Source organism: Janthinobacterium sp. LM6 (assembly GCF_002002885.1).
Lineage (GTDB): Bacteria > Pseudomonadota > Gammaproteobacteria > Burkholderiales > Burkholderiaceae_D > Janthinobacterium > Janthinobacterium kumbetense.
The window spans coordinates 2119506-2231659 of record NZ_CP019510.1 but is presented as its reverse complement, the minus strand read 5'-3'; the positions used below and the strand labels follow the sequence as shown (position 1 = coordinate 2231659).

108 protein-coding genes (2 of these 108 cut by a window edge) are annotated in these 112154 nt (G+C 63.8%); 47 read left to right on the top strand and 61 right to left on the bottom strand.

Translation table 11 applies throughout. The features are described from left to right. The 3 genes from BZG29_RS09960 to BZG29_RS09950 all read right to left on the bottom strand — a co-directional run. Positions 1-501, bottom strand: partial view of a replication-associated recombination protein A gene (locus BZG29_RS09960; protein WP_034758659.1) — the 5' portion only. 819 nt of this gene lie to the left of the window's left edge; only the first 501 of its 1320 coding nucleotides appear in the window; the start codon lies at positions 499-501; the stop codon falls past the left edge of the window. 73 nt (positions 502-574) lie between these two features. After that, the gene (lolA, locus tag BZG29_RS09955; protein WP_035826475.1) at positions 575-1231 is read right to left on the bottom strand and encodes an outer membrane lipoprotein chaperone LolA; all 657 of its coding nucleotides are present in this window, start codon (positions 1229-1231) and stop codon (positions 575-577) included. Positions 1232-1234: 3 nt separating this feature from the next. Next, complete coding sequence (locus BZG29_RS09950; RefSeq protein WP_077401803.1) at positions 1235-3595, bottom strand: DNA translocase FtsK; 2361 nt, start codon at positions 3593-3595, stop codon at positions 1235-1237. A gap of 215 nt (positions 3596-3810) precedes the next feature. On the opposite strand from BZG29_RS09950, the gene trxB reads away from it, so the two are divergent. From trxB to BZG29_RS09935, 3 genes are all read left to right on the top strand, one after another. Next, positions 3811-4764, top strand: a complete 954-nt coding sequence (gene trxB / locus BZG29_RS09945; protein ID WP_034758671.1) for a thioredoxin-disulfide reductase — start codon at positions 3811-3813, stop codon at positions 4762-4764. A gap of 7 nt (positions 4765-4771) precedes the next feature. Further along, a complete protein-coding gene (locus BZG29_RS09940; protein ID WP_077401800.1) occupies positions 4772-5446 on the top strand; it encodes a Smr/MutS family protein in 675 nt (224 codons plus the stop codon). 135 nt (positions 5447-5581) lie between these two features. After that, on the top strand, positions 5582-6211 hold the full coding sequence (locus tag BZG29_RS09935; protein ID WP_034786156.1) for a trimeric intracellular cation channel family protein: 630 nt from the start codon (positions 5582-5584) through the stop codon (positions 6209-6211). Positions 6212-6355: 144 nt separating this feature from the next. Here BZG29_RS09935 and BZG29_RS09930 read toward each other — a convergent pair whose 3' ends face one another. Together BZG29_RS09930 and BZG29_RS09925 are read right to left on the bottom strand one after the other, a co-directional pair. After that, complete coding sequence (locus BZG29_RS09930; protein WP_077401797.1) at positions 6356-6694, bottom strand: P-II family nitrogen regulator; 339 nt, start codon at positions 6692-6694, stop codon at positions 6356-6358. A 41-nt stretch (positions 6695-6735) separates the two neighbouring features. Continuing rightward, positions 6736-8352, bottom strand: a complete 1617-nt coding sequence (locus tag BZG29_RS09925; protein ID WP_077401794.1) for an NAD+ synthase — start codon at positions 8350-8352, stop codon at positions 6736-6738. A 90-nt stretch (positions 8353-8442) separates the two neighbouring features. On the opposite strand from BZG29_RS09925, the gene BZG29_RS09920 reads away from it, so the two are divergent. Further along, on the top strand, positions 8443-9588 hold the full coding sequence (locus BZG29_RS09920; protein WP_077401791.1) for a GNAT family N-acetyltransferase: 1146 nt from the start codon (positions 8443-8445) through the stop codon (positions 9586-9588). A 50-nt stretch (positions 9589-9638) separates the two neighbouring features. Here BZG29_RS09920 and ppa read toward each other — a convergent pair whose 3' ends face one another. Further along, positions 9639-10181 carry an inorganic diphosphatase gene (gene ppa / locus BZG29_RS09915; RefSeq protein ID WP_070225002.1) on the bottom strand — a complete coding sequence of 181 codons (543 nt, stop codon included), beginning with the start codon at positions 10179-10181 and terminating at the stop codon, positions 9639-9641. Between the two features lie 623 nt (positions 10182-10804). Here ppa and BZG29_RS09910 point away from each other — a divergent pair. Further along, positions 10805-13231 carry a membrane-bound PQQ-dependent dehydrogenase, glucose/quinate/shikimate family gene (locus tag BZG29_RS09910; RefSeq protein ID WP_077401788.1) on the top strand — a complete coding sequence of 809 codons (2427 nt, stop codon included), beginning with the start codon at positions 10805-10807 and terminating at the stop codon, positions 13229-13231. Between the two features lie 100 nt (positions 13232-13331). Here the strand turns inward: BZG29_RS09910 and BZG29_RS09905 are convergent, their stop codons facing one another. From BZG29_RS09905 to hemC, 4 genes are read right to left on the bottom strand one after another with little or no spacing between them, the layout of a single operon-like run. Beyond that, positions 13332-14498: a heme biosynthesis protein HemY gene (locus BZG29_RS09905; RefSeq protein WP_253192892.1), complete on the bottom strand. Its 1167-nt coding sequence runs from the start codon at positions 14496-14498 to the stop codon at positions 13332-13334. 34 nt (positions 14499-14532) lie between these two features. After that, on the bottom strand, positions 14533-15681 hold the full coding sequence (locus BZG29_RS09900) for a uroporphyrinogen-III C-methyltransferase (RefSeq protein WP_077401782.1): 1149 nt from the start codon (positions 15679-15681) through the stop codon (positions 14533-14535). Beyond that, positions 15678-16460 (bottom strand): uroporphyrinogen-III synthase, encoded by a 783-nt coding sequence (locus BZG29_RS09895; protein WP_077409041.1) that lies wholly within the window; start codon positions 16458-16460, stop codon positions 15678-15680. Before BZG29_RS09895 ends, BZG29_RS09900 begins: the two co-directional genes overlap by 4 nt. Beyond that, complete coding sequence (hemC, locus tag BZG29_RS09890) at positions 16453-17376, bottom strand: hydroxymethylbilane synthase (protein ID WP_253192891.1); 924 nt, start codon at positions 17374-17376, stop codon at positions 16453-16455. The genes BZG29_RS09895 and hemC overlap by 8 nt, the downstream gene beginning before the upstream one ends. 324 nt (positions 17377-17700) lie before the next feature. Here hemC and ppc point away from each other — a divergent pair, with 324 nt between their 5' ends. Both ppc and BZG29_RS09880 read left to right on the top strand, forming a co-directional pair. Continuing rightward, positions 17701-20550, top strand: a complete 2850-nt coding sequence (gene ppc, locus BZG29_RS09885; protein WP_077401776.1) for a phosphoenolpyruvate carboxylase — start codon at positions 17701-17703, stop codon at positions 20548-20550. 175 nt (positions 20551-20725) lie between these two features. After that, positions 20726-22483 (top strand): PAS domain S-box protein, encoded by a 1758-nt coding sequence (locus tag BZG29_RS09880; RefSeq protein WP_171984968.1) that lies wholly within the window; start codon positions 20726-20728, stop codon positions 22481-22483. Between the two features lie 59 nt (positions 22484-22542). Here the strand turns inward: BZG29_RS09880 and rpoD are convergent, their stop codons facing one another. Then, a complete protein-coding gene (gene rpoD / locus BZG29_RS09875; protein WP_077401770.1) occupies positions 22543-25089 on the bottom strand; it encodes an RNA polymerase sigma factor RpoD in 2547 nt (848 codons plus the stop codon). 579 nt (positions 25090-25668) lie between these two features. On the opposite strand from rpoD, the gene BZG29_RS09870 reads away from it, so the two are divergent. From BZG29_RS09870 to BZG29_RS09860, 3 genes are read left to right on the top strand one after another with little or no spacing between them, the layout of a single operon-like run. Beyond that, positions 25669-26178 (top strand): ProQ/FINO family protein, encoded by a 510-nt coding sequence (locus BZG29_RS09870; RefSeq protein ID WP_034758713.1) that lies wholly within the window; start codon positions 25669-25671, stop codon positions 26176-26178. Between the two features lie 9 nt (positions 26179-26187). Beyond that, entirely contained in the window at positions 26188-26835 is a 648-nt protein-coding gene (locus tag BZG29_RS09865; protein WP_077401767.1) for a 3'-5' exonuclease, read from the top strand. Positions 26836-26856: 21 nt separating this feature from the next. After that, positions 26857-27282: an SMI1/KNR4 family protein gene (locus BZG29_RS09860; RefSeq protein ID WP_077401764.1), complete on the top strand. Its 426-nt coding sequence runs from the start codon at positions 26857-26859 to the stop codon at positions 27280-27282. A 21-nt stretch (positions 27283-27303) separates the two neighbouring features. Here the strand turns inward: BZG29_RS09860 and BZG29_RS09855 are convergent, their stop codons facing one another. After that, a complete protein-coding gene (locus tag BZG29_RS09855) occupies positions 27304-27651 on the bottom strand; it encodes a DUF4870 domain-containing protein (RefSeq protein ID WP_034786172.1) in 348 nt (115 codons plus the stop codon). 97 nt (positions 27652-27748) lie between these two features. Continuing rightward, positions 27749-29161: a PLP-dependent aminotransferase family protein gene (locus BZG29_RS09850; RefSeq protein WP_077401761.1), complete on the bottom strand. Its 1413-nt coding sequence runs from the start codon at positions 29159-29161 to the stop codon at positions 27749-27751. 220 nt (positions 29162-29381) lie between these two features. On the opposite strand from BZG29_RS09850, the gene BZG29_RS09845 reads away from it, so the two are divergent. The 4 genes from BZG29_RS09845 to BZG29_RS09830 are packed head-to-tail and all read left to right on the top strand — an operon-like array spanning position 29382 to position 32126. Then, the gene (locus tag BZG29_RS09845; protein ID WP_253192890.1) at positions 29382-30053 is read left to right on the top strand and encodes a c-type cytochrome; all 672 of its coding nucleotides are present in this window, start codon (positions 29382-29384) and stop codon (positions 30051-30053) included. Further along, positions 30050-31324 carry a cytochrome c gene (locus BZG29_RS09840; protein WP_077401754.1) on the top strand — a complete coding sequence of 425 codons (1275 nt, stop codon included), beginning with the start codon at positions 30050-30052 and terminating at the stop codon, positions 31322-31324. Before BZG29_RS09845 ends, BZG29_RS09840 begins: the two co-directional genes overlap by 4 nt. A 35-nt stretch (positions 31325-31359) precedes the next feature. Next, positions 31360-31713 carry a type II toxin-antitoxin system HigB family toxin gene (locus BZG29_RS09835; RefSeq protein WP_216350360.1) on the top strand — a complete coding sequence of 118 codons (354 nt, stop codon included), beginning with the start codon at positions 31360-31362 and terminating at the stop codon, positions 31711-31713. Continuing rightward, entirely contained in the window at positions 31701-32126 is a 426-nt protein-coding gene (locus tag BZG29_RS09830; protein ID WP_077401748.1) for a type II toxin-antitoxin system HigA family antitoxin, read from the top strand. The genes BZG29_RS09835 and BZG29_RS09830 overlap by 13 nt, the downstream gene beginning before the upstream one ends. Before the next feature lie 51 nt (positions 32127-32177). On the opposite strand, the gene BZG29_RS09825 is transcribed toward BZG29_RS09830, so the two are convergent. After that, on the bottom strand, positions 32178-32813 hold the full coding sequence (locus BZG29_RS09825; RefSeq protein WP_077409040.1) for an SAM-dependent methyltransferase: 636 nt from the start codon (positions 32811-32813) through the stop codon (positions 32178-32180). A gap of 186 nt (positions 32814-32999) precedes the next feature. On the opposite strand from BZG29_RS09825, the gene BZG29_RS09820 reads away from it, so the two are divergent. After that, the gene (locus BZG29_RS09820) at positions 33000-33785 is read left to right on the top strand and encodes a head GIN domain-containing protein (protein ID WP_077401745.1); all 786 of its coding nucleotides are present in this window, start codon (positions 33000-33002) and stop codon (positions 33783-33785) included. 60 nt (positions 33786-33845) lie between these two features. On the opposite strand, the gene BZG29_RS09815 is transcribed toward BZG29_RS09820, so the two are convergent. Both BZG29_RS09815 and purU read right to left on the bottom strand, forming a co-directional pair. Beyond that, the gene (locus tag BZG29_RS09815; protein WP_070291303.1) at positions 33846-34388 is read right to left on the bottom strand and encodes a YaeQ family protein; all 543 of its coding nucleotides are present in this window, start codon (positions 34386-34388) and stop codon (positions 33846-33848) included. Positions 34389-34427: 39 nt separating this feature from the next. Then, on the bottom strand, positions 34428-35309 hold the full coding sequence (gene purU, locus BZG29_RS09810; RefSeq protein ID WP_077401742.1) for a formyltetrahydrofolate deformylase: 882 nt from the start codon (positions 35307-35309) through the stop codon (positions 34428-34430). A 345-nt stretch (positions 35310-35654) separates the two neighbouring features. Here purU and BZG29_RS09805 point away from each other — a divergent pair, with 345 nt between their 5' ends. From BZG29_RS09805 to BZG29_RS09795, 3 genes are all read left to right on the top strand, one after another. After that, positions 35655-36167, top strand: coding sequence for a phasin family protein (locus BZG29_RS09805; RefSeq protein WP_077401739.1), 513 nt, complete (start codon positions 35655-35657; stop codon positions 36165-36167). Between the two features lie 47 nt (positions 36168-36214). After that, entirely contained in the window at positions 36215-36625 is a 411-nt protein-coding gene (locus BZG29_RS09800; protein WP_077401736.1) for a KGG domain-containing protein, read from the top strand. A gap of 229 nt (positions 36626-36854) precedes the next feature. Continuing rightward, a complete protein-coding gene (locus BZG29_RS09795; protein ID WP_034758768.1) occupies positions 36855-37367 on the top strand; it encodes a YgjP-like metallopeptidase domain-containing protein in 513 nt (170 codons plus the stop codon). A gap of 126 nt (positions 37368-37493) precedes the next feature. On the opposite strand, the gene BZG29_RS09790 is transcribed toward BZG29_RS09795, so the two are convergent. The 12 genes from BZG29_RS09790 to BZG29_RS09735 form a co-directional block, all read right to left on the bottom strand. Next, a complete protein-coding gene (locus BZG29_RS09790) occupies positions 37494-38087 on the bottom strand; it encodes a PEP-CTERM sorting domain-containing protein (protein WP_077401733.1) in 594 nt (197 codons plus the stop codon). A 312-nt stretch (positions 38088-38399) separates the two neighbouring features. Next, on the bottom strand, positions 38400-38945 hold the full coding sequence (locus BZG29_RS09785; protein WP_171985144.1) for a TIGR00730 family Rossman fold protein: 546 nt from the start codon (positions 38943-38945) through the stop codon (positions 38400-38402). Positions 38946-38956: 11 nt separating this feature from the next. Next, positions 38957-39730, bottom strand: a complete 774-nt coding sequence (locus BZG29_RS09780; RefSeq protein ID WP_077401727.1) for a hypothetical protein — start codon at positions 39728-39730, stop codon at positions 38957-38959. Between the two features lie 41 nt (positions 39731-39771). Then, positions 39772-40443, bottom strand: coding sequence for a TetR/AcrR family transcriptional regulator (locus BZG29_RS09775; RefSeq protein WP_034758777.1), 672 nt, complete (start codon positions 40441-40443; stop codon positions 39772-39774). A gap of 138 nt (positions 40444-40581) precedes the next feature. Then, positions 40582-41187 carry a phasin family protein gene (locus BZG29_RS09770; protein ID WP_077401724.1) on the bottom strand — a complete coding sequence of 202 codons (606 nt, stop codon included), beginning with the start codon at positions 41185-41187 and terminating at the stop codon, positions 40582-40584. Between the two features lie 135 nt (positions 41188-41322). Beyond that, positions 41323-44955 (bottom strand): EAL domain-containing protein, encoded by a 3633-nt coding sequence (locus BZG29_RS09765; protein ID WP_077401721.1) that lies wholly within the window; start codon positions 44953-44955, stop codon positions 41323-41325. A 302-nt stretch (positions 44956-45257) separates the two neighbouring features. Beyond that, on the bottom strand, positions 45258-46214 hold the full coding sequence (locus BZG29_RS09760; protein WP_077401718.1) for an alpha/beta fold hydrolase: 957 nt from the start codon (positions 46212-46214) through the stop codon (positions 45258-45260). Further along, positions 46211-47851 carry a GMC family oxidoreductase gene (locus tag BZG29_RS09755; RefSeq protein ID WP_077401715.1) on the bottom strand — a complete coding sequence of 547 codons (1641 nt, stop codon included), beginning with the start codon at positions 47849-47851 and terminating at the stop codon, positions 46211-46213. Before BZG29_RS09755 ends, BZG29_RS09760 begins: the two co-directional genes overlap by 4 nt. Before the next feature lie 7 nt (positions 47852-47858). Next, on the bottom strand, positions 47859-48386 hold the full coding sequence (locus tag BZG29_RS09750) for a hypothetical protein (protein ID WP_077401712.1): 528 nt from the start codon (positions 48384-48386) through the stop codon (positions 47859-47861). 72 nt (positions 48387-48458) lie between these two features. Next, positions 48459-49664: an MFS transporter gene (locus BZG29_RS09745; RefSeq protein WP_253192844.1), complete on the bottom strand. Its 1206-nt coding sequence runs from the start codon at positions 49662-49664 to the stop codon at positions 48459-48461. Between the two features lie 90 nt (positions 49665-49754). After that, positions 49755-50657 (bottom strand): LysR substrate-binding domain-containing protein, encoded by a 903-nt coding sequence (locus BZG29_RS09740; RefSeq protein WP_077401710.1) that lies wholly within the window; start codon positions 50655-50657, stop codon positions 49755-49757. Continuing rightward, positions 50654-51418, bottom strand: coding sequence for an RNA methyltransferase (locus tag BZG29_RS09735; protein ID WP_077401707.1), 765 nt, complete (start codon positions 51416-51418; stop codon positions 50654-50656). The genes BZG29_RS09740 and BZG29_RS09735 overlap by 4 nt, the downstream gene beginning before the upstream one ends. Positions 51419-51613: 195 nt before the next feature. On the opposite strand from BZG29_RS09735, the gene BZG29_RS09730 reads away from it, so the two are divergent. Further along, positions 51614-52396: an inositol monophosphatase family protein gene (locus BZG29_RS09730; protein ID WP_035826389.1), complete on the top strand. Its 783-nt coding sequence runs from the start codon at positions 51614-51616 to the stop codon at positions 52394-52396. 75 nt (positions 52397-52471) lie between these two features. Here the strand turns inward: BZG29_RS09730 and BZG29_RS09725 are convergent, their stop codons facing one another. The 10 genes from BZG29_RS09725 to BZG29_RS09680 form a co-directional block, all read right to left on the bottom strand. Beyond that, positions 52472-53413 (bottom strand): type II secretion system F family protein, encoded by a 942-nt coding sequence (locus BZG29_RS09725; RefSeq protein WP_253192843.1) that lies wholly within the window; start codon positions 53411-53413, stop codon positions 52472-52474. An 18-nt stretch (positions 53414-53431) separates the two neighbouring features. Further along, positions 53432-54400 carry a type II secretion system F family protein gene (locus BZG29_RS09720; RefSeq protein WP_077401704.1) on the bottom strand — a complete coding sequence of 323 codons (969 nt, stop codon included), beginning with the start codon at positions 54398-54400 and terminating at the stop codon, positions 53432-53434. Between the two features lie 6 nt (positions 54401-54406). Then, positions 54407-55696 (bottom strand): CpaF family protein, encoded by a 1290-nt coding sequence (locus tag BZG29_RS09715; protein ID WP_150131099.1) that lies wholly within the window; start codon positions 55694-55696, stop codon positions 54407-54409. A 120-nt stretch (positions 55697-55816) separates the two neighbouring features. Then, a complete protein-coding gene (locus BZG29_RS09710) occupies positions 55817-56977 on the bottom strand; it encodes an AAA family ATPase (RefSeq protein WP_077401700.1) in 1161 nt (386 codons plus the stop codon). 37 nt (positions 56978-57014) lie between these two features. Then, entirely contained in the window at positions 57015-57299 is a 285-nt protein-coding gene (locus BZG29_RS09705) for a hypothetical protein (RefSeq protein ID WP_077401698.1), read from the bottom strand. A 9-nt stretch (positions 57300-57308) separates the two neighbouring features. Further along, positions 57309-58829, bottom strand: coding sequence for a type II and III secretion system protein family protein (locus tag BZG29_RS09700; protein ID WP_077401695.1), 1521 nt, complete (start codon positions 58827-58829; stop codon positions 57309-57311). Between the two features lie 27 nt (positions 58830-58856). Beyond that, complete coding sequence (gene cpaB, locus BZG29_RS09695; RefSeq protein WP_077401692.1) at positions 58857-59684, bottom strand: Flp pilus assembly protein CpaB; 828 nt, start codon at positions 59682-59684, stop codon at positions 58857-58859. 42 nt (positions 59685-59726) lie between these two features. After that, positions 59727-60287: a prepilin peptidase gene (locus tag BZG29_RS09690; protein ID WP_077401688.1), complete on the bottom strand. Its 561-nt coding sequence runs from the start codon at positions 60285-60287 to the stop codon at positions 59727-59729. Between the two features lie 115 nt (positions 60288-60402). Further along, positions 60403-60576: a Flp family type IVb pilin gene (locus BZG29_RS09685; protein WP_071650303.1), complete on the bottom strand. Its 174-nt coding sequence runs from the start codon at positions 60574-60576 to the stop codon at positions 60403-60405. 204 nt (positions 60577-60780) lie between these two features. After that, on the bottom strand, positions 60781-61470 hold the full coding sequence (locus BZG29_RS09680) for a response regulator transcription factor (RefSeq protein WP_253192842.1): 690 nt from the start codon (positions 61468-61470) through the stop codon (positions 60781-60783). A gap of 560 nt (positions 61471-62030) precedes the next feature. Between BZG29_RS09680 and BZG29_RS09675 the strand changes: the two genes are divergently transcribed. Genes BZG29_RS09675 through BZG29_RS09665 form a run of 3 tightly spaced genes read left to right on the top strand, consistent with a single transcriptional unit; the run spans position 62031 to position 64488 of the window. Continuing rightward, on the top strand, positions 62031-62519 hold the full coding sequence (locus tag BZG29_RS09675) for a TadE/TadG family type IV pilus assembly protein (RefSeq protein WP_077409036.1): 489 nt from the start codon (positions 62031-62033) through the stop codon (positions 62517-62519). Continuing rightward, positions 62519-63130 (top strand): TadE/TadG family type IV pilus assembly protein, encoded by a 612-nt coding sequence (locus BZG29_RS09670; RefSeq protein WP_077401682.1) that lies wholly within the window; start codon positions 62519-62521, stop codon positions 63128-63130. The genes BZG29_RS09675 and BZG29_RS09670 overlap by 1 nt, the downstream gene beginning before the upstream one ends. Further along, complete coding sequence (locus BZG29_RS09665) at positions 63130-64488, top strand: VWA domain-containing protein (RefSeq protein WP_150130846.1); 1359 nt, start codon at positions 63130-63132, stop codon at positions 64486-64488. The genes BZG29_RS09670 and BZG29_RS09665 overlap by 1 nt, the downstream gene beginning before the upstream one ends. 4 nt (positions 64489-64492) lie before the next feature. Here the strand turns inward: BZG29_RS09665 and BZG29_RS09660 are convergent, their stop codons facing one another. From BZG29_RS09660 to BZG29_RS09645, 4 genes are all read right to left on the bottom strand, one after another. Continuing rightward, positions 64493-64651, bottom strand: a complete 159-nt coding sequence (locus BZG29_RS09660; protein ID WP_077401676.1) for a XapX domain-containing protein — start codon at positions 64649-64651, stop codon at positions 64493-64495. Next, positions 64648-64845, bottom strand: a complete 198-nt coding sequence (locus tag BZG29_RS09655; RefSeq protein WP_251351864.1) for a DUF1427 family protein — start codon at positions 64843-64845, stop codon at positions 64648-64650. Before BZG29_RS09655 ends, BZG29_RS09660 begins: the two co-directional genes overlap by 4 nt. 14 nt (positions 64846-64859) lie before the next feature. After that, on the bottom strand, positions 64860-66710 hold the full coding sequence (locus tag BZG29_RS09650) for an amidohydrolase (RefSeq protein ID WP_077401673.1): 1851 nt from the start codon (positions 66708-66710) through the stop codon (positions 64860-64862). 70 nt (positions 66711-66780) lie between these two features. Next, entirely contained in the window at positions 66781-67434 is a 654-nt protein-coding gene (locus BZG29_RS09645; protein WP_077401670.1) for a hydrolase, read from the bottom strand. A 215-nt stretch (positions 67435-67649) separates the two neighbouring features. On the opposite strand from BZG29_RS09645, the gene BZG29_RS09640 reads away from it, so the two are divergent. Beyond that, complete coding sequence (locus BZG29_RS09640; RefSeq protein WP_077401667.1) at positions 67650-67892, top strand: hypothetical protein; 243 nt, start codon at positions 67650-67652, stop codon at positions 67890-67892. Positions 67893-67908: 16 nt separating this feature from the next. Here BZG29_RS09640 and BZG29_RS09635 read toward each other — a convergent pair whose 3' ends face one another. After that, complete coding sequence (locus BZG29_RS09635) at positions 67909-69630, bottom strand: methyl-accepting chemotaxis protein (RefSeq protein ID WP_077401664.1); 1722 nt, start codon at positions 69628-69630, stop codon at positions 67909-67911. Between the two features lie 291 nt (positions 69631-69921). Here BZG29_RS09635 and BZG29_RS09625 point away from each other — a divergent pair, with 291 nt between their 5' ends. The 6 genes from BZG29_RS09625 (at position 69922) to BZG29_RS09600 (ending at position 74661) form a co-directional block, all read left to right on the top strand. Then, a complete protein-coding gene (locus tag BZG29_RS09625) occupies positions 69922-71292 on the top strand; it encodes a DEAD/DEAH box helicase (RefSeq protein ID WP_077401657.1) in 1371 nt (456 codons plus the stop codon). A 240-nt stretch (positions 71293-71532) separates the two neighbouring features. After that, positions 71533-72333, top strand: a complete 801-nt coding sequence (otnI, locus tag BZG29_RS09620) for a 2-oxo-tetronate isomerase (protein WP_077401654.1) — start codon at positions 71533-71535, stop codon at positions 72331-72333. 88 nt (positions 72334-72421) lie between these two features. Then, positions 72422-73234: a hypothetical protein gene (locus tag BZG29_RS09615; protein WP_150130845.1), complete on the top strand. Its 813-nt coding sequence runs from the start codon at positions 72422-72424 to the stop codon at positions 73232-73234. Further along, complete coding sequence (locus BZG29_RS09610) at positions 73219-73680, top strand: hypothetical protein (protein ID WP_077401648.1); 462 nt, start codon at positions 73219-73221, stop codon at positions 73678-73680. Before BZG29_RS09615 ends, BZG29_RS09610 begins: the two co-directional genes overlap by 16 nt. Positions 73681-73763: 83 nt before the next feature. After that, on the top strand, positions 73764-74180 hold the full coding sequence (locus BZG29_RS09605; RefSeq protein ID WP_077401645.1) for a VOC family protein: 417 nt from the start codon (positions 73764-73766) through the stop codon (positions 74178-74180). A gap of 109 nt (positions 74181-74289) precedes the next feature. Then, positions 74290-74661: a TraR/DksA family transcriptional regulator gene (locus BZG29_RS09600; RefSeq protein WP_253192841.1), complete on the top strand. Its 372-nt coding sequence runs from the start codon at positions 74290-74292 to the stop codon at positions 74659-74661. Between the two features lie 188 nt (positions 74662-74849). Here the strand turns inward: BZG29_RS09600 and phbB are convergent, their stop codons facing one another. Continuing rightward, positions 74850-75596: an acetoacetyl-CoA reductase gene (gene phbB, locus BZG29_RS09595; RefSeq protein ID WP_077401639.1), complete on the bottom strand. Its 747-nt coding sequence runs from the start codon at positions 75594-75596 to the stop codon at positions 74850-74852. Between the two features lie 233 nt (positions 75597-75829). Here phbB and BZG29_RS09590 point away from each other — a divergent pair, with 233 nt between their 5' ends. Beyond that, complete coding sequence (locus BZG29_RS09590; protein ID WP_150130844.1) at positions 75830-76150, top strand: hypothetical protein; 321 nt, start codon at positions 75830-75832, stop codon at positions 76148-76150. A gap of 86 nt (positions 76151-76236) precedes the next feature. Beyond that, positions 76237-77103 carry a universal stress protein gene (locus BZG29_RS09585; RefSeq protein WP_077401633.1) on the top strand — a complete coding sequence of 289 codons (867 nt, stop codon included), beginning with the start codon at positions 76237-76239 and terminating at the stop codon, positions 77101-77103. A 21-nt stretch (positions 77104-77124) separates the two neighbouring features. Here BZG29_RS09585 and BZG29_RS09580 read toward each other — a convergent pair whose 3' ends face one another. From BZG29_RS09580 to BZG29_RS09550, 7 genes are all read right to left on the bottom strand, one after another. Continuing rightward, positions 77125-77484, bottom strand: a complete 360-nt coding sequence (locus BZG29_RS09580; RefSeq protein ID WP_077401630.1) for a hypothetical protein — start codon at positions 77482-77484, stop codon at positions 77125-77127. A 196-nt stretch (positions 77485-77680) separates the two neighbouring features. Beyond that, on the bottom strand, positions 77681-78247 hold the full coding sequence (locus tag BZG29_RS09575) for a glycine zipper domain-containing protein (protein ID WP_077401627.1): 567 nt from the start codon (positions 78245-78247) through the stop codon (positions 77681-77683). A gap of 102 nt (positions 78248-78349) precedes the next feature. After that, positions 78350-79093 carry an amino acid ABC transporter ATP-binding protein gene (locus BZG29_RS09570; protein WP_077401625.1) on the bottom strand — a complete coding sequence of 248 codons (744 nt, stop codon included), beginning with the start codon at positions 79091-79093 and terminating at the stop codon, positions 78350-78352. Next, complete coding sequence (locus tag BZG29_RS09565) at positions 79090-79782, bottom strand: amino acid ABC transporter permease (RefSeq protein WP_077401622.1); 693 nt, start codon at positions 79780-79782, stop codon at positions 79090-79092. Before BZG29_RS09565 ends, BZG29_RS09570 begins: the two co-directional genes overlap by 4 nt. Then, entirely contained in the window at positions 79782-80459 is a 678-nt protein-coding gene (locus tag BZG29_RS09560; RefSeq protein ID WP_077401619.1) for an amino acid ABC transporter permease, read from the bottom strand. Before BZG29_RS09560 ends, BZG29_RS09565 begins: the two co-directional genes overlap by 1 nt. A gap of 20 nt (positions 80460-80479) precedes the next feature. Beyond that, positions 80480-81310 (bottom strand): transporter substrate-binding domain-containing protein, encoded by an 831-nt coding sequence (locus BZG29_RS09555; protein ID WP_077401616.1) that lies wholly within the window; start codon positions 81308-81310, stop codon positions 80480-80482. Between the two features lie 119 nt (positions 81311-81429). Continuing rightward, complete coding sequence (locus BZG29_RS09550) at positions 81430-83562, bottom strand: serine hydrolase (protein WP_171984966.1); 2133 nt, start codon at positions 83560-83562, stop codon at positions 81430-81432. A 184-nt stretch (positions 83563-83746) separates the two neighbouring features. Between BZG29_RS09550 and BZG29_RS09545 the strand changes: the two genes are divergently transcribed. Both BZG29_RS09545 and BZG29_RS09540 read left to right on the top strand, forming a co-directional pair. Further along, a complete protein-coding gene (locus tag BZG29_RS09545; RefSeq protein WP_077401610.1) occupies positions 83747-85387 on the top strand; it encodes a histidine kinase in 1641 nt (546 codons plus the stop codon). Next, positions 85384-86091 (top strand): LytTR family DNA-binding domain-containing protein, encoded by a 708-nt coding sequence (locus BZG29_RS09540; protein WP_077401608.1) that lies wholly within the window; start codon positions 85384-85386, stop codon positions 86089-86091. Before BZG29_RS09545 ends, BZG29_RS09540 begins: the two co-directional genes overlap by 4 nt. Before the next feature lie 9 nt (positions 86092-86100). On the opposite strand, the gene BZG29_RS09535 is transcribed toward BZG29_RS09540, so the two are convergent. Then, the gene (locus BZG29_RS09535; protein ID WP_077401605.1) at positions 86101-86973 is read right to left on the bottom strand and encodes a M90 family metallopeptidase; all 873 of its coding nucleotides are present in this window, start codon (positions 86971-86973) and stop codon (positions 86101-86103) included. Positions 86974-87240: 267 nt separating this feature from the next. Next, on the bottom strand, positions 87241-87741 hold the full coding sequence (locus BZG29_RS09530) for a winged helix-turn-helix domain-containing protein (protein ID WP_010396453.1): 501 nt from the start codon (positions 87739-87741) through the stop codon (positions 87241-87243). 479 nt (positions 87742-88220) lie between these two features. Between BZG29_RS09530 and BZG29_RS09525 the strand changes: the two genes are divergently transcribed. The 9 genes from BZG29_RS09525 (at position 88221) to BZG29_RS09485 (ending at position 96347) form a co-directional block, all read left to right on the top strand. Next, complete coding sequence (locus BZG29_RS09525; RefSeq protein ID WP_077401597.1) at positions 88221-88457, top strand: hypothetical protein; 237 nt, start codon at positions 88221-88223, stop codon at positions 88455-88457. 405 nt (positions 88458-88862) lie between these two features. Next, on the top strand, positions 88863-89864 hold the full coding sequence (locus BZG29_RS09520) for an ABC transporter substrate-binding protein (RefSeq protein ID WP_077401594.1): 1002 nt from the start codon (positions 88863-88865) through the stop codon (positions 89862-89864). 15 nt (positions 89865-89879) lie between these two features. Then, positions 89880-90701 carry an ABC transporter permease gene (locus BZG29_RS09515; RefSeq protein WP_077401591.1) on the top strand — a complete coding sequence of 274 codons (822 nt, stop codon included), beginning with the start codon at positions 89880-89882 and terminating at the stop codon, positions 90699-90701. Positions 90702-90712: 11 nt separating this feature from the next. Next, positions 90713-91504: an ABC transporter ATP-binding protein gene (locus BZG29_RS09510; RefSeq protein ID WP_077401587.1), complete on the top strand. Its 792-nt coding sequence runs from the start codon at positions 90713-90715 to the stop codon at positions 91502-91504. 122 nt (positions 91505-91626) lie between these two features. After that, the gene (locus BZG29_RS09505) at positions 91627-93537 is read left to right on the top strand and encodes an ATP-binding protein (protein ID WP_077401584.1); all 1911 of its coding nucleotides are present in this window, start codon (positions 91627-91629) and stop codon (positions 93535-93537) included. After that, the gene (locus BZG29_RS09500; RefSeq protein ID WP_034758888.1) at positions 93530-94876 is read left to right on the top strand and encodes a sigma-54 dependent transcriptional regulator; all 1347 of its coding nucleotides are present in this window, start codon (positions 93530-93532) and stop codon (positions 94874-94876) included. The genes BZG29_RS09505 and BZG29_RS09500 overlap by 8 nt, the downstream gene beginning before the upstream one ends. A 105-nt stretch (positions 94877-94981) precedes the next feature. Continuing rightward, the gene (locus BZG29_RS09495) at positions 94982-95290 is read left to right on the top strand and encodes a hypothetical protein (protein ID WP_077401581.1); all 309 of its coding nucleotides are present in this window, start codon (positions 94982-94984) and stop codon (positions 95288-95290) included. A gap of 75 nt (positions 95291-95365) precedes the next feature. Next, entirely contained in the window at positions 95366-96046 is a 681-nt protein-coding gene (locus BZG29_RS09490) for a hypothetical protein (RefSeq protein WP_077401578.1), read from the top strand. Positions 96047-96098: 52 nt separating this feature from the next. Then, positions 96099-96347, top strand: a complete 249-nt coding sequence (locus tag BZG29_RS09485) for a hypothetical protein (protein WP_077401575.1) — start codon at positions 96099-96101, stop codon at positions 96345-96347. Here BZG29_RS09485 and pbpC read toward each other — a convergent pair. Next, positions 96344-98428: a penicillin-binding protein 1C gene (gene pbpC, locus BZG29_RS09480; RefSeq protein ID WP_077409034.1), complete on the bottom strand. Its 2085-nt coding sequence runs from the start codon at positions 98426-98428 to the stop codon at positions 96344-96346. The two genes, BZG29_RS09485 and pbpC, sit on opposite strands and share 4 nt — an antisense overlap. Positions 98429-98445: 17 nt before the next feature. Further along, positions 98446-104208, bottom strand: coding sequence for an MG2 domain-containing protein (locus BZG29_RS09475; RefSeq protein WP_253192840.1), 5763 nt, complete (start codon positions 104206-104208; stop codon positions 98446-98448). Between the two features lie 470 nt (positions 104209-104678). On the opposite strand from BZG29_RS09475, the gene BZG29_RS09470 reads away from it, so the two are divergent. Continuing rightward, entirely contained in the window at positions 104679-105704 is a 1026-nt protein-coding gene (locus BZG29_RS09470) for an OmpA family protein (protein ID WP_077401569.1), read from the top strand. 70 nt (positions 105705-105774) lie between these two features. After that, the gene (locus BZG29_RS09465) at positions 105775-106722 is read left to right on the top strand and encodes a YihY/virulence factor BrkB family protein (RefSeq protein ID WP_077401566.1); all 948 of its coding nucleotides are present in this window, start codon (positions 105775-105777) and stop codon (positions 106720-106722) included. 60 nt (positions 106723-106782) lie between these two features. Here BZG29_RS09465 and BZG29_RS09460 read toward each other — a convergent pair whose 3' ends face one another. From BZG29_RS09460 to BZG29_RS09450, 3 genes are all read right to left on the bottom strand, one after another. Beyond that, entirely contained in the window at positions 106783-107874 is a 1092-nt protein-coding gene (locus BZG29_RS09460; RefSeq protein WP_077409033.1) for an AI-2E family transporter, read from the bottom strand. 177 nt (positions 107875-108051) lie between these two features. Further along, positions 108052-108363: a BON domain-containing protein gene (locus BZG29_RS09455; protein ID WP_046682432.1), complete on the bottom strand. Its 312-nt coding sequence runs from the start codon at positions 108361-108363 to the stop codon at positions 108052-108054. An 82-nt stretch (positions 108364-108445) separates the two neighbouring features. Continuing rightward, positions 108446-109000 carry a hypothetical protein gene (locus tag BZG29_RS09450; RefSeq protein ID WP_077401563.1) on the bottom strand — a complete coding sequence of 185 codons (555 nt, stop codon included), beginning with the start codon at positions 108998-109000 and terminating at the stop codon, positions 108446-108448. 265 nt (positions 109001-109265) lie between these two features. On the opposite strand from BZG29_RS09450, the gene BZG29_RS09445 reads away from it, so the two are divergent. The 3 genes from BZG29_RS09445 to BZG29_RS09435 are packed head-to-tail and all read left to right on the top strand — an operon-like array spanning position 109266 to position 110277. Next, entirely contained in the window at positions 109266-109718 is a 453-nt protein-coding gene (locus BZG29_RS09445) for a glycine zipper 2TM domain-containing protein (protein ID WP_077401560.1), read from the top strand. 59 nt (positions 109719-109777) lie between these two features. Beyond that, the gene (locus tag BZG29_RS09440; RefSeq protein WP_010396415.1) at positions 109778-109930 is read left to right on the top strand and encodes a DUF3309 family protein; all 153 of its coding nucleotides are present in this window, start codon (positions 109778-109780) and stop codon (positions 109928-109930) included. Positions 109931-109974: 44 nt separating this feature from the next. Further along, positions 109975-110277, top strand: a complete 303-nt coding sequence (locus BZG29_RS09435) for a hypothetical protein (protein WP_077401557.1) — start codon at positions 109975-109977, stop codon at positions 110275-110277. Between the two features lie 167 nt (positions 110278-110444). On the opposite strand, the gene BZG29_RS09430 is transcribed toward BZG29_RS09435, so the two are convergent. From BZG29_RS09430 to BZG29_RS09420, 3 genes are all read right to left on the bottom strand, one after another. Further along, a complete protein-coding gene (locus tag BZG29_RS09430; RefSeq protein WP_077401554.1) occupies positions 110445-111599 on the bottom strand; it encodes a patatin-like phospholipase family protein in 1155 nt (384 codons plus the stop codon). 134 nt (positions 111600-111733) lie between these two features. Further along, entirely contained in the window at positions 111734-112072 is a 339-nt protein-coding gene (locus tag BZG29_RS09425) for a hypothetical protein (protein WP_035826249.1), read from the bottom strand. A gap of 21 nt (positions 112073-112093) precedes the next feature. Beyond that, positions 112094-112154: the final stretch of a phage holin family protein gene (locus BZG29_RS09420; RefSeq protein WP_034758936.1), read on the bottom strand. Its footprint extends 326 nt past the window's final position; only the last 61 of its 387 coding nucleotides appear in the window; its start codon lies beyond the right edge, outside the window — the gene reads right to left on this strand; the stop codon is at positions 112094-112096.

Here is a 112154-nt window from a genome sequence, read left to right as displayed (position 1 = left end):
CTCGTCTTCGTTGAGCGATTTCAACACATACACTTGCGCGCGCGACAGCAGCGCCGAATTGACTTCAAAACTGGGGTTTTCCGTCGTCGCGCCGATGAACGTCACCAGGCCCGATTCGACGAAGGGCAGCAAGGCGTCCTGTTGCGATTTATTAAACCTGTGGATTTCATCGACGAACAGCAGGGTGTGCTTGCCGAACTGGTCCAGGCTGTGGCGGGCCTGGTCCATGGCTGCACGGATATCTTTTACGCCAGCAAACACGGCCGACAGGGCGATGAATTCGCTGTCGAAGGCGTTCGCCATCAGGCGCGCCAGGGTGGTCTTGCCCACGCCGGGCGGCCCCCACAGAATCATCGAATGGGCCTTGCCCGCCTCGAATGCCAGGCGCAGCGGCTTGCCCACGCCCAGCAGGTGCGTCTGGCCGATGACTTCGTTCAGGGTGGCCGGCCGCAAGGCTTCAGCCAGCGGCTGGCGCGGTGCGGTGGAAAAGAGATCCGCCATAATGAGTTACCTAATAAGAATGCAAAAGCCCCGCATTGCTGCGAGGCCGGCTCATACGCAAGGCGCGACAGTCTTAATTATTAATGACGTCGGCGCCCTTGGGCATGACAAATTTAAAGTGATTGGCCGAAAGCGCCGGATTCTTCTGGAAGTTCTTGAACGCCAGCACCGAGGTCTGACCGAACGAATCGCGCAATTCCATCGCTTCCGGCACGCCGTTGCGCAGGCCGATGGTGATTTCGTCGAAGGTCGTATCCTTGGCTTTCGGCGTCGCTTTCAGCCATTCCAGGCCATCGCGCGTGCCCGCCTCGGCCAGGGTGAAATTCTTTTCCAGGTCATTGCTGCCAAACAAGATGGCCGCCGGCGAGGAGCCGAGCGCGTCGCCCAGTTTCTTCACCGTGACCTGGCTCAAGTCCTTGTCGTAGATATACAGCTTGTCGCCATCCGCCTGCAGCAGCTGCTCGTACGGTTTCAGATACGTCCAGATGAACTTGCCCGGACGGGCAAACTCGAACGTGCCGCTGGCCGGCGTCGACACTTTCGCCTTGCCGCTGGCGTCCGCCTTCTTGACTTGCCGCTGCACGAACTCGCCCTTGGCCGATTTGGTGCCGGCCGCAAAGCTCTTGAATTGCTCCAACGCGCTGGCCGAGGCGCTGGCCGCGAACAGCAGGCTGCAGGCAACGCTGGCCGCGCCGATCATCATTTTTGCTGCGAAAGTATTGCTTTTCATTCTTTACCCTTGTTCGGCACTTGCCGCCGGCACCAGGATTTCCCGGTTGCCATTGGATTGCATGGTTGATACCACCCCGCTCTGCTCCATCTGTTCGAGCAGACGGGCGGCGCGGTTGTAGCCGATGCGCAAATGACGCTGCACCAGCGAAATCGAGGCGCGGCGGTTTTTCAGCACCACCGCCACCGCCTGGTCGTACAGGGCATCGGCCTCGCCGCCGCCCTCGCCCGGCGCGCCGCCTTCGGCACCGTCGCCTTCCAGGGTGCCGCCTTCGAGGATGCCCTCGATGTAATTCGGTTCGCCCTGCAGCTTCAGATGGCTGACAACGCGGTGGACTTCCTCATCGGACACGAACGCGCCGTGCACGCGCATCGGCAAGCCGGTGCCGGGCGGCATGTACAGCATGTCGCCCATGCCCAGCAGGGTTTCCGCGCCCATCTGGTCCAGAATGGTGCGCGAATCGATCTTCGACGAGACCTGGAAGGCGATACGCGTCGGAATGTTGGCCTTGATCAAGCCCGTGATCACGTCTACAGATGGGCGCTGCGTGGCCAGAATCAAGTGCAAACCGGCGGCACGGGCCTTTTGCGCGATACGCGCGATCAATTCCTCGACTTTTTTACCCACCACCATCATCAGATCAGCCAGCTCGTCGATGATGATGACGATGGTCGGCAGTTTTTCCAGCGGCTCGGGCGAATCCGGCGTCAGGCTGAACGGATTCGGGATGTGTTCCTCGCGCTTTTTCGCGTCGGCAATCTTCGCGTTGTAACCGGCCAGGTTACGCACGCCCATCTTGCTCATCAGCTTGTAGCGGCGTTCCATCTCGTTCACGGCCCAGTTCAGCGCGTGGCCCGCCTGGCGCATGTCGGTCACGACGGGCGCCAGCAAGTGCGGGATGCCTTCGTAGACGGACATTTCCAGCATCTTCGGATCGATCAGGATCAGGCGCACGTCGAGCGGGTCGGATTTGTACAGCAGCGACAGGATCGTCGCATTGATACCCACGGATTTACCGGAACCGGTGGTACCGGCCACCAGCAAGTGGGGCATTTTCGCCAGGTCGGCCACGACGGGCTTGCCGGCGATATCTTTGCCCAGCGCAATCGTCAGGCTGGACACGCCATCGTTGTAGACCTTGGAGCCGAGGATTTCCGTCAGGCGCACGATCTGGCGCTTGGTATTCGGCAGTTCCAAGGCCATGTAGTTCTTGCCGGGAATGGTTTCCACGACGCGAATCGACGTCAGCGACAGCGAACGGGCCAGGTCGCGCGCCAGGCCCACGATCTGGCTGCCTTTGACGCCCGTGGCCGGTTCGATTTCATAGCGCGTCACGACAGGGCCGGGGTAAGCGGCCACTACCTTCGCATCCACGCCAAAGTCGGACAATTTCTTTTCGATCAGGCGGCTCGTGAATTCCAATGTTTCCACGGAAACCGTTTCCACCACGGGCGGTGCCTCGTCGAGCAGCGACAAGGGCGGCAGCTTGCCGTCGCCGGGTGTTTCAAACAGATGGGCCTGGCGTTCCTTTTCCACGCGCTCCGATTTCACGACAGTGACCACTTGCGGCTCGATTTTGACGGGCGGCGCGGCCACGTGCTTTTCCACGTGCTTGGCCCGCTCGATGACCACCACTTCGTCGCGGCGCACGGCGGCCACTTCGCCCTGGCGGCGGTCTTCGCGGTCCTGGTAGCGCAGCACGAACCAGTTGAAAACGTCTTCGATGGCGCCGCCGATGCGTTCGGCCACTTGCAGCCAGGACACATGGAAGAACAGGCTGAAACCCAGGCCGAACAGCAGCAACAGCAATAAAGTGGCGCCCGTAAAACCGAACGCCACGTGGGCCGAGTGCCCCACCAGCTGGCCCAGCACGCCGCCCGGATCGCGCGGCAGCTGCACGTGCAGGCTTTTCGCCATGCGCAGGTATTCGAGGCCCATGCTGCCGATCAGCATGATGGAGAAGCCGACGATGCGGATCAGCATCTCGACATGGTGCTCGCGCTCCACCTCTTCCTCTTCCAGCAGGAAGCGCTTGCTCAGGCGGCGATAGCCATGCCACACCGTGCGCAGCAGCCACACGCACCACCACCAGGCGGAAAAACCGAAGATATACAGCAACAGGTCGGAAAAGGTCGCACCGAGCTTGCCGCCCAGGTTGGCGACCTTGTCGACGTTGGTGGCGTGCGACCAGCCCGGGTCGAGCTTGTTGAAGCTGGCCAGGATCAGCACGAAATACAAGGCAAACGCGGCCAGCGCGAACCAGCGCGCCTCGGACAACAGCCGCACCAGCCGGTTGGGCAGGGGCCGGCGTTCGACCGGTTTTCGGGTGTAGCTATTTTGATTGGCCTGGGCTGGTTTAGTCATTCTGGGAAGCGCTGCAAGGTGAAAAATGTTTCTGAAAGGGAATTTCCCATAATAAGGAAGTATTCTAAGCCATATATGCCCCGGACGGCCCCACGATTCGTCGCTACAGGCGGCTTGGTCTATAATCGTGGATTGCTTGCGCAAGCGCAATACGTCCTTGTTCTTCGCGCGTATGCCCCCAATTCGGATAGACCCCACTCATAGAGAAGCCTCCCATGACCACTACCAAACACGCCCGCGTTTTGATCCTCGGCTCCGGCCCAGCCGGCTACAGCGCCGCCGTCTACGCCGCCCGCGCCAACCTGAACCCGATGCTGGTCACCGGCGTGGAACAAGGCGGCCAGCTGATGACCACCACCGACGTGGAAAACTGGCCAGGCGACCCGATGGGCGTGCAAGGTCCGGACCTGATGCAGCGCCTGCTGCAGCACGCCGAGCGTTTCAATACGGAAATCGTGTTTGACCACATCCACACCACCTTCCTCAATGAAAAGCCGATCCGCCTGAAGGGCGACAGCCACGAATACACGTGCGACACGCTGATCATCGCCACGGGCGCATCCGCACAGTACCTGGGCTTGCCGTCGGAAGCGGAATTCATGGGCAAGGGCGTGTCCGCCTGCGCCACCTGCGATGGTTTCTTCTACCGCAACCAGGAAGTGGCCGTCGTCGGCGGCGGCAATACGGCCGTCGAGGAAGCGCTGTACCTGTCGAACATCGCCAATAAAGTCACCTTGATCCACCGCCGCGACAAGTTCCGCGCGGAAGCAATTTTGATCGACCGCCTGAACGCCAAGGTTGCCGAAGGCAAGATTGTGTTGAAATATAACCACACCCTGGACGAAGTAACGGGCAATGAAGGCGGCGTGACGGGCTTGAACATCAAGTCGACCATCGACGGCAAGGTCGAAGCATTGAGCGTGCACGGCGTGTTCATCGCCATCGGCCACAAGCCGAACACGGGCATCTTCGAAGGCCAGCTGGACATGCACAACGGCTACATCAAGACCAAGACGGGCCTGGAAGGCATGGCCACCGCCACCAGCGCGCCGGGCGTGTTTGCCGCCGGCGACGTGCAAGACCATATCTACCGCCAGGCCATCACCAGCGCCGGCACGGGTTGCATGGCAGCACTGGACGCCCAGCGCTACCTGGAAGGCCAGGAGTAAGCGTCGCATGGCGTCGATGAAAGACTTTGCCGACCTGAAAGCGGTCAGCAAGCAGCTCAAGGAGCAGGCGGACGCGCGCGCGCAAGCTGCGGCGGAGCGCGTCCAGCAATCCAAGGTGCAGGCCGTGGAAAGCAATCTGTTCAAGGCCAGCATCGGCGGCGTCAAGCGCCTGCCCGAGTCGGACCGCTACGTGCCCAGCCTGCCCAAGGCGGGCGCCATGGCGGCCCAGCAGCCGGCCCGCAAGCTGTCGCCGGAAGAGGACGATGCGGCCGTGCTGCGCGAATCGCTGTCGGACTTGTTCGAAGTCGACCATTACCTGGAAAACGATCCGGCCCTGAACTACGCCCGCCCCGGCGTGGGACCGGACGTCGTGAAAAAGATGCGCAAGGGCCACTGGCCCATCCAGGATGAGCTGGACTTGCACGGCTTGCGCCGCGACGAGGCGCGCGACGGCATCGGCGCCTTCCTGAACCAGGCCACGCGGCGCAAGCTGCGCTGCGTGCGCGTGATCCACGGCAAGGGTTTCGGCTCGAAAGGCCAGGAACCGGTCTTGAAATCGATGGTGCACAGCTGGCTCGTGCAAAAGGATGAAGTCATCGCCTTTTGCCAGGCGCGCCGCTCGGAAGGGGGCGATGGCGCCCTTGTCGTGCTGCTCTCCGCGGCGCTGCAGCCCATCCGCTAGCCCTAGCAGCAAGAAATTACAATTCAGTAACAAGTTACACCCCGCACACGGCCCCGTTTGTCACCATTCGGGGCCGTGTCATGTTAACCTGTGACAATTATTTCCTGCTTAGCGTCTCGCGCACGCGCTCCACCCATGATGCCACCCCAACTGCCGCCTGGCTCGCTGATCAAGATCATTGAGGTCATCGCCATCCTGGTGGGCGCATTTTCCGGCTTCATCGAAGCGCGCCGCAAGCGCATGGACCTGGTCGGCGTATTCGTCGTGGCCTTCATCACGGCATTCGGCGGCGGCACCCTGCGCGACATCCTGCTCGACAAGCGGCCCCTGTTCTGGGTTTCGCACCAGGAATACGCGATTTTGATCTTCGTGCTGGCCCTGACGGCCGCACCCCTGATCCAGCATTTGCGGCAAATCGTCTCGGAACGCCTGATCGTCATCGCCGACGCCATCGGCCTGGGCATGTTCGCCATCGCGGGCGTGGCCGAAGCCATGCGCGCCGGCATGCCGATCTTTATTGCCTCGATGATGGGGGTGATTACGGGAATTTTCGGCGGCGTGATGCGCGACATCGTCTGTAACGAAGTGCCGATGGTGTTTCGCGACGGCAAACCGTATGCCATCTGCGCGTTTTTCGGCTGCTGGGCTTATTTATTGCAGATGCACTTCGGCGCCGAGCACGACTTCGCGCTGTGGACCAGCGCCAGCGGCATCACGATTCTGCGCCTGATATGCTGGAAATTCGACATGCGCCTGGGGCGGTAAAGCGCAATCCAACAACTTTGTTGGCTCAGCAGCGTCGGCTTACGCGCTGGCGCGCTAACCCGACCTACGGCCAGATAAGCGATACATCGCGTAGGTCGGATTAGGTCTGAAGGACCGTAATCCGACAACATTGTTGACCCAGACTTACACCGCGTCCGGACCCGTTTCACCCGTGCGGATGCGGATGACTTGTTCCACGTTGCGCACGAAGATCTTGCCATCGCCGATCTTGCCCGTGCGGGCCGCCTTGATGATGGCGTCGACCACCAGTTCCGACACGCTGTCGTCCACCACCACTTCGACTTTGACTTTCGGCAAGAAGTCGACCACGTACTCGGCGCCACGGTACAGCTCGGTATGACCCTTCTGACGGCCAAAGCCCTTCACTTCCGTCACGGTCAAGCCCGTCACATTCACATCGGCCAGGGCTTCGCGTACTTCGTCAAGCTTGAATGGTTTGATGATGGCGGTAATCTGTTTCATGGCTACTCCTTAAAATTGTTGGATTGTGGACAGATGGCTGCTTATTCGTAGAATTTCGAGGTAATCGGGTAACGCCAGTCGCGGCCGAAGCCACGGTGCGTGACGCGGATGCCCACCGGTGACTGGCGCCGCTTGTATTCATTGATCTTGATCAGGCGCGTGATTTTCGCCACGTCGGCCGGCGGGTAGCCAGCCTCGATAATGTCGGCGATCGGCCGATTTTCTTCCATGTACAGCTGCATGATGCCGTCGAGTATTTCATACGGCGGCAAGGAATCCTGGTCCAGCTGGTCGGCGCGCAGTTCGGCCGACGGTCCGCGCGTCAGGATGCGCTCGGGAATCACATCCGACACGCCGTTGCGGTACGCACACAGACGGTACACGAGCGTCTTGGCGATATCCTTGATCACGGCAAAGCCGCCCGCCATGTCGCCGTACAGGGTGCAATAGCCAACGGCCATCTCGCTCTTGTTGCCCGTCGTCAAGACGATGCTGCCATGCTTGTTCGACAGGGCCATCAGCAAGGTGCCGCGGATGCGCGCCTGGATATTCTCTTCCGTCGCGTCTTCCGCCAGTCCCGCGAACTCCTCGGCCAGGGTCGCGCGGAAGGCGTCGAAAGTTTGCTTGATCGGAATTTCATCGTAGCGCACATCGAGGCGTTTTACCATGTCGCGCGAGTCGATCCACGAGATATCGGCCGTAAATTGCGACGGCATCATGACGGCGCGCACCTTGCCGGCGCCCAGCGCATCGACGGCGATGGCCAGGGTCAGCGCGGAATCGACGCCGCCCGACATGCCGATCAACACGCCGGGAAAACCGTTCTTGCCTATATAGTCGCGCACGCCCAGCACCAGCGCCTGGTACACCTGCGCTTCCGTCGTCAACGGTGCGGCCAGCGCCTGCGGCACGGGCGTGGCGCCGTCGAACTCGACGAGCTGCAAGTCTTCCTCGAAATGGCGCAGCTGGGCGCAAATCGTGCCGGCCGCATCCATGACGAACGAGTCGCCGTCGAAAATCAGCTCATCCTGGCCACCGACCAGGTTGGCGTAGACGAGGGCCATGCCTTGCGCGCTGACGTTCTTGCGCATGGTTTCATAGCGCAGATGCTGCTTGTTCATGTGGTAGGGCGAGCCGTTCGGCACCAGCAGCACTTGCGCGCCGGCCGCGCGGGCGCGCATCGGTGCGTGCTCGAACCACGTGTCTTCGCAGATATTGATGCCGAAACGCACGCCCTTCACGCCAAACACGAAAGCCTGGTCCGACGACGTAAAGTAACGCTTTTCATCAAATACGGTGGTGTTCGGCAAGTCGTGCTTGCGGTAGGTGCCCAGCACTTCGCCGTTCAGCAACACGGAGGCGGCATTGTGGCGCACGCCCTTCTCGTCCTGCAACGGCAAGCCCACCACCACGTGCAAATCCTTGAACTGGGCCAGGTCGGCAGCCAGTCCCGCAAACGCTTCCTGCGTTTTTGCGTAGAATGCATTGCGCAGCAACAGGTCCTCGGGTGGATAGCCGACCAGCGACAGTTCCGGCGTGAGCACGATATCGGCACCCGCCTCGAACGCGCGGCGGGAAAGGTCGAAGATCTTGGCACGGTTGCCGGCCAGATCGCCGACCGTACTATTCATTTGAGCAATTGCGACTTTGACTGTCATGATGATGATGGATATTTCGTTCTATTAAACAAGACAGGGGCGCGCAGGCCGATGGCGGCGCCCCGAGAGTGATGAATGCACACTACAACAATGAATTATCGCACGGCTGTCGTCACTACCCTGGCTGAAATTGGCGAAGCGGCCTGGTCTGAACTGCTGGCAAGCCAGGCGGACGCCAAGGCGGAGGCCACTCCCTTCCTTTCCTACGCCTTTTTGCACGCGCTGCACGAGTCCGGCTGCGCCAGCGCGGACACGGGCTGGCAACCGAATTACCTGGTGCTGTGGCAAGGCGAGGCACTGGCCGCCGCCCTGCCCCTGTACCTCAAAACGCACTCGTACGGCGAATACGTGTTCGACTGGGCCTGGGCCGATGCATATCAGCAACATGGCCTCGAATATTACCCGAAACTGCTGTCCGCGATACCGTTTACGCCCGTCAGCGGCACGCGCTTGCTGGCCCGCGATGGCGAGGCGCGCGCGGCCCTGCTGGCCTTCCTGCAGACCCAGCAGCAGGCCAGCGAGGTGTCGTCCTGCCACATCCTGTTCCCGCCGGAAAGCGAAGCGCGCCAGCTGGAGGAAGCCGGCTACCTGATGCGTAGTGGCGTGCAGTTTCACTGGCTCAATCCCGGCTACACGGATTTCGAGCAATTCCTCGCCACCCTGGAACACAAGAAACGCAAGAATATCCGCGCCGAGCGGCGCAAGGTACAGGAAGCGGGCGTGACCCTGCGCCAGGTGCGCGGCGTCGATGCTGTTGATGCCGACTGGAAGCTGTTCCACCGCTGCTACAGCAATACCTATGCGGAACACCGGTCTTCCCCCTACCTGTCGCTCGACTTCTTCCAGCGCATCGGTGCCAGCATGCCGCAAAACATTTTATTGGTGATCGCCGAGCGCGAAGGCCGGGCCATTGCCGCCTCGCTGGTGATCCACACGGCCGACACTTTATATGGCCGCTACTGGGGCGCGCTCGAACACGTGCCTTGCCTGCATTTCGAGACGGCGTATTACCAGCCGCTGGAGTTTTGCATCGCCAACGGCATCGCTACCTTCGAAGGGGGCGCCCAGGGCGAGCACAAGATGGCGCGCGGCTTCCTGCCGCAAAAGACCTGGTCCGCCCACTGGCTGGCGCACCCGGCCTTTGCGGACGCCGTGCAGCGCTTCCTCGAGCGCGAACGGGGCGGCATCGACGCCTACCTCGATGAATTGAACGAGCACAGCCCGTTTCGCGCATAAAAAAACGCTCCCGGCCATCGCTGGCGGGGAGCGTTTTTTAACTGGTGCAGTTAGGCTTTTGCAGCATCTGCCTTGTAGGCGGCAACGCCGCCCAGGATTTCTTCCTTGGCCACGTCAGGACCATACCAGCCGTCGATCTTGACCCATTTGCCTTTTTCCAGATCCTTGTAGTGCTCAAAGAAATGCTGGATCTGGCGCAAGCGCAGTTCGTTCAGATCTTCCGGCTTTTGCCAGTGGCTGTAGATCGACAGGACCTTGTCGACTGGCACAGCCAGCACTTTCGCGTCTTCGCCCGACTCGTCGGTCATTTTCAGCACGCCGATAGGACGGCAGCGCACGACCACGCCCGGGATCAGCGGGAACGGGGTGATGACCAGCACGTCGACCGGGTCGCCGTCCGGCGACAGGGTGTTCGGCACGTAGCCGTAGTTGCACGGGTAATGCATGGCGGTACCCATGAAGCGATCGACGAAGATCGCGCCGCTTTCCTTGTCGACTTCGTACTTGATCGGATCGGCATTCATCGGGATTTCGATGACGACGTTGAAATCGTTCGGCAGATCGCGGCCGGAAGAGACGTTATTCAAACTCATGGGGTTCCTCATTAGCGGATTGTGTTTTAACCGCGCAATTATAGCGAAGTACAGGCAGCTTGTGCGATGCAGCAGCGGCCCGCCGGCGTTTTGCGCGTCCAGCCAGCAACAGTGCCATGCACGGCCCGCCGACACGCGCAGCCTGCCAGCGAAAGAATAAACAGGCGGCCCAAAATAATAAGTAAAAACACGTAAGTAATACTACGCTCACACCTGAATTAATATCTGGAATATCTGCGTATTTTCATTTCAATATCACCATACGGCAAACATGGTTATTATAATCGGCATTGCATTTATTGCAGCCACTTATAACAACAATTTCATTATCATGCATCCGGCGATGTCTTCACATAATGACGCGGGCGTTTCAACATGCTTCGCCGAACGCCCACCCAGCCCGGCAATCTCCTCTTCCAGCATAATATTTGCTCTTATTTGAAGAGTTTATTTGATTCAAATGGCGATCCCGCCAAAAAATGGCACTACCAGAAGACAATCATCAATTCTGATAAACTATAACATTCTGGTGATTCCAAACTTTGTATATTCTGCAATCGACGCCTTCCCTGAATTCAATATGGCGCATCACGCGCCACCGATAAATCCTTGCAAAAAGGAATATGATGATTCCCTCTTTCCGGCCCGGTCCTTTATTAAAGGTCACCGGCGTTATTTTCATTCTGTTTGGCCTCGCCCTGCTGGGCGGCGGCATCTGGCTGGCCACGCTCGGCGGCTCGTGGTACTACTTGCTGGCCGGCATAGGCATGCTGATCGCCGGCGTGCTCGTCTTCAAAGGCAAGCGCAGCGCGCAACCGTTCATGGCGCTGCTGCTGCTCGCCACCCTGATCTGGTCCCTCATTGAAGTGAAATTCGACTGGTGGCAATTGCTGCCGCGCCTGGACATCTGGTTTGCCGCCGCCGTCTGGCTGCTGCTGCCCTTCGTCAGCCGCCGCCTGGCCCCACCCGCCTCCGCAAAACAGCCGCAGGCGGGCAAGACGGCCCTCTCCGCCGCCGTGGCCCTGACCGTCATCGCCGGCGTCATCGCCCTGTTCCAGGATTACCACGACCTGCATGGCGACGTGCCGGCCGAAAACATGGCCGCCACCGCCTCCGGCGATTTCGCGCCCGGCGTCGAGCACAACGACTGGTCCGCGTATGGCCGCTCCGGCTATGGCGACCGCTATGCGCCGGCCGCGCAGATCACGCCGGCGAATATTTCCGGCCTGAAAGAGGCCTGGACCTATCACACGGGCGACTTCAAGGGGCCGAACGATCCGGGCGAGATCGCCAACGAAGTCACGCCGCTGAAGGTCAATGACATGCTGTACCTGTGCACGCCGCACAACATCGTCATCGCCCTGAACCCGGACACGGGCAAGGAAATCTGGCGCCACGATCCGAAGATCAACCGCGACGCGGCCAGCTACCAGCACATGATCTGCCGCGGCGTCGCCTACTGGGACGTCAACGCGGGCCGCGCGAAGAACAATCCGGCCCCCGAAGCGGCCGGCATGGAATGCCCGCGCCGCATCCTGGCGCCGACCATGGACGGCACCATGATCGCCGTCAATGCCGATACGGGCGAGTCGTGCAAGAGCTTTGGCAACAACGGCGTCGTCAACCTGTATAAAAACATGGCCATGATCAAGCGCGGTTTCCTGATGCCAACGTCGCCGCCGGCCGTCTCGCAGAAAATGGCCGTGATCGCCGCCAGCGTGACGGACAACCATTCGACGGAAGAGCCATCGGGCGTGATCCGCGGCTACGATCCCGTCACCGGCAAGCTGATGTGGAACTGGGACCCGGCCACGCCGGAAGATACGGCGCCTTTCCCTGAAGGCAAGAACTACACCAACAACTCGCCCAACTCGTGGGGCGTGGCCAGCATCGATGAAAAGCTGGGCATGGTCTACATTCCGATGGGCAATGAAACCCCCGACACCTGGGGCGGCAACCGCAACAAGAATGGCGAGAAATTCAACAGCGCCATCGTCGCGCTGGATCTGGCGACGGGTAAAGTGCGCTGGGTCTACCAGACCGTGCACCACGATATCTGGGACATGGACATCGGCGGCCAGCCGAGCCTGGTCGACATCGACACGCCTAAGGGTAAAGTGCCATCTGTTGTTGCCACGACGAAACGCGGCGACATCTACGTGATCGACCGCCGCGACGGCAGCCTGGTCGTCCCGGCGCCGGAAAAACCCGTGCCGACGAGCAATCCTGCCGCCGGCGACACCCTGTCGCCCACGCAGCCGTTCTCGGCCCTGACCTTCTTGCCAGAACGCAATATCAGCGAAGCGGACATGTGGGGCACCACGCCGTTCGACCAGCTCGCTTGCCGCATCATCTTCAAGGAACGCCGCTATGAAGGCCCGTTCACGCCGCAAACGGCCGGCAAGGGCGCCGTCATCTCGCCGGGCCCGCTCGGCATCTTCGAATGGGGCGGCGCGGCCATCGACCCCGTACGCCAGTTGCTGATCGTCAACCCGGACTACATGGGCTTCCTGGAAAAACTCGTGCCGCGCGCGGAAACGACGGCCAAGGGCGGCACCGGTGGCGAAATGGGCTTGCAGCCGCAGACGGGCGTCCCGTTCGCCGTGGAAATCAAGGCCTTCCTGTCGCCGCTGGGCTTCCCATGCCAGGCACCGCCGTGGGGCTATGTGGCCGCCGTCGACCTGCGCACCATGAAAAAAGTGTGGATGCACAAGAACGGCACCACGCGCGACAGCGGCCCCGTGCCGATTCCGTTGCCGCTGGGCGTGCCCAGCCTGGGCGGCATGGTCACCACGGGTGGCGGCGTGACCTTCCTCAGCAGCACGCTCGACTACTACATCCGCGGCTACGACGTCAGCAACGGCAAAGTGATCTGGAAAGCCCGCTTGCCGGCCGGCGGCCAGGCTACGCCGATGAGCTATGTGTCGAACAAGTCGGGACGCCAGTTCGTCGTCGTCATGGCCGGCGGCCACGGTTCGCTGGGCACGAAGATGAGCGACACCCTGGTCGCGTACGCCTTGCCCGAAGGCACTGCCGTACCGAAGAAGTAAAGCTCGAAGAAGTAAATTAGCAAGGTAGCAGCGCAAAAAAAGCCGTTCAGTCTGCACTGAACGGCTTTTTTACGTCTGGAGAAATGGCTTACAAAACGGCTTACAGGATGGTGGCCAGCGCGCACTGCCGGTAATGGGCGGCAGCCTGTTCCGTCTGCTGCAGGGCGTCGTGCATCTGCGCCAGCTTCAGATGGGCGTCGCGCACCATTTGCGGCTCGTTCGCGTCCGACAAAGCCTGCTCCAGGTGGCGCTGGGCCTTGCCCCACAGTTTTTGCTTGAGGCACAGAGTGCCCAGGGTCAACGCCAGTTCCGCATCCAGCGGACGCTGCTTCATCCATTGCTCGCAATGCTCGATCTGCAGCAGCAAGGCCGGCGTGCCGCTTGGCGCCGCCGCTTCGCGGTAGGCGCGCACGACGCGCTCGTCCCAGTCGGCGGCCAGCGATTCTTCGCACACGAGGCGCGCTTCATCGTGCAGGCCGCGCGCATTCAGGGCCGTGGCGGCGCGGCAGGCGATGTACGGCTTGACGCGGTCGGCGCCTGGCACGGTGGACCATACGCGCATCAGCGATTCGGCGTCATGCGATTGGTCCGACAGCAGATGGTCGTAGGCCAGTTCGCGCAGGCGCGACGACAGGGCCGGATGCAGGGCGCGGTGCTTGTCGAGCGAACGCACGAGGCGCAGCACTTCCGGCCAGTTCTTCGCCTGCTGCTCGGCCTTCAGCGACCATTGCAGCGCATGGATATGGCGCGTGCCGCTGGCATTGAGTTCGCGCACGGCCGCCAGGGCCGCTTCCGGCTGGTGATCGTCGACCAGCAATTCCGTCACCGTCATCAAGCGGGCCGTTTTCAGGCTGGCGTCGCCTTCGACGCGCGACAGCCAGCTGTCGCGGCGCTCGGACTGGCGCATGCGGTGCGCGGCGCGCGCGCCGATCAGCGCGGCCAGGCCGGCATTCTCTTCCAGCTCGGCGGCGCGCAACGCAGCCTTCTCGGCATGGCCGAAACGGCCTTCGAACAGGGCTTTCAAGGCTTCGCGCAAGCCCTTGTTGCCGTCGCGCTCACGCTTGCGCTGGCGGTAGGCGGCCACTTGCGCCGGCATGCGCACGGTGGCGCGCACGGCGCGCACCAGCAGGTACAGCAGCACGAACAGCACGACCTGCAGCAACAGGAAGAAATTCAGCGACAAATCGATGCGGTATGGCGGATAGAACAGCACCACGTTGCCGGGATTGAAACGGGCCGTCACGGCGATACCGATCGCCGCAGCCATCAGGGCGAGTAACCAGAGAAATAGACGCATGGGCTCAGGACTTCGCTTTGTAGTTGCGCACAGCCGTCAGGCTGTCGGACAAGGTTGGCATTTCGATGGCCAGGTTGCTGCCCTGCACCTGGCGCAACAGGGCTTGCGCCGTCTGCGTGCTCTTGGCGCGGGTGTCGAAATACTTGGCCAGCGCATCCTGCGCGGCGATCAAATCGTTGCGGAACGCCGTTTCATTGCGCGACAACAAGGCCATGCGGGCATTCAGCAGGCGCAACTTGACGTTTTCGCGCAAGAAATACGATTGCGTCGGCGACAGCATCAGCGCTTCCGGCGTATCGACGCGGCGGATGCGTATCAATTGACGCACGTCGGCCCACATGTCGCCGCTCCAGGTATTGAAGCCGTCGCGCACTTTTTGCAGCAGCGGTTCCGGCGCAGGCGGCCCCATCAGCTTGCCGCTCGCATCGCGCACGGGCTTGGCCTTGCCCGGCTTTTCCGGCGCGGCCGGCAAGGCCGGCGTTTCGTCGGACAGCATCGGCAGGGAATCGACCTGGGCGATCACGGCGTCGAGGCGCAGGGCCACGCCCGTCGAATCGACGCTGGGCAGAGCCTTGAGTTTTTCCATGTCGCGCCCGATGGCGCGGCGGATGGTGATGAATTGCGGCTTGTCGGAACGCGACAGGCTGCGGTCCGCGTTTTGCAGAGCGATCAGCGCGCCGGGCACGTTGCCGGCCAGTTGCAGTTGCTGGCTGGCCGTCGACAGCACCTGCTCGATTTCCGTCAGCGCCCACTCGTCGCGGTTCTTCGACAAGTCGTTGTACAGTTGTTCCAGCGCAAGCTGCTGGCTTTGCGTTTCGCTCTGGCGGTTTTCCAGCGCGCCCACCTTGATTTGCAGCTCTTTCGTGCCTTCTTGCACGTTGCGCGCCAGCACGCCCGTTTCGGCATTGCTGACATCGCCTTTTTGCAGGCGCTTGGCCACTTCTTCGCGCAGGTTGCGGATCTGCTTGCTGGTCGACCAGCTTTGCGCAGCCAGCAGCACGGCCAGCACAATGACGGCGATGCTCATGGGCTTTTGCAGCTGTTCCAGCAGGGTCGGCGCGCGGCCGGCAGGTTGGTCGGCCGCCTGCGGCGCCGTCTTCACGGCGCTGCCAGGCGTTGCATTCGGTTCGGAGAGTGTAGGCATTTCGTTCATGGTCGTGATTGTAACGCGGCGAGCACTCCTGCGTCGCCTGATCCTGTCAAGGTGACTCGGGCAAAACCCAGGGCCGCCGCCGTTTGTGCAATGCGGGCGTGCGGCACGATCAGATGCTGCTGTTGCATTTTCACAACAGCCGCCTTTTCAGCATCCATTTCGCCCAGTAGCGCCAGCAAGCCGCGCAGCGCTTCCGAGCTGGTGATGATCCAGTCATTATTATGCTGCAACAGGTTTTCCAGGGTCGCCCGCAAGGCCGGCGTCAGCCTTGGCACCTTGCGGCGGTAGGCAGTGACGAACTCGACTTCGGCGCCGGCCGCGCGCAAGCCGTCGGCCAGGTAATCGCGCCCGCCATCGCCGCGCACGATCAGCACGCGCTTGCCGCGCAGGGCCGGCAAGTCCAGCGCCAATAATAAATGTTCGGAATCGCTGCGCGCCGTGTCCAGCGGACTGGTGATGGCCGCGTTGGCCTGCGTGACGCCATGCGCCGCCAATGCCATCCGGCTGCCCTCGCCCACCACGGCCAGCGGCAGGCCCGATGGCCAGGCGGGCAAGTGCGCAAAGACGCAATCGATGGCGTTGGGCGAGACGAACGCCACCAGGTCGTAGTCCGCCAGGCGCGCCAGCACGGCTTGCAGCCGCGCGCATTCCTCTGCGCCGTCAAGCGCGTGGATTTCCAGCAGCGGCAGCAGGGTCACGGGCAAGCCCAGCGCCGCGATGCTGGCGGCCAGCGGCCCCGCTTGCGCCGCGGGCCGCGTGATCACCACGGTGTCAGGCATGCGGCGCCAGGCCTTCATGGTTGTCCGGGGTGACGGCGCACGAGGCGAGGATGCCGGCGGCATCTTGCCCGCGCAGCAATTCGGCCACTTGCTCGCCCAGCTGTTCCGGCGCGCCGGCAGCACCTTCGAGCTCGGCGCTGGCCATGCGCGCGCCGTCCGGCGTGGCGACCATGGCGCGCAAGCGCATCTGCTCGCCCTCGACGGTGGCGAACGCGGCCAGCGGAATCTGGCAGCTGCCGCCGAAAATCTTCGACACCTTGCGCTCGGCCGTGACGGCTTGCGCCGTGGCCGTGTGGTTCAGCGGCGCCAGCAGGCGCACCATGTCGGCGCCGTCCGCGCGTCCGCTGCGGATCTCGATCGCCATGGCGCCCTGGCCGGCGGCCGGCAAGCTGTCTTCCGGCGCCAGCACGGCGCGGATGCGCGACGCCAGGCCCAGGCGTTTCAGGCCGGCGGCGGCCAGGATGATGGCGGCGTAGTCGCCACGGTCCAGCTTGCCCAAACGCGTATCGAGGTTGCCGCGCAGGGGCAAAATCGTCAGGTGCGGATAGCGCGCGGCGATCAGCGACTGACGGCGCAGGCTGCTGGTGCCGACGACGGCGCCATGCGGCAGCTCGGCCAGGCTGGCGTAGTCGTTCGACACGAACGCGTCGCGCGGGTCTTCACGCTCGAGGATGGCGGCCAGGGCAAAGCCTTCGGGCAACTCCATCGGCACGTCTTTCAGCGAATGCACGGCCAGGTCGGCGCGGCCTTCTTCCATCGCCACTTCCAGCTCCTTGACGAACAGGCCCTTGCCGCCTACCTTGGACAAGGCGCGGTCCAGAATCTGGTCGCCGCGTGTGGTCATGCCGAGAATTTCGACGCTACACTGCGGATACAGGGCGGCCAGGCGGGCGCGCACGTGTTCAGCTTGCCACATGGCAAGACGGCTCTCGCGCGTGGCGATCACCAGGCGGGCAGGAATATTCAATTCGTTCGGGGTCAATTCGGATGCTTTCAAAACAAGTTCTTTCGCTGTGGCTGTCGTTGTCATTATCGTTGCCATTTCGCCCGTCTGATATCAATTTTGTATCGGGTGGCGCCTGGCGTCGCTATAATCGTTATCGCTTAGCCTAGAAGGCCAAGTCAGGCTAGCGTCCATGTTGAAGACCACAAATTTTATCATGCGCCCCCTCCCCTCTGCGGCCAAACGCCCGGTGCGATCCACATTCCCTTGCTTTTACACTTACTTTGGTTCTTTATTATGCTCAATGACGCAGTAGCACCAGAAATAGTCCCGGCGGCCGGCTCCGACAAGGACGCGCCGCTGAAAGAAGACATCCGCCTGCTGGGCCGCCTGCTGGGCGACGTGCTGCGCGAACAGGAAGGCGACGCCGTCTTCAATGTGGTGGAAACCATACGCCAGACGTCCGTGCGCTTCCGCCGCGAAGCGGACGCGGGCGCCGCGCTGGAACTCGACGCCATGCTCAAGGAACTGAGCCGCGAACAGACGATTTCCGTCGTGCGCGCCTTTTCCTACTTTTCGCACCTGGCCAACATTGCGGAAGATCAACACCACATCCGCCGCCGCCGCGCCCACCTGCTGGCCGGCTCGCCGGCGCAAAAAGGCAGCGTCAGCTTCGCGCTGAGAAAACTGCGCCTGGCCGGCGTGCCGCGCAAGACGGTCGACACCTTCTTCCAGGACGCCCTGATCGCCCCCGTGCTGACGGCCCACCCGACGGAAGTGCAGCGCAAGAGCATCCTCGACGCCGAGCACGACATCGCCCGCCTGCTGGCCGAGCGCGACTTGCCGCAGACGCCGAAAGAGCGGCACGCCAACATGCAGCTGCTGCGCTCGCGCGTCGCCACCTTGTGGCAGACGCGCATGCTGCGCTACTCGAAGCTGACGGTGGCCGACGAGATCGAGAATGCCCTGTCCTACTACCGCATCACCTTCCTGCGCGAACTGCCGGGCCTGTATGACGACATCGAGGACGATATCGCCGCCGAGTACCCGAACGGCGACGGCACGATCGAGCCGATCAACGCCGCCTACGTGCAGATGGGCAGCTGGATCGGCGGCGACCGTGACGGCAACCCGAACGTCAACGCGGGCACCATGCAGCACGCGCTGGCGCGCCACGCCACCACCATCCTCGACTTTTACCTCGACGAAGCGCACGCGCTGGGCGCGGAATTGTCCGTCTCGACCCTGATGGTGGGCGTGAGCGCCGAACTGCAGGCGCTGGCCGACCAGTCGCCCGACGCCTCGCCGCACCGCAGCGACGAGCCGTACCGCCGCGCCCTGATCGGCATCTATGCGCGCCTGGCCGCCACGGCCCGCGCGCTGGGCGCCACCAACATCCTGCGCAAGGAAGTGGGCGCCGCGGCCGCCTACCCTGACGCGGCCGCCTTCGTGGCCGACTTGCGCACCATCGTCGCCTCGCTCGAGTCGCACCACGGCGCCGCCCTCGTGCGCCCGCGCCTGGCCACCCTGGCGCGCGCGGCCGACATCTTCGGTTTCCACCTGGCGTCGCTGGACATGCGCCAGACGTCCGACGTGCATGAACGGGTGCTGGCCGACCTGTTCGCGAAAAGCGGCGTGGCCGCCGATTACACGGCCCTGTCCGAGGAAGACAAGCAGGCACTGCTGCTGAACGAACTGGCCCAGCCGCGCCTGCTGTACTCGCCCTACATCGCCTACGCGGCGGAAACGGATTCCGAACTGGCGATCCTGCGCGCGGCGCGCGACATCCGCCAGCGCTACGGTGCGCGGGCCATCCGCAATTACATCATCTCGCACACGGAAACCGTGTCCGACTTGCTGGAAGTGTTGCTGCTGCAAAAGGAAACCGGCTTGCTGCGCACCGACTGGAAGGCGGGAGGCGAAGGCGACAGCAGCTGCGAGCTGATGGTCATCCCCCTGTTCGAAACGATACCCGACCTGCAGCGCGCGGCCGGCATCATGAGCCAGGTCATGGCCTTGCCTTTGGTCAAGCAATTGATCGCCAAGCAGGGACAGTTGCAGGAAGTCATGCTCGGCTATTCCGATTCGAACAAGGATGGCGGCTTCCTGACGTCCAACTGGGAACTGTACAAGGCGGAACTGGCATTGGTGGCCGATTTCCGGAAGGCCGGCGTCAAGCTGCGCCTGTTCCATGGCCGCGGCGGCACGGTGGGCCGTGGCGGCGGCCCCAGCTACGAAGCCATCCTGGCCCAGCCGCCGGGCACCGTCAACGGCCAGATCCGTCTGACGGAGCAAGGCGAGATCATCGCCTCGAAGTTTTCCAACGCGGAAATCGGCCGGCGCAACCTGGAATTGCTGGTAGCCGCCACCCTGGAAGCGAGCCTGGCGCCGCAGGAAGCCAATCCGGCCCGCAACGGCCAGCTGGCGCAGTTCGAAGCCGTGATGGCGCAGCTGTCGGACCTCGCCTATCACGCCTACCGCCACCTCGTATATGAAACGCCGGGTTTTACGGAATATTTCTTCTCGGCTACGCCGATCGCGGAAATCGCCGAGCTGAACCTCGGTTCGCGCCCCGCCTCGCGCAAGGCCAACCAGCGCATCGAAGACTTGCGCGCCATTCCCTGGGGCTTTTCCTGGGGTCAGTGCCGCTTGCTGCTGCCGGGCTGGTTCGGCTTCGGCAGCGCCATCGAAGCGTGGATCAACGAGGCCGACGGCGCCGCGAAAGATGAAAAAATCGCCACCCTGCGCGCCATGTACGCCGAATGGCCATTCTTCGCCACCCTGCTGTCGAACATGGACATGGTGCTGGCCAAGACGGACCTGGCGATCGCCTCGCGCTATGCGGAACTGGTGGCGGATCAGGGCTTGCGCGAACGCATCTACAAGCGCATCACGGACGAGCACGGCAACACCCTGCGCTGCCTGGAGCTGATCACCGGCAACACGGAACGCCTGGCGGGCAATCCGCTGCTGGCCCGTTCGATCCAGAACCGCTTCGCCTATCTCGACCCGCTGAACCACTTGCAGGTGGAGTTGATCAAGCGCAACCGCGCCCTGTCGGCGGAAAGCCGGATCGACGAAAGGGTGCACCGCGGCATCCAGCTGTCGATCAATGGCGTGGCGGCCGGCCTGCGCAACACGGGCTGATCGCGCCACCTTGCCATCGGCAAACAGGGCCGGCACCGCAAGGGCCGGCCCTTTTGCTTGCCCAATGGAAAAATATTCTCAAGAAAACAACAATTGGTATTACACTAGCGTCGGATACTTTCCCTCTCCGGCGCCAGGCGCACGGCAGCGGCCAACCACGACGCCAGGGACGCGGATGAGCAAATGGTCGATTGAAACCTTGAGTACGGCATGTGCCGCCCTCATCCTGATCATGCTGGGCTGGCTGGCGGGCGCCGCCTGGCAGCAGCTCGACTTCTGGGAACACATCTGGCTGTCGCTGCTGCTGGCGGGCGCCGCCGGCACGGCCATGTGGCTGATGCGCAAGCTGCGCGCCCACCTCGCCAGCACGCTTCTGCAGCTCGACGCCAGCGCCATGCGCTACCGCGACCTGAGCGAGACGGCGCAGGACGGCATGTGGCAAACGGATGCGCAAGGCACGATCTTGCATCTCAACCAGCGCCTGTGCGACATGCTGGGCATCCCGGCGGAAAAGCTGCTGGGCCACAAGATGAGCGAATTCCACGACGAAGCGACCTTGCTGCGCCTGTGTCCGCTGCGCCAGACAGCCACGGATAGCTGCATGGGAGAATTGCAGTACCGTCACGGCGACGGTTCGGAACGCTGGGCCATGATCAGCGGACGCCGCCTGTACCACCCGCAAGGCAGCCTGACGGGCGCCCTCGTGCTGGCCAGCGACATCACGGAGCACAAGCGGGCCGAACACGCGCTGACCGTCGCCCATGCGGAGCTGGAAAGCCGCGTGGCCCTGCGCACGGCCCAGTTGCTCGATGTCAATCTCCAGCTCTCCGCGGAAATCGCCATGCGCGCGCAAACGGAAGCGGCCCTGGCGCGCAGCGAAGAGCGGCTGCAGGACATCATTTCCATGATGCCCCTGTCGCTGTTCCTGAAGGACGCCGATTCGCGCATGCTGCTGATGAACCAGGCTTGCGAGCAGCAATGGGGCGTGCTATTCCAGGATATCGCCGAGGGACGCGACGTGCAGCACTTCCCCTCGGACCAGACCCTGGGATTCCACGCGGCGGACCAGGAAGCGTTTGCCAGCCGCCAGGTGGTGATCCGCGAAGAACTCGTGTGGAATGCGCGGCTGCAGGAAAACCGCCTGCTGCAGACGCATAAAAAACCCATCTTCGACGCCCAAGGGCGGCCGCAGATGATCATCGCCATGGGCATCGACATCACGGAAAGCAAGCGCAACGAGGAGAACCTGCAGCGCACCCTGGCCCAGCTGCGCGAACTGACCGACCACCAGCAGACCATCAAGGAAGAGGAAAGGCGCCGCATCGCGCTCGACATTCATGACGACCTGGGCCAGAACCTGATGGTGCTGCGCATCGACGTGTCGCTGCTGCACGCGCGCACGGCCAGGACCCATCCGCGCCTGCACCGCCACGCCCAGCGCGTGCTCGACACCATCGACGCCACCATCCGCTCGGTGCGCACCATCATCAATGACTTGCATCCCAGTACCCTGGAGCTGGGCCTGGGCCCGGCAGCCGAATGGCTGATACGCCAGATGGAAAGCCGCGGCGCCATCCGCTACCAGCTCTCGCTCGACAGCGAGGCGCCCGACCTGGGCCTGGACCAGCGCCAGACGTCGGCCATCTTCCGCGTGCTGCAGGAATCGCTGTCGAACATCGTGCGCCACGCCCAGGCCAGCGAGGTGGAAGTGGCGCTGGCGCAAGATACGGATGCCATCGTGCTGCGCATCAGCGACAACGGCATCGGCATGCAGCCGGACGCCCACGGCAAGAAGGCCGCCTTCGGCCTGAAAAGCATACGCGAACGCGTCCACGCCCTGGGCGGCGAACTGCGCATCGACAGCCAGCAGGGCCAGGGCACGGCGCTGGCCATCCGCCTGCCGATCGCCAAAAGCCAGGCCATCGAAGCCTAGGACAATTCCAGGGCGAAAAAAAAGAGGCTTGCGCCTCTTTTTTATTGCCTGCTGACTACTTAATTTTGAGTCAAGAAGGTTTTCAGCTTGTCCGAACGCGAAGGCTGGCGCAGCTTGCTCATGGCTTTCGCTTCGATCTGGCGGATGCGCTCGCGCGTCACGTCGAACTGCTTGCCCACTTCTTCCAAGGTGTGGTCGTTCGACATTTCCACGCCGTAACGCATGCGCAGCACTTTCGCTTCGCGCGGCGTCAGGGAATCGAGCACTTCCTTGATCACGTTGCGCATCGAGGCGTGCAGCGCGGCGTCCAGCGGCGCCAGGGTCGTGTTGTCTTCGATGAAGTCGCCCAGTTGCGAATCGCCATCTTCGCCCATCGGCGTTTCCATGGAAATCGGCTCTTTCGCGATCTTCATGATTTCGCGTACCTTGTTTTCCGGCATTTCCATCTTGACGGCCAGGGTCGCCAGGTCCGGCTCGCTGCCCGTTTCCTGCATGATCTGGCGCGAGATGCGGTTCATCTTGTTGATCGTTTCGATCATGTGCACCGGCACGCGGATGGTGCGGGCCATGTCGGCGATCGAACGCGTGATGGCCTGGCGGATCCACCAGGTGGCGTAGGTCGAGAACTTGTAGCCGCGGCGGTATTCGAATTTATCGACAGCCTTCAGCAGACCGATGTTGCCTTCCTGGATCAGGTCGAGGAATTGCAAGCCGCGGTTGATGTATTTCTTGGCGATCGAAATAACCAGGCGCAAGTTGGCGACCGTCATTTCGCGTTTCGCGTGACGCGCGCGCTTTTCGCCGGCAGCCATCTGCTTGTTGATCTTGCGCAAGTCGGCCAGCGGCAGGGCCACGCGCGCTTGCAGGTCGATCATCTTCTTTTGCAGTTCCTTGACGGCAGGCACGTTGCGGCTGAGGATGGCGCTGTACGGATACTTGCAATCGACTTCGCGGTCGACCCATTCCAGGTCGCATTCATTGCCCGGGAACACCTTGATGAAGTGGGCGCGCGGCATGCCGCATTTGTTCACGCACAGTTCCAGCACGGCGCGCTCGATGTGGCGCACTTCTTCCATCTGGCCGCGCAGGGTGTCGCACAGCTTTTCCACGACCTTGGCCGTGAAGCGGATGCCCAGCAATTCCTGCGAAATGGCTTCCTGCGCCTTGACGTAGGCTTTCGAGTTGTAACCCTCGGGCGCCTTGCGCATCTTGTCGTACTGCGTCGAAATGACGTTGAATTTCTCCAACGCATTCTTTTTCAGCTGGGCCAATTGCTCGCTGGAGAAACCGGCTGCGCCGCCATTGGCGTCGCCGTCTTCTTCCTCGGCTTCTTCTTCCTCTTCCTCGTCGTCACCGCTGGCGGCGGCGGGCGCGGCGGCAGCGGCGGGCGCCGGGGCATTGCTTTCGTTCAAATCGACAAAGCCGTCGACCACTTCATCGACCTTGATTTCGTCGCGCGCGATTTTTTGCGACAGAGCAACGATTTCGCCGATGGTGGTCGGGCAGGCGGAAATCGCCTGGATCATGTCCTTCAGGCCGCCTTCGATGCGCTTGGCGATCTCGATCTCGCCTTCGCGCGTCAGCAGCGCCACGGCGCCCATTTCACGCATGTACATGCGCACGGGGTCGGTGGTGCGGCCGAAGTCGGAGTCGACCGTCGACAGGGCGGTCGCGGCAGCCGCTTCCACTTCATCGTCGCTGGTGACGGTGGCGACGTTGTCGGTCAACAACAGGCTTTCCGCGTCAGGGGCGCGCTCGTAGACGGCGATACCCATGTCGTTGAAGGTGGCGATGATGCCTTCGATGGCTTCCGGATCGATGATGTTTTCCGGCAATTGGTCATTGATCTCGGCATAGGTAAGGAAACCGCGTTCCTTGCCCATGTTGATCAAGCCCGTGATCTGCTTGCGGCGGCGTTCCAGGTCCGCTGCCGACGCTTCCGGATCGCCCAATGCGTCCGCCAGGCCGCCCTTGGCCTTGCGGTCGCGCGCTTTCGACACGGCCTTCAGTTCGGCGCGTTCGACGGCGTTGAGTGCCGCCACTTCGTCGTTTTCCGGCGTGAATTCGCTCGGCTTGCGGCCGCGGCGGCCCGGCACCTTGACGGTCGGCAAGAAGTAATTCGAGGTATCGATGGCGGCCAGGGCGTCGGCGTCCGTGGTCTTGCTGACCACTTGCGCGCCGGTGATGATGGTCACGGGCGCCGCTTCAGGCTTGGCGCGCACGACTTTCGAACGGGCTGCCGTCACCACTTTATTGGTGGCGGCGCTTTCGCTGACCTTGCGCGGCGCAGGCGCCGCCTTGGCGCTGGGCGCCACTTTGACGCTCGGCATCTTGACGGGCGCCGCTTCCACGGCTTCGGCGGCGTCGGCCACGGGCGCGGCAACTGCTGCTTCCGTTACCGTTTCGGCCGGCGGCACGGCAGCCAGGCGCGAGCGGCTTTTCTTCACCACGGTGACGACGGTCGGCGCCGTCGTGACGGTGGCTTCCGGATTCGCTTGCGCATTATCGATGAAGTAAGATAAAGTCGTTTTGGGTACGGCAAGCGGCGCCGCGGCTGGGCGTGGCGCCTTGGCGGACAACGTTAAAGTTTTTGGCGTATTCTTCATGAGATATCTCTTAATGCGAGACCAGATGGTGTCGGCGCGAAGTGAATGATTCCACCTAAGCCTGCGAAACCGGACTCGATGGAGCGTATTGTTGCGGCTGCCGTCAAGGGCAGCGGCGCCTGTCTATCGTGACGTTCATAGCCCACGCATCCGGCATGAGGAGCGCGGACCGAACGGCGAGGGCCGAAACCGGGTCAGATAAATAAGCGATGTACATTGCGGAATGAAAAAAAGCCCGTACCAGAACGGGCTTGAATCTATTGTTGTTCAGTGAAGACACAGCGGAGAGCAAGATTATGCACGAAGGCCCGTTATCTGAATAATTGATAAGTGGAATAACCGATATCAAAAATATCAATAATGGTGGCCCTGCGCCGCACTGCTCCTATCCCCTGCACACCTGAGCCAGACCTTCAAAAACAGGGCCCAGTCATCAGCGCAAGCCGACATTATACACATTTCCCGTATTCCGCGCTGTGCCGGCTGCAGTACGAACCCGCTTATCGCAGGTCAAGTTGCCAAAAAAGACAATGCACTTGCCTGTGGCGCGTGCTATGCTCCCCTTTTATAGCCCAACCAATGATGTCGATGACCAGCTCCACGCCAGACCAGCAAGCCACCACTCCTGACACGCCAGTCGATGCAGCCCCAGCGGCGGCACCGGCCGCAGCGACCACGCCGGCGCCTGCCGGCCTGACCGCGCGCGCGCTGCTGAAACAGTTCCAGGAGCAATTCCCGCCATTCCGAGATTGCCTGCCCTTGTCGATCGGTATCGACAAGCAGATCCTCGCGCGCCTGCCGGACCTGGACCGCAAGCTGATGCGCACGGCGCTGGGCATCCACACGGGTTCGCTGCGCTACCTGCGCGTGATGGAAAAAGCCAAGGTACGCTACGACCTCGACGGCACCGCCGGCGCGGAAGTGACGCAAACCCACCGCGACCATGCCACGCAAGTATTGCAGCAGCGCTTCAAGAAGGAAGCCGAGCGCAAGAAAGCCGAGCGCGATGCCGCGGCCGCCGAAGAAGCGAACCGTTTGCGCCTGGAAAAACTGAATCAGCTGACCGCGAAATTCTCGCGCAAGGGCTGATCCGGTTTCATGGACACAGCTGCCGCACCGCCACTGCCCCCCTATCAAGGCATTGCACTCGACCACGTCAAGCTGGTACGCACCAGCGATGATGCACAGGCGGCCATGGCCGCCCTGCTGGCAGCGGACGCCATCGGCTTCGATACGGAATCGAAGCCGACTTTTGTGAAGGGCGAGTCCTCCACGGGACCGCACCTGATCCAGCTGGCCACCGACGACATCGCCTACCTGTTCCAGGTGGGCAGCACGCCGGCGCCGGCCCTGGCCGAACTCAAGGCCATCCTCGAATCGACCACCACCCTGAAGGTGGGCTTCGGCCTGTCCGACGACGTCAAGCGCCTGCGCAACAAGCTGGGCATCGCCCCGGCCCAGGTGCTCGACCTGTCCGTCGCCCTGCGCGGCGGCCAGCGCAACGACCTGGGCGCGAAGACGGCCGTGGCCAAGTTCTTCGGCCTGCACCTGCAGAAATCGAAAAAGATTTCCACCACCAACTGGGCCACATCGCGCCTGACGGAAAAGCAGATCCTGTATGCGGCCGACGATGCGCAAGTGGCCCTGCGCGTGTACCGCCGCTGGATCGCCGACGGCGGCAAGGTCGCGCCGCAAAAAGCCCCGCGCGCCAGCACGCCGCCAGCCCCGCCGCCCATCGCCGCCTGAGCCGGCGCGCCTTCCTGCAGCATGAGCAAGAACAAATCCATCGGCACCACGCCTGACGCGATCGCCGCCGCCGAACAGGCGCTGGGGCGGCAGCTGCCCGCATCCCATGTGCAATGGTTATTGGAGAATAATGGCCGCGCGCTGGGCGCCTTGAGCGTGTTTCCCGTCTACGACGCGGCCAATGCGCGCAAGACGTGGGAATCGATAGCACGCCATTACCGCGAAGGCTGGCAGGAATGGCTGGAGAATGCGGGGACAGGCGACGAGGCCGGCAGCCTGCTGCCCTTCGCCCAGTTCGGCACGGGCGATTACTACTGTTTTGATTATGCGCAAACGGGGCCGTCGGGCGAACCCGTGGTCGTGCTGTGGTCGCACGAAACAGGCGCCTCCACCACGGTGGCGCCCGACTTTGCGTCATTCCTGATACTGCCCGGCCGCCCGGGCTGACACCCGGCGGCCGGCGCAGCCTTATTTGACCAGGCGCAAGGTCAGGGGATAGCGGTAAGTGACGCCATTGCTGGCCTTGACGGCCGCGACGATCGAGCACACCAGGTTGGCCAGCGCCACGATCCAGAACAGGAACAGGCCGATCAGCACGAACGACAGGATGAAGCAGGCGAAATACCAGATGATCAGGGTGATCTGGAAATTCAGCGCTTCGCGGGCATTCTCGGCCGAGAATTTATCCGCATCATCTTTCTTGATCAAATAAATGATCAGCGGCGCCACCCAGCTGGTGAACAGGCCGCCAACGTGGGACAGAATGGCGATCGTCGTATCTTGTGTACGACCCACTTCCGGCTGCGTGTTATCCATTATGATTCCCATCATTAGTTATAGATACATCAATATAACAGTAATATTTCTTTTTGGAATGGAACACTTGCTGCCGCAAGGAACTTTTTTTTCGCCGCTATGCCGCCGCCAGCGCCAGCCGCCCCAGGGTGGCGATCGCTTCCTCCAGTTGCGGACTCCACGGGTGGCCGTAATTGAGGCGGATGCAGTGGCGAAACGCGCGCGTGGCGGAAAAAATGGGGCCGGGCGCGATGCTGATGCCGGCCGCCAGCGCGCTGCGGTGCAAGGCCAGCGCATCGATACCGGCAGGCATCTCCACCCAGACGAAATACCCGCCCTGCGGCCGCGTCACCCGCGTGCCGGGCGGAAAATGCACGGCGATGGCTTGCAGCATGGTGTTTTGCTGCGCCGCCAGGGTCAGGCGCAGCTGGCGCAAATGCCGGTCGTAGCCGCCTGCCGCCAGGTAATCGGCCAGCGCCATCTGCAGCGGGATGGGCGCCGACAGGCTGGTCGTCAGCTTCAGGCGTTCGACCTGGCGCGCATAGCGGCCCGCCACGGCCCAGCCCAGGCGAAAGCCGGGCGCCAGGGTCTTGGAAAACGAACTGCAATGCATGACCAGGCCCGCGCTGTCATGACTTTTCGTCAAGCCGGGACGCTGCTTGCCGAAATACAACTCGCCATACACGTCATCCTCGATCAGCGGCACGCCGTGGCGCGCCAGCAGGTCGACCAGCGCGCGCTTCTTTTCCGGCGACATCAGGCTGCCCAGGGGATTCTGGAAATTCGTCATCAGCCAGCACGCCTTGGGCTGGTGGCGCAGCAGCAATTCCTCGAGCGCCGCCAGGTCGACGCCGTCGCGCGGGCTGGTGGCGATCTCGACTGCCTTGAGCTCCAGCCGCTCCAGCGCCTGCAGGCACGCATAGAAGCTGGGCGACTCGATCAGCACCGTGTCGCCGGGCCGCGTGACGGCTTGCAGGCACAGGTTCAGCGCTTCCAGCGCGCCATTCGTGATGACGATGTCGTCGCTGGAAACGAGCACCCCGTCGAGCTGGTAGCGCAAGGCGATCTGGCGGCGCAGTTCGGCATTGCCCAGCGATAAATCCGTGACCGTGCTCCACGGGTCGAGGCGGCGCATGCTGGCCGACACGGCCCGCGCCAGCTTTTCCATCGGGAACAGATGCGGGCTGGGAAACGCCGAGCCGAAAGGCACGATATCGCGCGCGCCGACGGCGCCCAGCACTTCGAACACGAGGTCGCTGACATCGACCGTGGTGCTGGCGTCGAGCGGACGGGAACTGTCCGGCTCGGGGGCCAGCGCGGCGCGCTGCGGCGCCACGTAGTAGCCGGAGCGGGGCCGCGAGACGATCATGCCGCGCGCTTCGAGTAAATAATAGGCCTGGAACACCGTCGACGGGCTCACGCCCCTGCGCGCATGCTGCTGGCGCACGGAAGGCAACTTATCACCAGGCAACAACAGCTGCGTGCTGATCATGGCGGCGACTTCTTCCGCCAATTCCTCATATCGTTTCAAGCCTGCTCCTCAAACTGATCCGTAGTTTTATTGCACAACTGATCCTGTCACAGTGACAGCACCCGTTATATGCTAGGGTAACAACATCCGGGCAGCAACACCGGCACGCCATCCCGACCGACGAGACAGCTTATTTCCCATGCCATTTTCCATGCGACTTTCCATGCTACTGCATTTCCCCCTCGTGCCGGTGCTGGCCCTGGCCGTCGCACTGCCCGGCATGGCGCTGGCCGCGCCCGCCGCCATTTCCGCCAGCCACGACAGCCTGGAACAGCGCATCAAGGCGTGCACGGCCTGTCATGCGCCCAAGGAACGCCACGACGCCTTCTTTCCCCGCATCGCCGGCAAGCCGGCCGGCTACCTGTACAACCAGCTGCTGAACTTTCGCGAGGGACGGCGCCAGTATCCGATGATGAACTATATGGTGGAACACTTGCCTGACGATTACCTGCGCGAAATTGCCGACTATTTTGCGGCACAACACCCTGCCCCGCCGCCGGCCCAGCCCAGCAGCGCCGGCACGACGGCCCTGGCGCGGGGCAAGCAGCTGGTGCTGCATGGCGATGCCGGCAAAAAAATTCCCGCCTGTATCGCCTGCCACGGCCAGCAGCTGGCCGGCGTGGCGCCCGCCATCCCCGGCTTGCTGGGCTTGCCGCGCGACTATATCAACGCCCAGCTGGGTGCGTGGAAGAACGGCATCCGCCGCGCCCACGCGCCCGACTGCATGGCGCAAGTGGCGCAGCGCCTGTCGGACGCCGATGTGGGCGCCGTCTCGGCCTGGCTGGGCACGCAAGCGGCCAGCGCCGACGCGCGTCCCGCCGCCAGCATCGCCCTGCCCTTGCCGCTGCATTGCGGCGGCGTGCCCGGTTCCAGCGCGCAGGTGGCGCCATGAAAAAATGGATGCTCGCGGCCGCCATCGTCGCCATCGGCGCAGCCGGCGCCAAATTCCTGCTGTGGCCGGCGGACGACGTGGGACCGCCGGCCACAGCCAGCACCATGAGCCAGGAACAGCTGGTCGCGCGCGGCGCCTACCTGGCCAAGGCGGGCGACTGCATGGCTTGCCACACGACGCGCGGCGGCGTGCCCTACGCGGGCGGCCGCGCCCTGCAGACGCCGTTCGGCAAGGTGCTTTCGCCCAACATCACGGCCGACAGGGAAACCGGCATCGGCAGCTGGACGGCCGACGATTTCTGGCGCGCCATCCACAACGGCAAGTCGAAGGATGGCCGGCTGCTGTATCCAGCCTTTCCCTACACCAGCTACACCAAGGTGCGGCGCGAGGATAGCGACGCCCTGTACGCGTATTTCCAGAGCGTGCCGCCGCACCGGCAAGCAAACGCGCCGCACGCGCTGCGCTTCCCCTACAACCAGCAGATCGCGCTGGCCGCCTGGCGCGCGCTGTATTTCAAGCCGGGCGTGTACCAGCAGCTCACCAGTAAAAGCATGGAGTGGAACCGCGGCGCCTACCTGGTGCAGGGCCTGGGCCACTGCAGCGCCTGCCATAGCAGCCGCACGACCCTGGGCGGCAGCGACGACGGCCTGTCGGGCGGCCTGATCCCCGTGCTGGGCTGGTATGCGCCGTCGCTGACGTCGGATGCGGAAGCGGGCCTGGGCGACTGGGACACGGCGCACATCGTGGAATTGCTGCAAACGGGCGTGTCGCCGCGCGCCACCGTCTTCGGCCCCATGGCCGAGGTGGTGCGGCAAAGCTTGCAGCACATGAGCAATGCCGACGTGCAGGCGATGGCCGTCTACCTGAAAAGCCTGCCCGGTCCCGCGCAGCCCGCGCCACGGGCGCCGCGCGACACGTCGGAGCAAGCCCGGCAGCAACTGGCGCTGGGCGCGAAACTGTATGAGGCGCAATGCGCAAGCTGCCACCAGGCCGACGGCAAGGGCGTGCCGCCCGGCTACCCGCCGCTGGCCGGCAACCGCGCGCTGACGACGGAGTCGGCCGTCAACGCCATCCGGCTCGTGCTCAACGGCGGCTTCGCGCCCGGTACAAAAGGCAACCCGCGCCCCTACGGCATGCCGCCGTTCGGCCCCGTCATGGATGACGCGGAAGTGGCGGCCGTGGTGACGTATCTGCGCGCGTCGTGGGGCAATGATGCGCCGGCCGTGTCGGCCCTGGAAGTCAATAAATACCGCAGCGTGCCGCTGGAGTAGTGCCGTTTGACGATTATCTCAAATTGAGATAATCTTTGAATCAGAGTATCACTTCGTCACAGTATCACTTCGTCACGATATCACTTCGTCACGGCATCGCTTTGGCATATGCGCATCGTCGCCAACAAGGCTTTGGTGGATTTCGCCAGAAAACACCCGCTGGCGGCGAACCCATGCAGGCATGGCGCAAGATCATCGAATCGCGGCCGTTTGCTAATTTCGCCGTACTGAAGTCGATCTTTAACGCCACCGATCGTGTCGGCGATTACTGTATTTTTAATATCGGCGGCAACAAGTACCGGATCATTGCCGCGATTCACTTCAATCGCCAATTGTTGTTCATCCGGGCAGTGTTGACGCATAAGGAGTACGACGCATGGAAACCTTGATGCATCGTGAGTTGATTGCAGAAATCACTGTCCACTATCAAGCCCTGTCCAAGCTCGTTCCTCTGCAGGCAATTCCTGATGCGACCGCTTATGAACAGGCTGTCAACGTATTGCATCAGCTATTGGACGCCGGGGCGGCCGATGAACAGCATCCGCTGGCCGGTCTGGTTGACAGTATCGGCCGGCTGATAGGCGATTACGATCAGGAGCATTTTCCGCCTGCTGGCGTCTCGCCTGCCGCGACACTGCGCCTGTTGATGGAACAGCATGCGCTGACGCAATCCGACCTGCCGGAAATTGGCACCCAGGGCGTCGTCTCTGAAATACTCAACGGCAAGCGCGCATTGAATGTACGGCAGATCAAGGCCCTGACACAACGGTTCAATGTTCCCGCCAGTGTTTTTATTGCGTAAGCCAATAAAAAACCGGCTCGCGCCGGTTTGTTCCACGTCAAGCAGCCGTTCTCAGCGGAACTTGCTCTTGTGCCCCGTTTTCAAGTCCAGCGCATAACGCACGCCGTTGTCCGTCAGCATGACTTCATCGGGCGGCTCTTCGCCGGCCAGGGCGCCGTCGATCAGGGGCAAGCCTTCGCCCTTGCGCATCAGGTCGTCGCAGCGCTCGTACACGTTGACACAACCGGTGGACGCCATCAGCGATTGCACGATGGCTACTTTCCACGCATCGACGCCGCCCGCGTTGAATTCGCAGATCAGGTAGCCTTGCACGCCGCCGAACAGCTGCACCACCAGGCCGGGCAAGCCCTCGTCTTCGCCCTTGATCAGGGTCAACAGCTGGTTTTCGCCCGCCTTCTTGATGGCAGATAATTTTTTCTCGATGGCGGCCTTGACCCTGCGCTTGATCAGCGCGTGGTCGACCGGTTCGTCTTCCTTGAAGCTCCAGATGCGCGCGCGGATCTGCGACTTCGAATTGTAGGCGGCGCGGGCGATGAATTGCTTGGACGAGCTTTGCACGATGGCCGTCGAGCCGGGCTTCATTTTTTCCTGCGGCTTGCCTTCGACTTTTTCAATCGCGGACGCGTAAATCCACGATTGGCCCAGCAAGCTCTTTTCCTTGCCCTGTTTGATGGTGATGATCAGCATGTAATTCCAGTAGTGTGACCGGCGCGTGCCGGTCGTCGTATGTCCCACCGACATCATACCTCATGCCATCCTGTCGCATCCTCCTGCATTCCATGCCGCTGCTGGCGCAGTCTGTCGCAGCGCGCTACGCAGGCGCGGCCGGCTGGCATACCATGCAAGTATACCAATTCCAAACAGGGAGCAAGAATGACACCGACACTTTTCCACCCACGCCATGCCCGCGCCGCCACCGTCCTTCTGCTGGCCGCCTGCGCGCTGGCCCTCCCGGCCGCGCCGGCGCTGGCCTCGCCGCTCGACTGGATTTCCGGCAACAGCATCCAGGGCAGCGGCAAGCTGCAAAAGCAGACGCGCGAAGTGGGCAGTTTCCATGCCGTGGCGCTGAACGTGCCGGGCACGGTCGAATTGCGTATCGGCAACACGGACAGCATCACCGTCGAGGCCGACGACAATATCCTGCCGCTGATCGAGACGGCGGTGGAAAACGGCACCTTGCGCATCCGCCCCGCCAAGCGCAACGCCAACTTCCGCCAGAGCAGCCTGAACATCGTCATCCAGGCGCGCCAGGTGGAACGCATCAGCGTGGGCGGCTCGGGCAACATTACGGCCACGGGCTTGCGCGCCGAGAATCTGCGCTTCGACGTGGGCGGCTCCGGCTCCATCCACGCGCGCGACCTCGACAGCCGCCAGGTCTCCATCGCCATCGGCGGCAGCGGCAACTTCAAGGCCAGCGGCAAGACGGAGCAACTGACGGCCTCCATCGGCGGCTCGGGCAATATCCAGGCGGGCAAGCTGGCCGCGCGCGACGTGCAGGTGAGCATCGGCGGCTCGGGCGAGGCGCAAGTGTGGGCCAAGGATGACTTGACCATCAGCATCGGCGGCTCGGGCGAAGTGAGCTACTACGGCGACCCGCGCATCAGCCGCAGCATGCAGCGTTCGAGCAGCATCAAACGCCTCGGCAGCGCGCCGAATTAAGCCCCCGCAATGACAAAAGCCCGGAGCGATCCGGGCTTTTTGCGTTTCAAACGGTAAAAATCAGCGGGCCGGCTTCACCGGTTCGCGGTCGATCAGGACCGTGTTGACGCTGTCCGTCAGCCAGATCTGGCCATCCTGGATCGTGCATTGCAGCTGCATCGTGCGCTGCGCCAGCTTGCTCATGTCTTGCGCCGCTTCCGACGGCAAGTTGATCACGGTCAAGTTCTTCGCCCGTTCCAGTTTATTCGCGATCTGCTTCCACCAGATGTGGCTGGTTGCGCCATAGCTGTAGACGATGACCTGTTCCGAACGCCCGCACGCCTTCAGGATGCGCTTTTCATCCGGCTGGCCCACTTCGATCCACAGCTGGATGGCGCCCGTCAAGTCTTTCTGCCACAGGTCGGGTTCTTCCGTGTCGAACAGGCCCTTGGTAAACGTCAGCGCCTCGTCGGCGTGGATGGCGAACGCCAGCAGGCGCACCATCATGCGCTCGTCCGTTTCGGACGGGTGGCGCGCCAGGGTCAGCGCGTGATCCTGGTAGTAATTGCGGTCCATGTCGGCGATCTGCAGATCGGCTTTGAAAATTGTTGCTTTGAGGGCCATCGTGTTTCTGTCTCGGTAAAGTGAATGGTGAAGTCGGTATCAGCGGAAAACCACGGTCTTGTCGCCATTTTTCAGGATGCGGTGCTCGACGAACCATTTCACGGCGCGCGCCAGCACCACGCACTCGACGTCGCGGCCGATGGCCGTCAGGGTTTCCGCATCCATCGCATGGTCGACGCGCTCGACGTCCTGCTCGATGATCGGACCTTCATCCAGGTCGCCCGTGACGAAATGGGCCGTCGCGCCGATCAGCTTGACGCCGCGGTGATGCGCCTGCGCATACGGCTTGGCGCCCTTGAAGCTGGGCAGGAAGGAATGGTGGATATTGATGGCGCGGCCGTCGAGCGCCTGGCACAGGCCGGGCGACAGGATCTGCATGTAGCGCGCCAGTACCACCAGGTCGATCTTGTGCGTGTCCATCAAGTCGATGATCTTCGCTTCCTGCGCCAGCTTGGCCGCTTCCGGCGCGCCGGTGGCCAGCGGCAGGTGGTGGAAGGGAATATTGTAGCTGGCCGCCAGCTGGTAGAACTCCATGTGGTTCGACACGATGGCCGGAATTTCCACGTTCAGCAAACCGCTCTTGTAGCGGAACAGCAAATCGTTCAGGCAATGGCCGATCTTCGACACCATCAGCATGACGCGCGGCTTGACGCGCGCATCGTGCAGCTGGCCGTGGAAGGGGCCGTTCAACTGCATGGCTTGCGACAGGTCGGCGAAGTCGCTGCGCAGCTGGGCGTCGCTGACGGCACCGTCTTCCAGCGCGAAATGCACGCGCATGAAGAACAGCTGGGATTCCTGGTCGCCGAACTGGGCGGAATCGAGGATGTTGCAGCCGCGTTCGGCCAGGAAGCCGGACACGCGGTGCACGATGCCGCGCTGGTCCAGGCAGGACAGGGTCAGGATGTATTCGGGATGCGTCATGGTCGCGGAAATAGGTAAAAAAGTAAGGCGATGCTCGGCTCAGCCACGCGCGCCGGCCATCGGCTGCGCTGCCGCGAGCCGGCTATTGTCGCACGGCCGGGCCAGTCAACCCGCATTTTCCACACAAGCAGCATGGCTGCCGACAGCGGCAAGCCGATTCACGTTCATTTGATCTAACACAAAGTCATCGCATTTTTCCGCCTGCCAGGCGCCATTCCCGCGCCAAACGGCCAACTGGCGTGGAACCTGGCACGCCATCCGGCGTCTATCCCTTTGCTTGTTTCACCATACGCCGCATCCGGTGCACCGGGTGTTTCCTGGATCCGTTTTTCATTGAGGTAGAACATGTTCACAAACAGTATTTCCCCCAGTTTCAGCCCCGCCCTGAAGTCCCACCTGGAGGCCCAGTGCAATTTCGCCACGGAACTATCGCGCAAGCTGTTCGATACGGCGCAGCAACTGAGCGAGCTGCATCTGCGGCTGGCGCAAGACCTGCTGCAGGAATGGAGCAGCGCCAGCCAGCAACTGCTGTGCGCGCGCGACACGGGCGAGTTCATGTCGCTGGCCGCGGCCCAGTTGCAGCCGAGCAGCAACAAGCTGCAGCAGTACCAGCAGCAACTCGGCAACCTCGTCGCCAACGCCAATGTCGAAATGAACCGCACGGCAGAGAACCACCTGCCCGAAGCAAGGCGCACGGCCGTGGCCTTCGCTGACGAAGTGGTGCGCAAGACGGCCGAGGAAACGGAAAAAGCCACGCAGCGCCAGCGTGAAATGATCGAAAAGATGCACGCCACGGCCCCCCGCAATGGGGCCGGCCGCAGCCGCGACACCGACAGGCAATCCGATCAGGCGCATTGAACACTTGAATTGACCACTTGACCCCACTCGACAGCAAGGAGAGCGACATGGCTAGCAATCAAGGTAATGAACAGGGCAAAGGCGCTGGCAGCAGCCAGAAAGCCGGCGAATCGGGCAGCGCCAAAGGCACGAGCAAGCGCGGTTTCGCCGCCATGAACGAAGAACAGCAACGCGAAATCGCCAGCAAGGGCGGCCAGGCAGCCCATCAAAAGGGCACGGCGCATGAATTCGACTCGGAAGAAGCGCGCCGGGCCGGGCAGAAAGGCGGCGAAGCCGTCAGCCGCAACCGCGAACACATGGCGGAAATCGGCCGCAAGGGCGGCGAAAGCCGGCAATCGGCCCAGCGCGCCAATGAAAGCCGCAGCGGCACGGCCACGCGCAGCGGCGGCGGCACCGAGCAGGGCCGCACTGGCCGGCAGGGCGGCAAGGACGAGGACGACAAGGGCGGAGCGGGCTGAGCAGGCGGAGCGGGGCAGGCCGGGCTGCCCCTGCGGCGCGCGGCCTGATGCAGGTAAGCAGGTAAGCAGGTAGGCAGGTAGGCAGGTAGGTAGGCAGGTAGGCAGGTAGGCAGGGGCGGTCCTGGCAGCCCGGGCAGCCCCATGCAAGGGCTGGCGCAGCGCGGGGTGCGGCGGTATGGTACATTCTCGCCTTACCGACACCTCCGCGCCACGCCCCGCCCTTCCCCGCATGCAGCCATCCCTGAAATACCTGAGCGCCTATTCCGAACAAACGCAAGCGCAAGTGCAGCAACTGATCGCGCAAGACAAACTGGGCGACGTCCTGTTGAAACGCTATCCGAACGCGCACGATGTACGCAACGACAAGGCTTTATACCAGTATGTGCAGGACTTGAAGAATGAATTCCTGCGCAATGCCGAGCCCATTAACAAAGTGGCGTTCGACAGCAAGATCCATGTGATCCAGCACGCGCTGGGCTTGCATACCTCGATCTCGCGCGTGCAAGGTGGCAAGCTCAAGGCCAAGCATGAAATCCGCGTGGCCACCATGTTCAAGGAAGTGCCGCTGGAATTCCTGCGCATGATCGCCGTGCACGAACTGGCGCACGTGAAGGAAAAGCAGCATGACAAGGCGTTCTACAAGCTGTGCACGTATATGGAACCGCAATACCACCAGTACGAATTCGACGTGCGCCTGTACCTGACCCAGCTCGACCTGTCCGGCCAGCGCCTGTGGTCATGACGTCCACATAACCATGCCGCCCCGGGCATCCATTGGGCGGCATGGTTGGCGTGGGTCAGAAGAGCTGCCCGGCAAGACGGGCGGCTCTTGACGCATGTGCCGGCGGGACCGGCAGCATGTTCAAGCTCAGGCGGCGCTCTTGCGGCGGCGCAGGAAGGCCAGCAAGCCCAGTCCGCCCAGCATCATGCCGTAGGTGGCCGGCTCCGGCACGGCGCTCACGCTGGCGGCGATATTATCGACCTGGAAGGTATGCAGGGCGCCCTCCTGCCACGTTGCCGACAGCAGGTTGTCGAAGCCCGTGAACGTGTAATCGCTGAAGTTATGGCTGCCATCGAGGCTGAAGGTCTGGGTCACCGTGCCGCCGCCCACCTGATGGCCGAAGAACGTCACGTCGTAGGGGCCAGGCAAGCTCACAAAATCAGCCAGGCGGATCGAGCTCAGCGAGAAAGCGGCGCCATCGGTACGGCTCAAGGTTGTCGTCGTCAGCACGGTGGCGCCAAGGCCAGCCGAGCCGGCATAGGCAAAGTTGCTTTGATGTGCGGAACTCAACAGGCCCAGGAAGCTGCTGTCGAAATCGTAGCCGCCTTCGGAGTAGGAGTCGAAGACGGAGCCGAGGATGCCAGGGTGTTCCAGCGCATCGAAGCCGATGACGGTGGTTTGTGCGTGGGCGCCGCCGGCGGCGAGAATGGCGGCGACGGCAGTCGCGCGCAAGAGAGTCATTGGTTTCACAATAGTATCCTTTCAAGATGATGAAGTAGCGAGGTTGTGGCAACTTGCAATATCTAGGCGTCGTAGCGGGAAACGGGAGGCGCCTCGCTGGGTGTCCGACAGGCCTGTCTTTTGAACAATTGCAGTAGAACACATTCATGCATAAAAAGCATCTTCATTTTCAAAAAAACATGCCAACGTGGAAACATTCTAGCTATATTTATATTAATTAATTAATTGATCTTGATCAATTTTCCCGCACAGAAATAAAAAAACCATGCATTTCACAATGCATGGCTCTGGATGAGACTACACAAAGAAAATTTACGGCGGACCATCCTTCAGCCGCTGCACCAGGGTCGCAGGATCGGCGTCGGCGTTCAGGAACCCCGCGTGCTGCGGGCGGATGAAGCCCTGCTCCTTGCCGTTTTGCACGAAAGCGATCAAGCCGTCATAAAAACGGTCGACATTGAGCAAGCCGATGGGCTTGGCGTGCAAGCCCAGCTGGGCCCAGGTCAGCATCTCGAACAGCTCTTCCAGGGTGCCATAGCCGCCGGGCATGGCGATGAAGGCATCGGACAGGCTGGCCATCATCGCCTTGCGCTCATGCATGTCCTTCACGATGAACTGCCGCGTCAAGCCCGTGTGGCCCACTTCGCGCTCGACCAGCTGGGTGGGAATCACGCCCGTCACCTCGCCGCCCAGGCGCAGCACTTCATCGGCGATCACGCCCATCAGCCCCACCTTGCCGCCGCCATACACGAGCGAGATATTTTCCGCCACCAGCACGCGCGCCAGTTCGCGCGCCGCCACGGCATAGTCCGGCGAGACGCCCGCGTTGGCGCCGCAATACACACATAAAGCCTTGATCACAGTATTCCCTACCCTTTCAATTCATCGATCGCCGCCTCGACCTCGAGGCGCTCCTTGGCGTCCAGTGCCACGCACTCGGCCGCCTTTTCATACAGGGCCAGCGCTTCCGCCAGCTTTTTCTTTCCGTCCAGCATATTCAAGGCGCGCGCATATTCGCTGTGCGCCAGCGCCGAATACGGCGTCAGGGCCAGCGCCGTCTTGAAGTGCTGGTAGCCATCTTCCTTGTTGGCGCCATAGGTCAGGCCGCCTATCATGGCGCCGACCTTGTCGATAATTTCCGTATGATAAATCCCAAACGCAATATGCGCTTCCGCATGCATGGGCGCCACCGTCATCGTGCGGTCCAGGCTGTTGCGCACGCGCGCGCCCATGCCCTGCGCCAGGGCCTTGACGACGGACGTGCCCAGCGCATAGCGGCCCAGGCTGTAGGCGTGCCAGTAGTAGCCGGCCGGATTGTCCGGCTGCTCGCTCTGCTGGCGCTCGCAGCGCTCGGCCACTTCTTCGTACATGTCGAGTTTCCGGCTGTCGTTCACTTCCAGGTGCGTGGCATAGATGCAAGTCGCCTTGTGCGCCACCGCATAGCCGGGCACGCCGACGGCCAGGCCCAGTTTCACGGCCCGTTCGAAGTCGCCCGCATGGAAGGCCAGCCACGCCTGCACCAGCGCCGGGTGCGTGGGAAAGGGTTCCACATCGCCCGCATGCAGGCGCGCCCAGGCCGCTTCCAGGGTTTGCGGGGTGTAGACATATGCTTCGTCCGGATAAGGAAATTGTTTCCAAGCCATATATCTCTCCTGTAAATGACGACGTGGCGCCAGCAGTCGCGTCAGTCGTTCTTGAGTTTGGTCACATACTCTTCCGACAGTTTGCGAAACAGCAAATGCGTTTCATTGCGCAAATACGGCCCGATCAGGGACAGCACCTGGTAACAGCCGCGCGCCAGCGCATCGGACATCGATTGCTGCTCGCTGTACTTGCGCGGGTTGCGCACATATTCGTACGACAGCCAGTAAGTGGCAACGACCACCATATTCGTCGCCATCGCGGCCACTTCCATGTCCGACGCTTCCAGCGACTGCTCGCTGCGCAAGTCTTCGCACAGCTGCGTGGCCACCTTGATCTTGTGCGCCAGGATCAGCTTGAAGTGCAGTTCCAGCTTGCGGTTGCGCGACAGCAAATCGTTGAGGTCGCGATAGAAGAAGCGGTAGCGCCAGATCAGTTCGAACATCAGGTGCAAATACAGCCAGACATCCTCGATATTCGAGCGGCGCCCGTCGGGCACGGTCAGGATGCGTTCGATTTCCGCCTCGAACTGGACGAAGATCGAATTGACGATGTCGTCCTTGTTACGGAAGTGGTAATACAGGTTTCCGGGCGAAATGTTCATCTCTTCCGCAATCACGGTCGTCGTGATATTCGGCTCACCAAACTCATTGAACAGGCGCAGCGACAACTCCAGGATGCGTTCGCGGGTACGGCGTGGTGCTTTTTGTAGCATGGCGGGCAATCTCTCTGTGTTCTGCCTCAAGCATACCACCTAAGATAGCTGTAATGAAACACTCCGCCCCCGGGCGCCGGCGAAATGCCCGGGCAAGAAAAAGCCTGCTCGCGCAGGCTGGAGGGGTGCGGCACCGGCTCAGGCGGCCGGCGCTTTTTTCTTCGCCGCCGGTCTCGCCGCCGGCTTGCTCGCCGCTTTGCTCGCCGGCTTGGCCGCGGCGCGCGGCGCGCTCCTGGCTGCCGGCTTGGCGGGGACCTTGGCGGCGACCGCTTTCGGTGCGGTTTTCGGGGCAATTTTCGGCGCCGCCTTCACGGCGGGCTTGGCCGCGGCCTTCGGCTTGGGCGGTGGCGCGGCCTGGGCCGACAGCGCCGCCACTTGCCGGCTCAAGGCCTCGATCTGCGCGTGCAGTGCGGAAATATCCTGTTGCGTGGGCACGCCGATGGTGGCCAGGGCGCGCGCGACACGCTCTTCAAACACCTGTTCCAGCTTGTCCCAGGAGCCGCTGGCCTGCTTGCCCACGCCATCGGCCAGCTTGCTGACACTGTCGCTCACGCCGGAAACCTTGTCTTCGGCGCGCTTCTGGAATTCCGTGCCTTCCTTCACCAGCCGGGAAAACACGCGCTCCCCCTCTTCCTGTGCCTTGGCGAAGGCGCCCAGGCCCGCTTGCCATATCTGCTGCGCGGATGAGCGCACGGCGTTCGCCAATTCCTTGTCTTCCGCCAATTCCTTCAATTTCTTCACCATCGCCAGCTCCCGTCATATGAAAGGCCATGCCACTTCATGGATACTTTTTATTCTAGAGAGCAAAACTAGAGACGGGAGTCTAATCCGATGGAAAGCTGCCTCTGAAGGTGCGCCAGCGCACGCAGCGGCCAGCGCCTAGGCCGCCGCCTTCACCTGGCCATGCAGCAGCTTGTGCAGGCGGAAGCCTTCGCGGATATTCTCGCGCAGCACGGCGCCTTTCCACGGTTTCGTATAGAAGCGGTCGACGGCGCCGCGGTTGATGGCCGCCATGATGGGCGTCAGGTCGGCAAAGGCCGACAGCATGATGCGGAAGGTGTCGGGACACAGGTGCTTGACCCGCTCCATGAATTCGGTGCCGCTCATGAGCGGCATGCACTGGTCGCACAGGATCACCTGCACCTTGTGGCGCGCCAGGATGTCGAAGCCTTCGGCGGCCGTCTGCGCCGTGAGGATGCGGTAGCCGTCCTGCGCCAGGAAGTCGCTGAGCACGTCGAGCATGAAGACATCGTCGTCGACGATCAGCAGGGTTTGCTGCTCGTCGCCGGCGGCATCCTGCGGCGCCTGCAGCAGCGTGCCTTTCATCAGCATCTGTTCGAATTCCTCGTGCGGCACGGGGCGGCTGAAATAATACCCCTGCATCTCGTCGCAGCCATGGCGCCGCAGATAGGCCAGCTGCGCGTCGTTTTCCACGCCTTCGGCGATCACTTCCAGCTTCATGCTGTGCGCCATGCTGATGATGGCCAGCACGATGGCCGCGTCGTCCGGATTGCTGGTGACTTCGCGCACGAAGGCGATGTCGATCTTCAGCTTGTCGATAGGAAAACGTTTCAGGTAGGCCAGGCTGGAATAGCCGGTGCCGAAATCGTCGATGGAAATCTGGATGCCCAGCGCCTTGAGATTGCGCAATACGGAGATGGTTTCCTCGGCATTCGACATCAGCGAGCTTTCCGTCAGCTCCAGCTCCAGCAGCTCGGGCGCGATGTCGTACTTGCGGATCGCCTTGAGCACTTCCTCTTCCAGGCCGCCGACGAAAAACTGGATGCCCGAGACGTTGACGGACAGGTGCACGGGCCCGATGCTGCTGGCGCCCCACTCGCTGATCTTCTTGCACGCTTCGTCGAGCACCCAGTTACCGACGCGCACGATGAGTCCCGTTTCTTCCAGCAGGGGGATGAACAGGGCCGGCGAGACCATGCCGTGGCCGGGGCGGCGCCAGCGTATCAGCGCTTCGGCGCCGCTAATGCGCCCCGAGATGATATTCACCTTGGGCTGGAAGAACAGCACGAATTCCTCGTTGTCGATGGCGCGCCGCAGGGCGTTTTCCATGTCCAGCCGCGCCATCGACTGCGCATTCATTTCCGCCGTAAAGAAGCGGAAGGCGTCGCGGCCCGCGTCCTTGGCGCGGTACATGGCCGTGTCGGCATATTGAATCAGGGTGTCCGCATCGACGCCATCGTCGGGGTACACGGAAATGCCGATGCTGACCGTCACCGTCACTTCATGGCCCTGCAAGTCGAAGGGCTTGCGCATCGCCTCGCGCACCTTGTGGACCACGCCCACGGCATGCTGGGCGCCGTCGGGCAGCACCAGGATGGTGGCAAATTCGTCGCCGCCAAAGCGGCCGATGGTATCGCGCACGCGCAGGCAATCGACCAGGCGGCTGGAAAACTGGCGCAGCAGGTCGTCGCCGATGGTGTGGCCCAGAGTGTCGTTAATATTCTTGAAACGGTCGATATCCATGAACAGCACGGCCACGGCCCACTGGTGTTCGGCCGCCTGGGACAGGGAATGGGTCAGCGAGACGTAGAACTGGCTGCGGTTCGGCAAGCCCGTCAAGGTGTCGAAATGGGCCAGCTTCATCAGGCGCTGCTCGGCATCCTTGCGCTCGGTGATGTCGCGCGCCACGGCCACCAGGATCCAGCTCTGCCCCGAGCGCAGGGTGCGCCGCTGCACTTCCACCGACAGCGGCGAACCGTCCTTGCGCTGCAACTGCAATTCCGTCATCGGCCCGCCCTGGTCGCCGGCCAGCAGCTTGTTGTACAGCTCTTCCAGCTGGGATTCGCCCTCGTGCGCGCGGCCAGGTCCCACGCGCAGGAAATCCTCGCGCTCGAAACCGAGCATGCGGCAAGCCGTCTGGTTGACGTCGACGAAGCACATGCCGGCGCGGTCGACGAGGAAAATCGCGTCGGCCGTGGCGTCCATCGCCAGGCGGAAGCGGCGCAAGTCTTCATCGAGGCGGATGCGCGCCGCCATGTCCAGGGTCAGCTGCTCGTGATGGCGCTTGATCTCGTCGTACAGCAGCAGGTTGTCGTAGGCGACGGCGATCTGCGCCGCCACCGTGGCGGCGACCCGCTCGTCGACTTCGGAAAATTCATTCGCCCCCAGCTTGTCGACCAGGTACAGCCAGCCGTGGCTGCGTTCGCGCGAGGCGATGGCCACGCCCAGGAAGGAGTGCACCGGCGGGTGCGTGTCGGGCAGGCCCAGCGCGCCGGGGTCGCCCTTCAAGCCATTGACCCGGTAGGGCTGGCGCTGTTCCAGCAAGCGGTTCAGAATGCCCGTGCGCGGCGCGCTGGCGATGCGCTCGAGGTTTTTCTCGGCACCGCACGAGGAAAAATAGCTGAGCTTTTCGGCGCCCTCTTCCAGCACGCCGATGCAGGCGTACTTCGAGACGCAGATATTCTGCGCCACCTTGCAGCCCGCCTCGATCAGGGCGCGCGGATCGCGTTCGGCGCCCAGCTCGATGCCCAGCTCGATCAAGGCCGTCAGGCGCAGGCTGACCGCCTGCAGGCTGGACAGGGAACGCGACAGGCGCTCCGTCATGACGCCCAGGTCTTCGGGAATGGCGGCCTGGCCTTCGCGCTGGCTGGCCAGCTGCGAAATCTGCTGGCTGCTCGATTCGAGTTCATCGAGGTAGCCGCTGACCTGGTGCTCGATGCCGGCCAGCTTGCCCGTGGCGGGAAGCGCCGCGCCGCCGGCGCCCGGCGCAGCCGGCACCTGTGCCGCCGGCATCAGCCCCAGCGCCTCGTTGACGGTGCGCACGATGACCTCGGGGTCGGACGGCTTGGGCAGCACCCAGCGCACGCCGCACGCCTGCGCCAGCAGGATCGCTTCCTGCTCGCGGTAGGTGGCCGTATAAAAGATGATGGGCACGTCGGTCAGCGCGGGATCGGCATGCACGCGCGTGACGAATTCGTAGCCGTCCATGTTCGGCATGAGGATGTCGGAAATGATCAGGTCGGGCCGCTCGGTACGCAGGATTTCCAGCGCGTCGGCGCCATTCGCCGCTTCCAGCAGGCGGTGGCCGCCGTAACCGAGCAACGCGGTCAGGAACTCGCGGTTCAGCACATGATCATCGACGATCAGGATGGTGGCTATGTCGTTTTTAACTGGCGTCGACGGCGCCCCGGGTAAAAAAGACTCCAGCTCCGCAACAAAAAGGTCGGGCTCGATCGGCTTGCCGATGTAGCCATTGAAGCCCGCTTCGAGCAGGCGTTCGCGGTCGCCCACCATGGCCAGCGCCGTCACGGCCAGGGCTGGGATCGCGCGCAGCCGCGGGTCTTTCTTCAGCTCCGCCACCACGCCGTAGCCGTCGAGCTTGGGCAAATGCACGTCGCAAATGATCAAGTCCGGCAATTCGCTGCGCGCCATGCGCACGCCCTCTTCGCCGTCATAGGCTGCCAGCGGCGTGTACCCGAAGGCACGCAGCAAATACACCATCAATTCCATATTGGTGGCGTTATCTTCAATAATCAGGATACGTGCGGACAATTAGCGCCCCCAATAAAAACTGCATGGACTCATTTTCCGCCTGCGTTCAACTTTCCGCATGCGCGGCCAACATAACAATCCTATAACATCTTGCCATACATCCAGAAAAATATCTGCCCGCAGGGTACCTGCAGAGCTTCGCAAGCGGCCTCGGGAACAAATTTCCGCCAGCCGTCTTCTGACGTTAGCTTAATACAGTACGCCAGTGGAAAACAGCATTTTCTGCCCATGGCGCTGTTAAACACGGGCAACAGCAGAGTCAAAAGAGACAGTCTTGCCATGCAGATAAAACACAACAGGATTCAGGCAAAACGGGGGGAAGATGGGGGCTGGGCGACTTCGGTCTTGATAGTGATTTCTTCCAACAGCTGGCGCAGCACGCGCGCATCGCTGGCCAGCGCCACGTGGCCGATGCCGCCGAAGGCGAGATTGCGCGCGCCGGGCAAGTGCGCAGAAGATTGCGGCGCGACAATATTATCGTGGTGCGAATACATCGACGTGATCAGGGCGCGCAGTTCCGGCGTCTCGCTGGCGGCCAGCTGCGCCAGCCAGCCGCTCGGCGCGCCATGGATACGGCTCATCTGGCGCGCATTGGCGCCCGCCGCCAGGTTGGCCAGCGCCGTGCCGTGGTGCGGCGTGCCGATGGTGACGATGCGCGCCACGCGGGCCGCGCCGTAATGGCGCAGCCAGGCGCGCGCCACCAGGCCGCCCATGCTGTGGGCGACGATGATGGCGCGGTCACTGCCCGTGCGGGCGCACAGCGCCGCGATGGCTTGCTCGACCTGCGGCACGAAGTCCTCGATGTCGGCGCCTATCGGTTCCAGGTCGACGCCGTCGTGCGCGATGCCGGCCCGCGCCAGCTGCCGGCTCAGCTGCGCCCAGTAGCCGCGGTTGCACACATAGCCGTGGATCAGCAGCACCGGCAGGCCCTGGCCAGCGACGGTGCCGGCCGCATGCAGGCGCGGACGCAACATGCCCCACGACGATGTCCACAGGGTGGCGCGCAACTCGCCCAGGAACAGCCGCGCGGCGCCCCGCACGCCCAACTGATGCTCCGGCGGCACGGGGCTGCCAAGATGCCGGCTTTCCCGGAAATTGCGCGCCACGACCAGCGCGCGCACGGCCAGCAGCAGGGCAGCTCCCAGCAGCAGGGCCGCGACGGGCGAGGCGACGCCCCACGCCTGCATGGCCAGGTACGCCACGCCCAGCACGGCCAGTACCTGCAGCAGCATCAGCCACTTGAGGATGCGCGCGATCATGCCGTGACCGCAGCGGGCAACGGCACGGGCGCCGGCTTGCCCGTCAGCTCCCGCGCCAGGCCGCTGGCCAGGCGCGCGGCCAGCGCATACAAGGTCAGCTGCGGATTGGCGCCGATCGAGGTGGGAAACAGCGAGCCGTCGTGCACGGACAAATTGCGCACGCCGTGGTAGCGGCCGTCGGCGCCCGTCACGCCCAGGCGCGCATCGTCCGACATGGCGCAGCCGCCCATCACGTGGGCCGACACCACGCGCGCCAGCAGCGCCTTCATCGGCAAGACGCCGATGGCCTGTTTCGCCTGCGTCCAGCTGGTGTAGTGGCTGGCCAGCTCGTGCACGGGATACACGCTCCGCGCGCCGGCCGCGAACTGGATTTCCGCCATCGACAGCAGCGCGCGCCGCACGCCATCCCAGATGAAGGGCGTGAGCGGATAGTCGAGCACGGGCGCGCCGAAGCTGTCGATGGAGACGCTGCCGCCCGCCGCTTCATGGTGAAAGCCGTCGCGCAGCAGCGCCAGCAAGGCGTGCGCATGGGGGAAGTCGCGCATGGTGCGCGCATGCTCGTCGCCGAAGCCGCCCATGGTGGTAGCCATCAGCAGCGGATGCAGGGGCGGCGCTTCGAGCTTGTAGCCGATGGGGCCGTCGATGGGCGCCGTGTGCAGGAAATGGTCGGAATAAATCGTCTGCGGCGCGCCCGCATAGGCGTCGACGCGCTGCTTGAACAAGCCCGCCGAAATCACCGTCGGATGCAGGAAGGTGCGCCGGCCCAGCAAGCCGTGCGGATCGGGCGCCTGCGAACGCAGCAGCAGCGCGGGCGAATTGATGGCGCCGCCGGCCAGCACAAAGTGTTTCGCGCGCAAGGTAAGGCGCACGCCCGTCGGCGCCTGGCCGGCAGCGTCCAGCGCGGTGACTTGCAGGCTGTCGATGCGCTCGCCCTTGAAGCTGAAGCGCTCGGCGCGCGCATGCACGAGCAGGCCCGCGCCCAGCGCCAGCGCAGACGGAATCGTCGTCACCAGCATCGATTGCTTGGCGTTGGTCGGGCAGCCCATGCCGCAGTAGCCGAGGTTCCAGCAGCCGTTCACGTTGCGCCGGATGGCGGCCGTAGGGATGCCCAGCACCGCGGCGCCGCGGCGCAACAAGTCGTTGTTCTCGTTGGGCGGCGCGGCCCAGTCGCTCACGTGCAGGCGTTTTTCCATCATGGCGAACCACGGCGCCATGGCGTCCACGGAATAGCCGGACAAGCCAAAATGCTTGCGCCAGTAATCGAGGGTGCCGGGCGGCGTGCGGAAGCTCGACGTCCAGTTGACGGTGGTCGAACCGCCCACGGTGCGCCCCTGCAGGATATTGATCGCCTTGTCGCGCGTCTTGCGCGCGGCCGATTCCTGGTACAGCGCGGGATAGGCCTGCGCTTCGCGCATCTTGAAGTCTTGCGAGGACTTCAAGCCGCCCTCCTCGACGATCAAGACCTTCAGGCCGGCCAGCGCAAGGATTTCCGCCGTCACGCCGCCGCCGGCGCCGCTGCCGATGACGACGACATCGGCCTCGAAACTGCGGTCGGCATTCAGGGTGCTGGCGTCGGTGACGCTCCAGCCGCCGGCCACGCCGATGGCGATGGGGTCAGGAATGGGGGATGTGCTCATGGATGCCTTATGCGCTCAGTTCGGGCAGCGGTCCCGGATAGCCGATGGCGGCCCAGTGGGCGGCATCGGCATACCAGGCGCCGAGGATCAGGTCGTGCAGGGCCAGGTAGGCCGTCTGCAAGGTGGCCAGGCGATGCGTGCGCCACGACTGCAGAAAGGCGGCCACCTGGGCGGGGTCGGCTTCGCGCCAGCCATCTTTTACGCCGGCGACGAAGCGCCGCGCGGGTGCCAGCGCCAGCAAACCGAACAAATCCTGCACTTCCTGCTGCGCCGCCAGGGGCAAGCCGCGGATGGCCGTGTCCACGCCGGCGATGGCGCCATCGAGCGCCGCGGCCCGCGCAGCCGCTTCCCGCGGCAGCGCGCTGCCCAGCATGGCCGGCACGATGGCGGCCAGCGCCGCGCGCGCCGCGCCATCGAGCACGAAGCGGCCAGGGGGCGACGGTCCGCGCACCAGCCGGTACGCGGCGCCGCCGGCTACCAGCGCGCAGGCCCCAAACACGCCCAGTTTCAGAAACGATCTGCGTTGCATTGCCATGTCTCCCCTTGTTTTGTACAGCCTTTTGCAGGCCAGTGTACGCCAAAGGCAGCGGGCGTTTGAACGCAAAAACTAGAGCGGAGAGTCTAGTTTGCGCGACTGTAGGCACAGCAGCAGCATGGCCAGCAGCGCCGCCAGCGCGCCGCCGATGGCGATGCTGGGCAAGCCGAAGGCGACGATCAGCGCACCGCCCAGTGCGCCGCCAAGCGCCGTCCCCGCATTGAAGGCGGCGATATTCAGGCCCGCCGCCACGGCGTCGCTGCCCGGGCAATGCCGTTGCGCCAGAAGCAAGAGGCGCATGGTCGACAGGGTCACGAGGGCAAAGAACAGCAAGCCCAACGTGCCGCACAGGGCCAGCATGGCCAGAGGATGGGCGCGCAGCAGATAAAAGGCCAGCAGATTGAGCACCAGCGCGGCCAGGGCCAGCATGGTGGCGCGCAGCGCCTGGGGGCGGTCCGCGCACCAGCCGCCCAGCAGATTGCCGCCGATGGCGCACGCGCCAAAGCACAGCATGGCGGCGCCCAGCCAGTCCGCATCGAGCCCGCCCAGCTGCAGCAGGAAGGGAGAAATATAGGTAAAAAAACTGAAGGTAGCCACGCTGACCAGCGCCGCCACACCCGCCGCCAGCAGCAGGGGCGGTTGCAGGATGGCGCGCAGGCTGGCCAGGGCCGATACGGCGGCGGCCTGCTGGCGCGCGGCCGGCATGGCCAGGCGCAAGCCCGCGCCGCCGCACAGGGCCAGCACGCCGATGGCCGCAAACACCCAGCGCCACGACGCGACGGCGCCCAGCCACGTCCCCAGCGGCACGCCGCCCGCCAGCGCCAGGGTCAGGCCGAGCCAGACGATGGACAGCGCCCGGCCCGCGCGCGACGGGTCGACCAGGCTGGTGGCCGCATGCGAGGCGATGGCCATGAACACGCCATGCGCCAGGCCGACGGCAAAGCGCACACCGAGCAGCGCGCCCAGCGCCGGCGCGGCCGCCATGGCCACGCTGCCGGCCGCCAGCACGAACATGGTGGCCACCAGCACCTGGCGCACGGGCCGGCGCGCCAGCAGGGCCGTCAGCACGGGCGCGCCGATGGCCGCCCCCAGCGCATACGCGGCGATGGCGCCGCCGGCTGCCGCCACGCTGGCGTGCAGGTCGCGCGCCATGGGCGTCAACAGGCCGGCGGCGATGAATTCGCACAAGCCGAAGGCGAAGCTGCACAGGGAGAGCAGATAAATGGAGAGTGGCAGCGCGGCGGACGGCAGCACTGTGCGCGAGGATATGGTGGACATGGCAGTTCCTGACAATCAAAACGCCATGCTGGCCCCGCGATCACCATCTGTAAAATATCTTATTTATCTTGAAACGAGACGTTCAAAGTCTCAATGCGGGGAAAAGTGCCGCAATTGCGCCAGCAGCCGCTCGCGCACGGGAGACGTGCGCCGCGGGTCCCACGCCATGTACAGGTCGAGCTGGCGCAGCGGCGCGGGCGCACTGCTTGCCAGCGGCAGCATGACGACGCCGGCCGGCATGGACGCCGCCAGGCTGGCCGGCAGCAGGGCCGAACCAAAACCGGCCGCCACCAGTCCCAGCACCGTTTGCAAACGGCGCGCCTGCTGCGCCACCTGCGGCACGAAGCCCGCATGCAGGCACAGGCTGGCCAGCTGGTCGTGGAAACCCTGGCCCAGTTCGCGCGGCGAGGCGACGAAATCGTCACCGGCCATATCCGCCAGGTCCACCCGCGCCTGCCCCGCGCAGCGGTGGTTCAACGGCAGCGCAACAAGGATGTCTTCGCCGGACAGGCGCTCGAAGCGCAGGCCCGGCGTGCTGCGGCCCGGCGCGCGCAGCAGGGCGATATCGACCTCGCCCCGCTCCAGCCACTCGACCTGCTGCTGCGTCGACGCTTCGCGCAAGGTGAATTGCACGGCGGGCGAGGCGGCACGAAACGCACGCAAGGCCGTCAATACGTGGGCATACGGGGTGATGTGGATGAAACTGAGGCGCAAATGGCCCTCGATGCCCTGCGCCACGCGGCGCGTGGCCGCCACGCCCTCTTCCAGGCTGGCCAGCACCTGGCGCGCCGTGGCCAGGAAAGCCGTGCCGGCCGGCGTCAGGCTGACCTTGCGGTTGGTGCGCTCGAAGACGGGGTAGCCGAGCGCTTCTTCCAGCCGCAGGATCGCCTGCGACAACGGCGGCTGCGCCATGTGCAGCCGTTCGGCCGCGCGGCGGAAATTGAGTTCCTCGGCGACGGCGATGAACTGGCGCAGCAGCCGGGTTTCTATCATGGGACTTTTTTGGCGACCGCCAGGATATGTCGCGCGATGCCGCGCAGGATATTGACTTCTTCCGTTTCCAGCCCCGTGCGCGAAAACAGGCGTTTCAACCTTGGCATAAGTTTTTTCGGGTTGTCGGCGTCGAGGAAATCGATGGCCACCAGCGCCTGTTCCAGGTGCGCATACATGCCGTCGACCTGCGCCAGGCTGGCCGCGTCGCCGTGAAAGCCGACGGGACTGGCGATTTGCCCGTCGCCGAGGGCCGCCACGCGGCATTCGTAGGCGACGACTTGCGCCGCCTGCGACAGGTTCAGCGAGGAATACTCGGGATTGGCGGGGATGTTGATCAGCACATTGCACTGCTCGACGATTTCGTTGGGCAAGCCGAAGCGCTCGTTGCCGAAGATGACGGCCGCGTGCAAGTCTTCGCCGGCGGCCAGTTGGGCCGCGATGGCGCGCGGCGCCGTGACGGGCGGCGAAAATTCGCGCAGCCGGGCCGAGACGGCGGCCGCGTAATTGCAGCCTTCGAGCGCCTCGGCGATGGAGCCGACGATGCGCGCGCCGGACAAGATATCCTGCGCGCCGCTGGCGAAGGCCACCGCTTCCGCATCCGTCAAGGCATCGGGAAAGCGGGGATTGACCAGCACCAGATCGGAAAAACCCATCGTTTTCATGGCCCGCGCGACGGCGCCAATGTTGCCAGAGCGACTAGTTTCGACAAGAATAAATCGCAGGCGTTTGAAAAGAGACGTGTTGATTTCGGGCAGATTCATTTAAAATAGCGCTATTGCGCGGTATCGATACAGGAAATTTCGGGAAACGGAGTCACAAAACGCTGACGCCAGGCCGGGATTTTAACCACTTCGGCACCGCTCCGCTCTTTAATTCATTCTTGCACTCTATCGTACCGGCGCCGAAAGGCGACGCTGGGCGGTCGCGTGCTTTTAACGGAAGCTCACATGCACCCAATGCTCAACACGGCGATCAAAGCCGCCCGCCGCGGCGCCGCCGTCATCAATCGCGCCTCTTTTGACCTCGACCGCGTCGTCGTCACTGAAAAACAACATAACGATTTCGTCACCGACGTCGACCAGGCGGCCGAACAAGCCATCATCGAGGTGCTGTCCAAAGCCTACCCGGACCACGCGTTCCTGGCTGAGGAATCGGGAGCTTCCGCCAACTCGCACGACGAGAATGAATATCAGTGGATCATCGACCCGATCGACGGCACCACCAACTTTATCCACGGCTTCCCGCAATACTGCATCTCGATCGCCCTCGCGCATCGCGGCGTCGTCACGCAAGCCGTCATCTACGATCCGGTCCGCAACGACCTGTTCACGGCCACCAAGGGCGCCGGCGCCTACCTGAACGAAAAACGCATCCGCGTCACCAAGCTGGACCGCATCTCGAACGCCCTGCTGGGCACCGGCTACGTGGCCGGCAGCGCCCGCGCGCTGGACGAATACCTGAAGATGTACGCGATCATGGGCGAACGCAGCCAGGGCGTGCGCCGCGCCGGCTCGGCCGCGCTGGACCTGGCCTACGTCGCTTGCGGCCGCCTGGACGGCTTCTACGAAAAAGGCTTGAAGCCTTGGGATATCGCCGCCGGCGCCCTGATGATCACGGAATCGGGCGGCATCGTCGGTGAATTTTCCGGCGAATCGGACTACCTGTACAAGGGCGACGTCATCGCCGCCAGCCCGAAGATCTTTGGCCAGATGATCACCCTGCTGACGCCATTCGCCTGATTGCCAGGCAAGGGTTGAACTAAAAAAAGCTGCCGGAGGCGACTCCGGCAGCTTTTTTTTCGGCCCGGCCAGTCTTCAGCTGCCGCGCATGGCCGGCAGCAGCACGCGGTAGATCTGCAGGAACGCCGGCCCCATCAGCACGACCATCAGCGAGGGGAAGATGAAAAAGATCAGCGGAAACAGCAGCTTGAGGGCGATCCTGGCCGCCGTTTCCTCGGCCCGCTGGCGCCGCTTGGTGCGCAGCTGGTCGGACTGCACGCGCAGCGACGCGCCGATGCTTGTGCCGAAGCGCTCGGCCTGGATCAGCAGGGTCACCAGCGCATCCACGTCTTCCACTCCCGTGCGCAGGGCCAGGTTGCGCAAGGCCTTGTCCTTGGCGCTGCCGGCGCGCAACTCCAGCGTCACCAGTTGCAGCTCTTCGGCCAGGACCGCGCTTTTCAGGCCGATTTCCTGCGCCACGCGCGCCAGCGCCGCATCCATCGCCAGCCCCGCTTCGACACATACCGTCATCAGGTCCAGCGCATCGGGAAAGGTTTCGAACACTTCGCGCTGACGCTGTTTCAGGCAATGCGACAGCCAGGCATTGGGCAGGTAGTAACCGAGGGCGGCCGCCGCGACCAGCCACAACAGCATATTGTGCCCGCCCTGGCGCAGCAAAAAATACGCCAGCAGCGGCAAGCCCACGAACAAGCCTGTCTTGGCCGCGTAAAACAGCGCGGGCGCGGCCTGGCTGCGCCAGCCCGCATGAACGAAACGGCTGCGGATGGGCGAACTTTCCCAGCCCTCGTCCGGCAGCGACAGCCTGGCCAGCGGGCGCGTCAGGCTGACGGCGTGCGCCAGCCAGCGCCGCCTGGCATGGCGCCCGCCATCGCCGGCGGCGCCCGCATCGCCCAGCGCCTGCAGCCGCTCCTGCACCGCACTGCTCGTGCACAGGCGCAACACCAGCAAGGCCAGCGCGAAAACAATCAGGAACAGCAGGCCCAGCAAAGCCAGCTGCGCCGTACTCATCGTGCTCATCGTGTCTTTTCTTTCATCTTACACCCGGATATTGATAATTTTTCTGATGCAGATCACGCCCAGCATCAGCAAGCCCAGCGATACTCCAACCATCTTGCGCCCGCCCCCATCCGTGTACAGCACGGCAATAAACTGCGGATTCATCAAATGCATCATCAGCGCCGCGCCGAACGGCAGCAAACCCAGGACCCACGCCGACATGCGCCCTTCGGCCGACAGCACGCGCACCTGGCCCAGCAATTTCAGGCGGTCGCGGATGATGGCGCTGATGCTGCTCAGCAATTCAGTCAGGTTGCCGCCCGTTTCGCGCTGGATCAGCACGGCGATGACGAAATAGCGCAAGTCCGTGCTGGGCACGCGCGCGGCCAGATTGCCCAGCGCATCGGCCATCGCGACGCCGAAACTGACTTCGTCGAACACGGCGCGGAACTCGTCGGCCAGCGGCCCCGTCATCTCCTCGCCCACCATTTTCAGGGCAGTCGGGAAGGCATGGCCGGCGCGCATGGCGCGGCCCATCAGGTCGAGCGCGTCCGGCAATTGCTGCTCGATGCGCACCAGCCGCCGGCTCCTGGCGCGGCGCGCCAGCAGATACGGCAGCGCGGCGCCGCCCGCGCCCAGGCCCAGGCGCACATACCATGGCAACGGCAGCGCGCCGGCCAGCAGCAGGCCGGCCGTCCCGCCCAGCAGGCAATAGCCCAGAAAAGTGGCCACGAACCAGCGCATGCCCGCCTGCAGCAGCAGCTGGTCGAGGCGCCGCGCGCCGGGCAAGCCCTCCAGCACGCCGTGCAGGAAGGGATGGACGCTCAGCGGGCGCTGCTTGGTGATCGACAGCGCCTGTTCGCCATCGCTGGCCGTGTACATGGATTGCAGGCGCCGCGCCACCCGCGCCGCGCCCGCTCCCCGCGCCGCCTGCCACGCCAGCCAGGCGCCAGCCACCAGCAGCAGCACGGCCAGGAAAAGGAACACATAAACAAGGTAGGAAAGCATGGCCGGTCAGCGCCCCGCCGCAGTGGGTTCGAACAGCGAGGCCGGCACGCCGATGCCAAAGCTGTTCAGGCGCTCGAGGAAGCGCGGGCGGATGCCGCTGGCCGAGAAATGCCCGACCACCGCGCCGCCCTCGGCCACGCCCGTCTGCCGGAAACTGAAGATTTCCTGCATCGTGATGACTTCCCCTTCCATGCCCGTGATTTCCTGGATCGACGTGACCTTGCGCTTGCCGTCGATCAGGCGCGACACTTGCACCACCACCGACACGGCCGAGCTGATCTGTTGCCGGATGGCCTTGCTGGGCAGGTTGGCGGCCGCCATGCTGATCATGTTTTCCAGCCGCGTGATGGCGTCGCGCGGCGTATTGGCGTGGATGGTGGCCATCGAGCCTTCGTGGCCCGTGTTCATCGCGCCCAGCATGTCGAGCGCCTCGGCGCCGCGCACCTCGCCCAGGATGATGCGGTCCGGGCGCATGCGCAGCGCGTTGCGCACCAGCGCGCGCTGGCTCACCTCCCCCTTGCCCTCGATGTTCGCGGGCCGCGTTTCCAGGCGTACCACGTGCGGCTGCTGCAATTGCAGCTCGGCCGCGTCTTCCACCGTGACGATGCGCTCCGTCTGGCCGATAAAGCCGGAAATCACATTGAGCATGGTGGTCTTGCCGCTGCCCGTGCCGCCGGAAATGAGGATATTCATCTTCGCCTTGCCGAGGCCCTGCAGCACTTCGGCCATCTCGGCCGTCATGCTGTGGTAGGCGACCAGGTCGGCCAGGCGCAGCGGATCGACGGAAAACCGCCGGATCGACATCACGGGGCCGTCGATGGCCAGCGGCGGGATGATGGCGTTGACGCGCGAACCGTCGGGCAGGCGCGCATCGACCATGGGGCTCGATTCATCGATGCGCCGGCCCACGCGCGAGACGATCTTGTCGATGATCTTCATCAAATGGGCGTCGTCGTCGAAGCAGACGTCGGTCAGCTCCAGGCGGCCGCCGCGCTCCACATACACCTGCTTGTGGCCGTTGACCAGGATGTCCGACACGCTGGCATCCGACAGCAAGGTTTCCAGCGGGCCGAAGCCCAGCATCTCGTGCTGGATGTCGCGCGTCAGGCTACGCCGCTCGGCGTCGTTGATGACCACCGCCTCTTCGTCCAGCAGGCGCTCGACCAGGCCGCGCAATTCTTCGCGGATGCGCTCCTGCGACAGGCGCTGCATGCTTTCCAGGTCGACCCGTTCGAGCAGCAGCCCATGGATGCGCAGCTTGAGGTCGCGGTAGCCGTGGTTGTCGATGACGGCCATGCGCTGCGGCGCGAGCGCGGCGATCTTGGCGCTGCCGAGCCGTTCGCGGATGGACAAGGCGGCGATGGGGGAACCAGCCATGAAGTGCTCCTGTTCTGGGATGGGGATCAAGCGCGTGGATCAGGCGCGCCGCAGAACGCGGCCGAGCCAGCCCTGGCGCGCCGTGCTGGCCGCGCCGCCGGCCAGGCTGGCGGCGAACTCCTGCAGCGAGCGGGTGATCGGGCTGGCCTTGTCGAGCTGCAGGATAGGCACGCCCTGGTTGACCGAGGCGGCCGCCGAGGCGTAGTGATTCGGCACCGTGCGGTAGACCGCCGTGCCGTACGCCGCTTCCAGGTCGCGCAGGCGGATCTCGCCGCCCTTGTCGTGGCGGTTGACGATGATATGCACCTTGTCCTTCGCGTATTCGAGCGAGCGGAACATGCCCAGCAGGCGCTTGCCGTCGCGGATATACGGCAAGGTCGCCTGCAGGACGGGAAAGATCATGTCGGCGTGGTCCAGCGCGCGCACGCTGACGGCGTCGAGGTTGCGGCCCACGTCGAGCACGATGAAATCGTACTGGCGCCTGGCTTGCCGGATGACGGCGTCGATGTGCTCGGGCGCCACTTCGCTGGCGTGCGCCGGATCCTCGGGCGCAGCCAGCACGCTGTAGTTGGGCAGGATGTGCAGCATGCTCGATGCCAGGAACGAGGCGTCGAGCCGGTGGATGTCGCGCGTGACGTCCGACAGTGTGGCCAGCGGCTTGTTTTCGGACACGAACAGCGAGGCGTCGCCAAAATGCAGGTTCATGTCGATCAGGGCAACGCGCTGCTGGCCGCCGGCGGCCAGCGCATAACCGAGGTTGCTGGCGATGAAGGTGGCGCCGCTGCCGCCCTTGCACGAGATGAAGGCCAGCACCTTGCCGTTGCCATGCTCGCGCCGCTCCAGCTTTTCCTCGATGCGTTCGAGCGCCGCATACAGGCTGGCCGGCGCGGCGGGAAACGGCAATACGTCGCGCACGCCTGCGCGCATGGCCTGCAGCAGGAATTCAGGCGCCTGCTGGTGGCACAGCACGATGAAGGCCATGCGCGGATGCTGGTTGCTGAGGCGCTCGATGGCAGCCAGGTCGGCGCCGTCGTTCGACGGGCGGTCGAAGATCAGCACGTCGGGCAGCGATTGCGCCGCCTGCAGCGGTTCCAGCGTTTCGCCGCCCGCGTTGATCTCGTCGAGCCGGTTGCGGCTGCGCAGCAGCCGCCCCAGTTCGGACAGCGTTTTTTGATCCGTGGAATGGATGGCGATTTTCACGATATGCCTTGCTGGTTCTGTGGTGACGGTGCCAGCTTCACTGGCGCGCCCCGACGCCGATGGTGAAGGCGGCCCCTTGCGGCGCGGGCGCGGCAAAGCTTTTCTGGTACGCCGCGTAGGCGGCCTGGGCGGCCTTGCCGTCCATGCCGGCCACGGGATCGCGGTTCGCGCCCGCCTGCGGCGACAGCACTTGCCGCAGGCGCAGCTGCTCGACGCTGCGGCCGAACTGGCGGTCCAGGTTCGGCGTGGCGGCGCAGCCGCTGGCGGCCAGGGCGGCCAGCAGCACAGAAAGGGAAAGCAAAGGGGAAAGGGTATGCTGCATCAGGTGCTCCTAGTGAGTGTCCGGGCCGGCGGGCGCCGTCTGCATGGCCGCTTCCTGCCGTGGCCGTGGCGCGCTAGCGCCTTCCATTTTTCCTTGCAAGAAAAACTCGCTGCGGCTGGGCGCCACATAGGCGTCGGTCGGCAAGGCGATATCGCCGTCAAGCGTGCCGTCGAGCGGCTTGACCAGGTGCGGCGTGATGATGAACACCAGCTCGGTACGGTCGGTCTGGAAATCGCTGCTGCGGAACAGCGCGCCCAGCACGGGAATCTCGCCCAGGAAGGGCAAGGCCTTGATATTGGTCGTCACATTGTTCTTGATCAAGCCGCCCACGGCAAAACTCTGGCCATCGAACAGCTGCACCGTGGTGGTGGTGCGCCGCGTGGTAAAGGCCGGCAGCACGGCATTGGCGGCGGCGCCCCCGCCGGTGGTGATGCCGATGCCTTCGCGGTTCAGCTCCGACACTTCCGGCGCCACCTTCAGGTTGATGCGTCCGCCCTCCAGCACGGTGGGCGTGAACTTGACGGCGATGCCGAATTCCTTTTCCTCCAGCGTGATCTTGTTGGTGGTGCTGTCTTGCGCGACCGGAATGAAAATCTTGCCGCCCGCCAAGAAACTGGCTTCCTGGCCGCTGATGGCCATGATGTTCGGCTCGGCCAGCACCTTCACCAGGCCGTCGCGCTTTTGCGCATCGAGCGTCAGCCCGTTGCCATTCTTGCCGTGCACGGCGCCCAGCTGGCTGGGGTTGCCGCTGAGCAAGTTCGACAGCAAGCCGTAGCTCCAGTTGCCGCGCGTGCCGCTGATGCCCACGCTCGCGCCCAGCTGGTCAACCAGGGTCTTCGACACTTCGGCGATTTTCACTTCCAGCATGACCTGTTGCGGCGCCGCAATCGTCAGCATGTTGATGACCTTGACGCCGCCGGCGGCATTGACAGTGCTGGCGGCGCCGTCGGCCGGCGCCGCCGCTTCGCCCGCGCCGCGCTGCGCATAGGCTTGCGCCATGTCCAGGATCTGGCTGGCCTTGACGCTGTCGCTCACCTGCCCCGACAGCACGATGCTGCCGCCGGCCGCGCCCGCCTTAACGGCGCGCTCGCCAGGGAAGACATAGGCCAGCTGCGCCTGCAAGCCCTCGACATCGATCTCGACTTCGATATCGACGATCACGGGGCGCTGCTGCCGGTCCCACAGGATCAGGTTGGTGCTGCCCGGGGCCAGGCCCCAGACGAACAGCTGGCTGGACGAGCCCAGCATCCTGGCGCCGGCCACCCGCGGATCGTTGACGGCGATCTGCGACACCGGCAGGCTCAGGCTGCGCAAGGTGGACTTGCCCACGGCGATGCGCACGGGCGCGCCCAGGCGGGCGATATCGGCGCCCAGCGACATGGCCGGCGCCGCGACGGGCGACATGACGGCCTGCCGGGCCGGCGCCGCCGCGCTGGCGCCGCCCGGCCAGGCCAGGCTTGCCGCCGCGCCGCCCAGCGTCAGGGCCAGGCGCATGCCCGCACTCGCGGCGTGCTTACGAAATGTATTCATCGATCATCCTTGCTTGCCTGCTGATGTTTAAAATTGCTGGACGCTCGTATCCATGCCCTTGATGACGGTGATGCTGTCGCGCGCGGGAGCGCGTGCCGGGGCCGCCTGGCGCCGCACCGCGCGCACCGGCGCGGCCGCCGGCGCCTTCAGTTCCAGCAGAGACTCCTTGGTGGCGCCGCCCGTGGTGACGGGCGCCGGATCGACCTGGTTGCGCAGCACCAGCGACAAACTGCCCACGCTGCGCGCCAGGTCCAGCTTTTCCACCTGCTCCGGCGTCAGCTCCAGGGTCACGGCATTGACCACCTTGGGCTTGTTGTCGTCGCGGCCGGACTCTTGCGCCACGGCCAGCACCAAGATGCGTTCCAGCACGATCTTGGAAATGGCCAGCGGCCCGCCGCCCGCCGGCCTGGCACGGTCATCCTGCGTATGCACGAGAATGTCGACGAAGTTGCCCGGCAGGGCGAAGCCGGCCACGCCCACCACGTCGTTGACGCGCACGGTCATGGCGCGCTTGCCGGCAGCCACGATGGCCGACAGGCCGCCCGTGGCGCCGGGCGGCGCGAGCTTGCTTTCCAGCACAGGCTCACCCTTGCTGACGGCCGTGCGCGTGATGCGCCCGTCCAGCGCGCCGGCCTCGCCAAACGCCCCCGGCGGCATGGCGCCCGCCGGCCAGTCCATGCCGCGCAGCATGGCCGGCGTCACCTTCGCGCCCACGCCGATATCGACCAAGGCAACCATCACCGTCTGGCTGGCCGGCGCGCCTTGTCCCGACATCCAGCGCGCGGCCGCCAGCACGGCGCCCCCCGCCATCAGCAGCGCCAGCAGCAGCACGATCGCAACGCGGCTATTTCTCATGATTTTTCCTCTTGGTAAAACTTGGGTTTCCGGACGGGCACATCATGCATACCCGCCGGCCGCCAGGGCCAGCCAGATGGCGGTGCCGGCGGCAATGGCGATCGCGTACGGCAAGTTGCCACCCGGTACGGCGGGCGGGCCGACACGCGGCACCTCGCCTGCCGCGGCGCGCAGCCAGCCTTGCAGCAGCAATTGCCGGGCATTCGCCATCGCCTGGCGCAGCGTGCCCCGGCACAGGGCGACGGCCAGCGCCAGCACGCCGCCCGCGAGCAGGCTGCACAGCACGGCAAACACGGCGGGGCGCGGGCCAAGAAAAGCCCCCACCATCGCCATCAGCTTGACGTCGCCCGCGCCCAGCGCCTTCATCGCGTACATGGGCAGCAGCAAGCCCAGGCCGACGGCCAGGCCGCCCAGCGCCAGCCACGGCCCGGCCGGCGTCAGCCCGGGCAAGGCCACACTGTTGAGCAGCACGCCAAGCAAGGCGCCGGACAACACCAGCCGGTTGGGAATGCGCCGGCGGCGCACGTCATGCCAGACAGCCGCGGCAAGCAGCCCCCACAAGACCATGGCGGGGCTGAACGTCCAGAAAGAATGAGGGTCCATCGTGTACCTGATGCAAGCCAAGCGCATGACGGCATGCGCATCGTTGGGCGGGAAGCCGGCAGGCCGCCGCGCATGGGCAGCGGCCTGTCGGGGTGCAGCGCGGTGGGCAGGCGCCTTAGATCGCCGCGCCCGTCAGCTTGGTGCCGATCGCCTTGAAGGCGCCATCGAGGCCGGTGGTGAAATAGCCGACGGCCGTGACCAGCGCCGCAGCCACCAGCGCAGCGATCAGCGCATATTCGATGGCCGTCACGCCATCTTCTTCGGCGATAAAGTTTTTAATGAAATTCATATTTTTTCCTTTCAGGTCAAGTTTTAAACATGATAAAAACTGAAAATACAGTCTGAAAATAAAAACATTCTCTTTGTTTTTATTTGCCATTTTCTGATGCGTGTATTTTATATAAACAAACATTAAATCGAATCAGAGAAAAGTCATTTTATGCGCAGTACAAATCATCTTAATTTTTTGTCTATAATCAGGACATATGTACTGTCATTCCGCATGGACGGGTTCGGCCAGCCGGTTGCGGGTGGCGTACACATATAATTCCAGGCGGTTGGTGACATCGAGCTTGCTGTAGATCGATGTCAAATGATTACGCAAGGTTTGCTCCGAGATAAAAGCGCGCTGGGCGATCGCACGGTTCAGCGCGCCATTTCCTTCCACCATCATGGCCACGATCTTGCGCTCCTTCAGCGTCAGCCTGGCGATGCGCTGCTCTTCCGGGTCGGGCGCCGCTTCCGGCTTGTTCAGCACGCCCAGCATGCTGTCGAGCAGCGCCGGGTCCAGGCACAATTCGCCCTGATGCAGGCGGGCGATGGCGTCGACCATTTGCTTGACCGGCGTTTCCTTGCCCACCACGGCGCGCGCGCCGCTGCGCACGGCGCGCCCGCAGGCGGCCTGGTCCTGCGTGCCGCTGAACAGCAATGCGCGCGACACGCCATTGCCCAGCAGCTGCGGCAGATAATCGATGGCGCAGGCGCCGCCGCAGCCCAGATCGGCGTCGAGCACGATGACGTCGGGACACAGCGTGCGCGCCAGCAGCAGCGCGCTGTCGATCTCGGTGGAGCTGGCCACCACCTGCATCGGCGGCTGGGCGCCGGCGAGCAACTGCTCCAGGCCCCACAGCCAGGTCTTGTGGTCCGACACCAGCATGACGCGTATGACATTGTTTGTTGACATGCTTTACCTCTTTACTTGAAGCCCACTCCCATCGGGGAATGTTGTTGATCCGAATCGGCTTGCCTGCCTCGTCCGCGCGCGCCTTCTGCTGCCGCGCGCGGGGGAAAGAAGTCATGGGGGCACAAAGGAAGAGGCCTTGGGCCGGCACGCGCAAACGCGGTGCGTGCCCCAGGGCAGCGGTCGCCGCATGCCGGGCGTGAGCCGATGGATGGGCAGCGTGGCCAGGGCGGGTGCGCCACGGGCGCGCCATCGCTGCTGCCACCGCTGCTGTTGCTTACATTGCAGCATTTTTGTTGCATCACCTTGCAAAACAAGTCCTTGCCTGCACGCAGGACAATCCTGACACCAGGCCTGTTTTCATACCCGCGCATATTACCCCCGGCCCTGTAGCGACGGGGCCGGCACGTTTGAAATAACGCAGTTAATTGCGATTATCTTGACCTGTAATAATTTAAATTGCGGACACGCCCTTGAAAATCGATATAGAATAATTGTCAGTCAAATGGCGCAATGCCATCCGCCCGACATTCGTCATCGCGGAACCTAACCGGATTATTCCCATGCGCTTAAAACAGGCCGATTCCCGCATATTCCGCAAGCAAAGCGGACAGGCTGGCGCCACCCTGGTCGAATTGGCCCTGATAACACCGGTCTTTCTCATGCTGATAATCGGCATCATTGAATTGAGCATGGCTTATTTTGCCAATATGACCATGCAGCACGCGGTGCGCGAAGGGGCGCGCTATGCCGTCACGGGGGCCAAGGACCTCGACCCCGACAGCGCCAACCAGCAGCGCTACCACGCCGTCATGCAAAAAATACGCGACAGTTCCATGGGCATGTATGACAAGGTCAGCCCCGTGATCTCCGTCAACGGCAGCGATGCGGTCGGCGCCGCCATGTTCGGCCAGGCCGGCGATATCGTCGTCATTTCCGTCGATTGCCGCTGGGCGTTCGCCACGCCTTTGATCCGTGCCCTGTTCCGCGATGGCCAGGCGCATTTCGTGGTGGCCGCCACCATGCGCAATGAAAGCTTTGGCGGCCTGTGATGCGCGCGCCAGCTCCCCGTTTTCCGCGCCGCGCCGCGCGCGGCATCGCCGCCATCGAATTTGCCATCGTGCTGCCCTTGCTGGCCTTGCTGCTGTTCATGCTGGCCGACCTGTCGCGCGCCATCCAGGCCAAGACCATCCTGCTCAATATCAGCCGCGAAGGCGCCAACCTGTCCGCGCGCGCCACGTCCGACCTGAGCGGCTCCAGCCAGGGCATCATGAATGCGCTGGCGGCCAGCACGCCGCCGCTGGACATGCACGGGCGCGGCATGATCTACATCACCAAAATCATGGGCTACACGGCGCAGAGCGGCTTGCGCAATATCGTGCTGGAACAGTACCGCTGGGACGCCGGCGCGAAGGCCAGCGGCTACCTGCCCGCCAGCCAGGTGTGGCAATGCGGCAGCTGGAGCAATGGCACGTGCACCGGCATCGCCAAGGACGAATACGCCCCCACGGTGTCATTGATGCAGAGCCAGCTGGCCGATGGCGAACTGATTTACGCCGTGGAAACTTTCTACAATTTCGACATGCTGTTCGGCACATTGAAATTTGGCAACAGCACGACGCCCGTGCTGGCGCCCAACCTGACTTCGATGACGGTATTCTGATGCGCATTCCACACAAGCGGCAAGGCGGGCAAGTCCTGGTCATGGTGGCGCTGTCGGCCGTCGTCCTGATCGCCTCCGTGGGCCTGGCCATCGATTCGGCCCTCGGCTACTTCGTCAAGGCCAAGCTCAACGCGGCCGTCGACTCGGCCAGCCTGGCGGCGGCGCGCGGCGTCACCGCGGGCAACTCGGAAGAGGAACAGCGGGCCAGGGCGCGCCAGTCGGCAAAGGATTTTTTTGACGTCAATTATCCGGACCACTTCCTGCTGTCGACGCCGACCCTCCATCCCGTCGACGTCACGTTCGACAAGGGTACCGTCACCATCGACGTCTCGGCCAGCGCCTCGCTGCCCGTCTCGCTGATGGGCGTACTCGGCTTCAAGACCCTGGACGTGGCCGCCAGCGCGCAAACCATCCGCAAGGACCTGGACATGGTGCTGGTGATGGATACGTCGGGTTCGCTGAAAAACAATGCCGAAGCCGTGCGGGCGGCGGGCAAGTCCTTCCTGAACAAGTTCAACGCCACGGCCGACCGGGTCGGCTTGCTGCACTTCGCCTCGGAAGCGCAAATCGACGTCCCGATCAGGCAGATCGACCGCGGCTTCGACCGCAGCGGCATGACCATGAAAGGTGGAAAGATCGATCAATTCGCCTTCGTCGGCGGCACCAACTCGTCCGCCGGCATGTTCCAGGCGCGCAAGCAGCTGAACGATATCGCGCAGGTCGACCGCTCCAGCCTGCGCGTCATCGTGTTTTTCTCCGATGGCTCGCCAGCGGCATTTTCCGCGTACTTTCCCAACAAGGACAACAAATGCAAGGACGCAGGCGGCCTCGCCACCTTTCCGAAACTGCAAAACCCGGCATTGGCGGGCCTGTACAGGATGAAAGTGAGCGACACGCTCCAGTACGGCGATTGCGCCGCCAGTCAGATCACCGCGCTTCCCGCATGGTACAACGCGACGAATGACGCGGCCCAGGCCAACGACGCGGCGCTGCGCGAGTTTCCCATCGTCACCAACTCGCCCCGCATCGTGACCGCGTCCATCGCTACGGCGCAGGCGCAATGGACGAATGTGCACCGCGCCTCGCGCAACCTGGTCGAAGCGATGGCGGCCAAGGCGCGCCAGGAAGGCATTTTCGTCTTTACCCTGGGCATGGGCGCATCGCTGAAAACCAAGGAAGGGCCGGACAACGAGCTGGGCGAAGACTTGCTGCGCTGCCTGGCCAATACCACCGATGCGAAAGCGACTTGCCGCAAGCCGGCCGAACCCGTGGGCCTGTATTGCTATGCGGCCAGCGACAGCGACCTGAGTCCCTGTTTCACCCGGCTCGCCTCGGCCATTCTGCGCCTTTCCAAATAAGCGCCTAACCCTGCCACTGCCCCGCCACGACAAAACCCAGGGTCATGGCCACCACCATCGCCGCGCCGGTGGGGGTGGGCGGCGTGGGCGACGGCAAGTCGAACCAGCGGCATACGGCGCCCACCAGCAATCCCAGCACCGATCCTGCCAGCATGACGTTCATGGCGCCTCCCCTTGCGTTTCACGGCGCTGCAGGTACAGGCCCGTGAGCCAGTAGCCGCAGCTGGTCAGGAACACCAGCAGCGCGGCGCCCAGCACGGGCGGCGCCGGCACGGGGATGTGCGCCAGCTGGCAGACGAAGCCGACGACAAAGGCCAGCAGCAGACCCAGGATGACTTTCTTGTAGTACATGCTCATTTCCTCTCCTCCCCCTAGAAGGCGAAGCAGCTGCAGCCCAGCGTGCCCCAGAAGCCGGAGAAATCGCTGATCGGCACGGCCGACTTGCGCGCCCGGTCGTGGGCGTGGGCGTGCACGCCGCAGGCGCCCGCGCACTGGTGCGGCATGGCCGCCTGCGCCGGCCTGGCCACGGGCCGGTAATGGCCGGGCACCGCGCGCACGGGCGACCACTCGGGCAGCACGGGAATCGGCGGCGGCGCCAGGGTCGTAAATTCCGCCTGGCCGTAGACGACCTTGCCGCCGACCATGGTCAGCACGGATTCGATGGACTTGATCGCCTCTTCCGGCACGGCGAAATAATCGGCCGACAGCACGCTCAAATCAGCCAGCATGCCCTCGCGGATGCGGCCCTTCTTGCCTTGCTCGCTGGAAAACCAGGCGCTGCCCGCCGTCCACAGTTCCAGCGCCGTGTCGCGCGACAGGCGCCCCGCCGCATCCGTCAGGGCCAGGCCGCCCACGGTGCGCCCGGAAACGAGCCAGTACAGCGCCGTCCACGGGTTGTAGCTGGCGACCCTGGTGGCATCCGTGCCGCCGCCCACGGGCACGCCCGCGTCCAGCATGCGCTGCACGGGCGGCGTGGCTTTGGCCGCCTCGGCCCCGTAACGCTCGACGAAATATTCGCCCTGGAAGGCCATGCGGTGCTGGATGGCCAGGCCGCCGCCCAGCGCTTTCACGCGGTCGATGTTTCTCGGGCTGATGGTTTCCGCGTGGTCGAACAGCCAGTGCAAGCCGCCGAACGGCGTATCGCGGTTGACCTTTTCAAACACGTCGAGCATGCGGCCGATCGATTCGTCATAGGTGGCGTGCAGGCGGAACGGCCAGCGCTGCTCGACCAGGTGGCGCACGACCTTCTCCAGCTCGTCTTCCATGCCGGCCGCCAGCTCCGGGCGCGGTTCGAGGAAATCCTCGAAGTCGGCGGCGGAAAACACCAGCATTTCGCCGGCGCCGTTGTGGCGGTAAAAGTCGGTGCCGTCGCCGGGCTTGACCATGCCCGTCCACTTCTGGAAGTCCTGCAATTCCGCGCCCTTGTTCTGCGTAAACAGGTTGTAGGCGATGCGGATGGTCAGCTGCTCCTTTTGCGCCAGCTCGTCGACGACGGCGTAATCCTCGGGATAATTCTGGAAGCCGCCGCCCGCGTCGATGGCGCTGGTGATGCCGAGGCGGTTCAGTTCGCGCATGAACTGGCGCGTGGAATTGACTTGCAATTCGCGCGGCAGGGTCGGGCCCTTGGCCAGGGTCGCATATAAAATCATGGCGTTCGGCCGGGCGATCAGCAGGCCCGTGGGGTTGCCGGCGGCGTCGCGCACGATTTCGCCGCCGGGCGGGTTCGGCGTGTTCTTGTCGTAGCCGACGGCGCGCAGGGCGGCGCGGTTCAGCAGGGCGCGGTCGTACAGGTGCAGGATAAAGACGGGCGTGTCGGGCGCGGCCGCGTTGATTTCATCGAGGGTCGGCATGCGCTTTTCCGCGAACTGGAATTCCGTCCAGCCGCCCACCACGCGCACCCACTGCGGATTCGGCGTGCGCAGCGCCTGTTCCTTGAGCATGCGCAAGGCGTCGGCCAGCGAAGGCACGCCTTCCCAGCGCAATTCCAGGTTGTAGTTCAAGCCGCCGCGGATCAGGTGCAGATGCGAATCGTTCAGGCCGGGAATGACGGTGCGGCCAGCCAGGTCGATCACCTGCGTGGCGGGGCCGCGATGGCGCATCGCGTCCTCGACGTCGCCCACGGCGAGAAATTTGCCATCGGCGATGGCGACGGCGGACGCCAGCGGCTGCGCCCTGTCGACCGTGTGGAAACGGCCATTGAGCAAGATCGTGTGTGCATGCATGGGAACTCCCGGTTCAGGTGAAGGATACGGCCCCGCCGGCGGGCGGCGGTGGCGCGATATCAACAAAATCTCAATGACCTTCGCTGGCATTGAACATGGATTTGGCGTAGATCAAGCCCAGGCCATAGCCGCCGCCGTGCGCCACGGCCGTCGCCACCGTCTCGTTATAGGTCTCGCCGCGGGCCCAGTCGCGCTGCAGTTCCAGCAAGTATTGCACGGACGTCAGCGGCTGCGCACCCGCCTGTATCATGCGCTGCATGGCCATCGCATGGGCTTCGTCGGAGACGTCGCCGCTGGCGTCGGCGATCACGTAGACGTCAAAACCCTGCTCCAGCGCCGACAGCGCGGGGCCGACGATGCAGACGGACGTCCACAGGCCGGCCAGCACGATCTTGCCCTTGCCGTAGCCATTCACCTTGTCGGCGATGCGCGCATCTTCCCAGGTATTCATGCTGGTGCGGTCGATCGGCGCCTGCTCCGGGAAGACGGACTGGATTTCATCGAAGATGGGGCCGGAAAACGATGTGGCCGCCACCGTCGTCAGGATCGTCGGCACCTTGAATTCGGCGGCCGCCTTGGCGACCAGGGCCGCATTGTTGCGCAGCAAGGCCAGGTCGATGGAGCGCGTGGCGAACGCCATCTGCGACTGGTGGTCGATCATGATCAGGGTGTGGTCGTTCGGGGTCAGCAGTTTTTGTGCGGCTTGGGCGGTGGCGATAGGCATGATGTTTTCCTTAGTGAAAATAATTGAATATCAAAGTAGTGGTATCCGGCCCGCACAATCCAGCGCCTTCCTTCTTGCGCTGCCATGTTGCGTGTCAGTGATAGGCAGTATGCACGCACAAAAAGGAAAACAAAAACGGAAAGAATGCCAAGCTATATTCGATTTTTTCGATGATATAAAATAAGCGCACTGCAACCAATCGCACGGAGGAAAACATGGGGTTTGAATTCAGGATCGCGGCCAGCCTGACGGCCGGCCAGCGCCAGCACATCGAACAACTGCTGGCAGCGCTGCCGCAGGCGGCCGGCGGCATGCCCGGCACGGACGCCAGGCTGACGGAGGCCGGCCTGTATATATGCCAGTACCTGCGCCCGGAGCCGTGGCACGGCCTGGACGCCGTGCGCGCCTGGCTCGATGCGCAGGGCATCGCTTACGCCGTCGCGGAGATCGACGACTAGGCTTGCGGCGCTCGCCCTAGAACTCGTCCCACTCATCGTCGCCAGGACGCTGTTTCCTGGCCGAAACTTGCGGCGCACGGGGCGCCGCCCCCTTGGCGGGCAGGCGGGCGGCGGCGCGGGTCGCCTTGAGCGGTACTGGACGGCGCGCGACGGGCCGGGACGTCAGCGCCGGCGTAGCGGCCGCCTGCGCCGTCTTGAACACGGCCACGGCGTCGGCCAGGCGGGCCGCCTGCTCCTGCATGGCTTCGGCCGCCGCGGCCGCCTCTTCCACCAGCGCAGCGTTTTGCTGCGTCACCTGGTCCATCTGGCTGATGGCCCGGTTGACTTGCTCGATGCCGGAGCGCTGCTCGTCGCTGGCGGCCGAGATATGCCCGACGATGCTGCTGACCTTGTGCACGCTGTCGACGATCTCGTGCATCGTGCGGCCCGCCTCGTCGACCAGGCGCGCGCCGCTTTCCACCTGCGCCACGGAATCGTTGATGAGGGCCTTGATTTCCTTGGCGGCACTGGCCGAGCGTTGTGCCAGGTTGCGCACTTCCGTGGCGACGACGGCAAAACCGCGCCCCTGTTCGCCCGCCCGGGCCGCTTCCACGGCCGCGTTCAAGGCCAGGATATTCGTCTGGAAAGCGATGCCGTCGATCACGCCGATGATGTCGACGATCTTGCGCGAGGAATCGTTGATCGAACCCATGGTGTCGACCACTTGCGCCACCACCGTGCCGCCCTTGCCCGCCACGGACTCGGCCGACGCGGCCAGGCCATTGGCTGCGTGGGCGTTCTGCGCATTTTGCTGGACCGTGCCGGTCAGCTCTTCCATCGACGACGCCGTCTCTTCCAGCGAACTGGCTTGCTGTTCCGTGCGCGCCGACAGGTCGAGGTTGCCCGAAGCGATCTGGCGCGAGGCCGTGGCGATGGTTTGCGTGCCGCTGCGCACCTCGGTGACGATGCGCAGCAGGCTGGCCGTCATGTCCTGCAAAGCCTGCATCAGCTCGCCCGTCTCATCCTTCGAGCCCACCGCCACCGGCACCGTCAAGTCGCCTTGCGCCACCTGCCTGGCCACCTCGATGGCCGAACGCAGGGGCCGGCTGATATTCCTGGCCAGCCACATCGCCACCAGGCCGGCCAGCAGCACGGCCGCCGCGCCGCCGCCCAGCAAGACCCAGCGCGTCTGCGCCTGCAAGCCCGCCAGCGCCTGCGAACGCTGCGCCAGCAGCGCCGTTTCCGCGTCGCCCACTTCCTTCAGCAGCGCGCGCATGGCGTCCATGCCCTGCTTGCCCCGGCCCTCTTTTTCCAGCGCCAGCACGGGTTCGATGGCGGCCGTGCCCTGCGCCACGGCGCGCCGCAGGGCGATCACGGGGTCGAGCGCGCCGGCCAGCCAGGCTTGCTGGGCGGCATCGAGTTTCGCCAGGCGTTGCTGCTGGACAGGATTGTCGCTGGTCAAGGCGCGCGTCTTGTCGAGGTGGCTGCGGAACGCAGTCTTGCCCAGGTTGTAGGGTTCCAGCGACGCCTCCGCACCCGTGATCACGTAGCCGCGCTGCCCCGTTTCCATATTGATCAGGCTTTCCAGGATGGCGTCATTTTCACCGAGCACCTGGTAAGTGTGGGTATTGATGGCGTTGGCGTCGGCCAGTTTCGAGAAATTCAAGGTGGCCACTGCGACCAGGACGGCCAGCAGCAAGACAATGGCGCCGAAGCCGCCGTACAGGCGGGTGGCGATGCGAAGGTCGGCAATGCGCATGGTATTCCTCCAGGAACAAGAACCCCGGCAGCGCGGCGATCCCCCCGCGCAAGGGGTGCAGGCGGAAATTCTACCCAGATTTACGCCGGGGCAGCGCGCCCTTGCCGCATTTTTCTTTACTTGCGGCATTGCAAACCTGAAACAAAACAGGCGCGTTTTTGCCATGCTGTTATACTTCGCGTGTGCGGCACATATGACCAGTCCCCTTGCCGCTGTCTTTCGACCCCTAATCTGATTGCCTGCGACTGGCGCCCCACGATGGCGACAGGCCGATCTCACAATAAAGTTACCATGTCCTTTTCCTCCCTCGGATTGTCCGACGCTATCGTACGTGCCGTTACCGAACACGGCTACACCGTGCCGACCCCGATCCAGTCGCAGGCGATTCCCGCCGTGCTGGCTGGCGGCGACTTGCTGGCCGGCGCACAAACCGGCACCGGCAAGACGGCCGGCTTCACCCTGCCCGTGCTGCACCGCCTGTCGACCGACGCCAACGGCGCGGCCATCACCAGCAACACCTCGACGCGCCCGATCCGCGCCCTGATCCTGGCACCGACGCGCGAACTCGCCGCGCAGGTCGAGGAAAGCGTGCGCGCCTACAGCAAGTACACGAAATTGAACTCGGCCGTGATCTTCGGCGGCGTCGGCATCAACCCGCAAATCAAGCAACTGAAACATGGCGTCGACATCCTCGTCGCCACGCCGGGCCGCTTGCTGGACCACATGGGCCAGGGCACCGTCGACCTGTCGAAAGTGGAAATCCTGATCCTGGACGAAGCCGACCGCATGCTGGACATGGGTTTCATCCGCGACATCAAGAAAGTGCTGGCCGTGCTGCCGCCAAAACGCCAGAACCTGCTGTTCTCGGCCACGTTCTCGGAAGAGATCAAGGCCCTGGCCGACGGCTTGCTGAACAAGCCGGCCATGATCGAAGTGGCGCGCCGCAATTCGACCGTGGAAGTGATCAAGCAAAAGATCCATCCCGTCGACCGCGACAAGAAGCACCCGATGCTGTCCTACCTGATCAAGTCGAACAACTGGACGCAAGTGCTGGTCTTTACGCGCACCAAGCATGGCGCCAATAAACTGGTGGAGCAGCTGGGCGCGGACGGCATCGGCGCCCTGGCCATCCACGGCAACAAGAGCCAGTCGGCGCGCACGCGCGCGCTGTCCGAGTTCAAGGATGGCACCCTGCAAGTGCTGGTCGCCACCGACATCGCCGCGCGCGGTATCGACATCGACCAGTTGCCGCACGTCGTCAACTACGACTTGCCGAACATTCCGGAAGACTATGTGCACCGTATCGGCCGCACGGGCCGTGCCGGCGCCAAGGGCGAAGCCGTGTCGCTGGTTTGCGTGGATGAGCACGAAATGTTGAAAGACATCGAAAAGCTGATCAAGCAAACCCTGCCGCGTGAAGTCATTCCCGGCTTCGAGCCGGACCTGAACGCCCGCGCCCAGCCTGTGCAATTGCGCAGCGGCACCGGCGGCCACCGCAACAACAGCCGCGCGCCAGCCGGCGCCGTCGTGCGCGTGAAAACCGGCGGCAGCGGCGCCAAGCCACGCAGCGCCGGCCCGTCGGGCGGCGGTGGCGGCGGCAACCGTTCCGGCAATGCGCCGCGTTCGGCGGCTTCCCACCGCTCCGGCGGCCGCGGCCGCTAATACACGGCTGCAAACCTACTGCGCGGGGCGCTATCGATTCTCCGTTGCGCGCCGTACTTTAGTACGGCTGTGCTACTCGAACCGATATCACTCCCGCTCGCTACGGTTTTCAGCCATGTATTAAAAGTGTCACGACAAAAACCGTTCCAGGACTTGCTTCTGGAACGGTTTTTTTCATGCACGCCACTGATTGGCAATTTGGGCTAGGATAGTAGCCATCTTCCTCACCTGTGTGCCGCCATGCCGAACTTCGCTGCCAACCTCAGCATGATGTTTACCGAACTGCCCTTCCTGGACCGCTTTGCCGCCGCCAGGGAAGCGGGTTTCGATGCCGTCGAATTCCTGTTCCCCTATGCCGTCGAGGCGCGGCAGATTGCCATGCGGCTGGAACGCCACCATTTGCAGCTGGCCGTGTTCAATTTTCCGCCCGGCGACTGGGAGCACGGCGAGCGGGGCATCGCCTGCGATCCGCGCCGGGGCGAGGAATTCCGCACGAATGTGCAACTGGCGCTCAATTACGCGCTGGCGCTCGGGGCGAAGCAGCTGCACTGCATGGCCGGCATCGTGCCGCCCGGCATGAGCCTGGAGCGGGCGCGGCAAAGCCTGATCGGCAACCTGCAATATGCGGCCGACGCCTGCCGTCCGCACGGCATCAACGTGCTGATCGAGCCGATCAACCGCTACGACATGCCCGGTTACTTTCTGAACCATAGCCAGCAAGCGGCCGACATCATCGCCGACTGCCAGCGCAGCAATGTCTTCCTGCAATACGACATTTATCACATGCAGCGCATGGAGGGCGAACTGAGCAACACCATCCGCGCCATGCTGCCCCTGATCCGCCACATCCAGATCGCCGACACGCCGGGCCGCCACGAACCGGGCACGGGCGAGATCAACTACCGCCACCTGTTCAAACTGCTGGACCAGGTCGGCTACGCAGGCTGGGTCGGCTGCGAATACCGCCCCGCCAGCGACACCGGCGCCGGACTGGGCTGGCGCGAGCAATTGACGGCCACAGCGGGCACGCTGGGCACCTGATCGCAGCGCGCTTGCGCCCGCACAAGGCGGCCGGCGCAGGCCGGTACGACAATACCTTTCCATACAGTATTTCCTGTCGAGAGGTGCCGTGTCCACCCTGCCCGCCCGCCATCGCCGCGCCCTTTGCCTGAACCTGAGCCTCTTCCTGGCTGTCGTGCTGTGCGGCTGCGCCACAATGCGCCCCGAGCTGGCGCAAGTGCGCGCCTTGGCGGCCGGCGCCGATGCCTTGACCGCCTTCAACGAACTGGCGCAGCGCCACGTGGACACTTACCAGCGTGCCCGCCCCTATCTGTCGCCGGCCGAAGATGCGCGCGAGCGCCTGCTCGATGCGCAGCGCCGTGCCGCGCAGGCGGACGTCGCGCGCCTGGCGCAGGCCGTGCGCCTGTACCTGCAGGCGCTGGGCCGGCTGGCCGATGCCGATGCGTATGACGTGCAGTCCGAACTGGCCGGGGCCGGCGCCGCCATCCGCGCCTGGCCGGGCAGCGGCATCGACGACCGCCATGTCAGCGCCTACACCTTGTTGCTGCAGCAACTGTCACGCCTGGGCGGCGCGGCCAGCCAGCAGGCGCACCTGGCGCAAGTGCTGCACGAGGGCGATGCGCCGCTGCAAGCCCTGCTGGCCGCGCTCGACAACTTGCTGGTGCTGTACGACAAGGGCGGCGATAACGAGCGCGACATGGTGCTCGGCTTGCTCGACGTGGAAATCGCGTATGCGGACACGCCGCAGCAGCGCCTGCTGGCCGTGCTGGCGAAAAACATGCAGCAAAGCAAAACCGAGGAATACCGCCTGGCTGGCCTGCGCCACACCCTGGCGCGCCGGCAACTGGCGGCACTGGGGCGCGAACACGCCCAGCTCGCCGCCGCCCTCACCACCACGGAGGCAAGATGGACGGATCGGTAGGCAGCGAACGCCGCGAAGCGGCCCTCAGCAGCGCCATGCGCGTCGAGCAATTGGCCGACAGCCTGTCGCAGGCGGCCGTCACCTTGCACGGCGCCGTCATGCGCGCCATCCGCAAGCGCGCCAGCCAGGGAGAAAACGGCATCAGCCTGAGCCAGGCGCAAGCCGTCTTCGCCCTGGAAGTGGCCTTGCGACAGCAAGCCAACCAGCTGTATGCCGATGCGGCCGGACACACGGTGGCGGGCCTGGAAACGGCGCAGCGCCAGCTCAGCGGCCTGCTCGACACGGTGCGCCTGCGCATCGCCCGCAACGACGACGTGCGGCACTGGATCAGCCTGGCGACGAGCTTGTTGCACCTGGGCAGCGCCGTCCTCGCCGGCAATCCCGAGCGCATCCTCGGCGCCCTGGGCAAGGTGCGTGAGCGGCTGCAAGAGATGGCGCCGGACTGATTGAAATCGGCCGGCAAGCGCCTATACTGGGACGTCCCCGCCTGGCAATCGTGCCTGCGGGGCGATGACCAGAGGAGACCAACATGCGTATCGAACCGTATTTGCAATTCGATGGAAACTGCGCGCAAGCGCTGGAATATTACCGCCAGCACCTGCATGGCAGCGACCTGTGCCTGATGCCGTATCGGGGCTCGCCGGCCCAGGAGCAAGTCAAGGAAGACTGGTACGACAAGATCATGCACGGCTCCGTGCAGCTGGGGCCGACCATGCTGATGGGCTCGGACGGCGGCTGCGACGAGGGCGCCAAGGGCATGAGCGGCAGCGCGATCTGCCTGACCGTCGACACGCCGGAGGAGGCGGAACGGGCGTTCGACGCGCTGGCGCGTGACGGCACCGTCCAGATGCCCCTGGAGGAAACGTTCTGGGCCAAGCGCTTCGGCATGCTGAAAGACCAGTTCGGCGTCGCCTGGATGATCAACTGCCTGAAAGAACCAGCATAGAACGGCCGCTGCCAGCCTGCGCCGCGTCAAACGCGGCGCAGGTGGTAGCGCAAGCAGAGTCGCCCATCCTGGACTACCATATAGGACAGACTCTTAACGGGTGATGGCCATGAATGGATTGCCGCAAGACCAGCTGCAGCGCCTGCAGGGCGTGCTGGAGCAACGCAAGCTGGCGCTGCAGGAACAGATCGAGAATGAAGCGGCCGAGGCCGATGCGCGCGCCTCGCTGCTCAATGAAATCGAAGCTTCGCCGGCCGATAACGCCAGCGTGCGCACCTTGAACGCCCTCGTCAGCGAAGCGGCCGAACACAACGTGGCGCAGCTGGCCATCATCAAGCACGCGCTGGCCAAGTTTGCCGACGGCAGCTACGGCCTGTGCGACAACTGCGGCGAAGCCATCGGCCTGTCGCGCCTGAATGCGCGCCCCGAAGCGCGCCTGTGCATCGATTGCCAGACGCGGCTGGAAAAAGCCCAGCGCTGAACAGGGCCGCGGCGCGGCATGTCACCAGCCGTTGCAGCATGACAAAGGGCAAGGCATCGCTGCCCTGCCCCCTGCTTTCCTTCCTTGCTGCTGCCTTGCGTCCCCCTCCAGCATCGTGCGTGCCGGCTGGGTGGACGGGTCTCCTCTACTGCCATTGCCCTGCTTCAAGTATCCGGCTGCATGCCGGATCAACTCATGTGCTGCCCGCCATTGATGGCGATATTCGCGCCCGTGACGAAGGCCGCCTCGTCGGACGCCAGGTAAGCCACCAGGGCCGCCACCTCGTCCGGCTCGCCCAGGCGGCCCAGGGGAATCTGCGGCAGGATCTTCGTTTCCAGGATATCGGCCGGCACAGCCGTCACCATCTGCGTGCGCAAATAGCCGGGCGAGACCGTGTTGACGGTGATGCCGTGGCGCGCCACTTCCAGCGCCAGCGCCTTGCTGAAGCCGTGCACGCCCGCCTTGGCGGCCGCATAGTTGCACTGGCCAAACGCGCCCTTCTGGCCATTGACGGACGAGATATTGATGATGCGGCCCCATTTCTTTTCCAGCATGGGTTCCAGCACTTGCTTGCTCATGTTGAACAGGCTGTCGAGATTGGTGCGCATGACCTCGGCCCAGTGCGGCAATTCCATCTTGCGCATGCTCTGGTCGCGCGTGATGCCGGCGTTGTTGACCAGCACGTCGATCCTGCCGAACTTTGCCAGCACGCTTGCCACGGCTACGCTGCAGGCATCGAAATCGCTCACGTCGAGGGCCAGCGGGTGGAAATAATACTGCTGCGCCTGTTGCTCGTCGAGCCAGCTGCCCACCCGTGCATTGCCCGGCGTATGCGCGGCCACGACGGCAAAGCCCGCCGCATGCAGGCGCCGGCACAAGGCCGTGCCCAGGCCGCCCATGCCGCCCGTGACCAGTGCTACCTTTTGTTCCTTCATTGCTGTCTCTCCCCCGCTTGTTATGGTTGTTCTGCGTGGGATCAAGTGTAGGTGGCAGTTTTGAAGCGGGCATTGCGCCAGATCAAAGGCCGAGCCTGCGTATTGCAGCGTCCGTCTGCGCTGCATCCATGCAGAGACAATTATCAAAATTATACTCCTCAAAGAGGTGATGGCACCTCGACAGGCAAGTCGTGCGGACTTTGCTTGACGGTAAGACTCACAGGGAGAACGCGATGGAAATCCAGGACGACACAGAAGCATTGAGGGACTTGTTCAACGACATCAATCCCGGCATGAGCGACGTGGAATCCGTGCACCAGGCGGAGCTCGATCCACAGCATGCGCTGGCCCTGATGGCCAATCCGAAAGCGGCGCTGAAAGCCATGGGCATCCCCGTCAGCGATGCCTCGCAAGTGCAGGTGACGATGAAGAACCGCGCCAGCCGCGCCATGCTGGAGGTGGCGCAAAAGGCGGCGCAATTGCGGCGCGTCATCGTCATCGTGATTCATTACCGCAACTGCGACGCCGACATCATCATCATTGCCATGAGCTGAGGCAACAAGCACCGGCCGCAGTCGTGCGCGGCCGGCACCCGGGACTGTGCCAGAATGGCCACTACTGCACAGCGAGAGGACAGGCCATGACGTACAAGACCGTATTGCTCCACATCGACGACAGCGCCGGGCGCGCCGCCCGCATCGCAGCGGCGGCCAGCATCGCCCAGGCGTGCGGCGGCCACCTGACGGGCGTGGCGCTGACGGGCGTGTCGCGCCTGCTGTACCAGAACCAGCCCGACCTCGATGCGGACCCGAACCTGAGCTTGCACCTCAATTTTCTGCGCGAGAGGGCGACGCGCGCCCTCGACGGTTTCGAGGCGCAAGTGCGCGCGGCCGGCGTCGCTTCGTTCGAACAGCGCGTGCTCGACGACGAGGCGGCGGGCGGCATCAGCCTGCTGGCCCGCTATGCGGACCTGGTCGTCATCAGTCAATACAATGCCAGCGATAAATCGCCGTCCGTGATGCGCGACTTTCCCGCCTATGTGCTGCTGCATTCGGGCCGTCCCGTGCTGATCGTGCCGTATGCGCCGCCGCTGCCCCTGCTGGCGCCGCCGGCGGCGGCGCGCAATGTGCTCATTTCCTGGAACGCCAGCAAGGAAGCGAGCCGCGCCGTGAGCGCCGCCCTGCCCCTGCTGCAGCGCGCCGGACAAGTCCATGTCGCCATCTTCGACGCCCAGGTGCACGCCGCCGAGCACGGCGAACAGCCGGGCGCGGAATTGCTGCACTACCTGGCGCGCCACGGCGTGGAAGCGCGGCTGCATTTGCTCGATGGCGGTGGCGTGCGGCGCGGCGATATCGGCGAAGCGCTGCTGTCGCAGGCGGCCGACCTGTCGGCCGACTTGCTGGTGATGGGAGCGTATGGCCATTCGCGCCTGCGCGAAACCATCCTCGGCGGCGTCACGCGCACGATCCTGCAAAGCATGACGATCCCCGTGCTGATGGCGCACTAGGCGGGCGGACTGAAGGCAGGGCTAGCCGCCCTGCCAGGGCTGGCTGCGGATCTTCGCCACCTGGCGCTGCGCCAGCCACTGCCACAGCTGCAGGGCGGCGTCCTGCGGCAGGGCCGACATGTGGCGCGGCGTGGCCAGGGCGATTTCACAATCGCGATCCGACCATTCCTCGAAAGTGACTTCGCCTCCGCTAGCGACCTCGACCTGATACATCAAGCCATCGTCGTAGCCAAAGCGCAACAGGACGGCGGCCGGGCTGCCGTCCGGCGTGACGGCGCCGCCGCGGTACACCTCGGCCAGCGCATCGGCCAGCTGTGCCGGCGAGGGCGCGCAGATGTCGCGCCCATCGGCCCGTGTCAGAATGAACCATGCCTGTGTCATGACGCGCCCTCCTATCCATACTCGTTAGCATGCGAGGCAAGTACTACGGGCAGTCACCTTGGTCCAGTGTCACTTCGGGCGCGCGGAAACTATCCCTGTCGGCATTGTTTACCAATAATTACTCATACTAACAAGGATCATACCTAAATTTCATGCAGCGCGGAATTTATGCATCTTGCGCCACAGAAGCGCCAATTCACGCCACCAGCACGGGAATGCTGAGCGGATCGAAATCATGCCAGTCGCCATTGGCGATCGTGCCTTCCGCTTCCTCGATATGCTCGGCGCCCAGCCGGTGCAGCGCCTCGAGCGCCCGTTCGCGCTCGTCGAGACCGCCCAGCGCGACGGCGATCAGCATGCCCGGATGGCGCGGCTGGCGGCGGTTTTCGCCATTCCCGTCGCCATTCTTCTCGGCTTCGCCCGCCTCCTTCATCTTGTTGAAACTGTAGAGCGAGCCCACGTGGGCGCCCACCAGCGCCCCGACAACCGGACCGAGCGGCCCCGTCGCCAGGGTGGTGGCCGCGCCGATGCCAGCCCCGACGGCGGCCCCGACGGCCACGCCTTCCACCACGCCCGTGGGCGTCTCCCGGGCGCCGGGAGACACGTCGCGGTCGCCGCCGAGCGCGTGCAGATCGTGCTGCCCCGGCTGGTTGACAAAAAAGGCGCTGATGCGGCTGTCGGAAAAGCCCGCCTGGTTCAGCGCGGCGCGCGCGGCGTCGACCTGTTCCTGCAACTGAAAATGACCTGCGATGATGCGTGACATGATACGGCCCTCCTGATCGGCTGCGGGCGCACCATGCGCCACGCCTCCAGCGTGCGCTCACCAACCGCGAAATACCGTTCGATTACGCACACAGCCGCTCACTCATGCGGATACGCCAAACGGGCTGCGGATATCCGACAGGAATTGTTGTGCGCGCGCATGTTGAGGCCGCGCAAAGAAATCCTCGGGCGCGGCCCGTTCCAGCACTTGCCCGTGGTCCATGAACCAAACGCGGTCCGCCACTTCGCGGGCAAAGCCCATTTCATGCGTCACGCACACCATCGTCATGCCGCCCTGCGCCAGGTCGCGCATCACTTGCAGCACTTCGCCCACCATTTCCGGGTCGAGCGCGCTGGTCGGTTCGTCGAACAGCATCAGCGGCGGCTGCATGGCCAGCGCGCGGGCAATCGCCACGCGCTGCTGCTGCCCGCCCGACAGGGCCGCCGGCATGGCGCGCGCCTTGTGCGCGAGGCCCACCCGTTCCAGCAGGGCCAGCGCCCGCTCCTCCGCTTCCTTGCGGCTCAGGCCGCGCAAGCGCTGCGGCGCCAGCGCGCAATTGTCCAGCACGGAAAGGTGCGGAAACAGGTTGAATTGCTGGAACACAAAACCGATATGCGAGCGAAAGGCGTTCACGTCCAGCCCCGGCGCGTGGATGTCCTGGCCCGCCACCGTGATGCGGCCCGAGGCGATCGGTTCCAGGCGGTTGATGGTGCGGATCAGGGTGGACTTGCCGGAACCGGACGGCCCGCACACGACCAGCACCTCGCCCTTGGCCACGTGTTCATTGATATCGCTCAAGGCGTGATACTCGCCATAGTATTTGTTGACGTTGTCAAAGGTGATCATGCTGCCGCTTTCAAGAGTCGCGCCTGGCGCCGCTCGAGCCAGAAGGCGGCGCGCGACAGGCTGAAACATAAAACAAAATACGTCATGCCCAGCAAGAAATACACTTGCACGGGTTTCGTCAGCACCAGGCCATTGACTTGCGAGGCGATGAACGACACTTCGGCCAGGCCGATGATGGTGCCGAGCGAGGTTTCCTTGATGGTCGAGACGAACTGGTTGACCAAGGATGGCAGCATGTGGCGCAGCGCCTGCGGCAGCACCACCGTGCGCATGCTGTCCAGATAGTTCAAGCCCAGCGAACGGGCCGCCTCCACCTGTCCGCGCGGCACGGCTTGCACGCCGGCACGCACGATTTCCGCCAGATAAATGCCGTCGAAAATGACGAGGGCCGCCAGCATGGTAGCGAATTGCCCGCTTTCATGGCCGGTGAGGCTGGGCAAGAAGAAATACGCCCAGAAAATCACCAGCAACAAGGGAATCCCCCGCACCACGTGGATCAGCGCGGCGACGGGCCAGCGCAGCAGGCGCCAGGGACTCAGGCGCGCCAGTCCCAGCAGCAAGCCGAACGGCAGGCTGAGCACCAGCGCCAGGCTGGCCAGCACGACCGTCAACGCCAGGCCGCCCAGCGGCCCTTCGGGATAGCGGCCCACAAGAAAATACAGCCAGTAATCGTGGATCAGTTCCAGCATCAGGACACCTTCCTTTGCAGCAAGGCCGCCAGGCTGGCGATCAGCAGCGAAACGGCCAGGTAGGCCGCGCTGGCGAAGACGAACGCCTCCACGCTGCGGAACGAAGCCGCTTCCACGCGCTGCGTCTGGTACATCAGCTCGGCTACGCCGATGACGGTGGCGATGCTGGTGTTTTGCCACAGGGTCAGGGTTTGCGACAGCAGCGGCGGCGCGGCCAGGCGCAAGGCCTGCGGCACGATGCACAGGCGCATGGTGGCGAGAAAGCCGAAACCCAGCGCCCGGCCCGCCTCGAATTGCTGGGCGGGAATGGCGCGGATGCCGCTGCGGATGTCTTCCGCCATGTAGGCGGCCGTATATAAAGTCAGGGCCGTGACGGCGCTGACGGCTTCGATATTGCCGGCATACAAGCGCTCCTTCCAAGAGTCGGGCAGCAGTTCGGGCGCGCCGAAATACCAGAACAGGAAGTGGGCCAGCAACGGTACGTTGCGGATCAGCTCGACATACGCGGCGCCCAGCCCATTGAGCAGGCGCGACGGGGCGAGGCGCAGCATGGCCACGCCGCACGCCAGCGGCAGGGACAAGAGCAAGGTGATGCCCATCAGTTGCAAGGACAGCAGCAAGCCGGAGAGCAACCAGTCGCGGTAGTCGCCGGCCAGTAAAAAGTTCAGATCAAACATGCGGAAGCGTCAGGCAAGGTTCAGGCGTCGATCTTGTCCGATTCGATCTTGAAGGTCCGTTTTTGAAACTTGACATTGCTCGTCGGACCATACCATTTGAAGAACAGTTTTTCCGCCTCGCCCGACTTTTCCAGGCTCCGCAGCACCTGGTCGACGGCGGTTTTCACGCCCTTCTCGCCCTTGCGGATGCCGAAGGCAAACACTTCCTGGCTGATGTTTTGCGGCAGCACAATGTAATCCTTTTGCGCGGCGCCCAGCTTGGCGTAGTTATTCAGCAGCGAGACTTCATCGTCGACATAGCCGACGCCCTTGCCTTGCTGCAAGCCAAGATAGGCCTGGCCCGCCGTCTCGAACGTCACCACGTCCACGCCAGGCACGGCCTTGCGGATATTCGGTTCCTGCGTGCCGCCCTTGACGGTCAGCACTTTCTTGCCGGCCAGGCCAGCGACCGTCGTGATATTGCTGCTTTTTTTGACCAGCACGCGCTGGCCCGTGTAAAACGTGGACAGCGAGAAATCGACGAGCGCTTCGCGTTCCTTGTTGTGCGTCAAGGACGCCGTCAGGATATCGATGCGGCCCTGCTGCAGTTCGGGGATGCGGGCGGCCACGGCCAGCTGCCTGATCACCGGTTTGACGCCCAGGCCCTGGGCGATGGCGCGGCACAGGTCCACTTCATAACCGACCAGCTGGCGCGACTTGGCGTCGATGAAACTGTTCGGCTCATCCGTGCCCAGGGTGCCGCAGACCAGCTCGCCCTTCGCCTTGATGGCGGCCAGCTGGTCCGCTTGCGCCACCTGCGTGAAGGCGATGCTGGTGAATAACAGGGCGGCGAAATGAAGGCGGGTTTGCATGGGATTCCTCTGGTGGATAACGAATGCCGCCATTAGACCGCAGCGCCCTTATTTCCAAAAAGGAATCTTTTCAGCCTTGCTTATGAAGAATTCATCTAAGGCATCAGTGAAGACCTCCGCTAAGGCGCCAGCGCCTTCGTCTCGCCGCCCAGGCGCAGGATCGCCGCCCTGGCGCCCACGGCGCCCGGATAGCGGGGGTCGAGCTGCAATGCCTGGCGGTAAGCCTCGACGGCCTGCGGGCGCAAGCCTTGCTCCACATAAAACTCGGCCAGGCTATCGTGCAGGTTCGCGTCGCGCGGATGCAGGCTGGCGGCCGCCTGCAGCACGGCCATGCCTTGCGCCACGGCGCCGCTGCCCTTCAGACGATACGCTTCCAGGTTCAGCGCCGCCGGGCTGGCCGCACCCAGCGGGTCGCGGGCCAAAGACACGCGCAGGGCAGCCGTGGCATCTTCCGTCTTGCCGGCGCGCAACAAGGTCAAGCCGTGCAGCGCATGCGCGCGGTCGCTGAGCGGATACAGTTCCACGGCCAGGCGGCTGGCCGCCAGCGCCGCGTCCGCCTCGCCGCGCGCGGCCGACGCTTGCGCCAGCTCAAGCAGCTCGGGTACGAAATCGGGATAGGCGCGCTGGCCGCGGAAGGCCGTGCGCAACTGCTTATCGAGTGCAGGAATGGACGCGGAGGCGGGTGCGGCCGGCCAGGCGATGGCGGCCGTGCGGTCCCAGCTGGCGGCCAGGGCCACGATGGCTTGCTCGAAGGCGGGGTCGAAGCGGGGCATGGTGCCGGCCGCTGCGCCTTGCGACAAGCGGATATAGTCGCGCGCAAACGCCAGCGCGCCGCCGCGCGAGTAGATATTCAGGTCGACGCCCGATTCGCGCAATGCCCCGGCCATGCTGGCGCCGGCCGCGAGAAACACGCGCCCGCCCGCGGGATGGCGGGCCGCCTCGATATAGGCGCGCGCCGCCCGGGCGTCGGGCGCCAGCGCTTGTTGGTTGATGTGCGTAAATGCCTCGCGCGTGGCGGCCGCATCGGCATACGCTTCCTGCGTGCGTTCGGCGTAGGCGCGGCCCTCCTCGAACAGGCCTTGCGCCACCTGGTAGGCGCGCTGCGCGCCCGCGTCGGCGATATACGTGTTCAGCTGCCAAGGTTCGCCCGTGACCACTTCGAACAGGCGCTGCACGAAGGCTTCGGGATTGACGCGCTCGAGATTGGACGCGACGGCAAGGGTGAGCTTGCGCGAGGGAAAGCTGTACAGATAGGTGACGGTTTCCGGCTGCTGGCCGCTGTGGGCGATGGCGTAGCGCCCGCCCGTCGGCAGGATTTCCCAGCCCATGCCGTAGTTCGTCAAGCGGCCCGCGCGCGTGGCCATCGGCTGCACCATGGCGGCCACGCTGGCTGGCGACAGTATCTTGCCGTCGTGGACGCCCCGGCCGAAGGCCAGCATGTCGGGCACGCTGGCGCGCGTGCCGCCGGCCGAAAAGCGGCTGCTGATGTCGACGAATTCCGAATTTTTCAACTCCTTGCCGGCCAGCCGGTAGCCGCGCACGCGGTGCGCGATCACGGCATCGGGGTCGTCCATCACGGTGGCGTCCATGCCCAGCGGCCCCCACACGTGGCGCCGCATGTAGCCGCCATAGCTTTCGCCCGAGGCGGCCTCGATGACGGCGCCCAGCAGGTTGTAGCCATAGCTGGTGTAGCGGAAGCGCGTGCCCGGTTCGGCGATCAGGTCGAACTGCTCGAAGACGGCGATGGACTGGCGCGTATCCTTGTGCTCCTTGAAATGCTGTTCCACCTGGCTGTTGCGGTAGGCGTCGATGCCGCCCAGGTGGCCCAGCAGCTGGCGCACCGTCACGGGAAACGGCTTGACGGGGAAGTACGGCACATAGGTTTGCACGGGCGCATCCAGGTCGATCTTGCCCTGTTCGACCAGTTGCAAAATGGCCACCGCCGTCATGGGCTTGGTGACGGACGCCAGCCGGTAGCTGGAGCGGGCCGTGGCCGGCACGCGGTTTTCCAGGTCCGCATAGCCGTAGCCTTTTACCCATTCCACATCGCCCTGGCTGAAACCGACGGTGACGCCCGGGATGCGCTGCGCGCCCATGCGCCGGGCCGCCCAGCCGTCGAAATCGGCCAGGCGCGCGGCCAGCGCGGCGGAAGGAGCAGCGGGTGAAACAGAGGAAGGCGCGGAGGCGGCCTGCGCCACGCCGCAGAACAGCGCCAGCGCGCCGGCGAAACCGTAGTATTTGCTGCTTTGCATAGTCATGCTTCCATGGTGAGGGCCGTGTGCACAGCACGGCGCTGATGCATGGTAAGTGTCTTTCACACGCCGTTGGCGGGCCGTGCACGAAATGCACGTGGCCCGCACGAACGGCACTGAAGTTGATGAAAATGTTGCAAAGGGGTAGCAACGGGGTAGCAGATGAGCAGCTACAATGCCCGCCATGCCCTCCCTCTTCCGCTACCTGTTGCTGTGCTGCCTGGCCTTGCCCTCTTTCGCCTGCGCCATGCATCCGCTGTCGCTGGATGAAGGCTGGCGCAGCTGCGGCAATCCGCCTTCCGCGCCCGCCGCTTCGCTGCAGCAGCTGGTGCGGCCGGGCCAGCTGCTGTGCGTCGAGCGCGATGTCGCCCTGGCCGCCACGCCGTCGTCGACGCAGTTGCTGGTGCTGTCGGCGCTGGCCGCCAGCGAGCTGTGGCTCGATGGTGTCTTGATCGGCAGCAATGGCCAGCCGGCCCGCCAGGCTGTCGATGAAAGGCCGGGCGACATCGATTTCGCCCTCCACCTGAGGCCGCAGCAATTGGCCATGGGCACGCACCACCTGCGCCTGCTGCTGTCGACGCAGCACGTGCCGGCGCACCTGGCATCGCCATTCTATGCGCTGTACCTGGTCGACCGGCACGATTACCGCGCTGCGCTGGCCTGGTACCGGCTGCCGCCGCTGCTGCTGGCCGGGGCGCTGGGCGCCGTCGCCCTGCTGTTTATCGCCTTGACGGCACTGTACCAGCGGCAGCGGCACTGGGCCATGTTTGCCGCGCTGTGCCTGGCGGCGGCGCTGCTGCTGGTGGCGGAACTGTGGCGCAGCTTTGCCGGCTATGCCTATCCCACGCACATGCCGCGCCTGTACGCCGTCAGCGCCCTGACCTGGCTGTTTTCCGCCTTGCTGCCCCTGTATTTTTATACGGCTTACCGCCTGCCCCGCTGGCCGCTGGCGGCGGCGCTGCTGCTGGCGGGCCTCGCGCTGGCCGGCGCGCTGCCCGCGCATTTCGACGCGCGCTGCTGGCTGATGTTCCTGACGGGCCTGGCGGCGAGCCTGGCGCTCAACCTGGTCGCCCTGTGGCGCCGCCTGCCGGGCAGCCGCGGCGGCACCTTGATCGCGCTCGCTTCGTGCGCCCTGTTCCTGCTGACGGGCAGCCAGTTTGCCGAAGGCGGCTTCGCCCTCGTCGTGTGCTTCCTGCTGCTGCCTTTATGCGCGCAATTGCTGGCGCAGCTATTGCGCGAACGCAGCAAGGCAGCGCGCGCCCGGCAGCTGGAAAACCAGCTCTTGCGCAAAAGCATGCAGCCGCATTTCCTGATGAATTCCTTGAGCCTGATCAGCGAACTCAACGCCCAATCGCCGCAGGCGGCCGAAACCTTCATCGAGGCGCTGGGGGCCGAATTGCGCATGCTCAACGAGTTTGCCCAGCAGCCCAGCATCGCCCTGACGCAGGAACTGGCCCTGTGCGAGAATTACCTGAGCATCATGGGCACGCGGCTGCAGCAGCCGTGCCGCTTGCAGCTCGACGGCGAGGCGGCGGGCATCGCCGTGCCGCCCGCCCTGTTGCTGACGGCGCTGGAAAATGCATTCAGCCACAACCGCTACCGCCACGGCGCGACCTTTATCCTGCGCATCGCTCAACATGCGCAAACGCAAATACTTGCCTTGCTGCTGCCCGAAGGCGAAGCGCGCCCCCATGCGGGCAGCGGCGTGGGCGAACAATACATCCGCGCCAGCCTGCACGCCGTGTTCGGCGAGAGCGCCCGCTATGATATTAAGCAACAGCAACAAGGCTGGCTCGTCACCTTCACCCTGCCGGCGGCGCCATGAATGTGTTGATACTGGAAGATGAACCGCTGATCGCGCAAGGCCTGGAGCGCGAAGTGCGCGCGCATTTCGGCGCGCGCCTCCGCAATCTCGTGCTGCATGACAATGTGCCGCAAGCGCTGGCCGCCCTGTCGCAGGAGCAGGGGCAGGGGCAGGAGCAAGTCGACTTGCTGCTGCTGGATTTGCACCTGCACGGCGCGGACGGCTACGAGCTGCTGCGCCTGGCAGCCGATGCGCGCTTCCAGACCATCATCGTCTCGGCCCACGCGGAACGCTCGATCACGGCCTTCGAATTCGGCGTGCTCGACTTCGTCGCCAAGCCCTTCAGCCGCGAACGCCTGCACAAGGCGCTGCAACGCTATACGGGGCGGCACACGCAAGCGGCCTCGCTTGCCGTCAAGAAACGGGGGGCGCTGGAATGGATCGCCATGGCCGACATCGACCATGTGCAAGCCGATGGCCACTACAGCAATATCGTGCTGTGCAGCGGCGAACAGTGCTTTCACGACTTGCCTATCGACAAGCTCATGGCCCTGCTGCCGCCCCACTTCCTGCGCGTGCACCGCTCCTACATCGTCAACAGCCTGGGCTTCAAACGGCTGCAGATTGGCGCGGGCGGCAAATACGCGCTCGACACGCAGACGAGCACGGGCATCCCCGTGTCGCGCAGCAGCTATCCCGCGCTGAAACAGCGGTTGCTGGGCTGAAGTCCCCGCTTACCAGTGCGGGGCGTAGTTGGGAAATGGCGAAGCCATGTGTTCGGGTTCCACGGGCGGCGCCATCCAGTCGCGCGGGTCGACCTTGTAGTACTGCAAGAATTGCGCATACAGTTCTTCATGGTGTTCGGCCATCTGGTACGGCTTTTCAAAGAAGGTTTCCGTGGCCACGGCAAAGAATTCGGCGGGATTGGTGGCGCCGTAGTGATCCATCACGCTTTGCTGCTGGTACATGGCGTCGTGGCGCAGGTTGTCGAAGTCGCGCGACAGCACGGTGGCCCAGCTGCGGTAGCTCGACACGCTGGGCAGGTAGGGCGCGCCATTCGCGGCGCCCGATTCGCTGTCGAGCTGATGGGCGAATTCATGCAGCACGACATTGTGGCCATCGCTCCAGTCGGCCGCGCCCCGCTGCACGTGGTCCCAGGCCAGCACCACGCGGCCATCACCCCAGGATTCGCCCAATAAACCATTCGCCGAGGGCGTGACCACGCCGCCCGGCCCCACTTCATCGCGCGTGACGATGAATTCCGTGGGATACACGAGGATGGTGTCGAGTTCCGGATACACCTGCGTCTGGCGATTGAGCAGCAGCAAGCACGCCTGGCCGGCGATGGTGTAGCGCATCTCGTCCGTGATTTCCAGGCCGCCGCAGCCGACGAATTTCTTCTGATACAAAAATTGCACGACCAGGCGGCGCAATTGCTGCTGCAGCGACGCCGGCATATGCCGGTAGACGGGAATATTGTTTTCCAGCACGGCCAGACCTTCGGGCGGCAAGGGCCTGGACAAGGCCCGTTTCAGGCGCCAGCGGGGGAACCACAGCGCAAAGACGATGGCGGCCGTGACGAGGGCGATCCACAGCAGCGGGTTCATGCGGCGGCCCGCGTCAGGACAATGAAGGCATGGGGGCAGGAAAACACGGCGTAGGCAGACAAGGACAAGCTCCTTCAAGTGAACCCGCGCGTTGCGGGCGGCAGTCCAGCCCACATGGGGTTGATTAATATCTTTTCAATCCGCCAAGGTCAAAGGGCTTGCCCCAACGCCAAAAGCCGGGCTGTCACCCGGCTTTCGACATGCGTCTGATAATACGAACCACAAGCGACGCCCGTCAGCCGCCAGGCGGCCGCTCAGACGCAGTTTTTACTCGGCCGCTTTTTGCTGCGGCGCGCCAAACAGGGCTGCCACCAGCGGATCGCGCGTCACGGGACCACGGTTGACGCGGATGGCGTAATGCGTGTCATCGGCCAGGATGTGGAAGTGGCGGCCGCTGCCTGCCATGCTTTGCTCGCGCAAGCCTGGACGATCCTTGCGCGGTGGCGCACCTTCGCGTTTTGGCTGCACGATGGCGGCCAGGAAGGCGCGCACGCGCTCAGGGTCCGGCGTCAGCTGGTACACTGCCTTGCCCAGGTAGGTGGCGGTGCCTTCGATGTAGCGGGCCAGTTCGATCACGCCCGCTTCGCGCAGGTCGCGGATGTATTTGCGGGCGCCCGATGGCGAAAACTTGAGGAACCAGGCGATTTCGTCGGCCAGCATTTCGTGCAGCGACAATTCGCCGATCAGCTTTTGCATGTTTTCGATGCGGCGCAGGGTGGCCGACGTCGAACGCACGCGCTCGATCGGTGCCATGGAAATGGGATTCATGCGTTCCGGGGGGATAGGTGCTGCGCGTTCTACCATTTGCGAGCCTTTTTCGGGGCTACGAAGTTCCTGGTGCGCTGCCTTTAATTCGCTCTTCACGTGAGACTGAGTCATTGCATGCATTTGAATACTCCTTTTAAACGATTGCCGGTAGCCCGGATTGTTAAGTTCTTGGCAATTTTTATACCAGAACACCACGAATCCTGAGCGTCTGGGCACAGAATGCCCGTGTCGGCGGCTGCGGTCTGTGCGTTAACGAACATTAGAAGCAAGAAAGTGAAAAATATTGCCCTACTGAATTCTTTCTCTCATGGCATCTAAAAATGATATCTGAAAACCCGGCAGGACGAGCCTGTGCCGCCATTCGTGGCGCAAAGTGAAATAGCGAACAGAAGCGGAATCGCCATTGCAATAAATTCAAGCTTCGCGCGCGGCGCCCGCCGCCCGCATCGCGAACCTTCGACTCTTGCAAAGGAAACATCATGAAAATGCCCGCCCTGCTGGCCGCCGCCTTGCTTGTCACCCTGTCCGCCTGTAAAAAACCGGCCGAGGCGCCCCTGCCCGAAACGGCGCCCAATCCCGCGTCCGCCCCACAAGTGATGCCTGCCCCCGTCACGCCAGCCATGCCGGAAGCGGGTCCCGGCAGCACGACGCCGCCTGCGCCGCTGACCGATCCCGCCACCGCGCCCGCCCTGCCACCGGCCACGGCGCCGAACTAAAGACTAAAGTCGAGGCCGGCACACGGCCTCAGACGGGTGCCCGCGCGGCGCCATCCCTACTCCACGGGGGAGTTACGCGTTGCCAGCCTGTTTGCAACGCGTTTTTTTACGATTGGAGTCGGCCACGCCCTGAAGGTTCACCGGCATGCGGCACCGCAAGCCAGGCGCGCACCGCTCCCAAAATGCGGCAATCCGCACAGCCTTTCCTCTCCTCGTGCGGAAAGACGGAATCTCGCCATTTCCCATTTTCACTAGATTCAAATTAAACCTTTATAAACAATCACTTGCAATAAACGTCAAAATGCGCTCCACTGGCACGGAAGATGCTTTTATATTTTCATAACCGCCGTCAGAGCGGCAGCCCGACCCACTATATAAAACCATCTACCTTTTGGAGACAACAGCATGGCACGCACCTTCCGCATCTCGTCCTTCCTGAACACCAAGGCACTGGCCGTCGCCGTCGCACTGGCCGCGCAATTCCCGCTGGCCGTCCATGCGGCCGACCTGGTCCGCCTGGGCAACCTGAAATTCGCCCATTACGGCGCCGTTGCCTACATGAAGGAGATCGCGCCCAAATACGACTTGAAAATCGAGGAACGCATCTTCGCCAAGGGCCTCGACATCGTGCCGGCCATGATCGCCGGCGAAATCGACGTGTCCGCCAGCGCGCTGGAAGCGGCCATCACGGGCCGCGCCACGGGCTTGCCCGTGTACCTGGTGGGCGGCTTCGCCAAGGGCGGCGTGCAGATCGTCGGCCGTCCCGACCTGAACATCAAGGGCATCGCCGACCTGAAAGGCAAGAAAGTCGGCGTCACGCGCGGCGGCCCGCAGGAAATCCTGCTGTTTGCCGAATTGACCAAGGCCAAGCTGACCTGGTCCGACAAGCCGGGCAAGGACGTGCAGATCCTGTACATGGGCTATCCTGACTTGAACCAGGCGCTGCTGACCAAGGATATCGACGTCATGAGCCAGTCCGAGCCGTACTCGACCCAGGCCATCCACAAGAAATACGGCGCGGCCATCATCAAGCCTTACGACACGCCGCTGGGCGAGCCCGTGCGCGCGCTCGTGATGACGGAAAAGATGTACAAAGAGAAACCTGCCGTGGCCCAGCGCTTCATGGATTGCTTCGTCGCCGCCACGCGCGCCTTCCTGGCCGACCCGAAACTGGCGGAAAAATACGTGCGCGAATCGATGTTCAAGAACCAGATCACGACCGACGATTACCGTGACGCCATCGACAACGCCATCTTCACGGAAGACATCACGCAAAGCCACGTGCAGCTGACCACCGACTACATGGTGAAATTCGGCGTGGGCCGCATGGCCAAGGCGCCTGCCGCCAAGGATTGGGTCAAGCTGGATCTGCTGGAAAAAGCCAAGAAGTCCTACGCTCCTCGCTAATCTGAAAGTATCACGATGAATATGCAAATGATGAAACGCTTCGCGCACGGCGCCGCCGTGCCCGTCGCCGTGCTGCTGCTGTGGCAAGCCATGTCGACCTTCGGCTGGATCAACCCGCAAATCCTGCCCTCGCCCGTGGCCGTGCTGGTGAAATGGTATGAATACCTGGTGCCGATGCAAGCCTACACGCCCGAAACGGGCAATTACCTGGTGTGGATGTTCTCCGGCGAACTGCCGCATGACGCCTGGGCCAGCCTGTCGCGCGTGCTGGGCGGCTTTGCCATCGGCGCCGGCCTGGCCTTGCCGCTGGGCTTGCTGATGGGCACCAACAAGACCATCTATAAACTGTTCGACCCGCTGGTGCAGGTGCTGCGCCCGATTCCGCCGATCGCCTACATTCCGCTGGCCATTTTATGGTTCGGCCTGGGCAACCCGCCCGCCTTCTTCCTGATCAGCATCGGCTCCTTCTTCCCCGTGCTGATGAATACCATCGCCGGCGTGCGCCAGGTCGACGGCATCTACATCCGCGCCGCGCGCAACCTGGGCGCCAGCCAGATGACCATGTTCCGCCGCGTCATCCTGCCGGCCGCCACGCCGTACATCCTGGCCGGTGCCCGCATCGGCATGGGCACGGCCTTCATCGTCGTGATCGTGGCGGAAATGATCGCCGTGAATAGCGGCCTCGGCTTCCGCATCCTGGAAGCGCGCGAATATTTCTGGTCTGACAAGATTATCGCCGGCATGTTCACCATCGGCCTGTTCGGCCTGGCCATCGACATGGCCATGAATGCCCTGAATAATCATTTGCTGCAGTGGCACCGCGGCCTGGAACACTGAGAGGAACGGCCATGACCACGATCAATATCAATGCAGTCAATAAAATTTTCACCACGGGCGGCGCGGACGTCATCGCCCTGAAGGATATCAACCTGGAAATCGCCAGCGGCGAGTTCATCTGCCTGCTGGGGCCGTCCGGCTGCGGCAAGTCGACCTTGCTCAACGCCATCGCCGGCTTTTCGCAGCCGACGTCGGGCCAGATCCTGGCCGGCGGCAAGCTGATCACCGAACCCGGCCCCGACCGCGGCATGGTGTTCCAGGAATACGCGCTGTTCCCGTGGATGACGATTGAAAGCAATATCGCTTTCGGCCTGGAAATCGCCGGCAAGACGCCGGCCGAGATCAAGGAGCGGGTCGATATGCTGCTGAGCATGCTGGGCTTGACGGAGTTCCGCGCCCGCTACCCGAAAGACTTGTCCGGCGGCATGCGCCAGCGCGTGGCGATCGCCCGCGTGCTGGCCCTCGATTCGCCGATCATGCTGATGGATGAACCGTTCGGCGCGCTGGACGCCTTGACGCGGCGCAACCTGCAAGATGAATTGCTGAAAATCTGGAAAGTCTTCGGCACTACCATCGTGTTCGTCACGCACTCGATCGAGGAATCGATCTACCTGGCCGACCGCACCATCGTCATGACCTACCGTCCCGGCACCATCAAGCGCGACGTGGCCATCGAACTGCCCCGCCCGCGCGACCCGAGCGACCCGGAGTTCAACCGCCTCAAGCGCATGCTGGGCGAGATGGTGATGGAAGAGCAGCAAAGGCACCATAATGCGGAGACGATGGCCAGCACTGCTGATTAATCGTCGTGCAAGTTAACCCGAAAGCAAGTGCCGGGGTCGGACCTTAAGGTCCGACCCCAGTCTTCGACTTGCGGGTTTCAGCCTTACAATACCGTCGTATTTAACCCGACACACGGAGCACCATGGCATTCGGCAAATGGCCCCTGAGACAGCTGCTTGCCCCCCTGCTGGCCGTGGGCTCGCTGGTCGTGCTGACGTGGGCGTCGTATGCCTGGGTCAAGCAGCGCCAGCTCGATGAATTGCACCGCACCCTCGATTCGCGCGCGGAACTGTATGCGGCGTCCATCGGCGGCGCCCTCAACAAGTACGAATTCCTGCCCCTGGCCGTGGCCCAGAGCGATGCCGTAGCGCAACTACTGGAACAGCCCAGCGCCGACAAGGTCACGCAGATCAACGCCTACCTGGTCGACATGAACCGCCGCGCGGGCGCGTTTGCCGTCTACGTGCTCGACGACAAGGGCACGACCCTGGCGTCGAGCAACTGGCAAGACCGCAGCTCGTATGTGGGCGTCAACTACGGTTTCCGGCCCTACTTCAAGGATGCGATCGCGGGCGGCATCGGCCGCTTCTACGGCATCGGCGCCTCCACCTTCGAGGCCGGCTATTTCATTTCGCAGCCCGTGCAGCGCAACGGGCGCATCATCGGCATCGTCGCCGCCAAGGTCAACCTGGACTGGATCGAGCAATCGTGGCGCACGCCCGGCGCCGGTGAACAGATCTGGGTCAAGGATGCGAATGGCGTGCTGATCCTGGCGACCACACAAGCCTTCAAGTTCAAGACCCTGGCGCCTTTGTCGCCAGCCGCGAAGAACGATATCAGCGCGCAGCGCCAATTCCTGCAGGAAAACCTGCCCATCTTGCCGCACCGGCTGCGGCGCCAGTTCGCCGATGGCGCCAGCGTGATGACACTGGAACGTGCGCAGACGGGCGACACGCCCGCCCTGTCCGGCAGCGCCGACAAGGTGGACTATCTGGCCGTGAACCGCGCGCTGGGCCCGCTGCAATGGCAAATCACCGTGCTGGCCGAGCTCGACCAGGTCGATGAGGCGGCGCGCAACGCGGCCATCGCCGCCGCGCTGGGCTGGGCCTTGCTGCTGCTGGCCCTGATGTATGCGCGCCAGCGCCGGCGCCGCATCGCCGACAAGCTCAACGCCCAGCAAACGCTGGCGCGTGCCTATGAACAGCTGGAAATCAAGGTCGAGCAGCGCACGGCCGACCTCGTCCACGCGAACGGCCGCCTGCAGGCGGAAGTGGCCGAGCGCGAGCGGGCCGAGCAGACCTTGCGCTATGCCCAGGCGGAACTGGTGCAAAGCGGCAAACTGGCGGCCATCGGCCAGATGGCGGCCGGCGTCACGCACGAGTTGAACCAGCCGCTGGCCGCCCTGCAGACGTTTTCCGACAATGCCAAGGTGTTTTTGGCACGCGGACGCATCGACGACGCGCTCGACAACCTGTCGACCATTTCCGACCTCGTCAAGCGCCTCGGCTATGTCACCTCGCAACTGAAAGGCTTTGCGCGGCGCAGCGACGATGCGCGCAAGCCCGTCAGCGTGCGCCAGGCGTTTGCGCAAACCATGCTGCAAATCCGCACGCGCAAGAACTCGCAGCGCCTGACCCTGCATGAAAGCTGGCTTGAGGACGACATCATCGTGCTGTGCAACGCCATCGGCCTGGAACAGGTGTTTACCAACCTGATCACGAACGCCATGGATGCCGTGCCGGAGAACGAGCCCGTGCAGATATGGTTCCAGGTGCGCCGCGAAGGCGACCTCGCCGTGCTGCATATCACCGATAATGGCCCCGGCATCCCGCTCGCTTCGCTCGACAAGATTTTCGACCCCTTCTATACCACCAAGGAACACGGGCTGGGCTTGGGTTTGTCGATCAGCGCTGGCATACTGCGCGCGGCCGGCAGCGCGCTGGCCGTGCGCAACCGCAGCGCGCAGGAAGGGGGCGGCGCGCAATTTACCATCACCCTCAGCTGCGCCCCGGGGGGAAAGAATAAAGAGACAGAGGAAACACCCGATGCATGAGAATAATTTTGAAGGCATGCAAGTGCTGCTGGTGGAAGACGACGCCGTCGTGCGCAAGGGCGCGCGGCAATCGCTGGAACTGGCGGGCTTGCAAGTGACGGCCGTCGCCACGGCCGAGGAAGCGCTGCCTTATCTGGTGCCCGAATTTGCGGGGATTTTATTGAGCGACATCAAGCTGCCCGGCATGGATGGCTTGAAACTGCTCGATATCGCCGTGGCGCAGGATGCCAGCCTGCCCGTCATCCTCGTCACGGGCCACGGCGACGTGTCGATGGCCGTGGGCGCCATGCGCCGTGGCGCCTACGATTTCATCGAAAAACCGTTTTCCGCCGACTTGCTGGTGGAAGTGTGCCGCCGCGCCCTGGATAAACGCCATTTGGTGCTGGAAAACATGAACTTGCGCCGCCAGCTCGAACAGCGGGTCGGCATCGAGGCGCGCATCGTGGGACGCAGCGCGGCCATGGCCAAGGTGCGCCAGCTGGTGCTGAACCTGGCGCCGAAATCGGCCGACATCATCATCCTCGGCGAAACGGGGACCGGCAAGGAACTCATCGCCCGCTGCCTGCACGACTTCAGCGAGCGGCGCGACCACCCGTTCGTGGCCATCAATTGCGGCGCGCTGCCCGAATCGATCTTCGAATCGGAACTGTTCGGCCACGAGGAAGGCGCATTCACGGGCGCGCAGCGCCAGCGCATCGGCAAGATCGAGTACGCGAACGGCGGCACCCTGTTCCTCGACGAAATCGAAAGCATGCCGCTGGCCCTGCAAGTGAAACTGCTGCGCGTGCTGCAGGAGCGCCAGGTCGAGCGCCTCGGTTCCAACAAATTGATTTCCGTCAATTTCCGCGTGATCGCCGCCGCCAAGGAAGACCTCAATGTGCTGGCCGAGCAGGGGAAATTCCGGCCCGACCTGTATTACCGCCTGAACGTGGCCAGCCTGACCTTGCCCGCCCTGCGCAACCGGCGCGAGGATATCCCCCTGCTGTTCGAATTTTTCGTGCTGCAGGCAGCCCTGCGCTACGGCCAGCCGGCCGCCCTCGTCAGCGGCGAACTGATCGCCTCGCTGATGGCGCAGCGCTGGGCCGGCAATGTGCGCGAGCTGCACAACGTGGCCGACCGCTTCGTGCTGGGCTTGCTGGACGATACCCTAAGCCCGGCCGGCTGCCGCGAGGCGTCGCTGGCCGAGCAAGTCGACACCTTCGAGATTTCCATCATCGAGGAAGCCTTGCGCCGCCATAACGGCAACGTCATCGACGCGGCCGCCAGCCTGAATATCCCGAAGAAAACCCTGTACGACAAGCTCAAGCGCTTCGATATCTCGACGGAACAATTCCGTTGATCTGAAGCAATTAGCCGACACGGCCATGAGGCGGCGTCCTACCCGTGCGGGCGGGCTCCTGTGTGAGAATGCAAGCTCAACCTTACTTCTGCACAGGACACTGCCATGAAAACCGCCGCTCTCTTGCTGGCCGCCACCCTGATGACCGTCGGCGGCGCCTGGGTGCAAGCCCAGTCGACGACGAATGTGAACCAGACGGGCAACCACACCAACAATCCGAATGATCCGGGCCAGAAATCGGATCAGTCCGACAAACTGGACAACAAGGGCAAGCCGATCCACGACGCCAAGCCCGCCAAGACGCGCACGGACAAGCGCACGCGGCGCGGCAAGCCCGTGGCCACGCCGGATACCCCGGCCGCCAGCGGACCGGCCACCGCGCCGCCAGCGACGCCAGTCGCGCCGGGCCGCTAAGTCTGCCTCCAGCGCTGCGCCACATTGCTCCAAGGCACGTTATCATCGCGCCTTTGCAATATATTCAGGATGACAATGAAAGCAGCATGGCAAGTGTTGGTGGCGGCCAGCGTATTCGCGGCCGCGAGCGTACAGGCAGCGCCCACGGTGGGCGAGTGCATGGAACTGACGACGGGCGTCAAGTTCAGCAAGAACAATGGCGATGCGCAATTTAACGTCGAGGAAATGTTCGAGGGCAGGAAACTCAAGGGTATCCAGCTGATCCTCGACGGCGGCGTCTTGCTGGCCACGTCCTACCAGGACATCCGCGACGGCCAGGTCTTCCTGACGGGCACGGTCCATTACAACGAAGACGGCACCGTGCGCAGCAAGAATGTCTACACGCCGCAGTCCGCCATCCCCGCCAACATGCGCCCCGGCCAGGAAGTGCGCGTGCAGTTCACGGACACGCAAACGAGCACCCACTACCCGCTGGCCGGCCTGTCCGACAAGATCACCACCTCCACGCGCACCGATCAACGCGATTTCTCGATCACCTTCCTGGGCTGGGAACGCCTGGAACTGGGCGGCCGCCGCTTCCCCGACGCCTGCAAGTTCGAACTGCGCGACGTGGGCGGCAAGAGCAAGGGGAAAAGCGGCGAATACGTGTGGTACGCGCAGGGTTTCGGCGTGATCATGACGGACAAGCTGGACAAAGATGGCGACGTTCAGCCGGCGTACCGCATCGCGCTGACGAAGATCATCAGCGCGCCGTAATTTTTAGCAACTTTTGCGCTAGAATCGGTGAAACACACTTTCTTAGGAAATCATGTCGCCAATCGAACGCAAATGGTGGTTTGCCCTGCCGGTCATGTTCATCGCCATGGCCGCCACGCTGTGGCTGCTCGATTACGCGCAAGTACCACGTACGTACTCTTTCGCCTGGGTCATTATTTTCAGCCTGTGCAGCGTGCCGCTGCAGCGCAGCCTCTCTTTTCTTGTCTGGGTATTGCTGCTGTGGCTGGCGCCGGAAGTGGCGGATAGCAAGCGGGCCAAGGGTCAACGCCACACCGTCTAGTTCAGCTGCGCCAGCGCATTGCCCCGCACCTGGAACGCCACCTGCGCCACCGTCTTGCCGGCGTCATCAACGAGGGCCAGCGCATGCTTGCCCGGCACGGGGCGCCAGCTGATGCTCTCCGCCGCACCGCCCATATCCTTGCCGTCGAGCACCCAGTGCAAGCCGTGGCTGCCCTGGGCCTGGAAGAAGACGCGCTGCAGGGCGGGCGGGATGTCGGGGTCGATGGCGAGGATGCTGTCCTCGGCCGGATACACGATGGCGGGCGGCTTCACGGTGTCGCCCACGACGGCGATGACGGGACTTTCCGTCCCGGCGATAAACCATTCGCGGCGCGGCGCTTCCAGCGCAGGCTGGTAGGCCACCATTTGCTGCTGCACGCCTGGCGGCGCTTTCGGCGCATGGCTGGGCACGTTCCTGTGCAAATAATCCATCACGTCGCGCCACACGGGCGCGGCGCCCGTCACGCCCGACACGTCCCACATGGGCTTGCCGTCGAAATTGCCCACCCACACACCCACCGTGTAACGCGCCGAGTAGCCCATGCACCAGTTGTCGCGCATGTCCTTGCTCGTACCCGTCTTGACGGCGCTCCAGAAATTCGTCCCCAGCTCGTTGCGCAAGCCGAAGGTCATGCTGCGCGCGGCGCGGTCGGCCAGGATGTCGCCTACGATGAAGGCGGCGCCCGCTTCCATCACGCGGCGCCGATCCTTGCCAGCCTGCCCCGGCTGCAGGCTGGCGGTGCTGTACAGCCCGCCATTCGCCAGCGCGCGGTAGGCGTTGGCCAATTCCAGCAGGGTCACTTCCGATGAACCGAGCGCCAGCGACGGGCCGTAGTATTCGGCCGGTTCCGTCAGGCTGGACAGGCCAACGTCCTTGAGGCGGTTGTAAAAACCGTCCTGCCCAGTCAGCAGCACCGTGCGCACGGCGGGAATGTTGAGGGAACTGGCCAGGCTGGTGCGGGCGCTGACGTAACCCTTGAAATTGCGGTCGTAGTTTTGCGGCGCATACATGCCGGACGCCGTGGCGACGTCGAGCGGCGAGTCGTCCATGACGGAGGCGGCCGTCATCAGGCGGCGCTCGATGGCCAGTTCATATAAAAACGGTTTTAAGGTGGAACCGGCCTGGCGCAGGGCCGTCACGCCATCGACGTGGCTGCCGCCCGCATTGCCCACATAGGCGAGGATCTCTCCGCTGCGGTTATCTAACACGATGATGGCGCCGTCGTTGACATTGCGCTCGCGCAAAGATCCCAGCTGCTGGCGCAGATTTTCCTGCGCGAAACGCTGCAAGGGACCATCGAGGGTGCTGGCGACTTGCGCGCCCGGCTGTTTCAATAACTGCTGCGCCACTTGCGGCGCAGGGGCCAGGTCCGCGTACAGGGCCGTGCGCTGCAAGGCCGTCTGCACGCGCTGGCCGATCAGCTGGCAACTGCTGTCCATGCGCCACTCTTTTGCCAGCGCGCAGGCGCGGCGCGTGACGGCGGCAGGTGGCGCGTTCGGCGCCCGCACGAGGCTGGCCAAAATGATGCCGTCCGTCTGGTTCAGGCCCGACGGCGCCTTGCCGAACAGGCTGTACGAGGCGGAGGCGATGCCTTGCAATTCGCCGCGGAACGATACGAGGTTCAGATACGCTTCGAAAATCTGCGCCTTGCTCCAGCTATCCTCGATGGCCTGGGCGGCACGCATCTGGTCCCACTTCTGGCGCAGGCTGCGTCCGCCCGAGGACGCCTGCAAGTCCGCGTCCAGCTGGCCCGCCAGCTGCATGGTGATGGTCGAGGCGCCGCGGGCTTTCTTGGCAAACAGATTGTCCCAGGCGGCCGTGGCCAGTGCGGATACATCCACCCCGCCATGGCGCATGAAGCGCTGGTCTTCCGCCAGCAGCACGGCCTGCTGCACGGCCGGGGAAATATCGGCCAGCGGCACCCAGGGCAGGCGCCGCACTTTCATGTCCACGCGTAACGATTGCAGCGGCGCGCCGCTGCGGTCCAGCAGCTGCGCTTCCGAGCTGCGGTAGGCGGCCTGCACCTGGGCCGGCGTCAGGATCGCTTCAGCGAAGACCGGGCCGGCCAGCAGGCAGCCCATGACAAACATCAAACTCTTCACTGCGCCACCTTGACATTCGCGTTCGGCGCTTCGCCAAACATCTCGGGCGAATACATCGCTTCGATGCGCGTGGCCGGCAGGCTGAAGTCGCCCGCATTGTTCAGGCGCACCGTGTATTCCACGCTCCAGTTACCCTTCGGCACGAAGGCGTAATAGGCGCGGAAGGCGTCGAAGGCCCGTTCCTCGAACGTGGGCCAGACCCAGCCCGTGTTCTTTTCGCCGGCCGTCAGCAGCTGCGAATCGCGGCCCAGGCCATTGCCCAGCACCGTGGCGCTGGCCGGGATCGGGTCGTCGACCACCACCCAGCTCATGTCCGCCTGCGCCGACAGGTCCAGGCGCACGCGGTAGACATCGCCGCGCGACCACTGGCCTGTGCTCTTCTGTTCCACAGGCGTCATGGTTTTCTTGATCGTGTAACCGCTGGAGACGGGCGCCTTGAGCGGGATGGCCGCCAGGCTTTGCACGGTGGCCCAAGGCTTGCCCGTGCCGCTGTGCGCCAGACCCAGGGTGTCCGTGCCCTTCGGCCACGCTTGCAGCACGGGGCCGACCTTCGCCGCGCCATTCCACACGAGCGCTTGCGTATCGCTGCCCAGCTTGACGGCGCTGGCGCCCGTCACGGGCGTGGCTTCGAACTTGGCCGAGAACTTGGCGATCGCCAGGGTGCCCCAGGCGTTGGCCACCGTCGTATCCCAGCGGCCCTTCTTTTGCCGGCCCATGCTGCCGCGCACCAGACGGCCGATGTCGTCCTTCCACGCCGGATTGTCCATTACGGCCAGCAATAAACGGTTGGCATTGACGTCGCCGGAGACCATCAGCCACCACCAGTTATCCTTGCGCTCGGTGGAAAAGCCCATGGTCGTACCCTGGAAATTCAGGCGCGCGCGCAATATCTGCTGCGCCTCGGCCAGCAGGACATCGCGGCGCGCCAGGCTTGGCGTGCGTTGCAGCAACAAGCTCCAGTCGATGACGGCGGACGTCGGCCACAGGTTCGGGCTGATACTGATGCTCTCCAGCGCATCGGGCGGCACCTTGTTCGAACGCGACAGCGCTTCCAGCGCGGCCAGCTTGCGCACGGCCAGGTCGGTCGTATCCAGCGCGGAACGGCGCACGATGCGGCCCTGCACGAAGGCCGTCAAGGCTGCTTCCATGCGGTTTTTCGTCTGTTCGGGAATCGCATAGCCCGCCTCCCGGGTTGCCGACAACACATACGCCGTCAGGCTGTCGCTGCCCTGCTCCATGATGGGGAAGTATTTCAGCAGGCCGTCGCTGTCCAGGTAGGCAGGCAGGCTGGCGGCCAGCTTGTTCCACGCATCCTGGTCTTGCAGGGCGATGGCCTTCGACGTGTTTTGCTCGAAGCACGTGTACGGATAGGCCGCCATGTACTCGCGCACGCCGGGCAGCTCGCCGCCCAGTTTGGCGACAAAGCTCGTCTGGATGCCGCCCCGGCCCGGCAAGGCGCCGGCCGGCATCTGCACGGACATATTGATGGGCTTGTCGATTTGCTGCAAGGTGGCTTGATACGTGCGCACGGGCGTGGCCTGGCCCACTTTTTGCGTGATTTTCAGTTTATCGGTGGTGTTGCCAGACCCGTTTCCCGCCTTCGCGACTATCTCCCACACAATGCTGGTCGCGCCGAGCGGCACCTGATAATCCCAGCCCGTTTCGCGCGCTTCGCCCGCCGCCAAGGTCAAGCTCTGGCGCGGCAAGGCTTTGCCGGCCGCACTGGCGTTGAGGTCCACGCTCAAGGATGCGGCCGAGGTGTTGCGCACGGTAAATCCGGCGCGCAACTGGTCGCCTTCGCGCACGAGGGTCGGCAAGCCCGACATCAAAATCAAGTCTTGCGAGCTGCGGATGTCCGTGCTGCCCGTACCAAACAATTCCTTGCCCGCGCTGGCGATGGCGACGATGCGGAAGCCCGTCAGGGAATCGTTGAGCGGCACTTGCACGGTCGCTTCGCCCTTGGCGTCGAGCTTGACGGTGCCCTTCCAGAACAGCAGGGTGTCGAACAGCTCGCGGCTGGCGCCCTTGCCGCCGCCCCCGCCTGCCGGAAAGGCCTTGCGGCCGAAATGGCGCTTGCCGATCACCTGCATCTGGGCCGTCGCCGTTTCCACCTGCAGGCTGCGCTGCGCCATCATGGTGTCGAGCAATTTCCAGCTATCGTTGGGCATCAGCTCCAGCAAGCCCGTGTCGACGGCTGCCAGCGCCACTTCGGCGCCCGCCGGCAGCGGCTTGCCATCGGCGCGGCGCACGCGCACGGACACTTCCGCCTTGTCGCGTGTTTTATATACTTCCTTGTCGGACACCACCATGACGTTCAGTTCATGCGCCTGCCAACCCACGTTCAGCGGTGCAATGCCCATCTTGTAAGCCGGCTTGCCCAGGTCGACCAAGGCCGTCGGCTGCACGCCATCGACCCTGCCCCGCACGACAAACACGGAGACATACACATTCGGTGCATAGTTCGGTTTGACCGGGATAGTCACCACCGGTTCCCGCCCATTGAGCTGGCGTACATAGGTGTCGAGGATGCCTTCGCGCTCGACCGTGATCAGTGCCGTGCCCGAGCGGAACGGCATGCGCACCTGCAAGCTTGCTTCCTGGCCTGGTTCATAGCGTTTCTTTTCCGGCAGCACGTCGATGCGGTCATTGTCGCTGGCGTTGAACCACCAGTCGCCGCTGCCGGCCACCCAGGTTTCGCGGTTGGCCACCGCCGCGTTGCCGGACGTATCCTGCGTGCGCGCGCGCAAAATCAGATTGCCGCTGGCGGGCGCCTTCACGTCGCACATCAGCAGGCCCTTGGCGTCCGTCTTGCCCGAGCATGCAGGGCCCAGCTTGACCACTTCGCTGCTGTTTTCATATGCATAGAAACCGCCGATCAGCCGCCGGCGGTGCGAATAGCTGTTGCGCTGGAAGAAGTCCACGGCGACCGGGGCGTTCGCCACGGGCTTGCCATTCGTGCCCAGCACGGCGACCGTGAACTTGAACGCATCCTTGCTCAGGGCCCAGGCGTCGGGCTTGATGCCGATCACATAGTTGGACGGCCACAGCGGCACCCGCGCAGCCACCGAGGCCGTCTCGCCATTCGCATCCTGGAAGGCCATTTCCGCCACCAGGTCGCGCGGCGTGGACAGCTGCGGCAGCTGGTCGATGACGATGCGCGCGCCGCCCGCCTTGTCCAGGGTCAAGCTTTGCGTGCGCGCGGCCGCCGCGCCGGCGCCGGCAACGCCATGGCCTTCGTCCTGCCATTCGCCCTCATCGTCGTCGTAGCCCGTGCCCTGTTTGACAAGACCTTCCTTCACGTCGCCATTGCTGAAGCTGACATCGGGATAGTCGGCAAACGTCACGCTCTTGTCCTGCAGCACCGTGCGCAGCTTGACGGGCGCATTCGTGGCGGCGCCGCCGGCCAGATACGTGATTTGCGCATCGAGGGCCAGCTGCTTCGCCTGCACGGCGGGGGCCTTCGGTCCCTGCAGCACGGCTTTCATGGTCGGCACGCGGAAGGCTTCTACGCGGAAACTGCCGGATGGACGGCCCGCCATCGTCACGCTGTACTCTCCCTGCTTGGCGTCGGCGGGAATGAGCCAGTCGCTTTCCGCCGTGCCGCCGGCGGACCAGCGCAGGGGCAACTGGTAATTCTGGTCGCTGCCCTGGTGCGTGATGACGACGGACGTGGCGCTGCCGGGGCCGTTGTTCTTGTCGACCAGGCTCATGCCCTCGCCCGTGTGCTTGCGGATGAAATGCTTCATGTGCACGGTTTCGCCGGCGCGCAGCAAGGTGCGGTCGAAAACCGTGGCCAGCAAGGTGTTGTCGGCGCGCGTGTCGTCCGTGGGCAAATTGAAACGCCAGGCTTCGATGCCGCCCACCCAGTCCGACAGCGTGAACGTCATGTCGCCGCCGCTGCGTGCACTGATAAAGTAGCGGCCATTATTCTTGCAGCTGGAATTGGCCAGCTCGCCGGGGATGTGCGCCACGCCGTCCGCGCCCGTGGCGCCTTGCCACAGCAGCTTGCCGGCGCAGTCGCGCACGGCCACTTGCGCTTTCGCAACAGGCGCGCCCTTGTCCAGCGACGTCACCCACACGAGCGACGATTGCGCGCCGTGCTTGAAGTGGGCCGCCAGATTCGTCACCAGCGCGGCCGTGCGGATGTAGGCCGTCGTCGGTTTGCCCAGCAGCACCTTGCCCAGGATGGGGCTGGCCAGCTCGACCACATAAAAGCCCGGCTTTTGCAGGGGGATGCCGATCACTTCAAAGGTTTTCTTGCCATCGGGGCGCGGCAGGCTGAGGGGGCGCGTGCCGGGGGCGTCCGCCAGCACGGATTTGCTCATGTTGCCCGCATATTGGGCGTACGGCTGCCAGTATTCGCCCCCGTCGCCATTGCCGGCCAGGCGCTGCATCCACTCGATGATGAACTTGTCGTCATTGTCGGGCACGCGCAAGGTGGCGCCCGTGGCGGCAGCCGAGGCTTGCGCGACTTCCTTGCCTGACAGCACGGGCTCGATATTGCGCACGGTGACGGGCAGCAAGCCGTCGCCCTTCGCTTCGATGATGCCGAACGGGGCCGGGAATTTGAGCAGCGGCGGCTGTTCGCCCGTGCGCACCGTCATGGGGAAGCGCGCGCGGTTGAGCAAGACGCGGCCCGCATCATCCGTCAATTTCGGCGGCAAGTTCAGCACGAAACTGGCTTGCACGGGAAACGGACCGTTGAAGGTGGCGCCGTACAGGAATTGCGCCTTTTCCTCGTCTTTTGATATCGTCGGCGCATACGTCTTGCCGCCCCCCTTCAGGGTCATGGCGCGCACCTGCGCCGCGCTCACGGGCGCGGAAAACTGCACGCGCATGGGCAGGAAGGGGATGCACTGCTCCTTCGGATTGCTGCGCTCGCAGCTGAACTTGGCCGTGAAATCGGGCCGCGTCTTGAACTGCAGGGTTTGCGCCTTGTCCGTGGCGATGCCGCTGGCGCTGGCGATGCCCTCGCCCCACACGAGCGACACCTTGGCATTGGCGGGGAAGCTGCGCTTGCACTGCAGCACGGTGACGGGCAGCGGCGGCGCGCCCTTGCTGGCGACGGGCATGCCCACTTTCCAGACCGTGCCCCGCTTCTTGAAATACACGGTCAGGTAGCGGTCGAGAAAGCTCTTGCGCAGGGTCAAGACCTGCTCCAGTTCCTTGCCTTTGAGCAGGCGCACGGGAATCTTTTCATTGATCCCGTCGGCGCGGCAATACGCGTTGGCGGCCACGCTGGCCTCGTTCGGCGCGGCGTCCAGGCCCAGCACGAAGATCTGGTTTTCATCGATATACGGCTGGCCGTCATACGGTACGGCCTCGACGATGGCCGGCCCGCCCGTGCTGAAACGGTAGGATGTGCTTCCCTGCAAGGGCTGGCCCGCCACGTCCTTCAGCCCCGCTTTCAAGCTAAAACTGCACGCCACGCCGGCCGGCAAGTCGCGCTCGAAATCAAAGTTCCAGTTGCGCTCGTCGGCCCAGCGCCCCGCGCCCGCCACGACGCCAGGCTCGGCCTTGCCGCAATCGATGGCGAACGGCGCGGACAAGCCCATGTCGCCGAACGGCACCATCGGCGTGGCGAACTGGGCCCGCACCTGGCGCACGGCCTTGACCGTGCCGCTCGGCGAAAACAAGGACACGCCGCTATCGGCCCAGGCCGGCATGGCCAGACCCGGCGACAGCAGCAGGCCCAGCAGACATAGCGGACCCAGTTTGCCGGACAGCGGGGAAGAAACAACACGGGGGTGATCAGGCACGGGTGACTCCTTGATGAAAAGTGGGGAGCTGGCTGCGGCGCGTAAAAGTTGCCCGGAGGAAGCCCGGCAAGGCAACAGAACGCGGCAGGAATACAACATCAATGTAATATTAGTTATCAAGCTCATCATTATTGCTAATATACAGTGGCACGCTAGTAACAAGTCGTACGATTGCCTCTGGTCGCGGCGCCAGGAAGTGGCCGCGATTGCAAAAATTTACCGAGGCGAATTAGTTTTTTTCAACAGCGAAGTCTTTGTCGTGAATCTGCAACACCATTGATATACAACAATGCTTTGTGCGCCAACGCACCGACCACTTGAACCTGCAACCGTATTCTCTAGTCCAACAGCAGTGCATTTATCGCAAGAAAGCGCACCTGGAATTGTCGTCTACCTCTAGCAATAGCATGTCTGGCAGTTGTCGCATTGATGCAGTAGAGAAAATCTCTTATCAACGTTGGGAGTTACTTGTGAATAATCTAAAAAAAATCGCCGTCGCCGCCGCAGTACTGTGCTCCGCCCTCGGCGCACAGGCCCAGGAAATCAATCCCTCCTGGTACATTCAACCCAGCCTCAACGCACTCAAGCCAGATTCCGACTTCGCCACGGATAAAACCGGCTATGGCGCAGGCTTGCGTTTCGGTAAACCCGTTTCGCCGGACTGGGATATCCAGCTGGGCACCACGTACGCCCGCTCCAAGGATGGCGGTCAGCGCTACCAGCAAAATACGCTGGGCGTAGACGGCCTGTACATGTTCTCGCGCAAAGCCTTCCGTCCCTTCCTGCTGGTCGGTGCCGGCATGCAGCGCGACAAGGACACCAGCTTCGCCTTCGGTGAGCGCAGCAAGAGCTCGCCTTACGCCAGCGTGGGCCTGGGCTTCCAGTCCACGATCAACGATCAATTGTCGTTCCAGGCTGACGTGCGCAATGTGCACGGCTTCCTGCGCGGCAATACCTTCGACCCGAGCAGCAAGTCCAACAATTACTATGTCACCGTGGGCCTGAACTTCGCGTTCGACAAACCGCCTGCACCGCCGCCGCCACCGCCACCGCCGCCAGTGCGCGAGGAAGTCGTCGTGGTCGTGCCGCCACCACCGCCGCCACCGCCGCCACGCTTTGAAAAAGTGACGATGGCGGCAACGGAACTGTTCGCGTTCGACAGCGCCAAGCTGGGTCCGACACAGACCAAGCTCGACGAAATCGCCCGCGTGCTGAACGCAGCGCCGGACGTCAACAACGTCGTCATCAGTGGTTATGCCGACCGCATCGGTTCGCCCAAGTACAACCTGAAACTGTCGCAGCAGCGCGCTGATGCAGTCAAGGAATACCTGGTCGCCCATGGTGTGGCCGCCAACCGCCTGACGGCCGAAGGCAAGGGCTCCACCAATCCTGTCGTCACCTGCGATAACAAGAAGCGTGCCGACCTGATCAAGTGCCTGGAACCAAACCGCCGCGTTGAAGTGGAACAGATCACCATCGAACGCCGCGTGCAGTAAGCTCAACAGTGGTACGCCACTTGTGAATAAAAAAAGGGGCTCGCGCCCCTTTTTTGCATTGAAAGCCATCATGAATTTATCTACCCGCTATCCCCGACTGGCCGGCCTGGCGCCGTTCAGCAAGCAGATGCGCAGCGTCATCGTCTGTTCCGTCACCGAATGGCTGGAACACCGCGCCTCGAGCAAGGGCGCCGCCCTCGCCTATTACACCCTGTTTTCCATCGCCCCCATCCTCGTGCTGGTGATCGCCATCGCGGGCTTTTTCTATGGCCCGGCCGCCGCGCGCGGCGAGCTGATGGGGCAATTGCAGGGCTTGCTGGGCACGCAGGGCGCCGAAGCCATCCAGCTGGTGCTGGCCGGCGCGAAGAACCATGAGCAGGGCCGCATCGCCACCCTCATCGCCAGCGCCCTGCTGCTGTTTGGCGCCACCAGCGTGTTTGCCGAGCTCAAAGCCAGTCTGGATGAAATCTGGCAAGTACCGCCGCTGAAGGAAGCGGGCGCCTGGGACATGCTGCGCACGCGCCTGCTCTCCTTCGGCCTGGTGCTGGTGCTGGCCTTCCTGCTGATGGTGTCGCTGGTGGTCAATGCGGCCATGGCCATCCTCGCCAACTTCTGGGAAGGCGTGTGGAAAGACACGGCCGTGCTGTTTACCATTTTGTCGAACCTGATCGGCTTTGCCGTCATCGCCAGCCTGTTTGCCGTCATCTATAAAATGCTGCCGCGCGTGCGCCTGTCCTGGCGCGACGTGGTGATCGGCGCCGTGGGCACGGCTTTCATGTTTTCCCTGGGGAAATATGCAATTGGCGTGTATATCGGCAATAGCGGCGTGGCCAGCAGCTATGGCGCGGCCGGGTCGCTGGTGGCCCTGCTGCTGTGGGTATATTACTCGGCGCAAATCTTCTTCCTGGGCGCCGAGTTTACGCGCCAGTTCGCCCTGCAGCTGGGCAGCATGAAGGATATGCCGAAGACGGACGATGGCGACGTGCAAGTCAAGATATTGAAACGCCACCAGTCCTGAGCTGGCTGACGCATGTCAAAACGGCGCCCGCGGGCGCCGTTTTTCTTGTGCTGCCGCAAACTATTCGCCCAGCAGCTCGGCCACCACTTCCATGCCCTGCACGCGCTCGGCGACGACTTTCACGATGACGATGATGGGCACGCCCAGCAGCAAGCCCCAGACGCCCCACAGCCAGCCCCAGAACAGCAGGCTGATGAACACGGCCGTGGGATTCATGCGGGCGATGCGCCCCGTCATCCAGGTGGTGACAAAGGTGCCCACCAGGGTGGCGATGGCCATCGACGTGCCCGTCACCAGCAAGACCATTTCCAGCGATTCGAACTGCAAAAAGGCCACCAGACCCGTGGCGATGGTGATGAGCAAGGGGCCGAAATACGGCATGATGTGCAGCAAGCCGGCCACGATGGCCCAGGCGCCCGCGTTTTCCAGGCCGATCACGCGCAGGGCGATCCACATCAGGACGGCCAGCAAGCCATTCGTGACGAGCAGCATGAACATATAGTTCTGGATCGAGGTATTGATGTCTTCCAGGATGTGCACGGTGACTTTCTTGCGGCTCAGCGACGGCCCCGTCAGCTTGACGAGCTTGCGCTTGAAGGTATCGCCCGACAGCAGCAGGAAAAACACGAGGAAGATGACCATGGTGGCTTGGCTGAGGAAGCCCACCAGGCCCAGCGAACCGGCCCAGACCCAGTCCATGATCTTGAAGTTGGGCGCCTCGGCCGCGGCGGCGCGGCGGTTGTTGCGGCGCGCTTCGGCGCCGGCGGCCACTTGCTCGATTTCATTGGCCACGGCCTGCATCTTCTGGAAGGTGCTGTTCTTGCCGCCCGTATTGGCGGCGATCAGGCGCGACAGTTTATGTGTGGCGGCCGGCAATTCTTCCACGATGGATTCGAATTCGCCCTGCACGCGCTCGACCACGACGATGGAGCCGAACAGGATCAGGGCCGTCACGGCCGTGGCGGCGATGGCGCGCGGCAGGCGCAGCTTTTCCAGCCAGGCGACGACGGGATTGAGGGTATAGGCAATGAAAATGCCGAAAAGGACGGGAATGAGGAATTTCTGTGCCCACTGCAGCGCATAAATGAAGCTGACGGTGGCGATGATGCCCAGCGCCATGCCGCGCGCATGGACATGCAGCGGCAAACGCAGGGATGCGTCCGGATGCTCCACGGGCGCGCCGGGAGGTGGCCCGGCAGGCTCGGTGGAGGCGGCCGCCACCGGCTCGGGCGGGGTATCTGTAGGCTGGATATGCATGCGATTCCCGCGACGGTCGGTGGTGGGCCGCAGGGCCAGCCATGGGGCGGGCCGCTGCGGCAAATCAGGCCATTACTTGACGCGGATGTCGTTTTTCACCGACTTCACGCCCTTGACGCCACGGGCGACTTCGCCAGCCTTGGCGGCATCCGACGGCTGGGCCACGAAGCCGCTCAGCTGAACCACGCCCTTGAAGGTTTCAACGTTGATTTCCGTCGATTTCAGGGTAGGCTCGTTGAAGATGCTGGCTTTCACCTTGGTGGTGATGGCCGCGTCGTCGATGTACTCGCCCGTGCCTTCCTTGGTTGGGGTCGAAGCGCAACCTGCAACGGCGAACAGGGAAGCGACGAAAAGGCCAGTAGCGATAGATTTAGTGAATTTCATGGTGGTTTCCTTAGGAGTGGTCAATCAATGTGCTCACAATGAGCTTCTTATACCAGTCTGGTGACTGCGCGCCGGAGGGAGCTCAGTAACCGAACTGGGTTTTTGCAGCCTTGATACAGTCATCCTTGGCTGCGCCGGCTAATGCATCGCATTTTTCTGTCGCGACCTTGTACTCGGCTTTTCTTTTTGCTTCGCGCGCATCGCTGCGCGCTTCGATGACTTTCTTGTCTGCCTTGGCGTCGGCCAGGGCCGCCACCTTGGTGGACTTGGCCAGCTTGACGCAGACATCCTTGTCGTTGCCCGTCAGCGCATTGCAGCGCGTCAGGTCGACGTCGTAGTTGGCATCGGCAATCTTGATGCGCGCCTTGGTGTAGGCACGCAGGGTATTCGTGTATTGCGCCTGGGCCACGGCTTCATCGTAGGCCCGCACGGCCTTCGCTTCGGCGATGCAGACCTCCTTCGGGTTGCCCGTGATTTTTTCGCATTCCGCATGCGCCAGCTTGTAATTCAGGCCCGCCTGCTCATTGGCCGCCTTGTAAGCTGCTTTCGCTTCCGGCGTGGCAGCCACTGCCTGGCCGCCCCAGGCGGCGCACGCCAGGCTGACGACGATGGCGGTGAAAAGCTTATTCTTGTTCATGTATTTCTCCCTGGTGGTAGCAAGCATGTCTGCTTGGCATGACTACCGTTTTACGTGGATAGTCGCCGCTCTTCTGTACGCTGCCGTACACAAGTAATTTATTTTGAAAGCGGGAGGAAGACAGGGAGAAATAACAACGTTTTGCTGGATCGCCGTGGTAAAAAATACCATTTCGACACGAAATAAGTACGTGCGGCAGCGTACAGACCGGGGGCGGGGGCATGACTAAGATGGCACTACACCCTCACCTCGTCAGGAGAATAAAATGAAAACCAACGCCACCATGGCTGCACTGATGCTCGCCGCCACCGCCGTACTGAGCGGTTGCGCCACCGGCCCTTCTTACCAGTCGCAACAACCATACTATCCAGCCAACCAGCCTGAGTCCGCCATGTACGGCACCGTCGATTCCATCCAGCTCGTGCAGGGCGGCGGACAAACCAGCGGCGCCGGCGCCGTCGTGGGCGGCATCGCGGGCGCCCTGCTGGGCAACACCATCGGCTCGGGCGGCGGACGCACGGCTGCCACCGTGGCGGGCGCCGTCGCCGGCGGCGTCGTGGGCAACCAGGTGGAAGGCCGCAGGCAGCAAGCGCAGGGCTATCAGATCAGCGTGCGCCTCGATAACGGCGAATACCGCACCGTGGTGCAGGACAACGCGAATGACTTGCGCCCAGGCAATCGCGTGCGCATCGTTGACGGCCGCGTCTACCGCTATTAATCCCCTGGCAGGGCTTGCCCGCAAGCCTGCGCCGGACCATGCACCAACTAGGAGATACCATGGGCACCATCATTCTGATCATCTTGATCCTGGCCCTGGTCGGCGTCCTGCCTACCTGGCCGCACAGCCGCAACTGGGGTTACGGCCCCAGCGGCATCGCCGGCCTCGTCGTAGTGATACTGATCCTGCTATTACTGACGGGCAGGTTGTAAAAAAAGGCGCTACGGCGCCTTTTTTATTTCAAGGAGGAAATATCATGACTATCCACAACACACTGTTGGCCACCCTGTTTGCCTGCAGCCTGGCGCCGCTGGCGCTGGCCCAGACGGCCGCGCCGCAACCGGGCGACCCGCAACGCTGGTATCAGGAAGACAGCACGGCGCAAGCCCAGCTGCGCACCCTGCGCAAGGAAATCAGCGCCGCCCTGGCCGAGGCCAAAAAAGCTTGTCGTCTGGAACCGTCCGCCGCGCGCGCCACCTGCCTGAAGGAAGCGCAGGACACCTACCGGCAAGACATGGCGAACGCGGAAAAACTGCGTGAAGCGGCCCATCCGCAGTGATGCGCCGTGCTGTTGCGATGCCGGACAAACCGCAACACCTGACAAAACCGTCGCGAGCGGAAGGGAGAGGTGGCTAAGAAGCGCAACCGTACTCTATACGGGGGCGCCGAGCCGGTGAGCATCGCAGGCCGCCTATACCGACGCGCAGCAGGTTTTGGCAGGCGTCGCTAAGCGGCGTCGCGCTCGTAAGGCGGCAGTTCGTGCACCACGAGCGGCGTGTCTTCCGTGACAAAGGCGAGCCAGCCGGCCGCCTTGATCGCGCGCAAGCCGTCCTGGTAGCCCTGCTCCCAGCGCCACTCGATGGAGCCCTTGGAAAAATTGATGTCCTTGGCCGCCATGTGCCAGTCGCGCCCCGCGTACGGCAGGCGCACGATGTGCATGGTGCTGTCGCAGCCCAGCGCGACCAGCTCTTCCGTCTGCTGGCGGTTATGCTTTGTGTCGGGCAGCCCGGCGTACAGTTCGCGCAATTTGCGCTGCAAGGTATGCGTATTGACATAATCGGCGATATGCCGCTTCGAGCGCGACGCGAAGGTGACGTCCTTTTGCCGCGTCTGCACTTCGTCGAGGGTGGTCGGCTCCGGCCCTTCCGAGCTCCACAGGTCCACCATGAAGACGAGGGTGTCGACGTGGGGCGTGTCGTCGAGCACGGTTTCCAGCGGCGTGTTCGAGTACAGGCCGCCATCCCAATATAAGTCGCCATCGACGCGCACGCCGGCAAAGCCGGGCGGCAAGGCGCCGCTGGCGCGGATATGGTCCGCCGTCAGGGGTTGCTGCTGGCTGTCGAAACTGGTGAGGCTGCCGCATTTGACGCGCAGAGCGTTGACCGTCAGGCGCATGCCGCCGGGCTGGTTCAGGTAATCGAAATCGACCAGATCCTCGAGGGTGCCGGCCAGTTCGCTGGTGTCATAGAAGCTGGCCTCTTCCGGCTTGACGGCGATTCCTGCCGGAAACAGGCTGAACGAACGCGGCTTGAAGAAGCCGGGCACGCCGCGCAGCACCGTATCGAGCGTGGCCAGCCAGATGTTCGAGCGGCGCTGCTGGTCCGATACCAGGTTCATGTCGATGCTGTCGCGGTGCGCCACGCGCTGCCAGAACTGTTTCAAGCGCACGAGCCGGTCTTCGTGCTTGTTGCCGGCAAGAATGGCGGCATTGATGGCGCCGATCGAGGTCCCCACCACCCAGTCGGGCGCCAGACCATGTTCGTGCAGCGCGTGGTAGACGCCGGCCTGGTAGGCGCCCAGTGCGCCGCCGCCTTGCAGCACCAGCACGATGCGCAGGCGCGAGGGATTTAACTGATTGATCGGTGTCTTTGAATTCGTCATCAAGATGGCCCTCTGTCCGCCGCGCGGGTGCGGCGTGAATCATTGTAAGGGATTGCGCCTGCACGTGCCGGACGTTGGGTACGGGCAAAAAAAACGCCGTCAATGACGGCGTTCCTGTGCAACACGGCTGGCGTTCAGCGCTTGCGGCGCAGCCAGCTGGCGGCAACGGCGGCCACGGCCACAAGGACCAGGGCCGGCTTGACCAGCTTCTTGCGTCCGATAAAGGACAGCGCCGTCAGCACGTAAGGCATGGCGCCTTGCAAACGCATGCCGCCCGGCGCCAGCAGGGATTCGACGCGGTGGCCGGCAAAGCCGACGGCCGTTTCGACCACGCCCTGCAGCATCGATTCGGGACGCAATGCGTAGCCCACGTTGGCGCGCGCATGCACGATGCCCACGCGGTACATTTCCCCCTGGGCGATCAGCAGGCGCTTGCGGGCGGCTTGCGCCGCCAGTTTGTCGTTTTCCGACATGAATTCTCCTCGTAAGGCCGCTTACATCAGCATGTCGCGGTCGGCCTTCAATTCCGCCATGGTGGCCGGCATGGACAGCTTT

What these genes read in the sequence shown, in the direction of transcription:
- ppc (WP_077401776.1), top strand. Translation starts at nt 17,701, where the DNA reads ATGCTCAATGACGCAGTAGCACCAGAAATAGTCCCGGCGGCCGGCTCC.
- BZG29_RS09800 (WP_077401736.1), top strand. Translation starts at nt 36,215, where the DNA reads ATGGCTAGCAATCAAGGTAATGAACAGGGCAAAGGCGCTGGCAGCAGC.
- BZG29_RS09830 (WP_077401748.1), top strand. Translation starts at nt 31,701, where the DNA reads ATGGAAACCTTGATGCATCGTGAGTTGATTGCAGAAATCACTGTCCAC.
- BZG29_RS09540 (WP_077401608.1), top strand. Translation starts at nt 85,384, where the DNA reads ATGAATGTGTTGATACTGGAAGATGAACCGCTGATCGCGCAAGGCCTG.
- BZG29_RS09715 (WP_150131099.1), bottom strand. Translation starts at nt 55,696, where the DNA reads ATGGCCGTCATCGACAACCACGGCTACCGCGACCTCAAGCTGCGCATC.
- BZG29_RS09750 (WP_077401712.1), bottom strand. Translation starts at nt 48,386, where the DNA reads ATGGCAATGCAACGCAGATCGTTTCTGAAACTGGGCGTGTTTGGGGCC.
- BZG29_RS09525 (WP_077401597.1), top strand. Translation starts at nt 88,221, where the DNA reads ATGAAAATGCCCGCCCTGCTGGCCGCCGCCTTGCTTGTCACCCTGTCC.
- BZG29_RS09640 (WP_077401667.1), top strand. Translation starts at nt 67,650, where the DNA reads ATGGGGTTTGAATTCAGGATCGCGGCCAGCCTGACGGCCGGCCAGCGC.
- BZG29_RS09550 (WP_171984966.1), bottom strand. Translation starts at nt 83,562, where the DNA reads ATGCAAAGCAGCAAATACTACGGTTTCGCCGGCGCGCTGGCGCTGTTC.
- otnI (WP_077401654.1), top strand. Translation starts at nt 71,533, where the DNA reads ATGCCGAACTTCGCTGCCAACCTCAGCATGATGTTTACCGAACTGCCC.
- BZG29_RS09690 (WP_077401688.1), bottom strand. Translation starts at nt 60,287, where the DNA reads ATGGACCCTCATTCTTTCTGGACGTTCAGCCCCGCCATGGTCTTGTGG.
- BZG29_RS09655 (WP_251351864.1), bottom strand. Translation starts at nt 64,845, where the DNA reads ATGAGCATGTACTACAAGAAAGTCATCCTGGGTCTGCTGCTGGCCTTT.
- phbB (WP_077401639.1), bottom strand. Translation starts at nt 75,596, where the DNA reads ATGAAGGAACAAAAGGTAGCACTGGTCACGGGCGGCATGGGCGGCCTG.
- BZG29_RS09735 (WP_077401707.1), bottom strand. Translation starts at nt 51,418, where the DNA reads ATGAATCTGCCCGAAATCAACACGTCTCTTTTCAAACGCCTGCGATTT.
- BZG29_RS09935 (WP_034786156.1), top strand. Translation starts at nt 5,582, where the DNA reads ATGATGCCACCCCAACTGCCGCCTGGCTCGCTGATCAAGATCATTGAG.
- BZG29_RS09575 (WP_077401627.1), bottom strand. Translation starts at nt 78,247, where the DNA reads ATGTCACGCATCATCGCAGGTCATTTTCAGTTGCAGGAACAGGTCGAC.
- BZG29_RS09780 (WP_077401727.1), bottom strand. Translation starts at nt 39,730, where the DNA reads ATGGCTTGGAAACAATTTCCTTATCCGGACGAAGCATATGTCTACACC.
- BZG29_RS09755 (WP_077401715.1), bottom strand. Translation starts at nt 47,851, where the DNA reads ATGAGCACATCCCCCATTCCTGACCCCATCGCCATCGGCGTGGCCGGC.
- BZG29_RS09435 (WP_077401557.1), top strand. Translation starts at nt 109,975, where the DNA reads ATGACTATCCACAACACACTGTTGGCCACCCTGTTTGCCTGCAGCCTG.
- BZG29_RS09500 (WP_034758888.1), top strand. Translation starts at nt 93,530, where the DNA reads ATGCATGAGAATAATTTTGAAGGCATGCAAGTGCTGCTGGTGGAAGAC.
- BZG29_RS09930 (WP_077401797.1), bottom strand. Translation starts at nt 6,694, where the DNA reads ATGAAACAGATTACCGCCATCATCAAACCATTCAAGCTTGACGAAGTA.
- BZG29_RS09625 (WP_077401657.1), top strand. Translation starts at nt 69,922, where the DNA reads ATGTCCTTTTCCTCCCTCGGATTGTCCGACGCTATCGTACGTGCCGTT.
- BZG29_RS09515 (WP_077401591.1), top strand. Translation starts at nt 89,880, where the DNA reads ATGAATATGCAAATGATGAAACGCTTCGCGCACGGCGCCGCCGTGCCC.
- BZG29_RS09815 (WP_070291303.1), bottom strand. Translation starts at nt 34,388, where the DNA reads ATGGCCCTCAAAGCAACAATTTTCAAAGCCGATCTGCAGATCGCCGAC.
- BZG29_RS09805 (WP_077401739.1), top strand. Translation starts at nt 35,655, where the DNA reads ATGTTCACAAACAGTATTTCCCCCAGTTTCAGCCCCGCCCTGAAGTCC.
- BZG29_RS09440 (WP_010396415.1), top strand. Translation starts at nt 109,778, where the DNA reads ATGGGCACCATCATTCTGATCATCTTGATCCTGGCCCTGGTCGGCGTC.
- BZG29_RS09795 (WP_034758768.1), top strand. Translation starts at nt 36,855, where the DNA reads ATGCAGCCATCCCTGAAATACCTGAGCGCCTATTCCGAACAAACGCAA.
- BZG29_RS09510 (WP_077401587.1), top strand. Translation starts at nt 90,713, where the DNA reads ATGACCACGATCAATATCAATGCAGTCAATAAAATTTTCACCACGGGC.
- BZG29_RS09490 (WP_077401578.1), top strand. Translation starts at nt 95,366, where the DNA reads ATGAAAGCAGCATGGCAAGTGTTGGTGGCGGCCAGCGTATTCGCGGCC.
- BZG29_RS09600 (WP_253192841.1), top strand. Translation starts at nt 74,290, where the DNA reads ATGAATGGATTGCCGCAAGACCAGCTGCAGCGCCTGCAGGGCGTGCTG.
- BZG29_RS09455 (WP_046682432.1), bottom strand. Translation starts at nt 108,363, where the DNA reads ATGAAATTCACTAAATCTATCGCTACTGGCCTTTTCGTCGCTTCCCTG.
- BZG29_RS09925 (WP_077401794.1), bottom strand. Translation starts at nt 8,352, where the DNA reads ATGACAGTCAAAGTCGCAATTGCTCAAATGAATAGTACGGTCGGCGAT.
- BZG29_RS09840 (WP_077401754.1), top strand. Translation starts at nt 30,050, where the DNA reads ATGAAAAAATGGATGCTCGCGGCCGCCATCGTCGCCATCGGCGCAGCC.
- BZG29_RS09505 (WP_077401584.1), top strand. Translation starts at nt 91,627, where the DNA reads ATGGCATTCGGCAAATGGCCCCTGAGACAGCTGCTTGCCCCCCTGCTG.
- BZG29_RS09860 (WP_077401764.1), top strand. Translation starts at nt 26,857, where the DNA reads ATGAGCAAGAACAAATCCATCGGCACCACGCCTGACGCGATCGCCGCC.
- BZG29_RS09445 (WP_077401560.1), top strand. Translation starts at nt 109,266, where the DNA reads ATGAAAACCAACGCCACCATGGCTGCACTGATGCTCGCCGCCACCGCC.
- ppa (WP_070225002.1), bottom strand. Translation starts at nt 10,181, where the DNA reads ATGAGTTTGAATAACGTCTCTTCCGGCCGCGATCTGCCGAACGATTTC.
- BZG29_RS09520 (WP_077401594.1), top strand. Translation starts at nt 88,863, where the DNA reads ATGGCACGCACCTTCCGCATCTCGTCCTTCCTGAACACCAAGGCACTG.
- BZG29_RS09745 (WP_253192844.1), bottom strand. Translation starts at nt 49,664, where the DNA reads ATGTCCACCATATCCTCGCGCACAGTGCTGCCGTCCGCCGCGCTGCCA.
- BZG29_RS09560 (WP_077401619.1), bottom strand. Translation starts at nt 80,459, where the DNA reads ATGTTTGATCTGAACTTTTTACTGGCCGGCGACTACCGCGACTGGTTG.
- BZG29_RS09740 (WP_077401710.1), bottom strand. Translation starts at nt 50,657, where the DNA reads ATGATAGAAACCCGGCTGCTGCGCCAGTTCATCGCCGTCGCCGAGGAA.
- BZG29_RS09950 (WP_077401803.1), bottom strand. Translation starts at nt 3,595, where the DNA reads ATGACTAAACCAGCCCAGGCCAATCAAAATAGCTACACCCGAAAACCG.
- BZG29_RS09465 (WP_077401566.1), top strand. Translation starts at nt 105,775, where the DNA reads ATGAATTTATCTACCCGCTATCCCCGACTGGCCGGCCTGGCGCCGTTC.
- BZG29_RS09610 (WP_077401648.1), top strand. Translation starts at nt 73,219, where the DNA reads ATGGACGGATCGGTAGGCAGCGAACGCCGCGAAGCGGCCCTCAGCAGC.
- BZG29_RS09530 (WP_010396453.1), bottom strand. Translation starts at nt 87,741, where the DNA reads ATGAATCCCATTTCCATGGCACCGATCGAGCGCGTGCGTTCGACGTCG.
- BZG29_RS09855 (WP_034786172.1), bottom strand. Translation starts at nt 27,651, where the DNA reads ATGGATAACACGCAGCCGGAAGTGGGTCGTACACAAGATACGACGATC.
- BZG29_RS09790 (WP_077401733.1), bottom strand. Translation starts at nt 38,087, where the DNA reads ATGACTCTCTTGCGCGCGACTGCCGTCGCCGCCATTCTCGCCGCCGGC.
- BZG29_RS09730 (WP_035826389.1), top strand. Translation starts at nt 51,614, where the DNA reads ATGCTCAACACGGCGATCAAAGCCGCCCGCCGCGGCGCCGCCGTCATC.
- BZG29_RS09760 (WP_077401718.1), bottom strand. Translation starts at nt 46,214, where the DNA reads ATGATCGCGCGCATCCTCAAGTGGCTGATGCTGCTGCAGGTACTGGCC.
- BZG29_RS09900 (WP_077401782.1), bottom strand. Translation starts at nt 15,681, where the DNA reads ATGAACGAAATGCCTACACTCTCCGAACCGAATGCAACGCCTGGCAGC.
- BZG29_RS09685 (WP_071650303.1), bottom strand. Translation starts at nt 60,576, where the DNA reads ATGAATTTCATTAAAAACTTTATCGCCGAAGAAGATGGCGTGACGGCC.
- BZG29_RS09450 (WP_077401563.1), bottom strand. Translation starts at nt 109,000, where the DNA reads ATGAACAAGAATAAGCTTTTCACCGCCATCGTCGTCAGCCTGGCGTGC.
- BZG29_RS09565 (WP_077401622.1), bottom strand. Translation starts at nt 79,782, where the DNA reads ATGCTGGAACTGATCCACGATTACTGGCTGTATTTTCTTGTGGGCCGC.
- BZG29_RS09880 (WP_171984968.1), top strand. Translation starts at nt 20,726, where the DNA reads ATGAGCAAATGGTCGATTGAAACCTTGAGTACGGCATGTGCCGCCCTC.
- BZG29_RS09905 (WP_253192892.1), bottom strand. Translation starts at nt 14,498, where the DNA reads ATGGCTGCGGCGATCGGTATCGCCGTGACGGCCCGTTTCAATCCCGGC.
- BZG29_RS09895 (WP_077409041.1), bottom strand. Translation starts at nt 16,460, where the DNA reads ATGCCTGACACCGTGGTGATCACGCGGCCCGCGGCGCAAGCGGGGCCG.
- BZG29_RS09940 (WP_077401800.1), top strand. Translation starts at nt 4,772, where the DNA reads ATGGCGTCGATGAAAGACTTTGCCGACCTGAAAGCGGTCAGCAAGCAG.
- BZG29_RS09605 (WP_077401645.1), top strand. Translation starts at nt 73,764, where the DNA reads ATGCGTATCGAACCGTATTTGCAATTCGATGGAAACTGCGCGCAAGCG.
- BZG29_RS09775 (WP_034758777.1), bottom strand. Translation starts at nt 40,443, where the DNA reads ATGCTACAAAAAGCACCACGCCGTACCCGCGAACGCATCCTGGAGTTG.
- BZG29_RS09535 (WP_077401605.1), bottom strand. Translation starts at nt 86,973, where the DNA reads ATGAACCCGCTGCTGTGGATCGCCCTCGTCACGGCCGCCATCGTCTTT.
- rpoD (WP_077401770.1), bottom strand. Translation starts at nt 25,089, where the DNA reads ATGAAGAATACGCCAAAAACTTTAACGTTGTCCGCCAAGGCGCCACGC.
- BZG29_RS09920 (WP_077401791.1), top strand. Translation starts at nt 8,443, where the DNA reads ATGAATTATCGCACGGCTGTCGTCACTACCCTGGCTGAAATTGGCGAA.
- BZG29_RS09580 (WP_077401630.1), bottom strand. Translation starts at nt 77,484, where the DNA reads ATGACACAGGCATGGTTCATTCTGACACGGGCCGATGGGCGCGACATC.
- BZG29_RS09700 (WP_077401695.1), bottom strand. Translation starts at nt 58,829, where the DNA reads ATGAATACATTTCGTAAGCACGCCGCGAGTGCGGGCATGCGCCTGGCC.
- BZG29_RS09820 (WP_077401745.1), top strand. Translation starts at nt 33,000, where the DNA reads ATGACACCGACACTTTTCCACCCACGCCATGCCCGCGCCGCCACCGTC.
- BZG29_RS09650 (WP_077401673.1), bottom strand. Translation starts at nt 66,710, where the DNA reads ATGCATGCACACACGATCTTGCTCAATGGCCGTTTCCACACGGTCGAC.
- purU (WP_077401742.1), bottom strand. Translation starts at nt 35,309, where the DNA reads ATGACGCATCCCGAATACATCCTGACCCTGTCCTGCCTGGACCAGCGC.
- BZG29_RS09870 (WP_034758713.1), top strand. Translation starts at nt 25,669, where the DNA reads ATGATGTCGATGACCAGCTCCACGCCAGACCAGCAAGCCACCACTCCT.
- pbpC (WP_077409034.1), bottom strand. Translation starts at nt 98,428, where the DNA reads ATGGGCTGCCTGCTGGCCGGCCCGGTCTTCGCTGAAGCGATCCTGACG.
- BZG29_RS09680 (WP_253192842.1), bottom strand. Translation starts at nt 61,470, where the DNA reads ATGTCAACAAACAATGTCATACGCGTCATGCTGGTGTCGGACCACAAG.
- BZG29_RS09545 (WP_077401610.1), top strand. Translation starts at nt 83,747, where the DNA reads ATGCCCTCCCTCTTCCGCTACCTGTTGCTGTGCTGCCTGGCCTTGCCC.
- BZG29_RS09635 (WP_077401664.1), bottom strand. Translation starts at nt 69,630, where the DNA reads ATGCGCATTGCCGACCTTCGCATCGCCACCCGCCTGTACGGCGGCTTC.
- BZG29_RS09720 (WP_077401704.1), bottom strand. Translation starts at nt 54,400, where the DNA reads ATGCTTTCCTACCTTGTTTATGTGTTCCTTTTCCTGGCCGTGCTGCTG.
- cpaB (WP_077401692.1), bottom strand. Translation starts at nt 59,684, where the DNA reads ATGAGAAATAGCCGCGTTGCGATCGTGCTGCTGCTGGCGCTGCTGATG.
- BZG29_RS09770 (WP_077401724.1), bottom strand. Translation starts at nt 41,187, where the DNA reads ATGGTGAAGAAATTGAAGGAATTGGCGGAAGACAAGGAATTGGCGAAC.
- BZG29_RS09845 (WP_253192890.1), top strand. Translation starts at nt 29,382, where the DNA reads ATGGCGCTGGCCGCGCCCGCCGCCATTTCCGCCAGCCACGACAGCCTG.
- BZG29_RS09675 (WP_077409036.1), top strand. Translation starts at nt 62,031, where the DNA reads ATGCGCTTAAAACAGGCCGATTCCCGCATATTCCGCAAGCAAAGCGGA.
- trxB (WP_034758671.1), top strand. Translation starts at nt 3,811, where the DNA reads ATGACCACTACCAAACACGCCCGCGTTTTGATCCTCGGCTCCGGCCCA.
- BZG29_RS09910 (WP_077401788.1), top strand. Translation starts at nt 10,805, where the DNA reads ATGATGATTCCCTCTTTCCGGCCCGGTCCTTTATTAAAGGTCACCGGC.
- BZG29_RS09825 (WP_077409040.1), bottom strand. Translation starts at nt 32,813, where the DNA reads ATGCTGATCATCACCATCAAACAGGGCAAGGAAAAGAGCTTGCTGGGC.
- BZG29_RS09430 (WP_077401554.1), bottom strand. Translation starts at nt 111,599, where the DNA reads ATGACGAATTCAAAGACACCGATCAATCAGTTAAATCCCTCGCGCCTG.
- hemC (WP_253192891.1), bottom strand. Translation starts at nt 17,376, where the DNA reads ATGTGGCAAGCTGAACACGTGCGCGCCCGCCTGGCCGCCCTGTATCCG.
- BZG29_RS09865 (WP_077401767.1), top strand. Translation starts at nt 26,188, where the DNA reads ATGGACACAGCTGCCGCACCGCCACTGCCCCCCTATCAAGGCATTGCA.
- BZG29_RS09590 (WP_150130844.1), top strand. Translation starts at nt 75,830, where the DNA reads ATGGAAATCCAGGACGACACAGAAGCATTGAGGGACTTGTTCAACGAC.
- BZG29_RS09495 (WP_077401581.1), top strand. Translation starts at nt 94,982, where the DNA reads ATGAAAACCGCCGCTCTCTTGCTGGCCGCCACCCTGATGACCGTCGGC.
- lolA (WP_035826475.1), bottom strand. Translation starts at nt 1,231, where the DNA reads ATGAAAAGCAATACTTTCGCAGCAAAAATGATGATCGGCGCGGCCAGC.
- BZG29_RS09570 (WP_077401625.1), bottom strand. Translation starts at nt 79,093, where the DNA reads ATGATCACCTTTGACAACGTCAACAAATACTATGGCGAGTATCACGCC.
- BZG29_RS09555 (WP_077401616.1), bottom strand. Translation starts at nt 81,310, where the DNA reads ATGCAAACCCGCCTTCATTTCGCCGCCCTGTTATTCACCAGCATCGCC.
- BZG29_RS09660 (WP_077401676.1), bottom strand. Translation starts at nt 64,651, where the DNA reads ATGAACGTCATGCTGGCAGGATCGGTGCTGGGATTGCTGGTGGGCGCC.
- BZG29_RS09425 (WP_035826249.1), bottom strand. Translation starts at nt 112,072, where the DNA reads ATGTCGGAAAACGACAAACTGGCGGCGCAAGCCGCCCGCAAGCGCCTG.
- BZG29_RS09725 (WP_253192843.1), bottom strand. Translation starts at nt 53,413, where the DNA reads ATGAGCACGATGAGTACGGCGCAGCTGGCTTTGCTGGGCCTGCTGTTC.
- BZG29_RS09705 (WP_077401698.1), bottom strand. Translation starts at nt 57,299, where the DNA reads ATGCAGCATACCCTTTCCCCTTTGCTTTCCCTTTCTGTGCTGCTGGCC.
- BZG29_RS09665 (WP_150130846.1), top strand. Translation starts at nt 63,130, where the DNA reads ATGCGCATTCCACACAAGCGGCAAGGCGGGCAAGTCCTGGTCATGGTG.
- BZG29_RS09485 (WP_077401575.1), top strand. Translation starts at nt 96,099, where the DNA reads ATGTCGCCAATCGAACGCAAATGGTGGTTTGCCCTGCCGGTCATGTTC.
- BZG29_RS09670 (WP_077401682.1), top strand. Translation starts at nt 62,519, where the DNA reads ATGCGCGCGCCAGCTCCCCGTTTTCCGCGCCGCGCCGCGCGCGGCATC.
- BZG29_RS09645 (WP_077401670.1), bottom strand. Translation starts at nt 67,434, where the DNA reads ATGCCTATCGCCACCGCCCAAGCCGCACAAAAACTGCTGACCCCGAAC.
- BZG29_RS09585 (WP_077401633.1), top strand. Translation starts at nt 76,237, where the DNA reads ATGACGTACAAGACCGTATTGCTCCACATCGACGACAGCGCCGGGCGC.